Source organism: Geodermatophilus poikilotrophus (assembly GCF_900111455.1).
Classification (GTDB): Bacteria; Actinomycetota; Actinomycetes; order Mycobacteriales; family Geodermatophilaceae; genus Geodermatophilus; species Geodermatophilus poikilotrophus.
On sequence record NZ_FOIE01000008.1, the window covers coordinates 115,344 to 214,212 of the forward strand.

Annotated in this window: 107 protein-coding genes and 4 tRNA genes (1 of these 111 running past the window's edge); 25 read left to right on the top strand and 86 right to left on the bottom strand. The window is 72.8% G+C overall.

Annotation, left to right across the window (positions count from 1 at the left end; genetic code table 11):
• A protein-coding gene (locus BMW27_RS18050) for a hypothetical protein (RefSeq protein WP_245743696.1) crosses the window boundary here: on the bottom strand, positions 1 to 736 show its 5' portion. 137 nt of this gene lie to the left of the window's left edge; only the first 736 of its 873 coding nucleotides appear in the window; it begins with the start codon at positions 734 to 736; the stop codon falls past the left edge of the window.
• Positions 737 to 1,063: 327 nt separating this feature from the next.
• On the opposite strand from BMW27_RS18050, the gene BMW27_RS18055 reads away from it, so the two are divergent.
• Positions 1,064 to 1,960: an esterase/lipase family protein gene (locus tag BMW27_RS18055; protein ID WP_091446571.1), complete on the top strand. Its 897-nt coding sequence runs from the start codon at positions 1,064 to 1,066 to the stop codon at positions 1,958 to 1,960.
• Between the two features lie 340 nt (positions 1,961 to 2,300).
• Positions 2,301 to 3,119, top strand: a complete 819-nt coding sequence (locus BMW27_RS18060) for a M23 family metallopeptidase (RefSeq protein WP_091446573.1) — start codon at positions 2,301 to 2,303, stop codon at positions 3,117 to 3,119.
• Between the two features lie 164 nt (positions 3,120 to 3,283).
• On the opposite strand, the gene pcrA is transcribed toward BMW27_RS18060, so the two are convergent.
• Complete coding sequence (pcrA, locus tag BMW27_RS18065) at positions 3,284 to 5,593, bottom strand: DNA helicase PcrA (RefSeq protein ID WP_091446575.1); 2,310 nt, start codon at positions 5,591 to 5,593, stop codon at positions 3,284 to 3,286.
• A gap of 265 nt (positions 5,594 to 5,858) precedes the next feature.
• Here pcrA and BMW27_RS18070 point away from each other — a divergent pair, with 265 nt between their 5' ends.
• A complete protein-coding gene (locus BMW27_RS18070; protein ID WP_091446577.1) occupies positions 5,859 to 6,146 on the top strand; it encodes a chorismate mutase in 288 nt (95 codons plus the stop codon).
• 97 nt (positions 6,147 to 6,243) lie between these two features.
• Here BMW27_RS18070 and BMW27_RS18075 read toward each other — a convergent pair whose 3' ends face one another.
• Complete coding sequence (locus BMW27_RS18075; RefSeq protein WP_139206936.1) at positions 6,244 to 6,651, bottom strand: YybH family protein; 408 nt, start codon at positions 6,649 to 6,651, stop codon at positions 6,244 to 6,246.
• 152 nt (positions 6,652 to 6,803) lie between these two features.
• Here BMW27_RS18075 and BMW27_RS18080 point away from each other — a divergent pair, with 152 nt between their 5' ends.
• The 3 genes from BMW27_RS18080 (at position 6,804) to BMW27_RS18090 (ending at position 9,088) form a co-directional block, all read left to right on the top strand.
• Complete coding sequence (locus tag BMW27_RS18080; RefSeq protein ID WP_091446579.1) at positions 6,804 to 7,358, top strand: carboxymuconolactone decarboxylase family protein; 555 nt, start codon at positions 6,804 to 6,806, stop codon at positions 7,356 to 7,358.
• Positions 7,355 to 8,269, top strand: a complete 915-nt coding sequence (gene sigJ / locus BMW27_RS18085) for an RNA polymerase sigma factor SigJ (RefSeq protein ID WP_175486561.1) — start codon at positions 7,355 to 7,357, stop codon at positions 8,267 to 8,269. Before BMW27_RS18080 ends, sigJ begins: the two co-directional genes overlap by 4 nt.
• 84 nt (positions 8,270 to 8,353) lie before the next feature.
• Positions 8,354 to 9,088 (top strand): PIG-L deacetylase family protein, encoded by a 735-nt coding sequence (locus tag BMW27_RS18090; protein WP_091446581.1) that lies wholly within the window; start codon positions 8,354 to 8,356, stop codon positions 9,086 to 9,088.
• A 6-nt stretch (positions 9,089 to 9,094) separates the two neighbouring features.
• On the opposite strand, the gene BMW27_RS18095 is transcribed toward BMW27_RS18090, so the two are convergent.
• The 3 genes from BMW27_RS18095 to BMW27_RS18105 all read right to left on the bottom strand — a co-directional run bounded on the left by BMW27_RS18095 (position 9,095) and on the right by BMW27_RS18105 (position 12,449).
• A complete protein-coding gene (locus BMW27_RS18095; protein WP_425431695.1) occupies positions 9,095 to 10,231 on the bottom strand; it encodes a P-loop ATPase, Sll1717 family in 1,137 nt (378 codons plus the stop codon).
• Between the two features lie 380 nt (positions 10,232 to 10,611).
• Entirely contained in the window at positions 10,612 to 11,268 is a 657-nt protein-coding gene (locus tag BMW27_RS18100) for a response regulator (RefSeq protein ID WP_091446585.1), read from the bottom strand.
• The gene (locus BMW27_RS18105; protein WP_091446588.1) at positions 11,265 to 12,449 is read right to left on the bottom strand and encodes an ATP-binding protein; all 1,185 of its coding nucleotides are present in this window, start codon (positions 12,447 to 12,449) and stop codon (positions 11,265 to 11,267) included. The genes BMW27_RS18100 and BMW27_RS18105 overlap by 4 nt, the downstream gene beginning before the upstream one ends.
• Positions 12,450 to 12,573: 124 nt before the next feature.
• On the opposite strand from BMW27_RS18105, the gene BMW27_RS18110 reads away from it, so the two are divergent.
• Positions 12,574 to 13,494 (top strand): PspC domain-containing protein, encoded by a 921-nt coding sequence (locus BMW27_RS18110; RefSeq protein ID WP_091446591.1) that lies wholly within the window; start codon positions 12,574 to 12,576, stop codon positions 13,492 to 13,494.
• The gene (locus tag BMW27_RS18115; protein WP_091446593.1) at positions 13,487 to 13,786 is read left to right on the top strand and encodes a hypothetical protein; all 300 of its coding nucleotides are present in this window, start codon (positions 13,487 to 13,489) and stop codon (positions 13,784 to 13,786) included. Before BMW27_RS18110 ends, BMW27_RS18115 begins: the two co-directional genes overlap by 8 nt.
• A gap of 57 nt (positions 13,787 to 13,843) precedes the next feature.
• Here BMW27_RS18115 and gdhA read toward each other — a convergent pair whose 3' ends face one another.
• The 4 genes from gdhA to guaB form a co-directional block, all read right to left on the bottom strand.
• A complete protein-coding gene (gene gdhA, locus BMW27_RS18120) occupies positions 13,844 to 15,193 on the bottom strand; it encodes an NADP-specific glutamate dehydrogenase (protein ID WP_091446594.1) in 1,350 nt (449 codons plus the stop codon).
• A 177-nt stretch (positions 15,194 to 15,370) separates the two neighbouring features.
• Positions 15,371 to 16,933, bottom strand: a complete 1,563-nt coding sequence (gene guaA / locus BMW27_RS18125) for a glutamine-hydrolyzing GMP synthase (protein WP_091446596.1) — start codon at positions 16,931 to 16,933, stop codon at positions 15,371 to 15,373.
• A complete protein-coding gene (locus tag BMW27_RS18130; RefSeq protein ID WP_091446598.1) occupies positions 16,933 to 18,069 on the bottom strand; it encodes a GuaB3 family IMP dehydrogenase-related protein in 1,137 nt (378 codons plus the stop codon). The genes guaA and BMW27_RS18130 overlap by 1 nt, the downstream gene beginning before the upstream one ends.
• Before the next feature lie 2 nt (positions 18,070 to 18,071).
• Positions 18,072 to 19,577 (bottom strand): IMP dehydrogenase, encoded by a 1,506-nt coding sequence (gene guaB / locus BMW27_RS18135; protein WP_091446599.1) that lies wholly within the window; start codon positions 19,575 to 19,577, stop codon positions 18,072 to 18,074.
• Between the two features lie 124 nt (positions 19,578 to 19,701).
• Here guaB and BMW27_RS18140 point away from each other — a divergent pair, with 124 nt between their 5' ends.
• The gene (locus tag BMW27_RS18140; RefSeq protein ID WP_091446602.1) at positions 19,702 to 20,103 is read left to right on the top strand and encodes a DUF5319 family protein; all 402 of its coding nucleotides are present in this window, start codon (positions 19,702 to 19,704) and stop codon (positions 20,101 to 20,103) included.
• A 228-nt stretch (positions 20,104 to 20,331) separates the two neighbouring features.
• Here BMW27_RS18140 and BMW27_RS18145 read toward each other — a convergent pair whose 3' ends face one another.
• On the bottom strand, positions 20,332 to 21,093 hold the full coding sequence (locus BMW27_RS18145) for a response regulator transcription factor (RefSeq protein ID WP_091446605.1): 762 nt from the start codon (positions 21,091 to 21,093) through the stop codon (positions 20,332 to 20,334).
• A 335-nt stretch (positions 21,094 to 21,428) separates the two neighbouring features.
• On the opposite strand from BMW27_RS18145, the gene BMW27_RS18150 reads away from it, so the two are divergent.
• A complete protein-coding gene (locus BMW27_RS18150) occupies positions 21,429 to 21,728 on the top strand; it encodes a WhiB family transcriptional regulator (RefSeq protein ID WP_012950425.1) in 300 nt (99 codons plus the stop codon).
• A gap of 69 nt (positions 21,729 to 21,797) precedes the next feature.
• Here the strand turns inward: BMW27_RS18150 and BMW27_RS18155 are convergent, their stop codons facing one another.
• From BMW27_RS18155 to groES, 3 genes are all read right to left on the bottom strand, one after another.
• Positions 21,798 to 22,301, bottom strand: coding sequence for a hypothetical protein (locus BMW27_RS18155; RefSeq protein ID WP_091447089.1), 504 nt, complete (start codon positions 22,299 to 22,301; stop codon positions 21,798 to 21,800).
• A gap of 125 nt (positions 22,302 to 22,426) precedes the next feature.
• Positions 22,427 to 24,067: a chaperonin GroEL gene (groL, locus tag BMW27_RS18160; RefSeq protein ID WP_091446608.1), complete on the bottom strand. Its 1,641-nt coding sequence runs from the start codon at positions 24,065 to 24,067 to the stop codon at positions 22,427 to 22,429.
• Positions 24,068 to 24,246: 179 nt separating this feature from the next.
• Positions 24,247 to 24,555 (bottom strand): co-chaperone GroES, encoded by a 309-nt coding sequence (gene groES, locus BMW27_RS18165; RefSeq protein WP_089303764.1) that lies wholly within the window; start codon positions 24,553 to 24,555, stop codon positions 24,247 to 24,249.
• A 188-nt stretch (positions 24,556 to 24,743) separates the two neighbouring features.
• Here groES and BMW27_RS18170 point away from each other — a divergent pair, with 188 nt between their 5' ends.
• The gene (locus BMW27_RS18170) at positions 24,744 to 26,009 is read left to right on the top strand and encodes a class I SAM-dependent methyltransferase (RefSeq protein ID WP_091446610.1); all 1,266 of its coding nucleotides are present in this window, start codon (positions 24,744 to 24,746) and stop codon (positions 26,007 to 26,009) included.
• A 13-nt stretch (positions 26,010 to 26,022) separates the two neighbouring features.
• On the opposite strand, the gene tsaD is transcribed toward BMW27_RS18170, so the two are convergent.
• The 15 genes from tsaD to BMW27_RS18245 form a co-directional block, all read right to left on the bottom strand.
• Complete coding sequence (gene tsaD, locus BMW27_RS18175; protein WP_091446612.1) at positions 26,023 to 27,060, bottom strand: tRNA (adenosine(37)-N6)-threonylcarbamoyltransferase complex transferase subunit TsaD; 1,038 nt, start codon at positions 27,058 to 27,060, stop codon at positions 26,023 to 26,025.
• Positions 27,061 to 27,114: 54 nt separating this feature from the next.
• Positions 27,115 to 27,561, bottom strand: coding sequence for a ribosomal protein S18-alanine N-acetyltransferase (gene rimI, locus BMW27_RS18180; protein ID WP_091446615.1), 447 nt, complete (start codon positions 27,559 to 27,561; stop codon positions 27,115 to 27,117).
• Entirely contained in the window at positions 27,558 to 28,196 is a 639-nt protein-coding gene (gene tsaB, locus BMW27_RS18185; RefSeq protein ID WP_091446616.1) for a tRNA (adenosine(37)-N6)-threonylcarbamoyltransferase complex dimerization subunit type 1 TsaB, read from the bottom strand. The genes rimI and tsaB overlap by 4 nt, the downstream gene beginning before the upstream one ends.
• 24 nt (positions 28,197 to 28,220) lie before the next feature.
• The gene (locus tag BMW27_RS18190) at positions 28,221 to 28,643 is read right to left on the bottom strand and encodes an NUDIX domain-containing protein (protein ID WP_281244778.1); all 423 of its coding nucleotides are present in this window, start codon (positions 28,641 to 28,643) and stop codon (positions 28,221 to 28,223) included.
• Complete coding sequence (gene tsaE, locus BMW27_RS18195; RefSeq protein ID WP_091446618.1) at positions 28,613 to 29,068, bottom strand: tRNA (adenosine(37)-N6)-threonylcarbamoyltransferase complex ATPase subunit type 1 TsaE; 456 nt, start codon at positions 29,066 to 29,068, stop codon at positions 28,613 to 28,615. Before tsaE ends, BMW27_RS18190 begins: the two co-directional genes overlap by 31 nt.
• Positions 29,065 to 29,688, bottom strand: coding sequence for a uracil-DNA glycosylase (locus tag BMW27_RS18200; RefSeq protein ID WP_091446620.1), 624 nt, complete (start codon positions 29,686 to 29,688; stop codon positions 29,065 to 29,067). The genes tsaE and BMW27_RS18200 overlap by 4 nt, the downstream gene beginning before the upstream one ends.
• Positions 29,685 to 30,878: an alpha/beta fold hydrolase gene (locus BMW27_RS18205; RefSeq protein ID WP_091446621.1), complete on the bottom strand. Its 1,194-nt coding sequence runs from the start codon at positions 30,876 to 30,878 to the stop codon at positions 29,685 to 29,687. Before BMW27_RS18205 ends, BMW27_RS18200 begins: the two co-directional genes overlap by 4 nt.
• Positions 30,878 to 32,014, bottom strand: coding sequence for an alanine racemase (gene alr / locus BMW27_RS18210; RefSeq protein WP_091446623.1), 1,137 nt, complete (start codon positions 32,012 to 32,014; stop codon positions 30,878 to 30,880). Before alr ends, BMW27_RS18205 begins: the two co-directional genes overlap by 1 nt.
• The gene (locus BMW27_RS18215; protein WP_091446625.1) at positions 32,011 to 33,468 is read right to left on the bottom strand and encodes an NAD(P)H-hydrate dehydratase; all 1,458 of its coding nucleotides are present in this window, start codon (positions 33,466 to 33,468) and stop codon (positions 32,011 to 32,013) included. The genes alr and BMW27_RS18215 overlap by 4 nt, the downstream gene beginning before the upstream one ends.
• A 76-nt stretch (positions 33,469 to 33,544) precedes the next feature.
• Entirely contained in the window at positions 33,545 to 33,934 is a 390-nt protein-coding gene (locus BMW27_RS18220) for a holo-ACP synthase (protein ID WP_091446627.1), read from the bottom strand.
• A gap of 143 nt (positions 33,935 to 34,077) precedes the next feature.
• The gene (gene glmS, locus BMW27_RS18225; protein WP_091446628.1) at positions 34,078 to 35,940 is read right to left on the bottom strand and encodes a glutamine--fructose-6-phosphate transaminase (isomerizing); all 1,863 of its coding nucleotides are present in this window, start codon (positions 35,938 to 35,940) and stop codon (positions 34,078 to 34,080) included.
• A 75-nt stretch (positions 35,941 to 36,015) separates the two neighbouring features.
• A complete protein-coding gene (glmM, locus tag BMW27_RS18230) occupies positions 36,016 to 37,359 on the bottom strand; it encodes a phosphoglucosamine mutase (protein ID WP_091446630.1) in 1,344 nt (447 codons plus the stop codon).
• An 11-nt stretch (positions 37,360 to 37,370) separates the two neighbouring features.
• A complete protein-coding gene (gene rpsI / locus BMW27_RS18235) occupies positions 37,371 to 37,790 on the bottom strand; it encodes a 30S ribosomal protein S9 (protein WP_091446632.1) in 420 nt (139 codons plus the stop codon).
• Positions 37,787 to 38,230, bottom strand: coding sequence for a 50S ribosomal protein L13 (gene rplM / locus BMW27_RS18240; protein ID WP_091446634.1), 444 nt, complete (start codon positions 38,228 to 38,230; stop codon positions 37,787 to 37,789). Before rplM ends, rpsI begins: the two co-directional genes overlap by 4 nt.
• Positions 38,231 to 38,376: 146 nt before the next feature.
• Positions 38,377 to 38,871 (bottom strand): beta-class carbonic anhydrase, encoded by a 495-nt coding sequence (locus BMW27_RS18245; RefSeq protein WP_091447096.1) that lies wholly within the window; start codon positions 38,869 to 38,871, stop codon positions 38,377 to 38,379.
• A 177-nt stretch (positions 38,872 to 39,048) separates the two neighbouring features.
• On the opposite strand from BMW27_RS18245, the gene moeA reads away from it, so the two are divergent.
• From moeA to BMW27_RS18260, 3 genes are read left to right on the top strand one after another with little or no spacing between them, the layout of a single operon-like run.
• A complete protein-coding gene (gene moeA / locus BMW27_RS18250; protein WP_245743697.1) occupies positions 39,049 to 40,251 on the top strand; it encodes a molybdopterin molybdotransferase MoeA in 1,203 nt (400 codons plus the stop codon).
• Positions 40,248 to 40,715: a cyclic pyranopterin monophosphate synthase MoaC gene (moaC, locus tag BMW27_RS18255; protein WP_012950446.1), complete on the top strand. Its 468-nt coding sequence runs from the start codon at positions 40,248 to 40,250 to the stop codon at positions 40,713 to 40,715. The genes moeA and moaC overlap by 4 nt, the downstream gene beginning before the upstream one ends.
• Entirely contained in the window at positions 40,712 to 41,215 is a 504-nt protein-coding gene (locus BMW27_RS18260) for a MogA/MoaB family molybdenum cofactor biosynthesis protein (RefSeq protein WP_091447099.1), read from the top strand. The genes moaC and BMW27_RS18260 overlap by 4 nt, the downstream gene beginning before the upstream one ends.
• Positions 41,216 to 41,293: 78 nt before the next feature.
• Here BMW27_RS18260 and fdhD read toward each other — a convergent pair whose 3' ends face one another.
• Positions 41,294 to 42,118 carry a formate dehydrogenase accessory sulfurtransferase FdhD gene (gene fdhD, locus BMW27_RS18265; protein WP_091446638.1) on the bottom strand — a complete coding sequence of 275 codons (825 nt, stop codon included), beginning with the start codon at positions 42,116 to 42,118 and terminating at the stop codon, positions 41,294 to 41,296.
• Positions 42,119 to 42,159: 41 nt separating this feature from the next.
• On the opposite strand from fdhD, the gene mobA reads away from it, so the two are divergent.
• On the top strand, positions 42,160 to 42,777 hold the full coding sequence (mobA, locus tag BMW27_RS18270; protein WP_091446640.1) for a molybdenum cofactor guanylyltransferase: 618 nt from the start codon (positions 42,160 to 42,162) through the stop codon (positions 42,775 to 42,777).
• 9 nt (positions 42,778 to 42,786) lie between these two features.
• A complete protein-coding gene (locus BMW27_RS18275; protein ID WP_091446641.1) occupies positions 42,787 to 43,449 on the top strand; it encodes an NAD(P)H-binding protein in 663 nt (220 codons plus the stop codon).
• A gap of 19 nt (positions 43,450 to 43,468) precedes the next feature.
• Here BMW27_RS18275 and truA read toward each other — a convergent pair whose 3' ends face one another.
• The 37 genes from truA to rpsL form a co-directional block, all read right to left on the bottom strand.
• Positions 43,469 to 44,263, bottom strand: coding sequence for a tRNA pseudouridine(38-40) synthase TruA (gene truA, locus BMW27_RS18280; protein WP_217638202.1), 795 nt, complete (start codon positions 44,261 to 44,263; stop codon positions 43,469 to 43,471).
• 58 nt (positions 44,264 to 44,321) lie between these two features.
• The gene (locus BMW27_RS18285; RefSeq protein WP_091446643.1) at positions 44,322 to 44,705 is read right to left on the bottom strand and encodes a hypothetical protein; all 384 of its coding nucleotides are present in this window, start codon (positions 44,703 to 44,705) and stop codon (positions 44,322 to 44,324) included.
• A complete protein-coding gene (gene rplQ, locus BMW27_RS24640) occupies positions 44,702 to 45,382 on the bottom strand; it encodes a 50S ribosomal protein L17 (RefSeq protein WP_091446645.1) in 681 nt (226 codons plus the stop codon). Before rplQ ends, BMW27_RS18285 begins: the two co-directional genes overlap by 4 nt.
• A 211-nt stretch (positions 45,383 to 45,593) precedes the next feature.
• Positions 45,594 to 46,670: a DNA-directed RNA polymerase subunit alpha gene (locus tag BMW27_RS18295; RefSeq protein WP_091446647.1), complete on the bottom strand. Its 1,077-nt coding sequence runs from the start codon at positions 46,668 to 46,670 to the stop codon at positions 45,594 to 45,596.
• Between the two features lie 139 nt (positions 46,671 to 46,809).
• A complete protein-coding gene (rpsD, locus tag BMW27_RS18300; RefSeq protein WP_091446648.1) occupies positions 46,810 to 47,436 on the bottom strand; it encodes a 30S ribosomal protein S4 in 627 nt (208 codons plus the stop codon).
• Positions 47,437 to 47,471: 35 nt separating this feature from the next.
• Complete coding sequence (gene rpsK / locus BMW27_RS18305) at positions 47,472 to 47,879, bottom strand: 30S ribosomal protein S11 (protein WP_012950456.1); 408 nt, start codon at positions 47,877 to 47,879, stop codon at positions 47,472 to 47,474.
• A gap of 96 nt (positions 47,880 to 47,975) precedes the next feature.
• The gene (rpsM, locus tag BMW27_RS18310; RefSeq protein ID WP_012950457.1) at positions 47,976 to 48,356 is read right to left on the bottom strand and encodes a 30S ribosomal protein S13; all 381 of its coding nucleotides are present in this window, start codon (positions 48,354 to 48,356) and stop codon (positions 47,976 to 47,978) included.
• Between the two features lie 14 nt (positions 48,357 to 48,370).
• The gene (gene rpmJ, locus BMW27_RS18315) at positions 48,371 to 48,484 is read right to left on the bottom strand and encodes a 50S ribosomal protein L36 (RefSeq protein ID WP_012950458.1); all 114 of its coding nucleotides are present in this window, start codon (positions 48,482 to 48,484) and stop codon (positions 48,371 to 48,373) included.
• A gap of 70 nt (positions 48,485 to 48,554) precedes the next feature.
• Positions 48,555 to 48,776 carry a translation initiation factor IF-1 gene (gene infA / locus BMW27_RS18320; protein ID WP_012950459.1) on the bottom strand — a complete coding sequence of 74 codons (222 nt, stop codon included), beginning with the start codon at positions 48,774 to 48,776 and terminating at the stop codon, positions 48,555 to 48,557.
• Between the two features lie 306 nt (positions 48,777 to 49,082).
• Positions 49,083 to 49,943, bottom strand: a complete 861-nt coding sequence (map, locus tag BMW27_RS18325; RefSeq protein WP_245743698.1) for a type I methionyl aminopeptidase — start codon at positions 49,941 to 49,943, stop codon at positions 49,083 to 49,085.
• 15 nt (positions 49,944 to 49,958) lie between these two features.
• Positions 49,959 to 50,564, bottom strand: a complete 606-nt coding sequence (locus tag BMW27_RS18330) for an adenylate kinase (RefSeq protein WP_245743700.1) — start codon at positions 50,562 to 50,564, stop codon at positions 49,959 to 49,961.
• A gap of 8 nt (positions 50,565 to 50,572) precedes the next feature.
• Complete coding sequence (secY, locus tag BMW27_RS18335; protein ID WP_091446650.1) at positions 50,573 to 51,883, bottom strand: preprotein translocase subunit SecY; 1,311 nt, start codon at positions 51,881 to 51,883, stop codon at positions 50,573 to 50,575.
• A 179-nt stretch (positions 51,884 to 52,062) separates the two neighbouring features.
• Positions 52,063 to 52,506, bottom strand: coding sequence for a 50S ribosomal protein L15 (gene rplO / locus BMW27_RS18340; RefSeq protein WP_091446652.1), 444 nt, complete (start codon positions 52,504 to 52,506; stop codon positions 52,063 to 52,065).
• Between the two features lie 15 nt (positions 52,507 to 52,521).
• Positions 52,522 to 52,704 (bottom strand): 50S ribosomal protein L30, encoded by a 183-nt coding sequence (gene rpmD, locus BMW27_RS18345; protein ID WP_091446661.1) that lies wholly within the window; start codon positions 52,702 to 52,704, stop codon positions 52,522 to 52,524.
• 1 nt (position 52,705) lies between these two features.
• Positions 52,706 to 53,320, bottom strand: coding sequence for a 30S ribosomal protein S5 (gene rpsE / locus BMW27_RS18350; RefSeq protein ID WP_012950465.1), 615 nt, complete (start codon positions 53,318 to 53,320; stop codon positions 52,706 to 52,708).
• Positions 53,321 to 53,360: 40 nt separating this feature from the next.
• On the bottom strand, positions 53,361 to 53,771 hold the full coding sequence (gene rplR, locus BMW27_RS18355; RefSeq protein ID WP_012950466.1) for a 50S ribosomal protein L18: 411 nt from the start codon (positions 53,769 to 53,771) through the stop codon (positions 53,361 to 53,363).
• A complete protein-coding gene (gene rplF / locus BMW27_RS18360) occupies positions 53,771 to 54,310 on the bottom strand; it encodes a 50S ribosomal protein L6 (RefSeq protein ID WP_012950467.1) in 540 nt (179 codons plus the stop codon). The genes rplR and rplF overlap by 1 nt, the downstream gene beginning before the upstream one ends.
• Before the next feature lie 12 nt (positions 54,311 to 54,322).
• Complete coding sequence (gene rpsH, locus BMW27_RS18365; RefSeq protein WP_012950468.1) at positions 54,323 to 54,733, bottom strand: 30S ribosomal protein S8; 411 nt, start codon at positions 54,731 to 54,733, stop codon at positions 54,323 to 54,325.
• A 159-nt stretch (positions 54,734 to 54,892) separates the two neighbouring features.
• Positions 54,893 to 55,078, bottom strand: a complete 186-nt coding sequence (locus BMW27_RS18370) for a type Z 30S ribosomal protein S14 (RefSeq protein ID WP_012950469.1) — start codon at positions 55,076 to 55,078, stop codon at positions 54,893 to 54,895.
• Positions 55,079 to 55,098: 20 nt separating this feature from the next.
• Entirely contained in the window at positions 55,099 to 55,683 is a 585-nt protein-coding gene (gene rplE, locus BMW27_RS18375; protein WP_091446663.1) for a 50S ribosomal protein L5, read from the bottom strand.
• A 4-nt stretch (positions 55,684 to 55,687) separates the two neighbouring features.
• A complete protein-coding gene (gene rplX / locus BMW27_RS18380) occupies positions 55,688 to 56,041 on the bottom strand; it encodes a 50S ribosomal protein L24 (RefSeq protein WP_425284244.1) in 354 nt (117 codons plus the stop codon).
• 2 nt (positions 56,042 to 56,043) lie between these two features.
• On the bottom strand, positions 56,044 to 56,412 hold the full coding sequence (gene rplN, locus BMW27_RS18385) for a 50S ribosomal protein L14 (protein ID WP_072919076.1): 369 nt from the start codon (positions 56,410 to 56,412) through the stop codon (positions 56,044 to 56,046).
• A gap of 224 nt (positions 56,413 to 56,636) precedes the next feature.
• A complete protein-coding gene (gene rpsQ / locus BMW27_RS18390; protein ID WP_012950473.1) occupies positions 56,637 to 56,936 on the bottom strand; it encodes a 30S ribosomal protein S17 in 300 nt (99 codons plus the stop codon).
• Positions 56,933 to 57,166 (bottom strand): 50S ribosomal protein L29, encoded by a 234-nt coding sequence (gene rpmC, locus BMW27_RS18395; RefSeq protein ID WP_012950474.1) that lies wholly within the window; start codon positions 57,164 to 57,166, stop codon positions 56,933 to 56,935. The genes rpsQ and rpmC overlap by 4 nt, the downstream gene beginning before the upstream one ends.
• Positions 57,166 to 57,582: a 50S ribosomal protein L16 gene (rplP, locus tag BMW27_RS18400; protein ID WP_012950475.1), complete on the bottom strand. Its 417-nt coding sequence runs from the start codon at positions 57,580 to 57,582 to the stop codon at positions 57,166 to 57,168. Before rplP ends, rpmC begins: the two co-directional genes overlap by 1 nt.
• A gap of 3 nt (positions 57,583 to 57,585) precedes the next feature.
• A complete protein-coding gene (gene rpsC, locus BMW27_RS18405) occupies positions 57,586 to 58,500 on the bottom strand; it encodes a 30S ribosomal protein S3 (RefSeq protein ID WP_091446665.1) in 915 nt (304 codons plus the stop codon).
• Entirely contained in the window at positions 58,500 to 58,976 is a 477-nt protein-coding gene (rplV, locus tag BMW27_RS18410) for a 50S ribosomal protein L22 (protein ID WP_091446667.1), read from the bottom strand. The genes rpsC and rplV overlap by 1 nt, the downstream gene beginning before the upstream one ends.
• A 20-nt stretch (positions 58,977 to 58,996) precedes the next feature.
• On the bottom strand, positions 58,997 to 59,278 hold the full coding sequence (gene rpsS, locus BMW27_RS18415; protein ID WP_012950478.1) for a 30S ribosomal protein S19: 282 nt from the start codon (positions 59,276 to 59,278) through the stop codon (positions 58,997 to 58,999).
• Positions 59,279 to 59,301: 23 nt separating this feature from the next.
• On the bottom strand, positions 59,302 to 60,135 hold the full coding sequence (rplB, locus tag BMW27_RS18420) for a 50S ribosomal protein L2 (RefSeq protein ID WP_091446671.1): 834 nt from the start codon (positions 60,133 to 60,135) through the stop codon (positions 59,302 to 59,304).
• Positions 60,136 to 60,179: 44 nt separating this feature from the next.
• A complete protein-coding gene (gene rplW / locus BMW27_RS18425; RefSeq protein ID WP_012950480.1) occupies positions 60,180 to 60,482 on the bottom strand; it encodes a 50S ribosomal protein L23 in 303 nt (100 codons plus the stop codon).
• Positions 60,479 to 61,453, bottom strand: a complete 975-nt coding sequence (rplD, locus tag BMW27_RS18430; RefSeq protein WP_091446675.1) for a 50S ribosomal protein L4 — start codon at positions 61,451 to 61,453, stop codon at positions 60,479 to 60,481. Before rplD ends, rplW begins: the two co-directional genes overlap by 4 nt.
• Positions 61,450 to 62,115, bottom strand: a complete 666-nt coding sequence (rplC, locus tag BMW27_RS18435) for a 50S ribosomal protein L3 (RefSeq protein WP_091446677.1) — start codon at positions 62,113 to 62,115, stop codon at positions 61,450 to 61,452. The genes rplD and rplC overlap by 4 nt, the downstream gene beginning before the upstream one ends.
• A gap of 15 nt (positions 62,116 to 62,130) precedes the next feature.
• Positions 62,131 to 62,436, bottom strand: a complete 306-nt coding sequence (gene rpsJ / locus BMW27_RS18440; protein WP_012950483.1) for a 30S ribosomal protein S10 — start codon at positions 62,434 to 62,436, stop codon at positions 62,131 to 62,133.
• A gap of 167 nt (positions 62,437 to 62,603) precedes the next feature.
• Positions 62,604 to 63,797 carry an elongation factor Tu gene (gene tuf / locus BMW27_RS18445; protein WP_012950484.1) on the bottom strand — a complete coding sequence of 398 codons (1,194 nt, stop codon included), beginning with the start codon at positions 63,795 to 63,797 and terminating at the stop codon, positions 62,604 to 62,606.
• A gap of 90 nt (positions 63,798 to 63,887) precedes the next feature.
• Complete coding sequence (fusA, locus tag BMW27_RS18450) at positions 63,888 to 65,987, bottom strand: elongation factor G (protein WP_091446679.1); 2,100 nt, start codon at positions 65,985 to 65,987, stop codon at positions 63,888 to 63,890.
• A gap of 99 nt (positions 65,988 to 66,086) precedes the next feature.
• Complete coding sequence (gene rpsG, locus BMW27_RS18455; protein WP_012950486.1) at positions 66,087 to 66,557, bottom strand: 30S ribosomal protein S7; 471 nt, start codon at positions 66,555 to 66,557, stop codon at positions 66,087 to 66,089.
• Between the two features lies 1 nt (position 66,558).
• The gene (gene rpsL / locus BMW27_RS18460; protein ID WP_012950487.1) at positions 66,559 to 66,933 is read right to left on the bottom strand and encodes a 30S ribosomal protein S12; all 375 of its coding nucleotides are present in this window, start codon (positions 66,931 to 66,933) and stop codon (positions 66,559 to 66,561) included.
• A 550-nt stretch (positions 66,934 to 67,483) separates the two neighbouring features.
• On the opposite strand from rpsL, the gene BMW27_RS18465 reads away from it, so the two are divergent.
• The 3 genes from BMW27_RS18465 to BMW27_RS18475 all read left to right on the top strand — a co-directional run bounded on the left by BMW27_RS18465 (position 67,484) and on the right by BMW27_RS18475 (position 70,046).
• Entirely contained in the window at positions 67,484 to 68,458 is a 975-nt protein-coding gene (locus BMW27_RS18465; RefSeq protein ID WP_091446683.1) for a chymotrypsin family serine protease, read from the top strand.
• Positions 68,459 to 68,612: 154 nt separating this feature from the next.
• Complete coding sequence (locus tag BMW27_RS18470; protein WP_072919054.1) at positions 68,613 to 68,828, top strand: hypothetical protein; 216 nt, start codon at positions 68,613 to 68,615, stop codon at positions 68,826 to 68,828.
• Between the two features lie 174 nt (positions 68,829 to 69,002).
• Positions 69,003 to 70,046 (top strand): LLM class F420-dependent oxidoreductase, encoded by a 1,044-nt coding sequence (locus BMW27_RS18475; protein WP_091446685.1) that lies wholly within the window; start codon positions 69,003 to 69,005, stop codon positions 70,044 to 70,046.
• A gap of 193 nt (positions 70,047 to 70,239) precedes the next feature.
• Here the strand turns inward: BMW27_RS18475 and BMW27_RS18480 are convergent, their stop codons facing one another.
• From BMW27_RS18480 to BMW27_RS18520, 10 genes are all read right to left on the bottom strand, one after another.
• Positions 70,240 to 74,145 (bottom strand): DNA-directed RNA polymerase subunit beta', encoded by a 3,906-nt coding sequence (locus tag BMW27_RS18480; protein WP_091446687.1) that lies wholly within the window; start codon positions 74,143 to 74,145, stop codon positions 70,240 to 70,242.
• 100 nt (positions 74,146 to 74,245) lie between these two features.
• Positions 74,246 to 77,755 (bottom strand): DNA-directed RNA polymerase subunit beta, encoded by a 3,510-nt coding sequence (gene rpoB, locus BMW27_RS18485; RefSeq protein WP_091446688.1) that lies wholly within the window; start codon positions 77,753 to 77,755, stop codon positions 74,246 to 74,248.
• Positions 77,756 to 78,377: 622 nt separating this feature from the next.
• Positions 78,378 to 78,773, bottom strand: coding sequence for a 50S ribosomal protein L7/L12 (gene rplL, locus BMW27_RS18490; RefSeq protein ID WP_072919047.1), 396 nt, complete (start codon positions 78,771 to 78,773; stop codon positions 78,378 to 78,380).
• A 17-nt stretch (positions 78,774 to 78,790) separates the two neighbouring features.
• A complete protein-coding gene (rplJ, locus tag BMW27_RS18495; protein WP_091446690.1) occupies positions 78,791 to 79,393 on the bottom strand; it encodes a 50S ribosomal protein L10 in 603 nt (200 codons plus the stop codon).
• A 54-nt stretch (positions 79,394 to 79,447) separates the two neighbouring features.
• On the bottom strand, positions 79,448 to 79,576 hold the full coding sequence (locus BMW27_RS24415) for a hypothetical protein (RefSeq protein ID WP_281244776.1): 129 nt from the start codon (positions 79,574 to 79,576) through the stop codon (positions 79,448 to 79,450).
• Positions 79,577 to 79,880: 304 nt separating this feature from the next.
• Positions 79,881 to 80,600: a 50S ribosomal protein L1 gene (rplA, locus tag BMW27_RS18500; RefSeq protein ID WP_091446691.1), complete on the bottom strand. Its 720-nt coding sequence runs from the start codon at positions 80,598 to 80,600 to the stop codon at positions 79,881 to 79,883.
• A gap of 138 nt (positions 80,601 to 80,738) precedes the next feature.
• Positions 80,739 to 81,170, bottom strand: a complete 432-nt coding sequence (gene rplK, locus BMW27_RS18505; RefSeq protein WP_091446692.1) for a 50S ribosomal protein L11 — start codon at positions 81,168 to 81,170, stop codon at positions 80,739 to 80,741.
• An 85-nt stretch (positions 81,171 to 81,255) separates the two neighbouring features.
• Entirely contained in the window at positions 81,256 to 82,149 is an 894-nt protein-coding gene (gene nusG / locus BMW27_RS18510) for a transcription termination/antitermination protein NusG (RefSeq protein WP_217638203.1), read from the bottom strand.
• A gap of 39 nt (positions 82,150 to 82,188) precedes the next feature.
• Positions 82,189 to 82,740, bottom strand: coding sequence for a preprotein translocase subunit SecE (secE, locus tag BMW27_RS18515; RefSeq protein WP_091446695.1), 552 nt, complete (start codon positions 82,738 to 82,740; stop codon positions 82,189 to 82,191).
• A gap of 109 nt (positions 82,741 to 82,849) precedes the next feature.
• Positions 82,850 to 82,922 (bottom strand) — tRNA-Trp (locus BMW27_RS18520).
• Positions 82,923 to 83,193: 271 nt separating this feature from the next.
• On the opposite strand from BMW27_RS18520, the gene BMW27_RS18525 reads away from it, so the two are divergent.
• Positions 83,194 to 84,441 (top strand): pyridoxal phosphate-dependent aminotransferase, encoded by a 1,248-nt coding sequence (locus BMW27_RS18525; protein ID WP_091446700.1) that lies wholly within the window; start codon positions 83,194 to 83,196, stop codon positions 84,439 to 84,441.
• A 232-nt stretch (positions 84,442 to 84,673) separates the two neighbouring features.
• On the opposite strand, the gene BMW27_RS18530 is transcribed toward BMW27_RS18525, so the two are convergent.
• From BMW27_RS18530 to BMW27_RS18555, 6 genes are all read right to left on the bottom strand, one after another.
• Positions 84,674 to 85,102 carry a MaoC family dehydratase gene (locus BMW27_RS18530; RefSeq protein WP_091446702.1) on the bottom strand — a complete coding sequence of 143 codons (429 nt, stop codon included), beginning with the start codon at positions 85,100 to 85,102 and terminating at the stop codon, positions 84,674 to 84,676.
• Between the two features lie 70 nt (positions 85,103 to 85,172).
• Positions 85,173 to 85,619 (bottom strand): MaoC family dehydratase N-terminal domain-containing protein, encoded by a 447-nt coding sequence (locus BMW27_RS18535; RefSeq protein ID WP_091446704.1) that lies wholly within the window; start codon positions 85,617 to 85,619, stop codon positions 85,173 to 85,175.
• 65 nt (positions 85,620 to 85,684) lie between these two features.
• Positions 85,685 to 85,849: a 50S ribosomal protein L33 gene (gene rpmG, locus BMW27_RS18540; protein ID WP_012950506.1), complete on the bottom strand. Its 165-nt coding sequence runs from the start codon at positions 85,847 to 85,849 to the stop codon at positions 85,685 to 85,687.
• A 110-nt stretch (positions 85,850 to 85,959) separates the two neighbouring features.
• Positions 85,960 to 86,033, bottom strand: a tRNA-Met gene (locus BMW27_RS18545).
• Between the two features lie 57 nt (positions 86,034 to 86,090).
• Positions 86,091 to 86,163, bottom strand: a tRNA-Thr gene (locus BMW27_RS18550).
• 68 nt (positions 86,164 to 86,231) lie between these two features.
• Positions 86,232 to 88,772, bottom strand: a complete 2,541-nt coding sequence (locus BMW27_RS18555) for a putative bifunctional diguanylate cyclase/phosphodiesterase (protein WP_091446706.1) — start codon at positions 88,770 to 88,772, stop codon at positions 86,232 to 86,234.
• A gap of 891 nt (positions 88,773 to 89,663) precedes the next feature.
• On the opposite strand from BMW27_RS18555, the gene BMW27_RS18560 reads away from it, so the two are divergent.
• A complete protein-coding gene (locus BMW27_RS18560) occupies positions 89,664 to 90,095 on the top strand; it encodes a pilus assembly protein TadG-related protein (protein WP_091446707.1) in 432 nt (143 codons plus the stop codon).
• Positions 90,096 to 90,149: 54 nt separating this feature from the next.
• Here BMW27_RS18560 and BMW27_RS18565 read toward each other — a convergent pair.
• Positions 90,150 to 90,231 (bottom strand) — tRNA-Tyr (locus BMW27_RS18565).
• Positions 90,232 to 90,335: 104 nt separating this feature from the next.
• Here BMW27_RS18565 and BMW27_RS18570 point away from each other — a divergent pair.
• Positions 90,336 to 90,827, top strand: a complete 492-nt coding sequence (locus BMW27_RS18570) for a YajQ family cyclic di-GMP-binding protein (protein WP_091446708.1) — start codon at positions 90,336 to 90,338, stop codon at positions 90,825 to 90,827.
• Between the two features lie 375 nt (positions 90,828 to 91,202).
• Here the strand turns inward: BMW27_RS18570 and BMW27_RS18575 are convergent, their stop codons facing one another.
• Complete coding sequence (locus BMW27_RS18575) at positions 91,203 to 92,564, bottom strand: aminotransferase class V-fold PLP-dependent enzyme (protein WP_091446709.1); 1,362 nt, start codon at positions 92,562 to 92,564, stop codon at positions 91,203 to 91,205.
• A gap of 128 nt (positions 92,565 to 92,692) precedes the next feature.
• Here BMW27_RS18575 and BMW27_RS18580 point away from each other — a divergent pair, with 128 nt between their 5' ends.
• Entirely contained in the window at positions 92,693 to 94,474 is a 1,782-nt protein-coding gene (locus BMW27_RS18580) for a putative bifunctional diguanylate cyclase/phosphodiesterase (protein WP_091446710.1), read from the top strand.
• Positions 94,475 to 94,573: 99 nt separating this feature from the next.
• Here the strand turns inward: BMW27_RS18580 and htpX are convergent, their stop codons facing one another.
• Positions 94,574 to 95,452, bottom strand: coding sequence for a zinc metalloprotease HtpX (gene htpX / locus BMW27_RS18585; protein ID WP_091446711.1), 879 nt, complete (start codon positions 95,450 to 95,452; stop codon positions 94,574 to 94,576).
• A 202-nt stretch (positions 95,453 to 95,654) separates the two neighbouring features.
• On the opposite strand from htpX, the gene BMW27_RS18590 reads away from it, so the two are divergent.
• Positions 95,655 to 97,613, top strand: coding sequence for a 2-oxoacid:acceptor oxidoreductase subunit alpha (locus BMW27_RS18590; RefSeq protein ID WP_091446712.1), 1,959 nt, complete (start codon positions 95,655 to 95,657; stop codon positions 97,611 to 97,613).
• Entirely contained in the window at positions 97,610 to 98,701 is a 1,092-nt protein-coding gene (locus tag BMW27_RS18595) for a 2-oxoacid:ferredoxin oxidoreductase subunit beta (RefSeq protein ID WP_091446714.1), read from the top strand. Before BMW27_RS18590 ends, BMW27_RS18595 begins: the two co-directional genes overlap by 4 nt.
• The last annotated feature ends 168 nt before the right edge of the window (positions 98,702 to 98,869 follow it).

A 98,869-nucleotide genomic window follows, 5' to 3' on the forward strand; every position in this document is an offset into this window, starting at 1 on the left:
GCCCGGCGGCGAGGACGACGACGGCGATGGCCAGCAGCGCGCCGACCGCGGCCAGCCGTGGGCGCAGCGACGGCGCCAGCACCGAGCAGAGGACGACGGCACCGGCCAGCAGCAGTCCGCCGAGCAGGGCCAGCCCGGGCCGCTCGAGCAGCCCCTGCGGACCCTCCTGCTCGACGACGACCTGCAGCCCGGTCATCGGGTCGGTGACGATCCGGTCGGGGACGTCGGCGGCCGGCAGCACCAGGCACAGCACGGCGCCCACCCCCAACAGCACCGCGGCACCGGCCAGCGCCGGGCGGGCGGGGTCGAGCGAGCCCGCGTCCTCCATGACGGTGCGCCCCCAGGCCGCGACGGCGAACGCACCGGCCAGGACGGTGAGCCCGAGGGCGACGGCGCCCAGCACCCACCCGAGCCCGACGTCGACCGCGCTGGTGAGGACCCGCTGCCCGGCGATCACCTCGATCCCCGGCCGGACGGTGGAGGTGCTGGCCCGGTAGAGCTCGATCAGCAGCAGTCCGACGGACAGCGCGCCGCCGATCGAGGCGAAGGCGAGTCCGAAGCGGGGCACCCGGCCGGCGGCGAGGCCGCCACCGACCGCCACGGCGGTCAGCGGCACCACCAGGCCGGCGAGCAGGCTGGCTGCACCGGCGGACTGGGAGACCTCCGTGCCCCCGATGACGAGGTAGGTGGGGAACAGCCCGGCTGCGCCGACCACCCCCGCGAGGACGAGGAGCACACCTGTCAGGCGTGCGGTCGGCGGCGGGTCGCCCACGACCAGCCCGTCGGCCGGCGCCGCGGGGGTCGGCTCGGACGGCCGGCGGGGACCGGAGGGGCGGGCGGACGGACGCGCCGTCCCCCCTGCAGACCTGGTCGAGCGGTCGCGGGTGGAGCCATCGCGGGCGACCACGGTTCCCCCTTCGTCTCGGTCACGAACCGGCCACGCTCGTGGCGTCGATGTGACGAACACCACACAGCAGATTTACCGTCGGGTGAACTGGGCATCCCACGGAGGCCTCCAACCCCGGGGGACCAGCCCGGTCAACGGTCCTGACGGGGAGGAACGATGCACGCACTCAGCGACCCGGAGCCCGATCCAGCGTCGCACACGGGTGCCGTGGCGCCCGGAGCGCCACGGCACCCGCTGCGCTCGCTGATGACCCGGGCCGCGCTGACCGGCGGGATCACCGAACTGGCCCTCGTCGGGGCGCACGTGCTGATGTACCCCCTCGGCACCCGAGCCGACCGGCTGCGGCCGGACCCGCGGTGTCGCCCGGGCGAGCAGCCGCCCGCGGTCCGCGCCCTCTTCGCCGCCGACCCGCTGGCCGCCCGCGTCCCCGTCGTCCTGGTGCACGGCCTGATCGACAATCACTCGGTCTTCGCGGTGATGCGGCGCAGCCTGCGCCGTCGCGGCTTCACCTCCGTCTGCTCGTGGAACTACAGCCCGCTGCTGGCCGACGTCGGGCGCGGCGCCGCCGACCTCGGCCGGCACCTGCAGCGCATCTGCGAGCAGACCGGGTACGAGCGGGTGCACGTCGTGGGGCACAGCCTCGGCGGCCTGCTGGCCCGCTACCACGTGCAGCGCCAGGGCGGTGACCAGCACGTCGAGTCGCTGGTGACGCTCGGGACGCCGCACCAGGGGTCGGTGCTGGCGCACCTGCTGCCCACCCCGCTGGTCCGCCAGCTGCGCCCGGGCTCCGTGGTGCTGCGGGAGCTCGCCGAGCCCGCGCCGGGGGTGCGCACCTCCGTGATCGCCGTCTACAGCGACCTCGACCAGGTCGTCGTCCCGACCAGCGCCGGTCGCTGCGACCACCCGGACCTGCAGGCCCGCAACGTGCTGGTCCGCGGGGTCGGCCACATGTCGTTGCCCTTCCACCGCACCGTGCTCGACGAGGTCGCCACGACCCTCGCCGGCCGCCGGCAGCCGCACGCCGACGTCCCCGCCCCGGCCGCCGTCGCCTGAGAGGGCCCCGTCCTCCTCACCCCTCGCAGGCTCGGGGCGAGCCGCTGGACGGGGCCGGCCGGGGACGGGCCGCCTCATGCCCCCCGCCCGCCACACCCGTCACGCGTGGCGGGCGGTCGTGCGTTGCGACACCGCCACTCCCGTCACACCGGTCCCACCGGGCGCAGACACGTCGACACTCCGCGCCGGTGACCCGTCGCCGACCTGACTGATCGTTACGGTCCGATCACGGCGCCGGTACCCACCGGCAGGCGTCCCCGGACGTCTCCGCCGCCGTCGCTCCCCCGACGGAACGCCTCCGCGGCGCCCGCTCGGGGAGCGCTCACGAAGAAGGTGCCCCGTGACCCGCTCGACCGGCCCCGCGCTGCTGGAGCGACCGGGCACCGACCGTCAGCCCGCCGCCGACGTCGTCCGCGCCCTCCTCGCCGCCAGGACCGGCGCGGCACCGGCCGCCGAGACCCCCGAGCCGGACGCCGCCGAGCAGCCGCTCTCCGGCCGGGGCCGCCGCCTGCCCCGCCCGCCCGGCCGGCGCGGTCCGATCTGGCTCGCCGCGCTCGTCGCCGGCGCCGTCGTCGCCGCCCTACCCAGCACGCTGGGTTCGGACACGGCCGGGCTGTCGGTCAGCGCGGCCGACTACGGCCTGGGAGTCGCCTCCGAGGTCGGGTTCAGCGGCGACATGGAGGACGCCGGCGTGCGCCGCGGGATCACCGAGGCCGAGGCGCAGGCCCGGCTCGGCGAGCTGGCCGCCTCCCGCGCCGCCCGCGAACCCACGACCGTGCTGCCCGCCCAGGGCCGGCTCACCACCTGCTTCTGCATGCGCTGGGGCACGATGCACTACGGCATCGACCTCGCCGGGCCGCTGGGCACGCCGATCCACTCGGCCACCGACGGCGTCGTCATCCGCGCCGGCCGGGCCTCCGGGTACGGCAACGCCGTCTACATCCAGGACCCCGACGGCAACGTGCACGTCTACGGCCACATGCGCTACTACGACGTCGAGGCCGGCGACCTCGTGCACGCCGGCGACCAGATCGCGAAGATCGGCAACGAGGGCCAGTCCACCGGGCCGCACCTGCACTACCAGATCCACCGCGGGAGCATGAACGGCCGACCGATCGACCCGCAGGAGTTCCTCGCCGAGCGCGGCGTCACCGTGTGATCCGTCGGCCTCCGGCCGACACCGCGGCCAGGTTGCCGTACCCCGCTGCGCGGAGCGCGTCCTGCGCCTCGTCGTGGACCCTCCGGGCCCACTCCTCGACACACCTCGCGGGGCGCTCCCCTCAGGCGTCGCGGGACCCGGGTGCCGTCCGCCCGCGCCTCGGGTCAGAGCTTGACCAGCGGGGCGTAGCGCAGGACGAGGCGCTTGGTGCCGCCGGAGCCGAAGTCCACGGTCGCCTGCGCCTTGTCGCCGATGCCGTTAACCTCCACGACGGTGCCCAGCCCGAAGGCGTCGTGGCTCACCCGGTCCCCGACCTCGACGGAGATGACCGCCCGGTTTCCCGCGCCGCCGCGCAGCCCGCCGGTGGACAGCCCGGTGGCCGCCACCCGCTGCTGCGCCGACCGGTAGCCGGTGCTGGGCGCCGGCACGGGCTCCTTGCCCGCCCACTGCACGGTGTCCGACGGCAGCTCGTCGAGGAAGCGGGACGGCGGGTTGTACGCCGGCTGCCCCCAGCTGGTGCGCACCGTGGCCCGCGAGATGAACAGCCGCTGCCGCGCCCGGGTGATGCCGACGTAGGCCAGCCGGCGCTCCTCCTCCAGCTCGCGCGGGTCCCCGAGAGCGCGCAGGTGCGGGAAGACGCCGTCCTCCATGCCGGTCAGGAAGACGACCGGGAACTCCAGGCCCTTGGCGGTGTGCAGGGTCATCAGCGTGACGACGCCGGCGTCGTCCCCGGCGACGGGGATCTGGTCGGCGTCGGCGACCAGCGACACCTGCTCGAGGAAGTCGGTGACCGAGCCGCCGGGGTTGGCCGCCTCGAACTCCGCGGCCACCGAGATGAGCTCGTTGAGGTTGTCGACGCGGCCCTCGTCCTGCGGGTCGGTGCTGGCCTGCAGCTCGGCGAGGTAGCCGGTGCGGTCGAGGATGCTCTCCAGCAGCGCCGCCGGGCCGGAGCCGGTCTCGGCCAGCTGCTCGAACTCCTCCAGCAGCGCGACGAACTCCTGGACCGCCTTGAGCGACCGCGGCGCCAGGGTGGTGACCTCCGAGCACCGCCGCAGCGCCGAGCCGAATGCGATCCGCTCCCGGTCGGCGAAGGACTCGATGCAGCCCTCGGCCTTGTCGCCGATCCCCCGCTTGGGCACGTTGATGATCCGGCGCAGGCTGACGACGTCGGCCGGGTTGGCCACCAGCTTCAGGTAGGCCAGCGCGTCCCGGACCTCCTTGCGCTCGTAGAAGCGCACCCCGCCGACGACCTTGTAGGGCATGCCGACGCGGATGAACACCTCCTCGAAGACACGGGAGGCGTTGTTGGTCCGGTAGAAGACCGCGATGTCCTTGGGCCTGACCTCCCCCTCGTCGACGAGCGCGTCGATCTGCTCGGCGACCCAGGCGGCCTCGTCGTGCTCGTTCTCGGCGACGTAGCCCTCGATCAGCTCGCCGTCGCCGGCGTCGGTCCACAGGTTCTTGGGCCGGCGGCCGGTGTTCTTGGCGATGACCTGGTTGGCCGCCTTGAGGATGCGCTGCGTGGAGCGGTAGTTCTGCTCCAGCAGGATCGTCGTGGCCTGCGGGTAGTCCCGCTCGAACTCGTCGATGTTGCGGATCGTCGCCCCGCGGAAGGCGTAGATCGACTGGTCGGCGTCACCGACGACGCACAGCTCGGCCGGCGGCACCGGGCCCGCCGTAGCGCCACCCGACCCACCCACCAGCTCGCGGACCAGCACGTACTGCGCGTGGTTGGTGTCCTGGTACTCGTCGACCAGCACGTGCCGGAAGCGGCGGCGGTAGTGCTCGGCGACGTCCGGGAACGCCTGCAGCAGGTGCACCGTCGTCATGATCAGGTCGTCGAAGTCCATGGCGTGCGCCTCGCGCAGCCGCCGCTGGTAGAGCGTGTAGGCCTCCTTCAGCACCTTCTCCGGCGCTGTCTGGGGGCTGAAGGACTCCTCGTCGACGAGCTCGTTCTTCAGGTTCGACACCTGCGCGGCCAGGCTGCGGCCGGGGTAGCGCTTGGCGTCGAGGTCCAGGTCGCGGGCGACCATCGTCATGAGCCGGACCGAGTCGCCCTGGTCGTAGATCGTGAACGACGACTTCAGGCCCAGCTTGGCGGCCTCGGCGCGCAGGATGCGCACGCACATCGAGTGGAACGTCGACACCCACATCGCCCGGGCGCGCGGGCCGACGAGCGCGGCGACCCGCTCCTTCATCTCCCCGGCGGCCTTGTTAGTGAAGGTGATCGCCAGGACCTCGCCGGGCTGCACGCCGCGAGCGCCGAGCAGGTAGGCGATCCGGTGGGCCAGCACCCGGGTCTTGCCCGAGCCGGCCCCGGCGACGATGAGCAGCGGGCTGCCCTCGTGGACGACGGCCTGCCGCTGTGGCCCGTTGAGGCCGGCGAGCATGCGGTCCAGCTCCCGCCCCACCGAGCCGGAGGCGGAGCGCTGGAGGGACGCGGTGCCGGGGAGGGTCTGCTGGACGCTGCTCATGACCACACCACTGTAGTTCGGCCGGGAACGCGGCCCGCCGTCGCGGACCGTCGTCCCCAGGGGCCGCGCTGGCCACCCCGGTCGGCGGTGTGGCAGACTCCGCGACGTGCTGCTCGCCACTGTCAGCTTTTACTACGGCCACCGGGATCCGGTGTCCGTCGCCGCTGGCTGAGCACACGCCGCAACAGACGCCCCGGGCCCGAGGAGCCCGGGGCGTTTCTCGTTCTCGGGGTCCGACGGCCACCGCCCCGCCCCGGAGGACACGATGACCGCCACGCTCCCCACCACGCCCAACCCCGACGCGCCCACCGCCGACACCCGCATCGCCGAGCTGCGCGGTCGGATCGACGACTGCGACGCCGAGATCATCGCGCTGTTCCAGCGTCGGCTGGCCGTCTCGCAGGAGATCGGGGAGCTGCGCCGCGCCGCCGGGGGCACCCGGCTGTCGCTGGCCCGCGAGCAGCAGGTCCTGGCCCGCTTCCAGGCCGCGCTCGGCCAGGACGGCGCCGCGCTCGGCATGATGCTGCTGCGCCAGGGCCGCGGCCGCCTCTGAAGAAGGAGGAGGGCCCCGTCCCCCTGACCGCTCGCAGGCTCGCAGCGAGCCTCTGGACGGGGCCCGTGGAGGCCTGCCGGAGGGCCGGTGCCGTCGGTCACTGGCGGCGCTGGTCGGGCGGCGGGAAGTCGGCGTGGCGGTGGACCAGCCACCAGTCGTCCTCGATCCGCCGGTAGACGTGCGTCACCCGGATGGTCATGGGCCGTGCCTCGCCGCCGTCGATGCGCACCGTGCCCTGCTCGAGGCCGACCGTGTAGGCGAGGTCGCCGCTGACGTCGACCACCTCGTAGCGCGGCACGAGCTCACCGTCGCCGAACCGGCTGCCGACCCACTCGAAGGTCCGGGTGACGGCGTGGTGCCCCTTCTCGATCGGACCCCAGGCGCCGAACAACGTCACGTCGGCGGAGTCGGCCCAGCAGGCCGCGTACGGGCCGGGGTTCCCGGCGGCCATCGCCGCCAGGCCGTCGGCAACGCGCTCCAGCGCCCGAGCCAGTGCAGCGTCCACGACCGCCTCCTCCCCGGTGAACCGTCGCACGGTCCACCGGGCGGCAGCCAGGGTCCTCGCGTCCCGCGACCGGGGGGAACCCGCGTCGGCGCGTCACGTCCCGCGCCGCCGTCCCGTCTCCATGAGCACCACCCGCGGAGAGGACGACGACCATGGCCCGCATCCCGCTCGACCCGCCACGCACCCGCCTGTACCGCCTCGCCGAGTGGTACGCGCGCCGGACCTACGGCGTGGTGCCCGACCCGCTCGCGGCGATGGCCCACCACCGGCGGGTGCTGCTGACCGACGTCCGGTTCGAGACGTCGCTGGCCCGGTGGGACCGCCTCGACCGCACGCTGAAGTCCCTCGCCGTCATGGCCTCGGCCGTGACGATCGGCTGCTCCTGGTGCGTCGACTTCGGTCACTGGATCAGCACCCAGGAGGGCGTGGACCCCGCGAAGCTCCGCGCGGTGCCGCGCTGGCGGGAGAGCGACGTCTTCACCGACCTGGAGCGGCGGGTGATGGCCTACGCGGAGGCGGTGACGGCCACCCCGCCCGCCGTGACCGACGAGATGGTGTCCGACCTGCGACGCGACCTGGACGACGCCCAGCTGGTCGAGCTGACCATGATGGTGGCCGTGGAGAACGTCCGGTCGCGGTTCAACAGCGCGCTCGGGCTGGCCAGCCAGGGCTTCCGGGACCGCTGCGAGCTCCCGGCCACGGCGTGACCGCCCCGGACGCGGGCACCGGGCCCCTGGCGGCCTTCGACCGGCACCGACGGCTGCTGTTCACGGTCGCCTACCAGATGCTGGGCAGCGTCACCGACGCCGAGGACGTCGTGCAGGACGCGTGGCTCCGGTGGTCGGCGACCGACCGGGCCGACGTCGCCGACCCGCGGGCCTACCTCGTCCGGATCACGTCCCGGCTGGCCCTCGACCGGTTGGACTCGGCCCGCAGCCGCCGCGAGAGCTACGTCGGGCCGTGGCTGCCGGAGCCCCTGCTCACCGGCTCCGCCCCCGTCGCGGGCGGAGCTCCCCCGCCCGCCCCGGACGACGCAGCGGTGCTCGGGGACCAGGTCTCGCTCGCCCTGCTGGTGGTCCTCGAGACGCTGTCCCCCGCCGAGCGCGCCGTCTTCGTCCTCCGGGAGGTGTTCGGCCTGCCGGCGGCGGAGGTGGCCGCGATCCTGGGCCGCAGCGAGGCCGCGGTCCGGCAGACGGCGCACCGCGCCCGGGAGCACGTGCAGTCACGGCAGCCGCGCTTCGACGCCGACCGGTCGGCCCAGCGGGTCGTCACCGAGCGGTTCCTCGCCGCTTGCGCCGGCGGCGACGTCGAGGCGCTGCTGGCCGCGCTGGCTCCGGACGTCGTCCTCGTGACCGACGGCGGGGGCAGGGCGAAGGCGGCGCTGCGGCCCATCGTGGGCGTGGACAAGGTGGCGCGCTTCCTGCTGGCGACCGCTGCCGAGGGTCTGTCCATCCCGGACCTGCACGTCGAGATCGCCGACGTCAACGGCGCTCCCGGCGTCGTCGCGTGGGTCCGTGGCGCACCCTTCCTGACGATGTCGCTCGTCCTGGTCGACGGGCTCGTCGAGCAGGTGCTGGTCGTGCGCAACCCCGAGAAGCTGGCCGGTCTGCAGCGGTGAGGGCTGAGTGGCCCTCCTGCAGGGTCCCGCCGCGAGCCTGCGAGTGGCGGGGGGCAGGAGGGTCCTCTCACTAGGCTCGCGCGGGTGACCTCACCGCAGACCCGCAGGCCCGCCGAGTTCGTGGAGCGCGCGCTGTGCGTGCTCGCCCACCCCGACGACGTCGACTTCGGCAGCGCCGGCACGGTGGCGACGTGGACGACGGCCGGCACCGAGGTCACCTACCTGATCGTCACCGACGGCGACGCCGGCGGGTTCGACGAGACCCCCCGCGAGCAGATGGGGCCGCTGCGGCGGGCCGAGCAGGAGGCGGCGGCCAAGGCGGTCGGCGTCACCGACGTGCGCTTCCTCGGCCACCCCGACGGCCGCCTGGAGCTGACCCTGGACCTGCGCCGCGACATCAGCCGGGTGATCCGCCAGGTGCGCCCGCAGCGGGTGCTCACCAGCTCCCCGGAGCGGATGTGGGACCGGATCGGCGCCAGCCACCCCGACCACATGACCGTGGGCGAGTCCACGCTGCGCGCCGTCTACCCCGACGCCCGCAACCCCTTCGCCTTCCCCGAGCTGCTGGCCGACGAGGGCCTCGAGGCCTGGACGGTGTCCGAGGTGTGGCTGACCGCCAGCCCGCGCGCCGACCACGTCGTCGACGTCACCGACGTCGTCGAGCTCAAGTTCGCCGCGCTCGGGAGCCACCTCACCCAGGTGAGCCACCTCGACGACCTCGAGGGCTTCGTCACCGACTGGATGCGCCAGACCGGCCGCCGCCTGGGCCTGCCGCCGGGTCGGCTCGGCGAGGCCTTCCACGTCGTCCACACGGCGTAAATCATCTTACGCGATATTGAACGCCTTCCAGAGGCCAGGATGCACAACCAGATCTTCATCCCATCGGAGGCTGGCTCGAGGACTTCTGAACTTGAACCTGTAGTAGTCGGGGGCGAAACCCGTAGGGCCTCCGGGCGTCAAGTTTCCAAGAAAGCCGTTGTCGAAGAGGACTGAGACCAACTCCTCGATATCCAACCGCCGAAACCGGGGATCCCCATCTGCGGTAGATCGGAGCTCAGCTACGGGAAAGTGACGCTTTCGTATAGTGCCGAGCAACTCCATGGCCCTGATGCGGGAGCCTTCATCGAAGTAAAAGCGAAGCGCATCGTGCGCCTCATCCGTAAAATAGGTTTCCGAGTAGTCGGCGAAGCCACTGAGGACAGACCGCTCATCCAGTCGACCTGGCTGCGACGCATGCTGCGCGACGATCTTCAGGAGCTGCAAAAGATCCCGGGGCGTATGGCGCGTTTGCTCGACGACGGACTGGGCGGCCGGTCGGCCCAGAAGCTTGTTTGGAAAGTATGCTTCGACCAGGTTGTGAACCTGGGGCCGATTAAGCCTCGCCCGCTTGTTTGCCAACCGCATTAAGTGCGTATTCCGCACATCGCGTGGGTTTTGGTACCAGTCCAACTCCAGCGCGAAGTCCCTCCGAATCTTTCCAGCCCTGGGTGAATCCAATCGTCCGTACACGTCAGTTCTGCACGCCAAGACTACCTTGATCGGCGCATTCCCCTGCCTGGCAACCTCATTCACCGCGTCGACCGCTTGCAGTAGGCCCGCCAACAACAGTGACCGACCCTCTCCTAGCACCCGCATGTCATCCAAGCCGTCTAGGAACAAGTAGAAGCGCCGCCGACTCTCGAACGATTCCACTACAGACTGCAGGTACGCTAGCCAGATCCTAATCGCATTCTCGGCGTTCTCGACTTCCATGGTGTGCGTGCGTTCGTAGAACTTGGGCAGCGTAAGTTTCGACTCAACCTTCGCCGTCTTGAGCCTACGTAGACTTGAAGGACTGCCGGGTTCGACGCCTTCTTCTCGCAGGAGACGCTTCGCCTCACGCACGCGCTCTCCGGCACGTACTGCCGCGGCACCATCCTCGGCACAACAGTCGACGATGATAGAATAATCAACAAGGTCCATGCGTGCTGGTATCTTTGCAGAGCATCGAAGGAGTTAGGCACAATACCCCGTCGCGACATTTATTGGGCCGGTCACCGAATATAAGCCTGGCGTATCCCTGGCCAACAGATGTAGACGTGCACCGACGGCGGATTTGCCAGAACCCTTATATCCCAATATGAGATACTCGTGCGAATTGAGAACCCTCAGTTCAATACTGCCGAGGTCATAATATCCATCCCGAAGGAGGCGAGGCGCATTCTCCATTTCGAACTTTGCTTCAGCGAAGCCAAAATTGAAGTCGGCGAGCGACACCGAGCCGAGCAAATCCCCCATGTTGAGACACTAGCGCGAGGGCTACCTTGTCGCCATGGCAGAGGCTCGAAGCGCTTCGGTGCCCGTCAGAGCAACCGGTTGGTGGCGGCCCAGCGGGTGAGCTCGTTGCGGTTGGACAGCTGCAGCTTGCGGAGCACGTTCGACGCGTGGGACTCCACCGTCTTCACCGAGATGAACAGCCGCGAGCCGATCTCCCGGTAGGTGTAGCCGCGGGCCAGCAACTGCATGACCTCCCGCTCCCGGGCGCTGAGCAGGTCCAGGCCGGGGTCGGTGGCCGGGTCCTCGGGCTGCGGGGCGGACGGCGTCGTCGCGGCGAACGCGTCGAGCACGAACCCGGCCAGCCGCGGGCTGAAGACGACGTCCTCGTCGGCGACGCGGGCGACGGCGTCCCGCAGGTCCGGACCGGAGATGCTCTTGGTGACGTAGCCCCGTGCGCCGGCGCGGATGACGGCGATGACGTCCTCGGCGGCGTCGGACACCGACAGCGCCAGCCACCGCACCGACGGCAGCTCGGCGCGCAGCGTCTCCAGCACGGCCCGCCCGCCGCCGCCGGGCAGGTGGACGTCGAGCAGGACGACGTCGGGCACCGTGGCCCGGATCCCCTCGACGGCGCCGGCGACGTCGGCGGCCTCACCGACGACGTCGACCGCGCCGCCGAGCTCCGCCCGCACCCCCGACCGCACCATCGCGTGGTCGTCGACGAGGTACACGCGGGGGGTCACGCGGCCGCCTCCTGGCGCGGCAGGCACAGCTCCACCTCGGTGCCCTCCCCCGGCGCCGAGCGCACCGCCGCCGTCCCGCCCAGCCGGGTCAGCCGGCCGGTGACCGAGTCGCGCAGCCCGCGCCGGTCGCCCGGCACGGTGGCCGAGTCGAAGCCGGCACCGCGGTCGCGGACGAAGACGGCCACCCGCTGCGGCGTCACCTCGGTGTACAGGTCGGCGGCGGTCGCGCCCGAGTGCTTGGCCGCGTTGACCAGCGCCTCGCGGGTGGCCGCGCCGAGGGCGGTGAGCGCGTCGTCCAGCGGGGCGTCGCCGACGACCACCGACTCCACGGTCAGCGCGTGGTCGGCCTCCACCTCGGCGACCACGCCGGACACCAGGGCCGCCCAGGTGCCGCCGCCGACGGCCGCCGCCGGCTCGTAGAGCCAGGTGCGCAGCTCGCGCTCCTGGCTGCGGGCCAGCCGGGACACCGCCGTGGCGTCGTCGGCGTGCCGCTGGATGAGGGCGAGGGTCTGCAGGACGGAGTCGTGCAGGTGGGCGGCGACGGCGGCCCGCTCCTCGGAGCGCACGCGGGCGGTGCGCTCGGCCTCGCGCGAGGCCAGCAGCCGGCGCCACAGCGGCGCGGTGGCCAGCGCCACGCCGACCAGGATGAGCAGGGTCGAGGCGAAGCCGTTGCGCGCGTCGTCCAGCTGGCCGGTCGTGACCAGCAGCAGCACCACGCCGGCGGCGCCGAGGAGCACCCCGCCGGCGAGCAGCCAGCGCACGCCGGGGCGGGCGAGGGAGCGGTCGGTGTCCAGCTGGCGCCAGATGACGGTCAGCCCGACGACCACCAGCAGCAGCGGCAGGACCAGGTTGCCGCCGCCCCAGCTGCCCAGCTGGGTCACCAGGATCAGCGCGCCGAGGCCGAGCAGCCCCAGGCCGAGCGTCTGCCGGCGGCTGGGCTCCTCGGTCGCCTCGTCCACCACCGGGTCGGCGTCGGCGTCGGCGACCGGCATGAAGAACCACAGCAGCGCGTAGGCCACGACGCCGATGCCGGTCGCGGCCAGGACGACGAAGGCCACGCGGACGACCAGCGGGTCGGCCCGCAGGTGCACCGCCGTCCCCGCGGCGACGCCGGCCAGCAGCCGCCCCGAGCGCGGGCGCAGCAGCGGCGGCCGCACGGGCGCGGGCAGGGTCGTCGTCACGGTGCTGATCGTCGCACCGGGGCGGCCCGCCCCGACACCAGGAACCACCCGGGTCGGTGGACCCGGGTCGGATGGGGGCGTTCCCTGATGGACCGCACCCTCGGCCGCGAGCAGGGTCTGTGCCATGACATCCGCACCGCCTCCCGCTCCCCCGTCGGCGGACCCGCCGGCGGCCGCGTACCCCCCGCCGCCCGGGCTCCCGGTGCGGCCGCCGCTGCGGCGCAGCCGCAGCGACAAGGTCATCGGCGGCGTCGCCGGCGGTCTGGCCGACTACAGCGGCATCGACGCGCTGCTGTGGCGGGTCGGCCTGGTCGCGCTGGCCCTGGCCGGCCCCGGCGTCCCCGTCTACCTGCTGCTGTGGCTGCTCATGCCGGCCGGGCCGCCCGGCGACCCCACCGCCGTCGCCCATGCTCCACGCGCCGTCGGTCCGCGGTCCCCGGTGCCCGGGCTGACGCTGGCCGGGTTGCTCATCGTGGTCGGCTCGCTGGTCCTGCTCAGCCGGCTCACCGACTGGGACGTCGGCCCCCGGGTCGTGCTCGGCACCGGGCTGCTGGTCGTCGGGCTCGGTCTGGTCGCCGCCGCCTTCTCCGGCGGGCGGACGGCGAAGGGCGGGCTGCTGACGCTCGGTGTGCTGCTGTCGCTGGCGCTGGTGGTCGTCGCGGCGGAACCGTGGCGGGGCGTCGAGGACGGCATGGGCAACCGCACCTACCGCCCGGTGAGCGCGGACACCGTCCGGCCGGTCTACGACCAGGGGATCGGCGACGCGACGCTGGACCTCTCCCGCGTCGACCTGTCCGGCCTCGACGGCCCGATCGTCACGAGGCTGGACGGCGGCGTGGGCAACGTCGAGGTGATCGTGCCCCGCTCGGCCGACGTCCGGGTCGATCTGGACAGTGGCATCGGCAACGTCGACGTCCTCGGCCTCGGCTCGGACGGCGGCTACTCCCCGGGCACCGGCTCCGCCTCCTGGAGCGGTGACGACGACCCCGAGATCGAACTGACCATCGACGCCGGCGTCGGTGACGTGGAGGTGCGCCGTGCCTGACTACAGCGAGTTCCCGACGACCCCGACCGCCTGGCAGGAGCAGCAGCTGAGGGACTGGCAGATCGTGACCCCGCTGGAGACCGAGGACCCGCCCCGGCCCGAGCGCCGCGGCGTCGACCTCACCGCGCTGGTCCCGGGACTGTTCTTCGTCGTCCTGGCGGTCGTGCTGATGGCCGGCGCGGTCCTGCCGGTCGGCCTGGTCACCGAGGGTGGCCTGCTGTGGCTGGTGCTGATCGGCGGCGGCATCGCGCTGCTGGTGTCCGAGCTGCGCCGGGCCCGCCGCAGGCGCTGACCTCCCGCACGCGGGGGCCCGGGGAGCGATCGCTCCCCGGGCCCTCGTGCGTGCGCCTCAGATGAGGCCGTGGGCGTGCACCGCCCCGGCCACCTGGAGGAAGCCGGCCACGTTGGCGCCGAGCACCAGGTCACCGGGGCTGCCGTACTCCTCGGCGGTGGCGTGGCAGCGGTCGTGGATGCCCCGCATGATCTCCTCCAGCCGGGTCTCGCTGTGCTCGAAGGTCCAGCGGTCGCGGGAGGCGTTCTGCTGCATCTCCAGCGCGGAGGTCGCCACGCCGCCGGCGTTGGCGGCCTTGCCGGGGGCGAAGGCGGTGCCGGCCTCGCGGAGCACCCGCACGGCGTCCGGCGTGGTCGGCATGTTGGCGCCCTCGACGACGTAGCGGCAGCCGTTCTGCACCAGCGTCCGCGCCGCGTCCTCGCCCAGCTCGTTCTGGGTGGCGCTGGGGATGGCGACGTCGCACGGGGTGTCCCAGATGCTGCCGTCGGCCACGAACCGCGCCGTCCCCACCCGCTCGGCGTACTGGTCGATGCGGCTCCGCTCGACCTCCTTGACCTGCTTGAGGACATCGAGGTCGATGCCCTTCTCGTCGACGACGTAGCCGCTGGAGTCCGAGCAGGCCACCACCGTGCCGCCGAGCTGGTGCACCTTCTCGACGGCGTACACGGCCACGTTGCCCGAGCCGCTCACCACGACCCGCCGGCCGTCGAAGGACTCCCCCGCGGTCTCCATCATCGCCTGGGCGAAGAAGACGGCGCCGTAGCCGGTGGCCTCGGTGCGGACCAGCGCGCCGCCCCAGCCCAGCCCCTTGCCGGTGATCACGCCGGACTCGTAGCGGTTGGTGATCCGCTTGTACTGCCCGAAGAGGTAGCCGATCTCGCGGGAGCCGACGCCGATGTCGCCGGCCGGCACGTCGGTGTACTCGCCCAGGTGCCGGTAGAGCTCGGTCATGAAGGACTGGCAGAAGCGCATCACCTCGGCGTCCGACCGGCCCTTGGGGTCGAAGTCCGAGCCGCCCTTGCCGCCGCCGATCGGCATGCCGGTGAGCGCGTTCTTGAAGATCTGCTCGAAGCCGAGGAACTTCACGATCCCCAGGTCCACCGAGGGGTGGAAGCGCAGGCCGCCCTTGTAGGGCCCGAGGGCGGAGTTGAACTCGACGCGGAAGCCGCGGTTGATCTGCACCTCGCCGCGGTCGTCCTGCCAGGGGACGCGGAAGATGATCTGCCGCTCGGGCTCGCAGATCCGCTCGACGGTCTTCATCTCGCTGTACTCGCTGTGCCGGTCCAGCACCACGGCCAGCGACTCGAGCACCTCGCGCACCGCCTGGTGGAACTCCGTCTCACCGCGGTTGCGCCGCAGCACCTCGTCGTAGATCCCCTGGACCCTCGCCGGAACCGATCCGTTCACGCCTGCTCCCCACTCCGGTACGACGCTGTACCGCCATGCTGCAACACAGTGCGGACCCCGCAGTCGGAGGGGGCGGTAGTACCGCGCCAGGGGCAGTCCGGTGGAGCCGTGCCGCTGGCCCGTCCAGGGGGTCGTGCCGAGCCTGCGAGGGATGAGGACGACGGGGTCCTCCCACTCCTACTCCCACTCGATGGTGCCCGGCGGCTTGCTCGTCACGTCGAGCACCACGCGGTTGACCTCGGGCACCTCGTTGGTGATCCGGGTGGAGATGCGGGCCAGGACGTCGTAGGGCAGCCGGGTCCAGTCCGCGGTCATCGCGTCCTCGCTGGACACCGGGCGGAGCACGACCGGGTGGCCGTAGGTGCGCCCGTCGCCCTGGACGCCGACCGAGCGGACGTCGGCCAGCAGCACCACCGGGCACTGCCAGATCTCGCGGTCCAGGCCGGCGGCGGTGAGCTCGGCGCGGGCGATGGCGTCGGCCCTGCGCAGCACGTCGAGCCGCTCCTGGGTGACCTCGCCGATGATCCGGATGCCCAGCCCCGGGCCCGGGAACGGCTGCCGCCACACCAGCGACTCGGGCAGGCCCAGCTGCAGGCCGACCTCGCGCACCTCGTCCTTGAACAGCGTGCGCAGCGGCTCGACGAGGGTGAAGGTGAGGTCCTCGGGCAGCCCGCCGACGTTGTGGTGGCTCTTGATGTTCGCCGTCCCCGTGCCGCCGCCGGACTCGACGACGTCGGGGTAGAGCGTGCCCTGCACGAGGAAGTCGACCGTCTCGCCGTGGGCCTGGGCGTCGTGCACGACGTCGAGCGCGGCCTGCTCGAAGACCCGGATGAACTCCCGGCCGATGGTCTTGCGCTTCTGCTCCGGGTCGCTGATCCCGGCCAGCGCGCCGAGGAACTGCTCGCGGGCGTCGACGACCCGCAGGTCGGCGCCGGTGACGGCCACGAAGTCCCGCTCGATCTGCTCGGTCTCGCCCTCGCGCATCAGCCCGTGGTCGACGTAGACGCACGTCAGCCGGTCGCCGATGGCGCGCTGCACGAGCGCCGCGGCGACCGCGGAGTCGACCCCGCCGGACAGCGCGCACAGCGCCCGCCGGTCGCCCACCTGGGCGCGGATCCGCTCGACCTGCTCCTCGACGACGTTGGCCATCGTCCAGGTCGGCTCCAGGCCGGCGATGTCGAACAGGAAGTGCTCGAGCACCGTCTGCCCGTGCGCGGTGTGCCGCACCTCGGGGTGGAACTGCACGCCGGCGAGCTTGCGGTCGACGTCCTCGAAGGCGGCGACCGGCGCGCCGGTGGAGGTGGCGGTGACGGTGAACCCGGGCGGGGCGGCGCGGACGGCGTCCCCGTGGCTCATCCACACCGACTGCTCGACCGGCAGCGAGCCGAACAGCCGGCCCTGCGTGGTCACCGTCAGCGGGGTGCCGCCGTACTCGCGGTCGCCGGTGCGCGCGACGGTGCCGCCGAGCGAGGCCGCCATCGCCTGGAACCCGTAGCAGATGCCGAACGCCGGGACGCCGGCCTCGAACAGCGTCGGGTCGAGCTGCGGCGCGTCGTCGGCGTAGACGCTGGACGGGCCGCCGGACAGGACGATCGCCGCGGGCTTGCGGGCGACGATCTCCTCGGCCGGGACGTCGGAGGGGACGATCTCGGAGTAGACGCCGGCCTCGCGGATCCGCCGGGCGATGAGCTGGGCGTACTGCGCGCCGAAGTCGACGACGAGGACGGTGGGGAACTCCATCAGTCGCCCCGACCGCCGATGACGAGGTCGACGCGCTGGAACTCCTTGAGGTCCCGGTAGCCGGTCTTCGCCATCGTCCGGCGCAGCGCACCGAAGAGGTTGCTCCGCCCGTCAGCGGTCCTCGCCCCGCCCAGCAGGACGTCGTGCAGCGGACCCGCCGGGGCGATGGGCGCCGAGGTCCCGCCGCGGGGCAACCGCGGGTGCGCGGCCACCGAGTCCCACCAGATGCCGCCGCCGGGCGCCTCCTCGGCCGCACGCAGCGGCTCGCCGACCTGGACGGCGTCCGCGCCGCAGGCCAGGGCGCGGGCGATGGCGCCGCTGGTCTCGATCCGGCCGTTGGCGATGACGTGCACGTACCGGCCACCGGTCTCGTCGAGGTAGTCGCGGCGGGCCGCAGCCGCGTCGGCGATCGCGCTGGCCAGCGGCACCCGGATGCCCATGACGGTGTCGGTCGTCGAGTAGGTGTCGGCGCCGACGCCGACGATCACGCCCGCCGCGCCGGTGCGCATGAGGTGCAGCGCCGTCTGGTAGTTCGCCGCGCCGCCGACGATGACCGGGACGTCGAGGTCGGCGATGAAGTCCTTGAGGTTGAGCGCGTCGCCCTGGGTGGTGACGTGCTCGGCCGACACGATCGTGCCCTGGATGACCAGGAGGTCGACCCCCGCGGCGAGCACCGTCGGGGCGAGCTGGACGGTGTGCTGCGGGGAGACGCGCACCGCCGTCGTCACACCGGCGTCGTGGATCTCCTTGACCCGGGCGGTGATCAGGTCCGGATCGACCGGCCGGGCGTACACCTCCTGCAGCAGGGACACCGGCGGCGGCCCGTCCCCGGCCGCCTCACGCAGCCGCCGGTACACCGGGGCGGGGTCGTCGTAGCGGGTCCACAGCCCCTCGGCGTTGAGCACCCCGAGCCCGCCGGCCTGGCCGACGGCGATCGCCGTGGCCGGGCTGACCACCGCGTCCGACGGGCTGGTCACCAGCGGGATGTCGAAGCGGAAGGCGTCGATCTGCCAGGCGGTCGAGACGTCGTCCATGTCCCGGGTGCGCCGGCTGGGGACGATCGAGACCTCGTCGAGGTCGTACCCCCGGCGGGCGAAGCGGTTGAGACCGATCTCGACGGTGTCGCGCGTGGGCATGGTCAGCGCCCCCGGTAGTTCGGGGCCTCGACGGTCATCTGGATGTCGTGCGGGTGGCTCTCCACCAGGCCGGCCGAGGTGATCCGGGTCAGCTGACCGCGCTCCTGCAGGTCCGCGACGGTCTGCGCGCCCGCGTAGCCCATCGAGGCGCGCAGCCCGCCGACGAGCTGGTGGGCCACGCCGGCCAGCGGGCCGCGGTAGGGCACCTGGCCCTCGATGCCCTCCGGGACGAGCTTGTCGTCGGACAGCACGTCGTCGGCGAAGTAGCGGTCGCGGCTGTAGGACTGGTTGCCGCGCTTCTGCATGGCGCTCAGCGACCCCATGCCGCGGTAGGTCTTGTACTGCTTGCCGTTGACGAAGACCAGCTCGCCCGGCGCCTCCTCGACGCCGGCGAACAGGCCGCCGATCATCACCGTGTCGGCGCCGGCGACCAGGGCCTTGGCGATGTCGCCGGAGTACTGCAGGCCGCCGTCGGCGATCACCGGGACGCCGGCCGGCCGGGCCGCCAGCGCCGCCTCGTAGACGGCGGTGACCTGCGGGACGCCGACGCCGGCGACCACGCGGGTGGTGCAGATCGACCCCGGGCCCACGCCGACCTTGACCGCGTCGACCCCGGCATCGACCAGCGCCTGGGCACCGGCGCGGGTGGCGACGTTGCCGCCGACCACCTGGACGCCGAAGTCGGCCTTGACCCGCGCCACCATCTCCAGCACGGCCCGCTGGTGGCCGTGCGCGGTGTCGACGACGAGCACGTCCACGCCCGCGTCGACCAGCAGCCCGGCCCGCTTGTAGGCGTCGTCCCCGACACCGAGGGCGGCACCCACCACGAGGCGGCCGTCGTCGTCCTTGGTGGCGTTCGGGAACTGGTCGCGCTTGACGAAGTCCTTGACGGTGATAAGCCCGCGCAGCCGGCCGGCGCCGTCGACCAGCGGCAGCTTCTCGATCTTGTTCTTGCGCAGCAGGGCGAGCGCCGTGTCCGCGTCGACGCCCACCGGGGCGGTGACCAGCGGCATCGGCGTCATGACGTCGCGGACGAGCACCGACTGGTCGGTCTCGAAGCGCATGTCGCGGTTGGTGACGATGCCGAGCAGGACGCCCTCGGCGTCCACCACCGGCGCGCCGGAGATGCGGTAGCGCGCCGACAGCGCGTCGACCTCGGCGAGGGTGTTGTCCGGCGAGCAGGTCACCGGGTTGGTCACCATGCCGGCCTCCGAGCGCTTGACCAGGTCGACCTGGCCGGCCTGCTCCTCGGCGGCGAGGTTGCGGTGCAGCACGCCCGTGCCGCCGACCCGCGCCATGGCGATCGCCATGCGCGCCTCGGTGACGGTGTCCATCGCGCTGGAGAGCAGCGGGACCGCCAGGCGGATGCCACGGGTCAGCCGGCTGCTGGTGTCCACCTCGGCGGGGACGACGTCCGACGCGCCGGGGATGAGCAGGACGTCGTCGTAGGTCAGGCCGAGCGGCGCGAACTTCGCCGGCAGCTCGGGGACGAACTCATCGGGCTGCATCGGTTGCCGCCACCCCTCCGGATCGGCCGGCACCCTCCTGGGCGCGCGGGGAGCCGCACTCGATCGTAGGCGGCGACCCCCGAGGGCTCTGTGTGATCCCCGTCCGGCCGATACCGTGGCACCCGTGAGTTCTTGGGACGACGCTTCCGGGCCCGACTTCGGGTCCGCCGACCAGCCGGGTCCGCCGCCGCTGACCATGGAGGAACGGGCCGGCGTCCTGGACGACCTCGCCGAGCTGGAGGTGTTCCGGACGCTGCTGGAGCCGACGGGCATCAAGGGCATCGTCGTCGACTGCCCGGACTGCGACGAGGAGCACCACGTCGACTGGGCCCTGATGCAGGCCAACCTGCGCCAGCTGCTCGAGGAGGGGCAGACCGGCCGCCACGAGCCGCCGTTCGACCCCGACCCGGACGACTACGTCAGCTGGGACTACGCCAGCGGCTACGCCGACGGGATCGCCGCGGTGGCCGAGCGCGAGGAGCCCGGCGGCGAGGGCCGCGGCGGCAGGCACGCCCGCGAGGACTGACAGAGGACCCTGCTGCCCCCCGCCCCTCGCAGGCTCGGGCCGGGACCCTGCAGCAGGGCCGACCCGTCGCTCGTCGCGGAGGCCTCCGGCCCCCACTCCTCACGACGCCTCGCAGGGGCGGACACGCGCCGAGCGCCCCCTCCCGTGCGGGGAGAGGGCGCTCGGCGTGTGCTCAGCGGCAGCCGGGCACGGCACCTGGGCGCGGTGTCGGCCAGTGCGCCGACGGTGTCACTGCATCATGCCGCGGCGGAAGCCGGTGGCCACCGCCTCCGCGCGGTCCTTGGCGCCGAGCTTGCGGAACAGCCGGCGGGCGTGGGTCTTGATGGTGTCCTCGGAGAGGTAGAGCTCGCGGCCGATCTGGGCGTTGCTCTTGCCCTGGCTCATCCCGGTGAGCACCTGCATCTCGCGCATCGAGAGGCTGACCGGCGCGGGTTCGCGGACGGTGGAGCGCACCGTGGTGGGCGCGGAGCCGGCCAGCGGGGTCGCACCGTTCCAGGCCGGCGTCCCGTTGCCGTGGCCGGCGTGGGCGCCGACCGAGGCCAGCGGGACCGGCTGGTGCGGGAGGGCCGGCGCGGGGCCGCGGCCGTCGACCCGCAGGCCGACCCGCGACAGGCCCAGGCCCATCTCCAGCGCGGTGGCGTCCCAGCGCAGGTAGCCGCGGGCACCGGCCGCGACCGCCGCACGGACGGTCTCGCCGTCGTCGGGGGCGCCGAGGACCAGGACCGGCAGCCGCGGGTGGGCGCGCAGCGCCTGGGTGGCCACGGTCAACCCGGAGTCCGTGGCGCGCTGGGTACCGATGAGCAGGACGTCGGGCTGCCGGGTCGCCAGCCGGGCCATGAGGGCGGCGGCGTCGCCGACGACCTCCACCCGTCCCACGAACGGCAGTGCCACCAGGCGGCCCGCGATGTCGTCGCGGACCCGCCGGCGCTCGTCGTAGACCCACACGCACGTCGTGCCGTGGCCGGGTCCGCGCATCCTGTCGTCGATCACGCCTGCTCCTCGCTCGCCGGCCGCACGTCTCGGCCGGGTCCACCGCCCGGGTCCCCCGGCCGGGTCTCGCTCGGACGTGCGGTCCCGTCCGGGGACTCCGCCGTCGCTCCGGCCGGACCGGAGCCGCCGACGGGTGTCCCGTGGCGGTGTTCGGCACGGCCTGCAGCCACCTTGATCGACTCCCGGTGTCGGCAACACCCGCTCTCACCCAGCGGGGGGAGACCGGAGCCGACAAAATGCAGGGTCACCGTGTGTTTGACCCACGGAGGGCTCGGGCACCGGCCCCCATGCAGCCGGACCGCCTTCTCCGGCTCGCACCGAGCCGAGGAGGACGAATGGCCGACATCCGCCGCCTGCCCACACCTGTCGCCGAGGTCTGGGACTGGCAGCTGCACGGCGCCTGCCGCGGAGAGAGCACCGCCTTGTTCTTCCACCCGGACGGCGAGCGCGGCCCGGCCCGAGCCCGCCGTCAGTCGGCCGCCAAGGCCGTCTGCTCGCGCTGCCCGGTGATCGAGTCCTGCCTCAAGCACGCCCTGTCGGTCCGCGAGCCCTACGGGGTCTGGGGCGGCATGAGCGAGGAGGAGCGGGCCCGGCTGATCGCCGCGGAGCCCGCCGCCGTCGCCGCGGGGGTCTGAGCTCCACCCAGAGACGCCGAGAGGGCCGGTCCAGCAGCTGCTGGACCGGCCCTCTCGGCATTCGTGCGGCTACGCCAGGCGGCGGGCCAGCATCAGCTCGTCGTGCACCCAGCTGCGGCCGCCGTCCCGGGAGGTCTCCGCCGACCAGGTGAAGGAGTCCGGCCCGACGTCGGTGAAGCGCCACCGCAGCCACGGCTCCTCGTCGTCGCTGAGCAGCACCACGTCGGCACCGTGCGCCCGCCCGGTGAAGCGCCGGACCCGACCGTTCACCGGCTCCATCCAGGTCGACAGCCAGCGGTCCCCATCCGGGTGGAGGAAGCGCACCGTCGTCCCGTGGAAGGCCAGCGGCGGCACGCCGGCACCGGGCTCGCCGCGGCCGGGCACGATCCACACGTCCTGGACGGCGCGCCCGTCGAGGACCCAGCCCACGTGCAGCTCCCCGGCCGCGTGGTGCCAGGTGCCGTCGGGGGTCAGGCCACTCCAGTCCAGCCGCCAGGCCCCGACGAGCCGGCCGAAGTCGTCGAGGGCCCCGGGGTCCGCGGGGCCGGGTGCGTGCAAGGCGTCGACGAGCATCCCGCCATCGTGGTGGACGACCGCCCGACCGCCCACCGCTCCCCGCACACGGCGGAGGGCCCGGTCCGGATGATCCGGACCGGGCCCCCTCGGCGCGCGGCGCCCTCCGCGGGCGCCGGATCAGCTCAGTGGCTGTGCCCGTGGCCGTGCGAGTGGCCGTGGGTGTGGTGCCCGGCACCGGCCGGCTCGTCCTCCTCCGGCGCCTCGACGACGGCGGAGTCGGTGGTCAGCACCATCGCGGCGATCGAGACGGCGTTGCCCAGCGCGGCCTTGGTGACCTTGACTGGGTCGATGACGCCCTGGGCGGCCAGGTCGCCGTACTCGCCGGTCGCGGCGTTGAAGCCCTGACCGACCCCGGCCTCGCGGACCTTGGCCACCACGACCCGACCCTCGAAGCCGGCGTTCTCGGCGATGCGGACCAGCGGGGCGTCCAGCGCCCGGCGGACCACGCGGGCACCGGTGAGCTCGTCACCGGACAGGTCGAGGGCGTCCACGGCCGCGGCCGCGTGCACCAGCGCCGAGCCACCACCGGGGACGACGCCCTCCTCCACCGCGGCGCGGGTGGCGGCGATGGCGTCCTCGATCCGGTGCTTCTTCTCCTTCATCTCGACCTCGGTGGCCGCGCCGACGCGGATGACACCGATGCCGCCGGCGAGCTTGGCCAGCCGCTCCTGCAGCTTCTCCCGGTCCCAGTCGGAGTCGGTCGCCTCGATCTCGCGGCGGATCTGCGCCACCCGGTCGCCGATGGCCTCACCGGTGCCGCCGCCGTCGACGATCGTCGTCTCGTCCTTGGTGACGGTGACCCGGCGCGCGGTGCCGAGCACCTCCAGGCCGACCTGGTCGAGCTTGAGACCGACGTCCTCGCTGACCACCTGGGCGCCGGTGACGACGGCGAGGTCGGTCATGAACGCCTTGCGGCGGTCGCCGAAGTACGGCGACTTCACCGCGACGACCTTGATCGTCTTGCGGATGGAGTTGACGACGAGGGTGGACAGCGCCTCGCCCTCGACGTCCTCGGCGACGATCAGCAGGGGGCGACCGCCGGTCGAGAGCACCTTCTCCAGCAGCGGGAGCAGGTCGGCCAGCGCGCTGATCTTGCCGCTGACCAGCAGCACGAGGGTGTCCTCGAGGACGGCCTCCATCGCCTCCTGGTCGGTGACGAAGTAGGGCGAGAGGTAGCCCTTGTCGAACTGCACGCCCTCGGTCACGTCGAGCTCGGTGGAGAGGGTGGTGCTCTCCTCGACGGTGATGACGCCGTCCTTGCCGACCTTCTCCATGGCCTGGCCGATCAGCTGGCCGACCTCGGCGTCCTGCGCCGAGACGGTCGCGACACCGGCGATGGCCTGCTCGTCGGAGACCGGGATGGCGACCTCGTCGAGAGCCCGGGAGACGGCATCGGCGGCGGCGCGCATGCCGGTGCCGAGCGCCGTGGGGCTGGCACCGGCGGCGACGTTGCGCATGCCCTCGTGCACCAGGGCCTGGGCCAGCACGGTGGCGGTGGTGGTGCCGTCGCCGGCGACGTCGTTGGTCTTGGTGGCCACGTTCTTGGCCAGCTGGGCGCCGAGGTTCTCGTACGGGTCCTCGAGCTCGACCTCACGGGCGATGGTCACGCCGTCGTTGGTGATGGTCGGGGCGCCGAACTTCTTGTCGAGGACGACGTTGCGCCCGCGCGGACCGAGGGTCACCTTGACCGCGTCGGCGAGCTTGTCCACGCCGCGCTCCAGCGCGCGGCGGGCGTCCTCGTTGAACTTGATGATCTTGGCCATGGGGCCCTTCCGATCAGGTGGAGCACGGGGTGGGACGACGACCGCCCCGGGACCCGGTCAGTTCGGGTCGCCGGGGCGGTCTGGTGACGTACTGGAACGGCCCCGTCGCAGGCACTGGAACGGCCCCGGTCCAGGGGCCCGCCCCGAGCCTGCGAGGGGTGGGGAGGAGCGGGGTCCTCTTACTTCTCCACGACGGCGAGCAGGTCGCGGGCGGAGAGCACCAGGTACTCCTCGCCGGCGTACTTGACCTCGGTGCCGCCGTACTTGGAGTAGATGACCACGTCGCCGACGCTGACGTCGAGCGGGACGCGGTTGCCGTTGTCGTCGACGCGACCGGGGCCCACGGCCACGACCGTGCCCTCCTGCGGCTTCTCCTTGGCGGTGTCCGGGATGACCAGGCCGGAGGCGGTGGTCGTCTCGGCCTCGTTGGCCTGGACCACGACACGGTCCTCGAGCGGCTTGATGTTGACCTTGGTAGCGGTCGTCACGAGGTGACGCCCCCTTCGGGATCGGACGGCTGGTGGGTCGTGCTCTGATGCTGTGGCACGGTGCCGGTGCCTGCCGTCGCGGGGGTCAGGCGCCTGGTGCCCGTGTCGATTGGCACTCTACCTACGAGAGTGCCAGCCACTCAACCGGGGCCCCGGCGCCCGGCGACGGCGGGTGCCAGGCTGGTGGGGTGCCCGACGAGCCCTCCCCCGACGCGCTGACCCAGCTGCGCTGGCTGCGCACACCCGCGGGGACGGCGGCCACGTCGCTGGCGGCCGCGCTGCTCGCCGAGGGCGCGGACCTGCTGACCGGCCTGGCACGGCTGCGGGCCGAGGTCGGCGCCGACCACGCCGGCCCGGCCTGGGAGCTGGCGCGGCTGCGCGCGCGGGCGCGCCCGGCGTTCGGCGCCGACGCCGACGTCCTCTTCCTCACCGCGGACACCCTCGAGCAGGCCGGCCGACCCGCACTGGCCGCGCGGCGGGCGCAGCGCCTGCTGTCCGACGAGGTCGACTCGGCCGTCGACCTCGGCTGCGCGTCCGGCACCGACACGGTGGCGCTGGCGCGGGCCGGGGCCACCGTGCTCGCCGTCGACACCGACCCGCTGGCCCGCGAGCTGACCGCCGCGAACGCCGAGGCGCTCGGGGTGGCCGACCGGGTGTGGGTGGTCGCCGGCGACGCCGCCGAGCTGGTCGATGCGGCGCGCGGCGGCGAGGTGGCCGGGTGCGTCGCGGCCGTCCTGGACCCGGCGCGGCGGGCCGGCGGACGACGGCAGCTGGACCCCGACCGCTGGTCCCCGCCCTGGTCGACGGTGGCGACGCTGCTGGACCGGGCGCCGCACGCGGTGGTCAAGGTGGCGCCGGGCCTGGACCACGAGCGGGTACCGGCCGGCGTCGAGGCGGAGTGGGTGTCGGCTGGCGGCTCGATCGTCGAGGCGCTGCTGTGGGGGCGCGGGGTCTCCTCGACCTGGCGGCGGGCCTCCCTCGTGCGCGACGGCGAGGTGCTGGAGCTGACCGCGGCCACCGACCCGGGGCCCGCCCCGTCCGGACCGGTCCGGGGCCGGCTGCACGAGCCCGACCCCGCGGTCATCCGGTCGGGCCTGGTGTCACTGGTCGCCGCCGACCTCGGCGCCACGCTGGTCGACCCGACGATCGCCTACCTGACCTCCGATGCGGCGACCGACTCCCCCTGGGTGTCCTCGTACCGGGTCGACGAGGTGCTGCCGTTCAACCTCAGGAAGCTGAAGGCACTGCTGCGGACGCGCGGCGTCGGCCGGGTGGTGGTCAAGAAGCGCGGCTCGGCGATCGAGCCGGAGACGCTGGCCCGTCAGCTGCGCGGGGAGGGCGCGGGGACGGCGACCGTCGTCGTCACCCGGGTCGCCGGCGCCCCCACCGTCCTGGTGTGTGACGTCACCGGAGCGGCCCCGTCCGGAGGCCCGCCGGGAGCTCGCGAGCGGTGAGAGGGAGGGGGTCCTATCGGGTGACGACGTCGATCGGCAGGGAGCTGTCGGCGCCGACGTCCGGCGCCGACGGTGCGACCCCGGCCTCGACCAGCCGCGAGCCGAGTGCGGCGACCATCGCGCCGTTGTCGGTGCACAGCCGCGGGCTGGGCACCCGCAGCACGATGCCGGCCTCCCTGCACCGCTCCTCGGCCAGGGCGCGCAGCCGCGAGTTGGCCGCGACGCCGCCGCCGAGCACCAGGTGGTCGATGCCGTGGTCGCGGCAGGCGCGCACCGCCTTGGCCGTCAGCACGTCGGCGACCGCCTCCTGGAACGACGCCGCGACGTCGGCCACCGGCACCGGCTCCCCCGCCCGCTGCCGCGCCTCCACCCACCGGGCGACGGCGGTCTTCAGGCCGGAGAACGAGAAGTCGTAGGGGGCGTCGCGGGGACCGGTGAGCCCACGTGGGAAGCCGATCGCCGCCGGGTCGCCCTCGCGCGCGGCTCTGTCGATCGGCGGGCCGCCGGGGAACGGCAGGCCGAGCACCCGGGCCACCTTGTCGAAGGCCTCCCCCGCCGCGTCGTCGATGGTGCGGCCCAGCGACTGCACCTCGCGGGCGAGGTCGGGCACCAGCAGCAGCGAGCTGTGCCCGCCGGAGACCAGCAGGGCCAGCGACGGCTCGGCCAGCCTGCCGTGCTGCAGCTCGTCGACGGCCACGTGCGCGGCCAGGTGGTTGACGCCGTACAGCGGCTTGTCCAGCGCGAGGGCGTAGGCCTTGGCCGCGGCCAGGCCGACCAGCAGCGCGCCGGTCAGCCCGGGCCCGGCGGTGACCGCCACCGCGTCGACGTCGGAGGCGTCGACCCCGGCCTCGGCCAGCGCGCGGTGCACGGTCGGCACCATCGCCTCCAGGTGCGCCCGCGAGGCGATCTCGGGCACCACCCCGCCGAAGCGCTCGTGCTCGGCCATCGAGGTGGCCAGCGCGTCGGACAGCAGCGTGCGCCCGCGCACCAGGCCGACGCCGGTCTCGTCGCACGAGGTCTCGAACCCGAGCACCAACGGCTGGTCAGCCACGCGACACCCTCCGTCCGTTCCCGCGCGGCGGAGCCGCCAGGGCTGCAGAGCCGCTCACAGCTTCTCCCGCCGCATCACGACGGCGTCCGTGCCGCTGGGCTGGTAGTAGCGCGGCCGCCGGCCGACCTCGGTGAACCCGCGCCGCCGGTACAGCCCCTGCGCCACCTCGTTGTCGGCGCGCACCTCCAGCAGCACCACCGGGCTGCGCCGGTCGGCCTCGGCCAGCAGCGCGTCGAGCAACCGGGCGCCGATCCCCTCGCCCTGCCGGTCCTCGGCCACCCCGATCGTGGCCACGTGCGCCTCGTCGTCGTAGGCGATGAGTCCGGCGTAGCCGACGACCCGGTCGCCGTCCTCGGCCACCAGGTAGGAGCGGGTGTCGGTGCGGGAGAGCTCGTCGCAGTACATCGCCCGGGTCCAGGTGTCCGGGGCGAACAGCTCCTCCTCGAGCTCCAGGACGGCGTCCAGGTCGGCCAGCCGCATCGGTCGCAGCCGCGCGCTCATGCCGTCGTCACCGGCTTGAACGACGTCGGCGGGACGGCGTCCGGGCGGCGCAGGTACAGCGGCACCAGCGGGGCGGCGGACGACGGGTCGGCCAGCTGCGGCGCTGCCGCCCGGACCAGGCCTGCCGTCATCACCTCGGCCGGGGTGACCTCGACGCCCAGCCGCTCGGCGAACCGGGCGTCGCCGACGACCGGTCCGACCGGCCCGAGCTCCTCGGGGCGCACCACGCCCGGGCCGTCGGCGCGGGAGCCGTCGGCGGCGTAGGTGGCCCAGTAGACCTCCTTGCGGCGGGCGTCGGTGACGACCGTGCGCGCACCGGAGCCGACCGCGTCCAGCGAGCAGACGCCCACGACGGGCAGCCCCCGGGCGTCCCCCAGCGCGGCCGCGGTGACCACCCCGACGCGCAGCCCGGTGAAGGGCCCGGGGCCGAGCCCCGTCACGACGGCGTCGACGTCGGCGAGCGTGCGCCCGGCGTCGCGCAGCACCTCGGTGACCGCGACGGTGAGCAGCTCGGCGTGCCGATTGCCCGACGGCACCGCCCGCTCGGCGAGCATCTCCGTCGCGCCGTCCGGGGACCACCGGGCGAGGCCGGCGACCAGCGTCGGCGTGGCGGTGTCGAGGGCGAGGACGAGCACGAGCGCCCAGGTTAGTCCGGCGGCTCAGCCGGCCCCCGCGACCGCCTGCTGCAGGACGTCGACGTAGGCGGGGTGCGCCAGGCGCAGGCCGGGCAGGTCCGCGGCGGTCACCCAGCGCAGCTCGTCGTGCTCGTGCGACTGCAGGTTGCGCGGCTCGCCGTCCCACGCCCGGACCACCCAGAGGGACAGGCGCAGCTCGCCGTCCTCGATGCGGGCCAGCGGCACCGGGTCGCGGGGGACGACGCCGACCTCCTCGCGGAGCTCGCGGGCCAGCGCGCCCGGCTCGTCCTCCCCCGGCTCGACGTGGCCGCCGGGGAGGTCCCACACGTCGGGGTACCAGCGGCGCTCCGGCGACCGGTGGCCCACCAGCAGCGTGGTCCCGCGGACGAGGACCCCGGCGACGACGTGGTGCGCGGTCAGGCCGGGCCGTCCAGGCGCTGCTCCCAGCCGGGACCGTGCGGCACGAGCAGCGCCGTCCGGACGTCGTCGTCGCGACGGTCCAGCCGCACCTCGAGGTGCTCGTCGGCCAGCTGCTCGACCAGCCCCTGCCCCCACTCGACGACGGTGACCGACTCCTCGGTGGACGCGTCGAGGTCCAGGTCGTCGACGTCGGCGACCCCGCCGAGGCGGTAGGCGTCGACGTGCACCAGCGGCAGCCGGCCGCCGCGGTGCACGCGGGAGATGACGAACGTCGGGGAGGTGACCGGCTCGCGCACCCCCAGCGCCTCACCGAGACCCTGCGTCAGCGCGGTCTTCCCCGCGCCGAGCGGCCCGACGAGCACGACCAGGTCACCGGCGCGCACCACCCCGGCCAGCGCGGCGCCGAGCGCCCGGGTGTCGTCCGGGGTCGGCAGCAGGTGCTCGCGCCTCACGCCAGGGTCCCCGCGACCGCGGTGAGGTCGGCCAGCAGCCCGGCCCGCGGCGCCCCGTTCGGGCCGAACCGGATCGCCGCCGAGGGGTGGTAGGTGGCCCAGACGGCCCGGCCGTCGACGTCGTGCGCCCGGCCGCGGGCCTGCGCCAGCACGGTGCGCGGGCCGAGGAACCACTTGGCCGACGACAGCCCCAGCGCGACGACGACCGGCGGGTCCAGCAGCTCCAGCTGGCGCCGCAGCCAGCCGCTGCAGCGGGCCACCTCCGAGGCCTTCGGCGTCCGGTTGCCCGGCGGGCGGCACTTCACCACGTTGAGCACGGCGGCCTCGGCGCGGTCGAGCCCGGCCTCGGCCAGCAGCTGGTCGAGCAGCTGACCGGACTTCCCCACGAACGCCCGGCCGGTCTCGTCCTCGGTCGCCCCCGGCGCCTCGCCCACCAGGGCGAACCGCGGGCGCCCGCGAGCCGGGACGTCGCCCACCACCACGTGCTGCCGGGTGGCGGCCAGCTCGGGGCAGGCCACGCAGGGGCGGGTCACGGCGGCCAGGGCCTCCCAGTCGGGCGCCGCGGCCGCGGTGCGGGCGACCTCCTCGGCGGCGGCGTCGAAGCGGGGCGGCCGGGTCACCGGCCCGCTCCCGTCGGGAGGTCGGCGACCACCCGGCGCAGCAGCGCCGACAGCGCGGCCGTCACCTCGTCGGGCTTCTCCAGCGGCACCATGTGGCCCGCCTCGGAGACGACGACGTGCTCGACCCCCGGTGCACCGGCCCCGCCGAGCAGCTCCACGATCATGTCGCTGTGCTCCGGCGGGATCAGCGTGTCCTTGTCGCCGGTCAGCACCAGCACCGGGACGGCGCGCAGCGGCTGCAGGGCCGCCGTCTCGTCCAGGCCCGCCAGCGCCGGGTAGAACTCCGCGATCACCTCGACCGGGGTGCCCGCGATCATCGAGTCGACGTAGCGGCCGAGCGCCGGGTCGACGTCCCTCGACGCGAAGGACAGCGACCACGTGACCTGCGAGATGAGGTCGGCGGCCAGCCGGCGGGTGCGCTCGGCGAAGCCGGGACGCCGGCGCATCGTGAACGCCGCGATGGGCATGACCGCCGCCCGCAGCCGGGTCAGCAGCTCCGGCATGCCGAAGTCCAGGTCGGCGAGGTTGCCGCTGGAGGTGCTCATCAGCGCCGCCCCGACCACCCGCGTCCCGAACAGCTGCGGGCGCACCTCGGCCAGCGCCATCACCGTCATCCCGCCCATGGAGTGCCCGACCAGCACCACCGGCCCGGAGGGCACCCGCGCCCGCAGCACCGCGTCGAGGTCGCGGCCCAGCTGCTCCATGGTCGAGTGCTCGGCCGGACCGCGGCCGGAGGCACCGTGCCCGCGCTGGTCGTAGAACACCAGCCGCGCCGTCGGGCGCGAGCCGTTCGCGGTGGCCAGCGCGGCACCCAGCGCCCGGCGTTGGAAGGTCCACGACGCCATCGACAGCGAGTAGCCGTGGCAGAACACGACGGTCAGCGGGGCGTCGGTCGGCCCCACCTCCTCCACCGCCAGCAGCACGCCGTCGTCGGCGGCGACCAGCGCGGTGCGGTCGGCCCGGCGGGACGCCGCGCCGAGCGGGTCGTCCTCGCGCAGCTGGGCGTCGGAGGCACCCGGTGGCAGCCCCGCCTTGGAGCCCAGCCGCTCGGCGCCCACCCGCCGGGCGGCGGCCCGGCTGACGGCGACCCCGACGGCGGTGCCGGCCGCGGCCAGGCCGAGGACCGCGCCGAGGACGCCGACCCGGTGGTGCGGGTGGGGCCGCCGTCCCGGGCGCCTGGGCGCCGCCATCACACCGCCCCCGCCGAGCCGACGTACCGGCGGGTGAAGCGGCCGCCGATCCGGGTGACCAGCTCGTAGTGGATGGTGTCGACCGCGTCGGCCCAGTCCTGCGCCGTCGGCTCGCCGCGGTCCCCCGGCCCCCAGAGCACGACCTCGTCGCCGGCCCGCACCTCGGCGTCGCCGACGTCCAGGACGAACTGGTCCATGCACACGCGTCCGGCGATGGTCCGGTGCGCTCCGGCGGCGAGGACCGGCGCCCGGTTGCCCGCCGCGCGTGGCACGCCGTCGGCGTAGCCGACCGGCACCAGCAGCAGCGTCGTCTCGTTCTCCGGGGAGTAGGTGTGGCCGTAGGAGACGCCGACCCCGGCGGGGACCCGCTTGGTCAGCGCGGCGCGGGCGCGCACCGTCATCGCCGGCCGCAGCCCGTGGGCGGCCGGGTCCCCGCCGAGCGGGTCCAGGCCGTAGACGGCGATCCCCGGGCGGACCATGTCGTACCAGGTGTCGGGCAGCGCGACCGTCGCCGCGGAGTTGGCCAGGTGCAGCCGCGCCCCGGTCAGCCCCGCCGCTCGGGCGATCGCCACGGCCTCCTCGAACACCCGCACCTGCGCGCCGATCGTCGGGTGGGTCGGGGCGTCGGCGTAGGCCATGTGGCTCCACAGGCCCACCACGGCCACCTCGCCGTCCTCCTGCGCCCGCGCCGCCGCGGCGACGAGGCCGGGCCAGTCGGCCTCGGTCGCGCCCTCGCGGGACAGCCCGGTGTCGGCGAACAGGTGCAGCTGCGCGGTGCGGCCGGTGGCGCGGGCGGCCGCGACGACCTCGGCGAGGGCCCACTCGGCGTTGACCGACACCTCGACGTCGGCGGTCAGCGCGGCGGCGTGGTCGGTGCCCGGGGTGTGCAGCCAGGCCAGCAGCGGGGCGGTCACGCCCGCCGCGCGGAGCGCGAGCGCCTCCTCCAGGACCGCGACGCCCAGCGCGTCGGCTCCCCCGGCCAGGGCCGCCCGCGCCGAGGGGACCAGGCCGTGGCCGTACCCGTCGGCCTTCACCACCGCCATCAGCGGCCGGCCGACGCGCTCGCGCAGCGCCGCGGTGTTGGCGGCGATGGCGTCGAGGTCGACGACCACCTCGGCCCGGGCTCGATCGTTCACGCGCCCGAGTCTCCCAGCCGGCCCGCGGGCGCCCGGCGCAGGCGGGCCAGCGTGGCCGGCAGGGAGCGCACGAGGTCACCCGCGATGAGCGGTCCCTCCTCCGCGGCCAGCCGTCCGGCCCGGCCGTGCACGTGCGCGCCCACAGCCGCCGCCTCGTCGGCCGGCAGGCCGGTGGCCAGCAGCGCGCCGGTGATGCCGGAGAGGACGTCGCCGGTGCCGGCGGTGGCCAGCCACGGCGTGCCGGTGCCGTTGACGTACGCGGTGCCGCCCGGCGCGGCGACGACGGTGGCGTCGCCCTTGAGCAGCACGACGGCGCCCAGGTCGGCGGCCAGCCGGCGGGCCGCGCCGACCCGGTCGGAGCCCACCTCGGTGCCGAAGCGGGCGAACTCGCGGTCGTGCGGGGTCAGCACGGTGGGCGCCGACCGCGTCCGGACGAGGTCGGGGTCCTGGGCGGCCATCGTCAGCGCGTCGGCGTCCACCAGCACCGGCAGGTCGGTGGCGAGCACCTCGGCCAGCACGCTGCGGGCGTCGTCGTCGGTGCCCATCCCGGGCCCGACCACCCACGCCTGCACCCGCCCGGCGTCCCCCGGCCGGCCCTCGGTGACGATGACCTCCGGCCACGCGGCCCGCACCCCGGCGGCCGCCGTCCCGGCGTAGCGCACCAGTCCCGGCCGGGCGCGCAGCGCCGCCCCCGTGCACAGCACGGCCGCGCCCGGGTAGGCCGAGGACCCGGCGACGACCCCGACGACGCCCTGCGTGTACTTGTCGTCGTCGCCGCCCGGCGGGCGCATGCGCGCGGCGACGTCGGCGTCCGTGAGCCGGTGCGTGCCGGCCCGCGGGAGGTCGAGCCCGATGTCGACGAGGCGGACCGCTCCGGCGTACCCGCGGCCCTCCCCCACCACCAGCCCGCACTTCAGCGCGCCGAAGGTGACGGTGTGCTGCGCGGGGAAGGCCGGGCCGGGGACCGCCCCGGTGTCGGCGTCCACCCCGCTCGGGACGTCGACGGCGACCATGAGACCCGGCCCGGTGGCGGCCCGCTCGACCAGCGCGGCGGCCGGCGGGCGCAGCCCCCCGTGTCCGCCGGTGCCGACGATCCCGTCGAGGACCAGGTCGGCGCGCCCGAGCCCGGTGTCCCCGTCGGCGACGGTGACCCGTCCGCCCGCGGCGCGCAGCGCGGCCAGGCCGGCGGCGTGCGCCCGTCCCGGGTCGAGCAGGACGGCGGTCACCCGGGCGCCGCGGCGGGCCAGGTGCGCCCCGGCGAAGAGCGCGTCGCCGCCGTTGTTGCCGGCGCCGACGAGCGCCGTGACCCGGGTGCCGTGCGCCCGCCCGAGGAGCTCCAGGCAGACGGTGGCCAGGCCGGTCGCGGCCCGCTGCATGAGCGTGCCCTCCGGAGTGGTCGCCAGCAGCGGTTCCTCGGCGGCGCGCACCTCGGCGGCCGTGTACAGCCCGATCACGCGTCCTCCCCGCTGGCGCTCACCGGCCGCGCGATCGGCAGCGGTGCCGTGTCCCCGCGTGACCTCGCGAGCTCCGTCACGTGTCCTCCCCGCGCGGCACGCCCTCGGCGACCACCACCGCCGAGGCGATGCCGCCGTCGTGGCTCAGCGACAGGTGCCAGGAGGTGATGCCGAGCTGCGCCGCCCGGCCGGCCACCGAGCCCCGGATCTCCAGGTGCGGCCGGCCGTGGTCGCCGACGGTGACCTCGGCGTCGTGCCAGCGCAGGGCACCGGGCGCACCGAGCGCCTTGGCGACGGCCTCCTTGGCCGCGAAGCGGGCGGCCAGCGACTCACCCGTGCGCGCGGTGCCGCTGGGCGTGCGCTGCTCCTCGGCGGTGAACAGCCGGTCGCGCAGGCCCGGGGTACGGGTCAGGGACTCGGCGAACCGGTCGACCGGCACCACGTCGATCCCGACCCCGATGATCACCGGGTCAGTCTGCCGTGCCGCCGCCCGGCTCGCCGTCCGGCGGGAGGCCCTGAGCAGGCGGCCCGGGCGTGGTGACGTACTGGAACGGCCCCGCGTCAGGGCCCCGCCCGAGCGTGCGAGGGATGGGGGGACGCGGGGTCCTTCTACTCGACGGTGACGCTCTTGGCCAGGTTGCGCGGCTGGTCGACGTCGTAGCCGCGGGTGTCGGCGATCTCGCAGGCGAGCACCTGCAGCGGCACCGTCGTCACGATCGGCGCCAGCAGCGTGGGCGTGCGGGGCACCCGGATGACGTGGTCGGCGTAGGGCAGGACGTCGTCGTCCCCCTCCTCGGCGATCACGATGGTGCGCGCCCCGCGGGCCCGCACCTCCTGGATGTTCGACACGACCTTGCCGTGCACCGACTCGCGCGAGCGCGGCGACGGGACGACGACCACGACCGGCGTCCCCTGGTCGATCAGCGCGATCGGCCCGTGCTTGAGCTCGCCGGCAGCGAAGCCCTCGGCGTGGATGTACGCCAGCTCCTTGAGCTTCAGCGCGCCCTCCAGGGCCACGGGGAAGCCCACGTGCCGGCCGAGGAACAGGATCGTGTCGGCGTCGGCCAGCGACCGGCCCAACTCGCGCACCGGCTCCATCTGGGTGAGCACCTGCTCGACGGCCTGCGGCAGCCCGCGGATGTCCTCGACGATCGCGGCGACCTCGTCGGCGTACTTGATGCCGCGGATCTGGGCCAGGAAGAGACCGACCAGGTAGCAGGCGACGATCTGCGCCAGGAAGCTCTTGGTCGACGCGACGGCGATCTCCGGACCGGCGTGGGTGTAGAGGACGGCGTCGGACTCCCGCGGGATGGTCGAGCCGTTGACGTTGCAGATCGCCAGCACGCGGGCCTTCTGGTCCTTGGCGTGCCGCAGCGCCATCAGGGTGTCCATCGTCTCGCCGGACTGGCTGATGACGACGACCAGCGTGGACCGGTCGAGCACCGGGTCGCGGTAGCGGAACTCGCTGGCCACCTCGACCTCGACCGGGATGCGGGTCCAGTGCTCGATGGCGTACTTGGCGATCAGGCCGGCGTGGAAGGAGGTGCCGCAGGAGACGACGAAGACCTTGTCGATGTCGCGCAGGTCCTGGTCGGTGAGCCGGACCTCGTCGAGCACCAGCTGGCCGTCGTCGCCGAGCCGGCCCAGCAGGGTGTCGGCGACCGCCTGCGGCTGCTCGGCGATCTCCTTGAGCATGAACCAGTCGTGCCCGCCCTTCTCGGCGGCCGCGGCGTCCCAGTCCACGGTGTAGGCGGTGGGCTCGACCACGGTGCCGTCGAAGTCGGTGACCGTGAGCCCGCGGTCGCGGTCGAGCTCGACGACCTGGTCCTGGCCGAGCTCGCGGGCGTCGCGGGTGTGCGCGATGAAGGCGGCGACGTCGGAGCCGAGGAAGTACTCGCCGTCGCCGACACCGACGACCAGCGGGCTGTTGCGGCGCGAGGCGACGAGGGTGTCGGGCTCGTCGGCGTGCGAGGCGACGAGGGTGAAGGCCCCCTCGAGCCGGCGGCTGACCGCGCGCATCGCCTCGGCCAGGCGGCCCGGCCCCTCCGGCGTCGCGTCGTAGGTGGCCGCCAGGAGGTGGGCGGTGACCTCGGTGTCGGTCTCGGAGGCGAACTCGACGCCGGCCGTCTCGCACTCGGCGCGCAGCGCGGCGAAGTTCTCGATGATCCCGTTGTGGATCACCGCGACCTTGCCGTCCGCCGACAGGTGGGGGTGGGCGTTGCGGTCGGTCGGCCCGCCGTGGGTCGCCCAGCGGGTGTGCCCGATGCCGATCGTCGACTCGGGCAGCGGGGAGTCGGCGAGGGCCTTCTCCAGGTTGGCCAGCTTGCCCGCCCTCTTGGCCGTGGCCTGCCCGCCCTCGGCGAGGACGGCGACGCCCGCCGAGTCGTACCCCCGGTACTCCAGCCGGCGCAGACCCTCCAGGACGACGTCCAGGGCGTTCTGCGGGCCGACGTATCCCACGATGCCGCACATTCCACCGAGGCTACCGGCGGGACCGGCCGGACCCGTCCCTCGCACGGGTGGAACCCGGCGGATGTGACCGGAGCGTCAGTCGACGGCGGCGACGATGCCGGCGAGGCGCTGGGCGACCGCGTCGGCCTGCTCCTGGGTCGGCGCCTCGACCATCACCCGCACCAGCTGCTCGGTGCCCGAGGGGCGCAGCAGCACCCGGCCGTCGTCCCCCAGCTCGGCCTCGCACCGGTTGACCGCCGCGGCGACCTCGTCGCTCTCCACGACCGCCATCCGGTCGCGGACCGGCACGTTGACCAGCGTCTGCGGCAGCCGCCGCACCACCGAGGCCAGCTCCGCCAGCGACGAGCCGGTCTCCGCCATCCGGGACAGCAGCGACAGCCCGGTGAGCAGCCCGTCGCCGGTCGTGGCGTGGTCGAGGAAGACCAGGTGACCGCTCTGCTCGCCACCCAGGCTCAACCCGTGCGCCCGCAGCGCCTCGAGCACGTACCGGTCGCCGACCGCGGTGGTGTGCACCGCGATGCCGGCGTCGCGCATGGTGTGGTGGAAGCCCAGGTTGCTCATGACCGTCGCGACGACGGTGTCGCCGGTGAGCCGGCCGTGCTCGTGCAGCCCCAGCGCGCAGACCGCGAGGATGGCGTCGCCGTCGACGCCGTCGCCCTCGGCGGTGACCGCCAGGCAGCGGTCGGCGTCGCCGTCGTGCGCGATGCCGAGGTCGGCACCGTGCGCGTGCACGGCCTCGGTCAGCGGGCCGAGGTGGGTGGAGCCGATGCCGTCGTTGATGTTCCAGCCGTCGGGCTCGCCACCGATCACGTGCACGGTGGCGCCGGCCCGTCGGTAGACCTCGGGCGCGCACACCGCGGCCGAGCCGTGGGCGCAGTCGACGACGAGGGTGAGGCCGGACAGCGGCCGGGCGACGGTCGAGAGCAGGTGGTCCACGTAGACCGCACCGGCGTCGGGCAGGTCGGAGACCCGGCCGATCGCGGCGCCGGTGGGGCGGGGCCCGTCGGTCTGCCCGGCGGTCACGGCCTGCTCGATGGCGGCCTCGACGGCGTCGGGCAGCTTGTGGCCGCCGCGGCTGAACAGCTTGATGCCGTTGTCGGGCATCGGGTTGTGGCTGGCGGAGATCATCACGCCGAGGTCGGCGCCGGAGTGCGCGGTGAGGTGCGCGATCGCCGGGGTGGGCAGCACCCCGGCCCGCAGCACCTGCGCACCGGCACTGGCGAGGCCCGCCACGACGGCGGCCTCGAGCATCTCCCCACTGGCGCGGGGGTCACGGCCGACGACCGCGACGGGACGCTGGGTCCCGTCGCGGTCGGCGAGCACGCCGGCGGCAGCACGTGCCACCGAGAGGGCCAACTCCGGCGTGAGGTCGGCGTTGGCCCGACCCCGGACGCCGTCGGTCCCGAAGAGGCGACCCACGGGCGTACCGGTCAGCGCTTCGAGTACTGAGGCGCCTTGCGGGCCTTCTTGAGCCCGTACTTCTTGCGCTCGGTGACCCGGGCGTCGCGGGTGAGGAAGCCGGCCTTCTTCAGGGCCGGACGGTCCTCGGCCTCGACGGCGACGAGCGCACGCGCGATCGCCAGGCGCAGCGCGCCGGCCTGACCGCTGACGCCGCCGCCCTTGAGGATGCCGACGACGTCGTACTGCTCGGCCCGCTCGACGGTCACGAACGGCTCACGGATGAGCTGCTGGTGCACCTTGTTCGGGAAGTACTCCTCGATGGTGCGGCCGTTCAGCCGGAACTGGCCGGTGCCCGGCAGCAGACGCACGCGGACGATGGCCTCCTTGCGCCGGCCGACGGTCTGCACCGGACGCCCCTCGGCGTCGGTCACGGTGAGGGCGGTCGTCACTGGGCCACCTGCTTGATCTCGTAGGTCTGGGGCTGCTGGGCGGCGTGCGGGTGCTCGGGGCCCGCGTACACCTTCAGCTTCTTGAGCATCTGACGGCCCAGGCTGTTGTGCGGCAGCATGCCCTTGATCGCGCGCTCGATGACGCGGTCGGGGTGCGTGCGCAGCTGGTCGCCGACGGGGATCCGCTTGAGGCCACCCGGGTAGCCGGAGTGGCGGTAGGCGACCTTCTCGTCCCGCTTGGAGCCGGTGAGGGCGACCTTCCCGGCGTTGACGATGACGACGAAGTCGCCGACGTCCACGTGCGGGGCGTACTGGGGCTTGTGCTTGCCGCGGAGCAGGATCGCGGTCTGGCTGGCGAGTCGACCGAGCACCACGTCGGTGGCGTCGATGACGTGCCAGGCCCGGCTGACCTCGCCGGGCTTCGGGGTGTACGTGCGCACGGCGCTCGTGTCCTCCGTCGTCGTCGGATCGGCTGGTGGGATCGCCTCACCGAGCACGGGAGACGGGGCGGCACGCGGGCACCAGCCGGCCAGCGCGCCAGCCGATCACGATACCAGCCGGCTCGCCGGCCCCTCCGGGCCGCGGGTCAGCCCTCGACGACGACCTCGCGCAGCAGCCCAGTCGCGACGTCGTAGACCGAGCCGCGCACCTCGCGCGAGAGCAGGTAGGGGCTCTCGTGGACCAACCGCATCGACTCCCGCACGTCCTGGTCGGCGTCGCGGAAGGCACGCACCGCCCACGGTGGGCGGCGCCCGGTCGCCTGCTCGACGAGGTCGGCGAAGGAGTTGTCGTCGGTGGCCTGCAGACCGCACTGGGTGTGGTGCACGAGCAGGATCTCGCGGGTCCCCAGCACGTGCTGGGAGACGGTGAGGGAGCGGATGACGTCCTCGGTGATGACGCCACCGGCGTTGCGGATGACGTGCGCGTCGCCGACCTCGAGACCGAGCATGGGGAACAGGGGCATCCGGGAGTCCATGCAGGCCACCACGGCGACGCGGCGGGCCGGACGCACGTCCCTGGAGCCGGGGAACCGTTCCGCCCACTGGGCGTTGGCCGCCAGCATCCGGTCGATCTCGCTCATGTCCACCCCTCTGTCCACCCGTCGGTCCGCAGGGACCCTAACCGGGACCGCAGCGGCCCCGGACCCCTCGGACGACCGCACCCGGGTCGCGGGGGTCGAGCCGGCGGCGGCCGCCGACCACCGGCTCACCCGCTCCGGCGTCCCCGCCGTCCGTGCGCCCGGCGCCGATCGGTCAGGATGTGGCCCGTGCGCACGGTCGAGGAACACCAGGCGGTCGTCGCGGCGCTCCTCGCCCCGCTGGGCGAGGAGGAGGTGCCGCTGGCGGCCGCGCACAACCGGGTCCTCGCCCGGGACGTGACCGCGCAGGTGTCGCTGCCCGGCTTCGACAACTCCGCGATGGACGGCTACGCCGCGCGCTCGGCCGAGCTCGCCGCGCTCCCGGTGCGGCTGCCGGTCGCGGACGACGTCCCGGCCGGGCGCACCGACGTCCACCCGCTCGCGCCCGGCACCGTGCAGCGGATCATGACCGGCGCCCCGCTGCCGGCCGGTGCGGACGTCGTGGTGCCGGTCGAGCTGACCGACGGCGCGACCGACGTCGTGGAGATCCGCGACGCCCCGGCCCCCGGCACCCACCTGCGGCACGCCGGGGAGGACATCACGGCCGGGACCGTGGCGTTGACCGCCGGTACCCCGCTCGGTGCCGCGCAGCTGGGCCTCGCCGCCTCCGTCGGCGCGACGACCCTGCAGGTGCACCGCCGTCCCCGCGTGCTCGTGCTGTCCACCGGCAGCGAGCTCGTCGACCCCGGCGAGCCGCTGCTGCCCGGGCAGATCTACGAGTCCAACTCCGCGCTGCTGGTGGCCGCCGTCGAGGACGCCGGCGGGACCGCGCGGCGGCTGCACTTCGTCCCGGACGACGTCGACCAGTTCCTCGCCACCGTGCGCGCCGAGCTCGCGACCGCCGACCTGCTGATCACCAGCGGCGGGGTCAGCGCCGGCGCCTACGAGGTCGTGAAGGACGCCTTCCGGGAGCTGGGCACCGTCGAGTTCGTCAAGGTCGCGATGCAGCCCGGCGGCCCCCAGGGCGCCGGCACGGTGGACGGCGTCCCCGTGGTCACCCTGCCCGGCAACCCGGTGAGCTCGTTCGTCTCCTTCGAGGTCTTCGTCCGGCCGGCGCTGCGCCGCGCCCTCGGCCACGCCGCACCCGGCCGGCTGCGCGCCCCCGCGACGCTGACCGCGCCGCTGCGCTCCCCCGCCGGGCGCCGCCAGTTCCTGCGCGGCCGCTACGACGCCGGCACCGTCTCCCAGGTCGGCGGGCCCGGGTCCCACCTGGTCGCCCACCTGGCCCGCGCCAACTGCCTGGTCGTCGTCCCCGAGGACGTCACCGAGCTGCCCGCCGGCGCCCCGGTGGACGTCGTGCTGATCGAAGGAGCGCTGCAGTGAACGAGCTGACGCACGTCGACGAGACCGGCGCGGCCCGGATGGTCGACGTCTCCGCCAAGCCGGTCACCGCCCGGGAGGCGACGGCCGCCGGCCGGGTGCTGGTCAGCCCCGAGGTGGTGGCGCTGCTGCGCGGCGAGGGGGTGCCCAAGGGGGACGCCGTGGCCGTCGCCCGGATCGCGGGCATCGCCGGGGCCAAGCGGACGCCGGACCTCGTGCCGCTGTGCCACCCCATCGCCCTGCACGGCGTCACCGTGGACGTGACCGTGGCCGACGACGCCGTCGAGATCGTCGCCACCGCGCGCACCGCCGACCGCACCGGCGTGGAGATGGAGGCCCTCACCTCGGTCGCCGTCGCCGGGCTGACCGTGATCGACATGGTCAAGGCCGTCGACCCGCGCGCCGCGATCACCGACGTCCGGCTGCTGGCCAAGTCCGGCGGCAAGAGCGGGGAGTGGCGGCGGTGAACGCCGCGCTGCCGGACGACGCCCGCGCCGTCGTCGTCACCGCGTCCAACCGGGCGTCGGCCGGCGTCTACGCGGACCGCAGCGGGCAGGCCCTCGCCGAGGGGCTGCGCGCGCTCGGGTTCACCGTCGAGGGGCCGCACGTGCGCCCCGACGACGCCGCCGAGCTGGAGGTCGTGCTGCTGGCGGCGATCAGCTCCGGCGCGGACGTCGTCGTCACCACCGGCGGCACCGGGCTGTCCCCCACCGACGTCACCCCCGAGGCCACCCGCCGCGTGCTCGATCGCGAGGCGCCGGGCATCGCCGAGGCGGTCCGCCGGTACGGGGAGGGGGAGGTGCCGACCTCGGTGCTGTCCCGCGGGATCGCCGGCACCGCCGGGCGCACGCTGGTGGTCAACCTGCCCGGCTCGACCGGCGGGGTGCGGGACGGCCTCGCCGTCCTCGGCCCGCTGCTCCCCCACGTCGTCAGCCAGCTCCGGGGAGGAGATCACGACAGGAGCTGAACAGGAGCCGCCCGCGGGACCGAGGCGGCAATGCTCAGCTCAGCTCGGGACGGCAGGTGGCCGCGGTGCGGCGCGGTGTCACAGGACGACCCGCTCGGTGCGGGTGTAGACGTTGCAGCCGTCGCCGCGGAGGAAGCCGACCAGGGTGATGCCGACGTCGGCCGCCAGCTCGACCGCCAGGGACGACGGCGCCGACACCGCCGCGAGCACCGGGATGCCGGCCATCGCCGCCTTCTGCGTCAGCTCGAAGCTGGCCCGCCCGCTGACCATCAGGACGTGCCCGGCCAGCGGCAGCCGCCCGTCGCGCACCGCGTCGCCGACGACCTTGTCCACGGCGTTGTGCCGGCCGACGTCCTCGCGCAGGGCCACCAGCTCGCCGTCGGCGGTGAACAGGCCCGCGGCGTGCAGCCCACCGGTCTTGTCGAACACCTGCTGGGCGGCGCGCAGCCGGTCGGGCAGCGCGAGCAGCGTCGGCAGCGGCACCCGGACGGCGTCCCCGGCGACGTCGTGGCGCGTCTTCGTGCGGATCGCGTCGATGCTGGCCTTGCCGCACACGCCGCAGGAGCTGGACGTGTAGAAGTTGCGATCCAGGGCGGTGTCCGGCGGCTCCACGCCGGGGGCGAGGTCGACGTCGACGACGTTGTAGGTGTTCCGGCCGTCCTCGTCGACGGAGTTGCAGTAGCGCAGCCCGGCGACGTCGTCGGCCGAGCCGATCACCGCCTCGGTGGCCAGGAAGCCGTGCACCAGGTCGAAGTCGTCGCCCGGCGTGCGCATGGTGACCGCCAGCGCCTTGCCGGCCAGCCGGATCTCCAGCGGCTCCTCGGCCGCCACGGTGTCCGGGCGGGTGCTGTGCGCCGCGCCGCGGATCCGCAGCACCGGCGTCCGGCTCGTCACTCGTCCCACGGAGGGCGACGGTACCCACGTCCGGGCCCTACGGTCGCAGCGTGGCCGCGCTCCCGCCCTTCGCCGCCGTCGTCCTGGCCGGCGGCCGCGCGGCGCGGATGGGCGGTCAGGCCAAGCCGCAGCTGGACGTCGGCGGGCGGACCATCCTCGAGGCGGTGCTGGCCGCGGTCCCCGACGCCGCGCCGCGCGTCGTCGTCGGCCCGCCCCAGCCGGTGCCGGCCGACGTCGTCGTCGTGCGGGAGGACCCGCCGCGCGGGGGGCCGGTGGCCGCGATGCGGGCGGGCTTGGCGCACGTGCCCACCGAGGTGGTGGCGCTGCTCGCCGGCGACCTGCCGTTCCTCACCGCCGGGCTGGTCCGGGCCCTGCGCGAGCGGCTCACCGGCGACGGCGTGCTCGTCGTGGACGACACCGACCGGGACCAGCTGCTGCTGGGGGTGTGGCGGACGGCGGCCCTGCGCGCGGCGGTCGCCGACGTCGACGGGCCCACCTCGGTGCGCCGGGTGCTCGCCCCGCTGGCCGTGCGGCGGCTGCACCCCGAGGTCGAGTCCGGTCAGCCGCCGCCGTGGACCGACTGCGACACCCCGGCCGACCTGGCCCGCGCCCGGGCCGCCGCCGCCCGGCTCGGTCCCCGCCGGGTACCCCGCCGGACCCAGGGGTAGGGCCTCCCCATGCGCATCGTCATCGCCGGCGCCCACGGGCAGGTCGCCCGCCGCCTCGGCCGCCTGCTGTCCGGCCGCGGCGACACGGCGGTCGGCATCATCCGCAACCCCGCGCACTCCGACGACCTCCGCGCAGACGGCGTGGAGCCGGTCGTCCTCGACCTCGAGCAGGCCCCCGTCGACCGGGTCGCCGACGTGGTGTCGGGTGCCGACGCCGTCGTCTTCGCCGCCGGTGCCGGTCCGGGCAGCGGGGAGGCCCGCAAGCACACCGTGGACAAGGGCGCGGCCCTGCTGCTCGCCGATGCCGCCGAGCGGGCCGGCGTCCGCCCGTACCTGCTGGTGTCGTCGATGGGCGTCGAGCAGGCGCGCCAGGGGACGCCGCGGGGCATGGACCCGGTGTTCGCCGTCTACCTGCAGGCCAAGCTGGCCGCCGAGGACGCCATCCTGCCCCGGCCCGCGCTCGACACGGTGATCCTGCGGCCCGGCCGGCTGACCGACGAGCCGGGCACCGGCCGGGTCACCCTGGCCCACGGGGTCGACTACGGCGAGGTCCCCCGGGACGACGTCGCCGCGGTGCTCGTCGCGCTGCTGGACGCCGGGAAGACCGACGAGGTCGTCGAGCTGGTCAGCGGTGACACCCCGATCGAGGAGGCCGTCGCCGCGCTGCCGTGAAGGAGGACCCCGTCCTCGTTCAGGAGCGGAGACCCCGGGTGACCACCGCGCGGGCCGCCAGGTCGTCGTCCGGGGGGTAGTCGACCCCGACCAGGGTCAGCCCGCCGGGCGGGGCGACGGGCACCTCGCTGGAGCGCTCCGTGCTCGTCAGCAGCGCCGCCGGCCACCCCGGTGGGCGCCGCCCCTCCCCCACCGCCGTGAGCGCGCCGACGAGGCTGCGCACCATCGAGTGGCAGAAGGCGTCCGCGGAGGCCCGGACGGTCACCAGGTCGCCCTCGCGGGTCACCGCCAGGGTCAGCAGCGTGCGGATCGTCGTCGCGCCCTCCCGCCGGCGGCAGAAGGCGGCGAAGTCGTGCAGGCCCAGCAGCAGTCCTGCGGCGGCCGCCATCGCGTCGGCGTCCAACCGCCGGGACCAGCCGACCGTGTCGGCGCGGCGCAGGGGCGGCGGACCGCTGTCGGCGTCGGTGAGGCGGTAGACGTAGTGCCGGCGCAGCGCCCCGAAGCGGGCGTCGAAGTCCGGCGGCGCCTCCTCGACCGAGTGGACGCCGATGTCGGGCGGGAGCACACCGCGCAGCCGGCGCAGCAGCCGGGGCCGCTGCTCCTCCCACACGGCACGGGGGACGTCGGCGTGCGCGACCTGGCCGGTGGCGTGCACCCCGGCGTCCGTGCGCCCGGCCACGGTCAGCGCGACCGGCTGCCGCAGCACCCGGGCCAGGGCCTCCTCGAGGTCGCCCTGCACCGTGCGCTGCGCCGGTTGACGGGCCCAGCCGTGCAGCGCGGTGCCGTCGTAGGCGATCCCCAACCGGAGACGCACGAGCCCGCCACCGGGTGCGGTGGCGGGCTCGTCAGCAGTGCTGGTGGTCAGCGACCGCTCACCGGGGATCGGGAGCGGCCTCGCCCCCAGGAGCCTGCAGGCCGGCGGTCGCGGCGTCACCGAGCTCGGCGGCCTCGATCTCGGCGGCGGCAGCGCGGGCCACGTCCGGGGAGAGCGTCGGGTCGTCGACGACGGCGACGTTCTCGCGCTGCGGCTCCGGGGTGACGTCGGAGTCGTCCTGACGCTCGCCGTCCGGGTTGAAGACGTCCGCGACGACCGCCTGGGCCTCGGGGTCGACGTCGCCCGAGGTCACGGCCGGCGAGGTGTCGCCGCCGGGACCGGTGGTCTCGCCCGCGAAGGTCGCCCCCTGGTCACCGCCGCCGGCGGAGACCCCGGCGGCACCGGCAGGGGCGCCCTCGCCCGGGTTCTCCCGCTCGCTCACCGCGCGCCGTCCGTGCCCTGGCCGTCGTTCGGGGACTCGGCGTCGACGGCCACGGTCCCGTCGGTCGCGTCCGCGTCGCCCGCGGCGGTCGCACCCGCGGCGTCGTCCGCGTCGACGGCCTCGGCATCGGTGGCCACGGCGTCGGTGGCCACGGCGTCGGTGGTCACGGCCTCGGTCGTGGCCTCGTCGGCGGCGGCCGCCTCGAGCGCGTCGGCGGTGACCTCACCGGCAGCGGACGCGGCGCCCGCGCCCGAGGCGGCACCGGCGAAGCGGGTGCCACGGGCGCGCTCGGCCTCGCCGACGGCCTGCTGGGCCACGGTCTGGCCCTCGACCAGCTCGATGACCGCCATGGGCGCGTTGTCGCCCTTGCGCGGGCCCACCTTGGTGATGCGGGTGTAGCCGCCCGGGCGGGCCGCGAAGCGCGGGCCGATCTCGGCGAACAGGGTGTGGACGACGTCCTTGTCCCGGATGGTCGTCATGACCTGACGGCGGGCGTGCAGGTCACCGCGCTTGGCGAAGGTCACCAGCTTCTCGGCCAGGGGACGCAGCCGCTTGGCCTTCGCCTCGGTGGTGGTGATCCGCCCGTGCTCGAACAGCGACGTGGCCAGGTTGGCCAGCATCAGCCGCTCGTGCGAGGGGGAACCGCCGAGACGGGGGCCCTTGGTGGGGGTGGGCATGTCGGTCCTTCCTCAGGCTGCCGGGCCGCGGTGCCGGCTGCGTTCCGTGATGTGCTGGTGTCTCGTGCGCGGAGCGCGGGTGGTGCGTCCGAGCCAGTGTGGCGGGCTCGGTGGCGGTGCCGGACGGCGGGTTCCCCCGCCGTCCGGCAGTCCCCGCTGCAGGGTCCCGCCACGAGCTCGCGAGCCGTGTGGGGGGCAGCGGGGTCCTTCCTCAGAGCTGCTCGGTCTCCTGGTAGGAGCCGTCGTCGTACTGCACCTGGTCGTAGCCGGCGGCGAACTCGCCGTGGCCCTGGTAGGCGTCGGTCTCGTAGCCCTCGTCGTAGCTCTCGACCGAGGTGGGGATGAACCCGGGCGGGCTGTCCTTGAGCGCCAGGCCCATGGCCGCCAGCTTCATCTTGACCTCGTCGATGGACTTGGCCCCGAAGTTCCGGATGTCCAGCAGGTCGGCCTCGGAGCGGGTGACGAGCTCCCCGACGGTGTGCACGCCCTCGCGCTTGAGGCAGTTGTAGGACCGGACGGTGAGATCCATGTCCTCGATCGGCATCGAGAAGTTCGCGATGTCGGCGGCCTCGGCCGGGCTCGGGCCGACCTCGATGCCCTCGGCGTCGATGTTCAGCTCGCGCAGCAGGCCGAAGAGCTCGACCAGGGTGGAGCCGGCGCTGGCGATCGCGTCACGCGGGGCGATCGACGGCTTGGTCTCGACGTCGACGACGAGGCGGTCGAAGTCGGTCCGCTGCTCGACACGGGTGGCCTCGACGGCGTAGGTCACCTTGAGGACCGGCGAGTAGATCGAGTCGACGGGGATCCGGCCGATCTCCTGGCCGGGCTGCTTGTTCTGCGGCGCCGGCACGTAGCCGCGGCCCCGCTCGACGACCAGCTCGATCTCCAGCCGGCCCTTGCCGTTCAGCGTGGCGATGTGCAGCTCGGGGTTGTGCACCTCGACACCGGCCGGGGGCGCGATGTCGGCGGCGGTGACCTCACCGGGGCCCTGCTTGCGCAGGTACATGGTCACCGGCTCGTCGGAGTCGGAGCTGACGACCAGACCCTTGAGGTTCAGGATGATCTCGGTGACGTCCTCCTTGACGCCCGGCACGGTGGTGAACTCGTGCAGGGTGCCCTCGATCCGGATGCTGGTGACAGCAGCGCCGGGGATCGACGACAGGAGGGTGCGGCGCAGCGAGTTGCCGAGGGTGTAGCCGAAGCCGGGCTCCAGCGGCTCGATGACGAACCGCGAGCGCTGCTCGGAGATGGTCTCCTCGGTCAGCGTGGGGCGCTGTGCGATGAGCATGGTGGTGTTCTCCTCCAGGTCCTCCGGCGACCGCCATATGACGCCGTGAGGGGGTGGTGCAGGCCCCGGCGGACATCTGTCCGCCCGCCGGGGCCGACCTGGTGCAGGGACCGGGGCCCCTGCACCAGGCGGCGAGCTGCTACTTGGAGTAGAGCTCGACGATCAGCTGCTCCTGGACCGGGGTGTCGATCACCTGGCGGGCCGGGACGCTGTGGACCAGCACGCGCAGCTGGCTGGTGATGACCTCCAGCCACGGCGGCACGGGGCGCTCGCCGGCGCGGGCCTGGGCGATCTCGAAGGGCAGCAGCCGCCGCGACTTCTCGGCGACCTCGATGATGTCGTTGGAGCTGACCCGGTACGACGGGATGTCGACCTTGCGGCCGTTGACCCGGATGTGACCGTGGCGCACCAGCTGGCGGGCCATGTCGCGGGACTCGGCGAAGCCGGCCCGGTACACGACGTTGTCCAGGCGCGACTCGAGGATCTGCAGCAGGACCTCACCGGTCTTGCCCGACTTCTTGTTGGCCTCTTCGTAGTAGCCGCGGAACTGCTTCTCGAGGACGCCGTAGATGCGGCGTGCCTTCTGCTTCTCACGCAGCTGCAGCAGGTACTCGCTGTCCTTGCTGCGGCCCCGGCCGTGCTCGCCCGGCGGGTAGGGCCGGATCTCGATCGGGCACTTCGGGGACTCGCACTTGCTGCCCTTGAGGAACAGCTTCATCTTCTCGCGCCGGCACATGCGGCAGTCGGCTCCGGTGTAACGGGCCACGTCAGGTACTCCTCGTCAGTCTCGTCAGTGGCCGGTCAGACCCGGCGGCGCTTCTTGGGGCGGCAGCCGTTGTGCGGCTGCGGGGTCACGTCCTGGATCTGGCCGACCTCGAGGCCGGTGGCCTGGAGGGACCGGATGGCGGTCTCGCGGCCGGAGCCGGGGCCCTTGACGAAGACGTCGACCTTGCGCATGCCGTGCTCCTGCGCCTTGCGCGCGGCGTTCTCGGCAGCCATCTGCGCGGCGAACGGCGTGGACTTGCGCGAGCCCTTGAAGCCGACGTGGCCGGCGGAGGCCCAGCTGATCACGTTCCCGGTGGGGTCGGTGATCGACACGATCGTGTTGTTGAAGGTGCTCTTGATGTGCGCGGCGCCGTGGGCGACGTTCTTCTTCTCCTTGCGGCGGACCTTCTTGGCACCAGCCGCGGCGCGAGCCCTGGGAGGCATGTCTCTCCGGTTTCCTTCAGATCAGTGGCCAGATGAGCACGAGGGGCGCGCCGTCGCTCCCGCCCTCACGGGTCGTGCGACGACGCGCCTCACGGCTTACTTCTTGCCGGCCTTCTTCTTGCCGGCGATGGTCTTGCGCGGGCCCTTGCTCGAGCGCGCGTTCGTGCGGGTGCGCTGCCCGTGCACGGGCAGCCCGCGGCGGTGACGCAGGCCCTGGTAGCAGCCGATCTCCACCTTGCGGCGGATGTCGGCGGCCACCTCGCGGCGCAGGTCACCCTCGACGCGGAAGTGCTCGTCGATGTAGTCGCGGAGCCTCAGCAGGTCCTCGTCACCGAGGTCCCGGACGCGCAGGTCGGGGCTCACGCCCGTCGCGGCCAGGGTCTCCTTGGCGTGGGTCTTGCCGATGCCGTAGATGTAGGTGAGCGCAATCTCCATCCGCTTGTCGCGGGGGAGGTCGACGCCGGCCAGTCGTGCCATGTCCAGGTACTCCCTCAGCCCTGCCGCTGCTTGTGGCGGGCGTTGTCACAGATGACCATGACCCGGCCGTGCCGGCGGATCACCTTGCACTTGTCGCAGATCTTCTTCACCGACGGCTGGACCTTCACCGGTGCCGCCCCTCATTCCTGTCGATCGTGCGCCGAGCGCGCCCACCCTCGGGGCTGCGCGCAGCGGCGGTTACTTGTACCGGTAGACGATGCGACCGCGGGTCAGGTCGTAGGGCGAGAGCTCCACGACCACGCGGTCCTCGGGCAGGATGCGGATGTAGTGCTGGCGCATCTTGCCGCTGATGTGGGCGAGCACCCGGTGCCCGTTCTGCAGCTCGACCCGGAACATCGCGTTGGGCAGCGGCTCGACGACGCGACCCTCGACCTCGATGGCCCCGTCCTTCTTCGCCATGCCCGACACGGCCTCCCTGACTCGGTGGTGCTGGTGTCCTCGCGCACCCATGCCGGAAACCCGGCGGACGCGCTCGGTGGTGTACAGAACGGGTGGTGCAGACGCTCCCGCGAGGGCGCCCCGGGTCGTACGGCCACAGCACGACAGCAGGGCGACGCGAGCGCCATCGGCCACTGTACCCCGCCCCGGCGCGCCGCTCCAACCCGGCCTCCATCACAGCGGCAGCAGCACATCCGGTGCCGCTGTGGCCTCCTCGCAGGGTCCCGCCGCGAGCTTGCGAGCGGTGGGGGGCGAGGGGGTCCTTCCTCAGGTGCGGGGGGTGATCCCGAAGGGGGCCAGCCCGGCGACGCCGCCGTCCTCGGCCGTGAGGACCCAGGGACCCTGGGGCGTGATGGCGACGGAGTGCTCGAAGTGGGCCGCACGCGAGCCGTCCTTGGTGACCACGGTCCAGCCGTCCTCGAGCTCGACCGTGGCCGGGTCGCCCACGGTGACCATCGGCTCGATGGCCAGCGCGAGCCCCGGCACCAGCCGGGGCCCGCGTCCGGCCCGGCCGTAGTTCAGGACGTGCGGGTCCTGGTGCATCTCGGTGCCGATGCCGTGCCCGCCGTAGTGGTCAACGATCCCGTACGGGTGCTCCTCGGCGGTGATCGTCTGCTCGACCGCGTGGCTGATGTCGGTCAGCCGCCCGCCGGCCAGCGCCTTGGCGAGCCCGGCCCACATCGACCGCTCGGTGACCTCGATCAGCGCCGCGTCCTCCGCCGACGGCGGGCCGACGGTGACGGTGACGGCCGAGTCGCCGTGCCACCCCTGCAGGATCGCCCCGCAGTCGATGGAGATGTTGTCGCCCGCGGCGAGGGTGCGACTGGGGTCCGGGATGCCGTGCACGATCTCGTCGTTGATCGACGTGCAGATGCTGCCGGTGAAGCCGTGGTAACCGAGGAAGGACGGCACCGCGCCGGCGGTGCGGATGTGGTCCTCGGCGATGGCGTCCAGTTCACCGGTGGTGACACCGGGCCGGACGGCGCCGCGGACCGCCGCGATCGCCCCGGCCACGACGAGCCCCGCAGCACGCATGAGCTCCAGCTCGTGCGGCGTCTTGATCTGGATCATCCGTCCACTCCACTTCGCCAGCAGCGGGATCCGGCCGAGGATGCCACCGGCCGTCATCTGCGCCGCCCGTCCTCAGCCCGCGCTCGGCCCGTCGGGACGCGCGCCTCCGCAGGTCTCCAGCGCGCTCATCGCCCGCTCGGTGACCTCCTCGACCGCGCCGATGGCACCGATCTGCGTCAGCAGTCCCTCGGAGTCGTACCAACCCGACAGCGGGGCGGTCTGTTCCCGGTAGACCTGCAGCCGGTGCCGCACGGTCTCGGGCTTGTCGTCGTCCCGCTGGACCCACTGGCCGTCGACGAGCACGCGGCGCCCGGAGAGCCGGCGCACCAGCTCGTCCTCGTCGACGACGAGCTCGAGCACGCAGTCCAGGGCCTGCCCGAGCTCGTGCAACGAGTCCCGCAGCTGCTCGGCCTGGGCGATGGTGCGCGGGAAGCCGTCGAGCAGGAAGCCGCCCTTGGCGTCGTCCTCGGCGAGCCGGTCCTTGACCATGGCCACGGTGATCTCGTCGGGGACCAGGTCACCGGCGTCCATGTAGCTCTTGGCCTGCAGCCCGAGCTCGGTGCGGCCGCTCACGTTCGCGCGGAAGATGTCACCGGTCGAGATGGCCGGGACCCCGAGCCGATCGGCGATGACCTGCGCCTGGGTCCCCTTGCCCGCTCCGGGGGGGCCCAGCAGCACGACGCGCACTACTTCAGGAACCCTTCGTAGTTGCGCTGGTTGAGTTGCGTCTCGATCTGCTTCACCGTCTCCAACCCCACTCCGACCATGATGAGCACCGCGGTGCCACCGAACGGGAAGTTCTGGTTCTGCCCCTCCTGCGTCACGGACAGGAAGAAGTTGGGCAGCACTGCCACGATCCCCAGGTAGAGCGACCCGGGCAGGGTGATCCGGGACAGCACGTACTGCAGGTACTCCGCAGTGGGCCGGCCCGGGCGGATGCCCGGGATGAAGCCGCCGTAGCGCTTCATGTCGTCGGCCCGCTCCTCCGGGTTGAACGTGATCGACACGTAGAAGTACGTGAAGAAGACGATGAGGCCGAAGTAGAGCGCGACGTGCACCGGGCTGCTCTGGTCGATGACGTAGTTCTCGAAGAACTGGCGCACCGGACCGGTCTCGGCGCCCTGCAGCTGGGTGATCAACTGCGGCAGGTAGAGCAGCGACGACGCGAAGATGACCGGGATGACGCCGGCCTGGTTGACCTTCAGCGGCAGGTAGGTCGACGTCCCGCCGTACATCCGGCGGCCCACCATCCGCTTGGCGTACTGCACCGGGATGCGCCGCTGCGCCTGCTCGACGTAGACCACTGCGCCGATGATCAGCAGGGCGAACAGGCACACGACGGTGAAGACGACGCCGCCACGGGTCTGCAGGATGGCGCCGCCCTCGGCGGGGATGCGCGCGGCGATCGAGGTGAAGATCAGCACGGACATGCCGTTGCCGATCCCCTTCTCGGTGAGCAGCTCGCCCAGCCACATGATGACGGCGGTGCCGGCGGTCAGGGCGACCACCAGGACGATCGTCGTCCAGATGGAGTTCGACGGGATGATGTCCTGCGAGCAGCCCGGGAACAGCTGGCCGCTGCGGGCCAGCGCGATGATGCCGGTGCTCTGCAGGACGGCGAGGGCGATCGTCAGGTAACGGGTGTACTGGGTCAGCTTCGCCTGACCCGACTGCCCTTCCTTCTTCAGCTGCTCGAACCGTGGGATCACCACGACCAGCAGCTGCACGATGATGCTCGCCGTGATGTACGGCATGATCCCGAGCGCGAAGACCGACAGCCGCAGCAGCGCACCGCCGGAGAACAGGTTCACCAGCGAGTAGAGGTCGCGCTGGTCGGAGGCCTGGGCCTGCTCGAGACAGCTGTTGATGGCCTCGACGGAGACGCCGGGGCCCGGTATCGCGGCTCCCAAGCGGTACACGGCGATGATCGCCAGGGAGAACAGCAGCTTGCGCCGGAGGTCTGGCGTCCGGAACGCCGCAGCGAACGCCTGCAGCACGTGCCCTCCCCTGCTCGGTCGGATGAGGTTAGCAACGGCAGGGGGCCGACGTCCGGACACCCGTCGACACGGGCGCCGCGCGGCGTCGTCGTCCCCCGGGCCCGCCGGCGCTCGTGCACCGGGCCGGGCAGCAGACGACCCCCGGGGCGGTGGTGCTGCGCCCCGGGGGTCGTCGGCGGTCAGATGCGGGTGGTGCTGCCCCCGGCCGCGCTGATCTTCTCAGCGGCCGACGCGGAGAACGCGTGCGCGTGCACGTGCACCTGGGCACCGCCCAGGTCGCCGGTGCCGAGCACCTTCACCGGCTGGCCGCGCCGCACGGCGCCGGCCTCGGCGAGGGTGTCCGGGTTGACCGAGCCGCCCTGAGGGAACAGGGCCGCGATCCGGTCGAGGTTGACGACCTGGAAGACGACCTTGTTCGGGCTCTTGAAGCCCGACAGCTTCGGCAGCCGCATGTGCAGCGGCGTCTGCCCGCCCTCGAAGCGCGCGGAGGTGTTGCCGCGCGCACCGGTGCCCTTGGTGCCGCGACCGGCCGTCTTGCCCTTGGAGCCCTCACCGCGACCCACACGGGTCTTCGGGGTGTGGGCGCCGGGGGCCGGACGCAGGTGGTGGACCTTGAGAGTCATTGTGTGTGTCCCTGCTCAGCTGATCTCTTCGACGGTGACCAGGTGCGGCACCGTCGCGACCATCCCGCGGATCTCGGGACGGTCCTCCTGGACGACCGAGTCGTTGATCCGCTTGAGGCCCAGCGAGCGCAGCGTCTGGCGCTGGTTGGGCTTGGTGCCGATCGCCGACCGGACCTGGGTGACCTTCAGCTGCGGCATCTCAGACCCCCTGGCCCGCGCGCGCCCGCAGCATGGCCGCGGGAGCGACGTCCTCGAGCGGCAGACCGCGGCGGGCCGCGATCTCCTCGGGACGGACGAGCTCCTTCAGCGCCTGCATGGTCGCGTGCACGATGTTGATCGGGTTCGACGACCCCAGGCTCTTGGAGAGCACGTCGTGGATGCCGGCGCACTCGAGCACGGCGCGCACCGGGCCACCGGCGATGACACCGGTACCGGGGCTGGCCGGCTTGAGCAGCACGACGCCCGCCGCCGCCTCACCCTGCACCGGGTGCGGGATGGTGCTGGCGATGCGCGGCACCTTGTAGAAGTGCTTCTTGGCCTCCTCGACGCCCTTGGCGATCGCCGCGGGCACCTCCTTGGCCTTGCCGTAGCCGACGCCCACGGTGCCGTCGCCGTCGCCCACGATCACCAGGGCGGTGAAGCTGAAACGCCGACCGCCCTTGACGACCTTGGACACGCGGTTGATGGCCACCACGCGCTCGATGAAGTTGCTCTTCTCGGCAGGTGCGCCGCCGGGCCCCCGCCCGCCGTCACGACGGTCGCGGCGGTCGTTGCCGCCGCCGGCGCCGCCGCCGCGTCGCTGTGGTCCTGGCATCAGACGTCCCTCTCGATCTGCTGGTTCGCGGTGTTGCTCATCAGAAGTCCAGCCCGCCCTCGCGGGCGCCGTCGGCCAGCGCCGCGATGCGGCCCTGGTACCGGTTGCCGCCCCGGTCGAACACGACCGCGGTGATGCCAGCGGCCTTGGCGCGCTCGGCCACCAGGGCGCCGACCCGGCGGGCCAGCGTGGACTTGTCGCCCTCGGCGGTGCGCAGGCTGGCGTCCAGCGTCGAGGCACTGACCAGGGTACGGCCGACGGTGTCGTCGACGACCTGGACGTGGATGTGCCGCGAGCTGCGCTTGACCACCAGGCGCGGGCGCTCCGGGGTGCCGCCCACGCGCTTGCGCAGCCGGGTGTGCCGGCGCAGGCGGGAGACCCGCCGCGCGGTGCTGACGTCGGTGCCGACGGGCTTGTGCACCCGAGCACCGCTCTTCTCGGTCTGTGCCATCACTTACCCGTCTTCCCGACCTTGCGCTTGACGACCTCACCCTGGTAGCGCACGCCCTTGCCCTTGTAGGGGTCCGGACGGCGCAGCCCACGGATGTTGGCCGCGACCTGGCCCACCAGCTGCTTGTCGATCCCGGTCACCCGCAGGCGGGTCGGGGACTCGACCGTGAAGGTGATCCCCTCCGGGGCCCTCACCGGCACCGGGTGGCTGTAGCCCAGGGCGAACTCGAGGTCCGACCCGCGGGCCTGCACGCGGTACCCGACGCCGACGATCTCGAGGGTCTTGGTGTAGCCCTCGGTGACGCCGGTGATCATGTTGGCGATGAGCGTGCGCGACAGCCCGTGCAGGGCCCGGCTCTCACGCTCGTCGTCGGGCCGCTGCACCTGCAGCGTGCCGTCCTCGCCGCGCTCGACGGTGATCGGCGAGGCGACGGTGTGGTTCAGAGTGCCCTTGGGACCCTTGACGTTCAGCGTCTGGCCCTCGATGGTGACGTCCACGCCACCGGGCACGGGAATCGGCAGTCGTCCGATCCGCGACATGTCACTCGCTCCTCACCAGACGTAGGCGAGGACTTCCCCACCCACGCCCTTCTTGTTCGCCTGGCGGTCGGTCAGCAGCCCCGTCGAGGTGGAGATGATGGCCACCCCGAGGCCGCCCAGCACCTTCGGCAGCGCGGTGGACTTGGCGTACACCCGCAGACCGGGCTTGGAGACGCGCCGGACGCCGGCGATGCTCCGCTCACGGTTGGGGCCGTACTTGAGGTCCACCACCAGCTCCTTGCGGGTGGTGCCGTCCTTCTCGACCTCGTTGACGGTCCAGCCGGCGATGTAGCCCTCCTGCTGGAGGATCTCGGCGATGTGCGTCTTCAGCTTGGACGACGGCATGGTCGTGGAGTCGTGGTACGCCTGGTTGGCGTTCCGGATCCGCGTCAGCATGTCCGCGATCGGGTCGGTCATCGTCATGTCGGGTGTTGCCTCTCTCGCCGCGGTTCCTCGTTCGCCGGGTCTCGGGGACTCGGCACCGGGCCTCTCGGCGATCGGTGGTGCGTTAGTGAGTGGATGGAACGGCCCCGCTGCAGGGTCCCGCGCCGAGGTACGAGGCGTGGGGGGCAGCGGGGTCCTTCACCAGCTGGACTTGCTGACGCCCGGCAGCTCGCCGGCGTGCGCCATCTCCCGCAGGCAGATCCGGCACAGGCCGAACTTGCGGAAGACCGAGTGCGGACGACCGCACCGCTGGCACCGCGTGTAGCCGCGGACCGCGAACTTCGGCTTGCGGGCCGCCTTGTTGATCAGCGCCTTCTTGGCCATGTGGGTGTCTCCTCCCCCGCTCAGCGGGTGGTGGTCACGACGGGCTGGCCGGCGAACGGGAAGCCCAGCAGGCGGAGGAGCTCGCGACCCTCCTCGTCGTTCGTGGCGGTGGTGACCAGCGTGATGTCCATGCCACGCGGACGGTCGATCTTGTCGACGTCGATCTCGCGGAACATCGACTGCTCGGTCAGGCCGAACGTGTAGTTGCCGTGACCGTCGAACTGCTTGGCGTTGAGCCCGCGGAAGTCACGGATGCGGGGCAGGGCCAGCGACAGCAGCCGGTCCAGGAACTCCCACATGCGGTCGCCGCGGAGGGTGACCTTCGCGCCGATCGGCATGCCCTCGCGCAGCTTGAACTGCGCGATGGACTTGCGGGCCCGCACGACGGCGGGCCGCTGGCCGGTGATGGCGGTCAGGTCGCGGACCGCGCCGTCCATCAGCTTGGCGTCGCGAGTGGCCTCGCCGACGCCCATGTTGACGACGATCTTCGTCAGCCGCGGGATCTGCATGACGTTCTCGTAGCCGAACTCGGACTGCAGCGCCGGGGCGATGGACTCGCGGTAGTGGGCGAGCATGCGGGGCAGCTCACGGGTGGGTGCACTCATGGGGTCAGAGGTCCTTACCGGTGCGCCGCGAGACCCGGATGCTGCGGCCTTCCTCGTCCTTGCGGTAGCCGACCCGGGTCGGCTTGTCCTCGGAGTCGATCACCATCACGTTGCTCACGTGGATGGGAGCCTCCTGCGTGACGATCCCGCCCGACTGGGCACCACGCTGGTTCGAGCTGATCCGGGTGTGCTTCTTGACCCGGCCCACGCCCTCGACGAGGACCTTCTGCAGCTTCGGGTAGGCGGCGATCACCCGGCCCTTGGCGCCCTTGTCCTTGCCGGACAGCACCACGACGGTGTCGCCCTTCTTCACCTTCATCGACGGCGCCTTGGCCGTCGTGTCCTTCTTCGCAGCCATGGTCACAGCACCTCCGGAGCGAGCGAGATGATCCGCATGAAGCGCTTGTCGCGGAGCTCACGGCCGACCGGGCCGAAGATGCGCGTACCGCGCGGGTCGCCGCTGTCGCGGATGATGACCGCGGCGTTCTCGTCGAAGCGGATGTAGGAGCCGTCCGGACGACGACGCTCCTTCGCCGTGCGGACGACGACGGCCTTGACGACGTCGCCCCGCTTGACCCCCGCTCCCGGCAGCGCGTCCTTCACGGTGGCGACGATGACGTCGCCGATGCCCGCGTAGCGTCGCCCCGAACCGCCGAGCACCCGGATGCAGAGGATCTCCTTCGCACCGGTGTTGTCGGCGACCCGCAGTCGCGACTCCTGCTGGATCACGTCCTACTCCCTGATCTCAGATGTGACAGCCGGGCCGGAACGGTGAACCGGCTGTCCGGTACCCACGTGCGGACGCACCGGCGACGTCTGCCGCCGGTGCGTCCGAGCACGGGTACCGGGATGAGCGCGCACCTGCAAGAGCGCGCCAGTGGTCCAGGGTACTCGCTCCTGGACCCGCCCCGGAGGGCGCCTCCCACGGGGGCCACGAGGGCACCCGATCGGTCCTACTTGGCCCTCTCGAGGACCTCGACCAGCCGCCACCGCTTGGTGGCCGACGTCGGCCGGGTCTCCATGATCTGCACCCGGTCACCGATGCCGGCGACCTGCTGCTCGTCGTGGGCCTTCAGCTTGCTGGTGCGACGGATGACCTTGCCGTAGAGGCCGTGCTTCACGCGGTCCTCGACCTCGACGACGATCGTCTTGTCCATCTTGTCGCTGACCACGAGGCCCTCGCGGACCTTGCGGTAGCCACGGCCGGCCAGGCCGGGGCCCGACGCGGTCTGCGTCTCCTGGGGCTCGCTCATGCCACACCCTCGCTCGGGGCGACCGAGAGGCCCAGCTCGCGCTCGCGCATGATCGTGTAGATCCGGGCGATGTCGCGGCGGACGGTCTGCAGCCGCCGGTTGTTGTCCAGCTGGCCGGTGGCCACCTGGAACCGCAGGTTGAACAGTTCTTCCTTGGACTCGCGCAGCCGCGTGGCGAGCTCCTCGACGGAGAGCTCACGCAACTCGGGAGCGGTCAGACCGGCGGCCATCACACCTCTCCTTCACGAGTGATGAAGCGGCACTTCATCGGCAGCTTGTGGATCGCGCGGCGCATGGCCTCGCGGGCCACCGGCTCGGCCACGCCCGACAGCTCGAACATGATCCGGCCGGGCTTGACGTTGGCGACCCACCACTCCGGCGAACCCTTACCGGAACCCATGCGGGTCTCGGCCGGCTTCTTGGTCAGCGGACGGTCGGGGTAGATGGAGATCCAGACCTTCCCGCCACGGCGGATGTGGCGGGTCATGGCGATACGAGCGGACTCGATCTGCCGGTTGGTCACGTACGCCGGCTCGAGCGCCTGGATGGCGTACTCACCGAAGTTGATCTCGGTCCCGCCCTTGGCACGACCCGAACGGCTCGGGTGGTGCTGCTTGCGGTGCTTGACGCGCCGTGGGATCAGCACGTGTCAGCCCTCCGTGGGGTTCTGCGCGGCCGTGTTCTCGGCCGCAGCGGTGGCCTCGGCGCCAGCGGCCTCGGCGACGGTCTGCTCGGGAGCGACCTCGCCGGAGGTCACGGCCACCGCGCTGTCGGCGGTGTCCGTGGCTGGACCGGTCGAGGACGCGGCGGCGCGGCCTGCCTCGGTCCCGCCGGCGGTGGTGCCCGACGAGCCGGAGCGGCGCTGCGGGCGCTGGGCCCGCTCACGGCGCTGCTGGCGCGCGGCCAGGGCCTCGAGGGCCTCGCGCTCGGCACGCGAGCCACTGACGTCGCCCTTGTAGATCCAGACCTTCACGCCGATGCGGCCGAAGGTGGTCCGGGCCTCGTAGATGCCGTAGTCGATGTTCGCCCGGAGGGTGTGCAGCGGCACCCGGCCCTCGCGGTAGAACTCCGACCGGCTCATCTCGGTGCCGCCCAGGCGACCGGAGCACTGCACCCGGATGCCCTTGACCTGCGGGCTGCGCTGGGCCGACTGCATGGCCTTGCGCATGGCACGGCGGAAGCTGACCCGGCTGGAGAGCTGCTCGGCGACGCCCTGGGCGACCAGCTGCGCGTCGGCCTCGGGGTTCTTGACCTCGAGGATGTTCAGCTGCACCTGCTTGCCGGTGAGCTTCTCGAGCTCCCCGCGGATGCGGTCGGCCTCCGCGCCGCGGCGGCCGATGACGATGCCCGGCCGGGCGGTGTGGATGTCGACGCGGACCCGGTCACGGGTGCGCTCGATCTCCACCTTGGAGATGCCGGCCCGCTCCATGCCCTTGGACATGAGCTTGCGGATGGCCACGTCTTCCTTGACGTAGTCCTTGTACAGCTTGTCGGCGTACCACCGGGACTTGTAGTCGGTGGTGATGCCCAGTCGGAACCCGTGCGGGTTGACCTTCTGACCCACTAGCGGGTCCCTCCCCTCGTGTTGCTCTGCTGCAGCCCTGTCTGCTGGGCGGCCGGCCCGGACTGGCCGGTGCGGCGGCGGGCCGTGCGCGACTTGCCGGCGAGGTCGGTGCTGGAGGAGACCTCCGCGACCTCGACGGTGATGTGGCAGGTCCGCTTGTTGATGCGGTAGGCGCGGCCCTGCGCCCGCGGACGGATCCGCTTGAGCGTGGGGCCCTCGTCGACGTAGGCGGCGCTGACGACCAGCGCGGCCGGGTCGAGCCGCAGGTTGTGCTCGGCGTTGGCCACCGCGCTGGCGACCACCTTGAGGACCGGCTCGCTGGCCGACTGCGGCGCGTAGCGCAGCAGGGCCAGGGCCTCGTCGGTCGGCAGGTAGCGGATGAGGTCCACCACCCGGCGTGCCTTCATGGGGGTGACGCGGACGAACCGGGCGGTGGCCCGGGCGGTCTGCGTCTCCTCTCCCAGCTGGGATGTCATGGGAATCTCTCTCTACCTGGTCAGCCGCGCCGGGACCGGCGGTCGTCCTTCACGTGCCCACGGAAGGTGCGGGTGGGCGCGAACTCGCCGAGCTTGTGCCCGACCATCGCCTCGGTCACGAAGACCGGGACGTGCTTGCGGCCGTCGTGGACGGCGATCGTGTGGCCGAGCATGTCCGGGATGATCGTCGAACGACGCGACCAGGTCCGGATGACGTTCTTGGTGCCCTTGTCGTTCTGGGCGTCCACCTTCTTGAGCAGGTGGTCGTCGACGAACGGGCCCTTCTTCAGGCTGCGTGGCATGTCTGTCGGACTCCTCTACCCGCTCAGCGCTTCTTGTTGGTGCGCCGGCGGCGCACGATCAGGGCGTCACTGGCCTTGCGCTTGCGCGTGCGGCCCTCCGGCTTGCCCTTCGGGTTCACCGGGTGGCGACCACCGGAGGTCTTGCCCTCACCACCACCGTGCGGGTGGTCCACCGGGTTCATGGCGACACCGCGGACGGTCGGGCGCTTGCCCTTCCACCGCATGCGGCCGGCCTTGCCCCAGTTGATGTTCGACTGCTCGGCGTTGCCCACCTCGCCGACGGTCGCGCGGCAGCGGACGTCGACGTTGCGGATCTCCCCGGACGGCATGCGCAGCTGCGCGAGCCGGCCCTCACGGGCGACCAGCTGGACGCTCGTTCCCGCGGAGCGGGCGATCTTGGCGCCGCCACCCGGCCGGAGCTCGATGGCGTGGACCACCGTGCCGACGGGGATGTTGCGCAGCGGCAGGTTGTTGCCCGGCTTGATGTCGGCCGCCGGGCCGCACTCCACCGTGTCGCCCTGCCTCAGCCGCGCCGGCGCGATGATGTAGCGCTTCTCGCCGTCGGCGAAGTGCAGCAGCGCGATGCGCGAGGTGCGGTTCGGGTCGTACTCGATGTGCGCGACCTTGGCCGGCACACCGTCCTTGTCGGCCCGGCGGAAGTCGATCACCCGGTAGGCGCGCTTGTGCCCGCCGCCCTGGTGTCGAGCGGTGACCTTCCCGTGGACGTTGCGCCCGCCGCGACCGTGCAGCGGCCGGACCAGCGACTTCTCGGGATGGTCGCGGGTGACCTCGGCGAAGTCGGCGACGCTGGAGCCGCGGCGGCCCGGCGTCGTCGGCTTGTACTTGCGGATAGCCATTGCTGACTCAGTTCCTCTGTCTCTGGTCCGATCGGTCCGGGCGCTCAGGCGCCGGGACCACCGAAGATCTCGATGCGGTCGCCGGGCGCCAGCGAGACGATGGCGCGCTTGGTGTCCTTGCGCTTGCCGAGCTTGTTGCCCTTGCTGCGCTTGCGCTTGCCCTGGCGGTTGATCGTGTTCACGCCGAGGACCTTCACGTTGAAGACCTGCTCGACCGCGATCTTGATCTGCGTCTTGTTGGCCTCGGGCAGGACGACGAACGTGTACTGATTCTCGTCGAGCAGCCCGTAGCTCTTCTCCGAGATGACCGGGGACAGCAGGACGTCCCGGGGGTCGCGGACGCTCATGCCTTCTCCTCGGGGGTCGCGTCGGTGGTGCCGTCCTCGGTGGGCGGCGTGGCGTCGGCGCCGGCGTTGGCGACCTCGGCCTGCGCGACCGGAGCCGCGGCGGCCTCGGCGGCGGTGGCCGGAGCGGCCTCCTGCGCCGTGGTGGCCGCAGGTGCGGCAGTCCTCGCGGCGGACGTCGTCTCTGGGGCCGGCTCGGCCGGGCTCTCGCCCAGGTCGAGGTCGGTCGTCCCCTCGCCCTGGATCGACGGGATGGCGCCCGGGATGTCCGGCGTCGTCAGGTCGGGCTTGGTGACCCCGCGGCCCTTGGCCGGACTGGCGACGAACTCGGCCAGCGCGGCCTCGGTGAAGACGACCTCGTCGGCCACCAGCACGTCGTAGGTGTTGAGCTGGCCCGCCTCGAGCAGGTGCACCTGCGGCACGTTGCGCAGGCTCACCCAGTTGAGGACGTCGTCGCGGTCGAGGACCACGAGGACCCGCTTGGCCCGGGTGATGGACTCGAGGGTCGCCAGCGCGGCCTTGGTCCTCGGGGCGTCGCCGTCGACGAAGGTGCTGACCACGTGCACGCGGTTCTCGCGGGCCCGGTCGGAGAGCGCGCCGCGGAGCGCGGCGGCCTTCATCTTCTTCGGCGTCTTCTGCGAGTAGTCCCGCGGCTGCGGGCCGTGGACGGTGCCACCGCCGGTGAACTGCGGGGCCCGGATGGAGCCCTGCCGCGCGCGGCCGGTGCCCTTCTGCCGGTACGGCTTGATGCCACCGCCGCTGACCTGGCCGCGGGTCTTCGTCGCGTGCGTGCCCTGGCGCGCGGCGGCCAGCTGGGCCACCACGACCTGGTGCATCAGCGAGACGTTGGCCGACGCGTCGAAGAGCTCACCGGGCAGCGTCACGCTGCCGGAGGTCTCCCCCGCCGGGGTGCGGACGTCGACCTGCCGGTCGGTCCGGGTGTCGGTCGCCCCGCCGTTGGTGGACGTGGTCACTGGTTCTCACTCCCCACGGGGCCACCCTTGACGGCCGAGCGAACGAGCACGAGGCCGCCCTTCGGACCGGGGATCGCGCCCTTGATCAGCAGCAGCCCGCGCTCGGCGTCCACCTTGTGGACGGTCAGCGACAGGGTCGTCGTCTTGACGGCGCCCATGCGGCCGGCCATGCGCAGGCCCTTGAAGACGCGGCCGGGGGTCGAGGCCCCGCCGATGGAACCGGGCGACCGGTGCTTGCGCTGGGTGCCGTGCGCGGCGCCGAGACCCTTGAAGCCGTGGCGCTTCATGACGCCGGCCGTGCCCTTGCCCTTGCTGGTGCCGATGACGTCGACCTTGGCCACGCCGTCGAAGACCTCAGCGGTCAGCTCCTGGCCGACCGTGTACTCCGACGCGTCCTTCGTGCGCAGCTCCACCAGGTGGCGTCGCGGCGTGACGCCCGCCTTGGTGAAGTGCCCGCCCTCGGGCCTGTTCACCTTGCGCGGGTCGATCTCGCCGAAGCCGAGCTGGACGGCGGAGTAGCCGTCGACCTCGGGGGTGCGCACCTGGGTCACCACACACGGGCCCGCCTTGACGACGGTCACCGGCACGATGCGGTTGTTCTCGTCGAAGACCTGGGTCATGCCCAGCTTCTCGCCGAGGAGTCCGCGGAATGTGCTCGCCATGTCTGCTGACTGCCCTTACTGGATGTTGACGTCGACCGAGGCCGGCAGGTCGATGCGCATGAGCGCGTCGACCGTCTTCGGCGTCGGGTCGAGGATGTCGATGAGGCGCTTGTGCGTACGCATCTCGAAGTGCTCGCGCGAGTCCTTGTACTTGTGCGGCGAGCGGATGACGCAGTACACGTTCTTCTCCGTCGGCAGCGGCACCGGGCCGACGACGCGCGCACCGGTCTTGGTCACCGTCTCGACGATGCGCCGCGCCGAGGCGTCGATCGCCTCGTGGTCGTAGGCCTTCAGCCGGATGCGGATCTTCTGTCCCGCCATCGCTGTCTTCTGCTCCTGCCGATCGGTGTTCGTTCGTAGCTGGGGAACGCCGGGAGGTCCTGACCGTCATCCGGTCGGGCCCCAGCGGGATGGGTGGCCGTGCACACACACGCGACCACCCGGGACGGGCGGCGGCGCAGGGGTGCGCCGCCGCCCGTCGGAGGGTGTTACTTGATGATCTTGGTGACGCGACCGGCGCCGACGGTGCGGCCACCCTCACGGATGGCGAACCGCAGGCCCTCCTCCATGGCGATCGGCTGGATGAGCTCGACCGTCATCTCGGTGTTGTCGCCCGGCATGACCATCTCGGTGCCGGCCGGCAGGGTCACGACGCCGGTGACGTCGGTCGTCCGGAAGTAGAACTGCGGACGGTAGTTGTTGAAGAAGGGCGTGTGACGACCACCCTCGTCCTTCGAGAGGATGTAGACCGAACCCTCGAAGTTCGTGTGCGGGGTGATCGAGCCCGGCTTCACGACGACCTGACCGCGCTCGACGTCCTCGCGCTTGATGCCGCGGAGCAGCAGACCCACGTTGTCGCCGGCCTGGCCCTGGTCGAGCAGCTTGCGGAACATCTCGACACCGGTGACGGTCGTCTTGGTCGAGTTCGGGCGGATGCCGACGATCTCGATCTCCTCGGAGACCTTGACGATGCCGCGCTCGACGCGACCGGTGACGACGGTGCCGCGACCGGTGATGGTGAAGACGTCCTCGACCGGCATGAGGAACGGCTTGTCGATCTCACGCTGCGGCTCGGGGATCGCCGTGTCGACGGCGTTCATGAGCTCCATGAGCTTGTCGCCCCACTCGGCGTCGCCCTCGAGGGCCTTGAGCGCCGAGACGCGGACCACGGGGACGTCGTCGCCCGGGAACTCGTACTCGGAGAGCAGCTCGCGGACCTCGAGCTCGACGAGCTCGAGGATCTCCTCGTCGTCGACCATGTCGGCCTTGTTGAGCGCCACGACGATGTAGGGGACGCCGACCTGGCGGGCCAGGAGGACGTGCTCCTTGGTCTGCGGCATCGGGCCGTCGGTCGCGGCGACCACCAGGATGGCGCCGTCCATCTGCGCCGCACCGGTGATCATGTTCTTGATGTAGTCGGCGTGCCCGGGGCAGTCGACGTGCGCGTAGTGACGGTTCTCCGTCTGGTACTCGACGTGGGCGATCGAGATCGTGATGCCGCGGGCCTTCTCCTCGGGCGCCTTGTCGATCTGGTCGAAGGCCGACGCCTCGTTGAGGTCCGGGTACTTGTCGTGCAGCACCTTGGTGATCGCCGCGGTCAGCGTGGTCTTGCCGTGGTCGATGTGCCCGATGGTGCCGATGTTGACGTGCGGCTTGGTCCGCTCGAACTTGGCCTTGGCCACTGGGTTCCTCTCCTCGTGGTGTCGCAGTCGTGCGCGATCTCTGGGGTGGGCTTGCTGGGGGCCGGGCGGGGAGTACCCCCGCCCGGCGGGTCACTCGCCGGTCGCCTTGGCGATGATCTCCTTGGCGACGTTCTGCGGGACCTCGGCGTACGAGTCGAACACCATGGTGTAGCTCGCCCGCCCCTGGGTGCGGCTGCGCAGGTCGCCCACGTAGCCGAACATCTCCGAGAGCGGGACCAGGGCCCGGACGACGCGGGCGCCGGAGCGCTCCTCCATCGCCTGGATCATCCCGCGCCGGGAGTTCAGGTCGCCGATGACGTCGCCCATGTAGTCCTCGGGCGTGACGACCTCGACGGCCATCATCGGCTCGAGCAGGGCCGGGCTGGCCTTGCGGGCGGCCTCCTTGAAGACCATCGAGCCGGCGATCTTGAAGGCCATCTCCGAGGAGTCGACCTCGTGGTACTGGCCGTCGATCAGCGTGGCCTTGACACCCACGACCGGGTAGCCGGCCAGGATGCCGTACTGCATGGCGTCCTGGATGCCCTGGTCGACCGAGGGGATGTACTCCCTCGGGATGCGACCACCGGTGACGGCGTTCTCGAACTCGTAGGTCGCCGAGTCCCCGCTGATCTCCAGCGGCGCCAGGGTGACCTGGACCTTCGCGAACTGACCCGACCCACCGGTCTGCTTCTTGTGGGTGTAGTCGTACTTCTCGACGGCCTTGCGGATCGTCTCGCGGTACGCGACCTGCGGCTTGCCGACGTTGGCCTCGACCTTGAACTCGCGCCGCATGCGGTCGACGAGGATCTCCAGGTGGAGCTCGCCCATGCCGGAGATGACCGTCTGGCCGGTCTCCTCGTCGAGCCGCACCTGGAAGGTCGGGTCCTCCTCGGCCAGCTTCTGGATGGCCGTGCCGAGCTTCTCCTGGTCGCTCTTGGTCTTCGGCTCGATGGCGACCGAGATGACCGGCGCGGGGAAGGTCATCGACTCCAGGATGACCGGGTTCTGCGGGTCGCAGAGCGTGTCACCCGTGGTCGTCTGCTTCAGGCCGACGACCGCCACGATCTGACCGGCGCCCACGCCCTCGCGCTCCTCGCGCTTGTTCGCGTGCATCTGGTAGATCTTGCCGATCCGCTCCTTGCGGTCCTTGGTGCTGTTGAGCACCGGGGACCCGGAGGAGAGCTTGCCCGAGTACACGCGGACGTAGGTCAGCTTGCCGAGGTGCTGGTCGGTCTGGATCTTGAAGGCCAGCGCCGAGAACGGCTCGCTCTCGTCGGCGTGCCGGAGGACCTCGGTCTCGCCGTCCAGCGCGGTGCCGACGATCGCCTCGACGTCCAGCGGGCTGGGGAGGTAGTCGGTGACGGCGTCGAGCAGGGGCTGGATGCCCTTGTTCTTGAACGCCGTCCCGGTGAGGACCGGGTTGACCTGCGCGGCGATGGTCGCCTTGCGGATCGCGGCCTTCAGCCGGTCGACGGAGATCTCCTCGCCACCGAGGTAGGCCTCCATGAGCTCGTCGTCGAAGTCGGCGATGCCCTCGAGCAGCTTCTCGCGGTACTCGGCGGCCTGGTCGGCGAGGTCGGCCGGGATCTCCTCGACCGAGTAGTCCTCACCCATGGCGGTCTCGCCGCGCCAGGTGAGCGCGCGCATCTGCACCAGGTCCACGACACCGATGAAGTCGGCCTCGGCACCGATCGGCAGCTGCAGCACCAGCGGGTTGGCGCCCAGCCGCTCGACCATCATGTCGACGCAGCGGAAGAAGTTCGCGCCGGTCCGGTCGAGCTTGTTGACGAAACACATGCGCGGGACGCCGTACTTCTCCGCCTGCCGCCAGACCTGCTCGGTCTGCGGCTCCACGCCGGCGACACCGTCGTAGACCGCCACCGCACCGTCGAGCACCCGCAGCGACCGCTCCACCTCGACGGTGAAGTCGACGTGCCCGGGGGTGTCGATGATGTTGATGTCGTGGCCGTTCCAGGTGCACTTCGTCGCGGCGGACGTGATGGTGATGCCGCGCTCCTGCTCCTGCTCCATCCAGTCCATCGTGGCCGCGCCGTCGTGGACCTCACCGATCTTGTAGTTGATACCGGTGTAGAAGAGGATGCGCTCGGTCGTCGTGGTCTTGCCGGCGTCGATGTGCGCCATGATCCCGATGTTGCGGGTCTTGGCGAGGGTGGCCTGGGTGTCGGCCATGGATCTCTCCTCTGTGGATCGGGTCCGCGTACGGGGTCCGGGTGGTGGCCCGGAGCGCCCGCCGGCCGCGGGGGCCGGCAGAGCCGGCCGGGGTGGCACTTACCAGCGGTAGTGCGCGAAGGCCTTGTTGGACTCGGCCATCTTGTGGGTGTCCTCGCGACGCTTCACCGCGGCACCGAGACCGTTGCTCGCGTCGAGCAGCTCGTTCATCAGCCGCTCGGTCATGGTCTTCTCGCGGCGGGCCCGGCTGTACTGGATCAGCCAGCGCAGGCCGAGGGTGGTGCTGCGCGAGGCGCGGACCTCGACCGGGACCTGGTAGGTCGCACCACCGACGCGGCGGCTGCGGACCTCGAGGGCCGGCTTGACGTTGTCCAGCGCACGCTTGAGGGTGACGACCGGGTCGGTGTCGGTCTTGGTGCGGCAGCCCTCGAGGGCGCCGTAGACGATCGCCTCGGCGACCGAGCGCTTGCCGTCGACGAGCACCTTGTTGACCAGCTGGGTCACCAGCGGTGACTGGTACACCGGGTCGGCGACCAGCGGGCGGCGCGGTGCGGGGCCCTTGCGCGGCATGTCAGCTCTTCTCCTTCTTCGCGCCGTACCGGCTGCGAGCCTGCTTGCGGTTGCGGACACCCTGGGTGTCGAGCGAACCGCGGATGATCTTGTAGCGCACGCCGGGGAGGTCCTTCACGCGACCGCCGCGCACGAGCACCATCGAGTGCTCCTGCAGGTTGTGGCCGACGCCCGGGATGTAGGCGGTCACCTCGATGCCACTGGTGAGGCGGACGCGAGCGACCTTGCGCAGCGCCGAGTTCGGCTTCTTCGGCGTCGTCGTGTACACGCGGGTGCACACGCCGCGACGCTGAGGGGAGCCCTTCAGCGCCGGGGTCTTGGTCTTCTCGACCTTGTCCTCGCGGCCCTTGCGGACCAGCTGGTTGATCGTGGGCATGGGTGGCCTGGATCTCCTACCTGCGCTGGGTCGTGCTGTGGACGGTGCTCTGCTGTGCCGGGTGCCGGTCCTGCCGGGCCGTACCCACCTCCGGTCGTGACCCACCACCGGTCCCCGCGGTCGGGCGTGTCGCCCTCCCCAGGACCGGCCGGCGGTTGGAACCGGATCGGTCGCCCCCCGCGACTCGGCGCCACCACCTGTCAGCAGGCGCACCGCGAACGGGAGCAGGCCCAGGGCACCCTGGGCACGGCTGACCACGATACCCGCGTGCCGGAGACCGGTCAAAGCCGGGTCCACCACAGCTCGGCGGGCGGGGTCGAGCCCTGTCCACCGGGGGGTACGCCGGGGTCAACGTCGTCCGGGGCGCCTCGTGTTCCCGGCGGACGGACCCGGCGCGGGCCGGGGGTGGCGCGACTGTAACGGCTCCCGGCGGGGGACGGGTCGCACGCCTGCCCGACACCCCGGGACGAGGAGAACGGCCTCGCGCGACTGTCGGACCCCGGCCCTACGGTCGGTGCCAGGACGCCCACCCACCGCCACCGGAGGACCCGTGCACGTCGACCTCGCCCGCGAGCTCAAGGCCCACCTGTCGGCCCGGCTGGCCCGCTCCGCCGAGCCGGTGACGGCCAGCGACGCCGGCGGCCCGCGGTGGGCGCGCCCCGCCCTGGGGCTGGCACCCGTCGCCCCGGGTCAGGCGCACCTGGCCATCCGGCTGGCGGCCAAGGAGGACGCCGACGTGCTCCTCGCGGGCCTGGACGACGCGGTGCTCGGGGAGGTCGACGTCCGCGTCATCGGCGCCGTCCGGGCACTCTCCTCCCCCACGCCCGAGGAGCTCCAGCAGCGCGTGCGGCCGCTGTTCCCGGGGCTGTCCATCGCGCACCCCGCGGTCTCGGCGGGGACGCTGGGGGGCTTCGTCCGGGTCGGCGGCCGGCTCGCCGTCCTGTCGAACAACCACGTGCTGGCCGCCGCCGACGCCGCCTCGGTCGGCGACCCGGTGCTGCAGCCCGGCCCGGCCGACGGCGGGGACCCGGCGACCGACCGGGTGGCCACGCTGACGGCCTTCGAGCGGTTCACCGCGGAAGGCCGGGCGAACCTGGTCGACGCCGCGGTGGCGGTCGTCGACGCCGAGGTGCCCCTGGAGCCGGGCCGGCTGCCCGGGGGGCCGCTCGGTGCCGAGCCCCTGCAGGTCGACGACGTCGAGCCCGACGACCAGGTGGAGAAGGTCGGGCGCACCACGGGTCACACCGTCGGGCGGGTCAGCGCCGTCGAGGTCGACGGCGTGGCCGTCCAGTACGACCGGGCGATCTACACCTTCGACGACCAGCTCGAGATCGACGGCGTCACGGGCGGCTTCAGCGCCGGTGGCGACAGCGGCTCGGTCATCTGGCGCAGCGCCGACCGCGCTCCGCTGGGCCTGCTCTTCGCGGGCAGCGAGACGGGCGGACGCGCGGGCGGCGGGGTCACCTTCGCCAACCCGCTCGCGACCGTGCTGTCGGTCCTCGACCTCCGGTGGGTCGCCTCCTAGCGAGGGGACTCCCCTGCCCCACAGCCACGCGCGAGTCCGCGGCGGGCCCTGCAGGGGAGCGGCCCGTCCCTCCTCCCGTCTGCAGGCCCGGGGCGGGGCCCCGGCCGGGGCCGACGGCCTGTCATCCGGCCGCTCGACAGGGCACCATGGGCGCATGACCGACCGCGCGTCCGCCCGAGCCGCGAAGAGCGCCCTCAGCCACCGGCTGGCGGCCGATCCGGGGGTCGTGGGTGTCGGGCTGGCCCGTCGGGACAGCGGTTACGTCGTCAAGGTCGACCTGGCCGACGCGCACGCGGCCGAACGCGTGCCCGGGGACGTCGACGGCGTCCGGGTGGTCACCGAGGTCGTCGGGGTCGTCCGCCCGCTCTGACGGAGGACCTCCCCGCCCCCCTCGCAGGCCCGTGGCGGGCCCCTGCAGGGAGGCCGCCCCCCTCCCGGCCCTCGCAGGCTCGCGGTGCGCCCCTGCGGGAGGGCCGACCTCAACCACCACTCGATACGGTCGGCGGCGGCGCCAACGGTGGCGCCGTCGACCCGAGGAGTGGACGTGCGCATCGGCATCCAGGCCAGCTACAGCGGGGGGTTCCACCAGACCGCCGCGGAGATCCGTGAGCTCGAGTCGGCGGGCCTCGACCTCGCGACGGTCGCGGAGGTCTACACCTTCGACGCCGTCAGCCAGCTGGGCTACCTGGCCGCGGTGACCGACCGGGTCGAGCTGATGAGCGGGATCTTCCCGATCTACAGCCGCACCCCTGCCCTGACGGCCATGACCGCCGCCGGCCTGGACTTCGTCTCCGACGGCCGCTTCACCCTCGGGCTCGGCGCCTCCGGCCCCCAGGTCATCGAGGGCTGGCACGGCGTCCCCTACGACGCGCCGCTGCAGCGCACCCGCGAGGTCGTGGAGATCTGCCGGCAGGTGTGGCGCCGGGAGCGGCTGGTCCACGAGGGCCCCAAGTACACGGTCCCGCTGCCGGCGGAGCAGGGCACCGGCCTGGGCAAGCCGCTCAAGCTCATCAACACCCCGGTGCGCGACCGGATCCCGGTCATGCTCGCCGCCCTCGGCCCCAAGAACGTCGAGCTGGCCGCCGAGATCGCCGAGGCGTGGGAGCCGATCTTCTTCATGCCGGAGCGGGCGGGCTCCGTGTGGGGGGACTCGCTGGCCGCAGGGAAGGCCGCGCGGGACCCGGCCCTGGGTGACCTGCAGATCGTGGTCGGCGTCCCGGTCGCCATCGGGGACGACGTGGAGCCCATGCTGGACCTGGTCCGGCCACAGCTGGCGCTCTACATCGGCGGCATGGGTGCGCGCGGCAGGAACTTCTACAACGACCTGGCCTGGCGGTACGGCTACGAGGACGAGGCCCGCACCATCCAGGACCTGTACCTCGACGGCAGGAAGGACGAGGCGGCCGCCGTCGTCCCCGAGGAGCTCGTGCGGGCGGTGTCCCTGGTCGGCCCCGAGTCGCACGTCGCCGAACGCGTCGCCGCCTTCCGGGAGGCCGGCGTCACCACGCTGCTGCTGCAGCCCCTCGACGACAGCCCCGAGAGCCGGCTGCGGACGGTCGAGACCATGCGGAAGGTCGTTGACCGGTGAGCGCAGCCGCTTCCGTCACGTGACAGAGGGGCGACGACCGCCGGGGCGCCGCCCTGGCTGGTCACCGTGGGCGCCGGACAGCGCAGAGGGCCCCGCAGGCGTTCGCCTGCGGGGCCCTCCTCACGTTGCTGGAACGGCCTCCCTCAGGGCCCCACCGCGAGCGTGCGAGCGGTGGGGGGAGGGAGGTCCTCCCTCAGCCCCGCCAGTCGTACTCCTCCAGGCGCACGGCCTCGCCGCTGCCCTGACCGAAGACGTCCGGGCTGTAGTACTGCCCGTCGTCGTACCCGGCCATCGTGTACACGGCGGCGCGGGCCTCCTCGGTCGGCTCGACCGTGATGTTCCGGTAGCGGCTGATGCCGGTACCGGCCGGGATCAGCTTCCCGATGATCACGTTCTCCTTGAGGCCGAGCAGGCTGTCGCTCTTGCCCTGGATCGCGGCGTCGGTGAGCACCTTGGTCGTCTCCTGGAAGGAGGCGGCCGACAGCCACGACTCGGTCGCGAGCGAGGCCTTGGTGATGCCCATGAGCACCGGGCGGGCCGAGGCCGGCTCGTTGCCCTCGGCGACGACCCGACGGTTCTCGGTCTCGAACAGCGTCCGCTCGACCAGCGCACCGGGGAGGAACTCCGTGGCGCCCGAGTCGATGATGGTCACGCGCTTAAGCATCTGGCGGATGATCACCTCGATGTGCTTGTCGTGGATCGACACGCCCTGGCTGCGGTAGACCTCCTGCACCTCGCGCACCAGGTGCAGCTGCACCTCGCGCGGGCCCATGATCCGCAGCACCTCGTGCGGGTCCACCGCACCCTCGGTGAGCTGCTCGCCGACCTCGACGTGGGCGCCGTCCTCGACGCGCAGCCGCGACCGACGCGACAGCTTGTCGTAGACGACCTCGTCGGAGCCGTCGTCCGGGGTGATCGTGAGCTTGCGGAACTGCTCGCCGTCCTCGATGCGGACGGTGCCGGCCAGCTCGGCGATCGGGGCCTTGCCCTTGGGGACGCGGGCCTCGAAGAGCTCCACCACGCGCGGCAGACCGTGGGTGATGTCCTCACCCGCGACACCCCCGGTGTGGAAGGTGCGCATCGTCAGCTGGGTGCCGGGCTCACCGATCGACTGGGCGGCGATGATGCCGACCGCCTCGCCGACGTCCACCAGCTTGCCGGTCGCGAGGGACCGGCCGTAGCAGGTGGCGCAGGTGCCGAGCAGCGACTCGCAGGTCAGGACGCAGCGGACCTTGACCTCCGAGACACCGGCGTCGACCAGCTGGCTGATCAGTACGTCACCCAGGTCGGAACCCGCCTGGGCGATCAGCGTGCCGTCCTCGGCCGTCACGTCGGCGGCCAGTGCACGGGCGTAGACGCTGGTCTCCGCGTGCGGGTCACGGGTGAGCACGCCGTCCACCGAGGTCGCGATCGGCATGAACACGCCGCGGTCGGTGCCGCAGTCCTCCTCGCGGATGATGACGTCCTGGGAGACGTCGACTAGCCGGCGGGTGAGGTACCCGGAGTCCGCGGTGCGCAGCGCCGTGTCCGCCAGACCCTTGCGGGCGCCGTGCGTGGAGATGAAGTACTCCAGCACGGACAGACCCTCCCGGAAGTTGGCCTTGATCGGCCGCGGGATGATCTCGCCCTTCGGGTTGGCCACCAGGCCGCGCATACCGGCGATCTGGCTGATCTGCATCATGTTGCCTCGGGCGCCCGAGTTGACCATGACCCAGACCGGGTTGGTGGTCGGGAAGTTGTCCACCATCGCCTGGCTGACCTCGGCCCGCGCGCGGGTCCAGATCTCGATCAGCTCGCCACGACGCTCGGCGTCGGTGATGACGCCGCGCTCGTACTGGCGCTCGATCTGCCGGGCCTCGTTCTCGTGCCGGTCGAGGATCTCCTGCTTGGCCGGCGGGGTCACGACGTCGTCGATGGCGATCGTGACGCCCGAGCGGGTGGCCCAGCGGAAGCCGGCCGACTTCAGGGCGTCCAGCGTCGCCGCGACCTGCACCTTGGGGTAGCGCTCGGCGAGGTCGTTGACGATCGCCCCGAGCTCCTTCTTCGGCACCTGGTAGTTGACGAAGCGGTAGTCCTCGGGCAGGGCCTCGTTGAACAGCACCCGGCCGAGGCTGGTCCGGACCAGCGCCGGCTGACCGGGGGTCCAGTCCTCCGGCTGCTCCCACGGCTCGTTGACCTTGCCGTTGTCGACGCCGAACACCTCGTCGAGGCGGATGAGCGCCCGCTCCTGCAGACCCAGCGCGCCCTTGTCGAACGCCATGATCGCCTCGGCGGTCGAGCCGTAGGCCGCCGGCGGACCGCCGTCGGCCTCGTGCCGGCTGGGCACCAGGGTGGTCAGGTGGTACAGGCCCAGCACCATGTCCTGGGTCGGCGCGGTGATCGGACGACCGTCGGCCGGGCTCAGGATGTTGTTGCTGGACAGCATCAGGATCCGGGCCTCGGCCTGCGCCTCGGCCGACAGCGGCAGGTGCACCGCCATCTGGTCACCGTCGAAGTCCGCGTTGAACGCGGTGCAGACGAGCGGGTGGATCTGGATGGCCTTGCCCTCGACCAGCTGCGGCTCGAAGGCCTGGATGCCCAGGCGGTGCAGCGTCGGCGCCCGGTTCAGCAGCACCGGGTGCTCGGTGATGACCTCCTCGAGCACGTCCCACACGACCGGCCGCGCGCGCTCCACCATCCGCTTGGCGGACTTGATGTTCTGCGCGTGGTTGAGGTCGACCAGCCGCTTCATCACGAAGGGCTTGAACAGCTCCAGGGCCATCTGCTTGGGCAGGCCGCACTGGTGCAGCTTCAGCTGCGGGCCGACGACGATGACCGAACGGCCGGAGTAGTCGACGCGCTTGCCGAGCAGGTTCTGGCGGAACCGGCCCTGCTTGCCCTTGAGCAGGTCGCTCAGGGACTTGAGCGGACGGTTGCCCGGGCCGGTGACCGGCCGGCCGCGACGGCCGTTGTCGAACAGCGCGTCGACGGACTCCTGGAGCATCCGCTTCTCGTTGTTCACGATGATCTCGGGGGCCCCGAGGTCGAGCAGCCGCTTCAGGCGGTTGTTCCGGTTGATCACGCGGCGGTACAGGTCGTTCATGTCGCTGGTGGCGAAGCGGCCACCGTCGAGCTGCACCATCGGGCGCAGGTCCGGCGGGATGACCGGGACGCAGTCGAGCACCATGCCCATGGGCGAGTTGCGCGTCTGCTGGAACGCCGCGACAACCTTCAGCCGCTTGAGGGCCCGCAGCTTGCGCTGGCCCTTGCCGCTGCGGATGGTCTCGCGCAGCGAGGTGGCCTCGGCGTCGAGGTCGAAGTCGGCGAGCAGCTTCTGCAGCGCCGCGGCACCCATGCCGCCCTCGAAGTACTCACCGAAGCGGTCCCGCAGCTCGCGGTAGAGGCCCTCGTCGGCGATGAGCTGCTTGACCTCGAGCTTGCGGAAGGTGTCGAGCACCTCCTCGAGGCGGTCGATCTCCCGCTGGGCGCGGTCGCGCAGCTGGCGCATCTCGCGCTCGCCGCCCTCGCGCACCTTGCGGCGGACGTCGGACTTGGCGCCCTCGGCCTCGAGCTCGGCGAGGTCGGCCTCCAGCTTCTGCTGGCGGGCCTCCACGTCGGCGTCGCGGCGGCTCTCGAGGTTGTGCTTCTCCGCGCTGATCTCGGCCTCGATGGTCGGGAGGTCGCGGTGGCGCGTCTCGTCGTCGACCGAGGTGATCAGGTAGGCCGCGAAGTAGATGATCTTCTCGAGGTCCTTGGGCGCCAGGTCGAGCAGGTAGCCCAGGCGCGAGGGGACGCCCTTGAAGAACCAGATGTGGGTGACCGGCGCGGCCAGCTCGATGTGGCCCATCCGCTCACGACGCACCTTGGCGCGGGTCACCTCGACGCCGCAGCGCTCGCAGATGATGCCCTTGAAGCGGACGCGCTTGTACTTGCCGCAGTAGCACTCCCAGTCCCGCGTGGGACCGAAGATCTTCTCGCAGAAGAGACCGTCCTTCTCCGGACGCAGCGTCCGGTAGTTGATGGTCTCGGGCTTCTTCACCTCACCGTGCGACCACTGACGGATGTCGTCGCCGCTGGCAAGACCGATGCGGAGCTCGTCGAAGAAGTTGACGTCGAGCACTGAGTGGACCCCTTTCCCGGGGCTCGGTTACTGCACTTCCTGCTGATGGTCGTTGGGGGGCACCGGCCGGCCCCGCTGCTGGGGGCCGGCCGGCGGCCGATCACACGTCCTCGACGGACGACGGCTCGCGGCGGGACAGGTCGATGCCCAGCTCCTCCGCGGCCCGGAAGACCTCGTCGTCGGTGTCGCGCAGCTCGATCGCCTGGCCGTCGCCGGAGAGGACCTCCACGTTCAGGCAGAGCGACTGGAGCTCCTTGAGCAACACCTTGAACGACTCCGGGATGCCCGGCTCGGGGATGTTCTCGCCCTTGACGATCGCCTCGTACACCTTGACGCGGCCGAGGATGTCGTCGGACTTGATGGTGAGCAGCTCCTGCAGGGCGTAGGCCGCGCCGTAGGCCTGCATCGCCCAGCACTCCATCTCACCGAAGCGCTGGCCACCGAACTGCGCCTTACCACCCAGCGGCTGCTGCGTGATCATCGAGTACGGGCCGGTCGACCGGGCGTGGATCTTGTCGTCGACCAGGTGCAGCAGCTTCAGGATGTAGACGTAGCCGACCGAGATCGCCTCGGGGAAGGGCTCCCCGGAGCGGCCGTCGAACAGCCGCGCCTTGCCGGTGGGCTGCACCATCCGGTTGCCGTCGCGGTTCGGGATCGTCGAGCCGAGCAGGCCGACGATCTCCTCCTCGCGGGCGCCGTCGAACACCGGCGTCGCCGTCCGGGTGCCCGGGTCGGCGGCACGGGCGGCGTCGGGCAGGTTGGCCGCCCACTCCGGGGTGCCCTCGACCTGCCAGCCGGACTTGGCGACCCACCCGAGGTGGGTCTCCAGGACCTGGCCGACGTTCATCCGGCCGGGGACGCCCAGCGGGTTCAGGACGATGTCCACCGGGGTGCCGTCCTCGAGGAACGGCATGTCCTCCTGCGGCAGGATCTTCGCGATGACGCCCTTGTTGCCGTGGCGCCCGGCGAGCTTGTCGCCGTCGGAGATCTTGCGCATCTGGGCGACGTAGACCCGGATCAGCTCGTTGACGCCGGCGGGCAGCTCGTCGCCGTCCTCGCGGGAGAACACGCGGACGCCGATGACCTTGCCGGACTCACCGTGCTTGACCTTGAGGCTGGTGTCGCGGACCTCGCGGGCCTTCTCACCGAAGATCGCCCGCAGCAGCCGCTCCTCGGGGGTCAGCTCGGTCTCGCCCTTGGGCGTGACCTTGCCGACGAGGATGTCGCCGGGGACGACCTCGGCACCGATGCGGATGATCCCGCGCTCGTCGAGGTCGGCGAGGACCTCCTCGGAGACGTTCGGGATGTCCCGGGTGATCTCCTCGGCACCGAGCTTGGTGTCACGCGCGTCGACCTCGAACTCCTCGATGTGGATCGAGGACAGGACGTCGTCCTGCACGAGGCGCTGCGACAGGATGATCGCGTCCTCGTAGTTGTGGCCCTCCCACGGCATGAAGGCGACGAGCAGGTTCTTGCCCAGCGCCATCTCGCCCTGGTCGGTGCACGGTCCGTCGGCGATGACCTGGCCGACCTCGACCCGCTGCCCCTCGTCCACGACGGGGGTCTGGTTGATCGAGGTGCCCTGGTTCGAGCGACGGAACTTCAGCAGCCGGTAGGTCTGCCGGGTGCCGTCGTCGGCCATGACGGTGACGTAGTCGGCGGTGGAGTCCTCGACCACGCCGGCCTTCTCCGCCACGACGACGTCGCCGGCGTCGACGGCGGCACGCAGCTCCATGCCGGTGCCGACCAGCGGCGCCTCGCTGCGCAGCAGGGGGACGGCCTGACGCTGCATGTTCGCGCCCATGAGCGCGCGGTTGGCGTCGTCGTGCTCGAGGAACGGGATCATCGCCGTCGCGACCGAGGTCATCTGCCGCGGCGAGACGTCCATGTAGTCGACGTTCTCCGGGACGAGGTAGTCGACCTCACCGCCCTTGGTGCGGACCAGGACGCGGTCCTCGGCGAACCGGCCCTGGGCATCCAGCGGCGAGTTGGCCTGGGCGACGACGAAGCGGTCCTCCTCGTCGGCGGTCAGGTAGTCGATCGTGTCGGTGACGACGCCGTTCTGGACCCGGCGGTACGGGGTCTCGATGAAGCCGAAGGCGTTGACCCGGCCGTAGGCCGACAGCGAGCCGATCAGGCCGATGTTCGGGCCTTCCGGCGTCTCGATCGGGCACATCCGGCCGTAGTGGCTCGGGTGCACGTCCCGGACCTCCATGCCGGCCCGCTCCCGGGACAGACCACCCGGGCCCAGCGCCGAGAGGCGGCGCTTGTGGGTCAGGCCCGCGAGCGGGTTGGTCTGGTCCATGAACTGGGACAGCTGGCTGGTGCCGAAGAACTCCTTGATGGAGGCGACGACCGGCCGGATGTTGATCAGGGTCTGCGGCGTGATGGCCTCGACGTCCTGGGTCGTCATCCGCTCGCGGACGACGCGCTCCATGCGGGAGAGGCCGACCCGGATCTGGTTCTGGATCAGCTCGCCGACGGTGCGCAGCCGACGGTTGCCGAAGTGGTCGATGTCGTCGACGCCGTGCTCGGGCTCGCCGGCGTGCAGGCGCACCACGTACTCGATGGTGGCGACGATGTCGTCCTCGGTCAGCGTCAGGGTGCCTTGCGGCACGTCGACGCCGAGCTTCTTGTTGACCTTGTAGCGGCCCACCTTGGCCAGGTCGTAGCGCTTGCCGTTGAAGAACAGGTTCTCCAGCAGCGCCTGCGCGCTCTCCCGCGTCGGCGGCTCGCCCGGCCGCAGCTTGCGGTAGATGTCCAGCAGCGCCTCGTCCTGACCGGCGATGTGGTCCTTCTCCAGGGTGGCCAGCACCGTGGGAGACCACTGGAAGTGCTCGCGGATGCGGTCCTCGGTCCAGCCCAGCGCCTTGAGCAGCACGGTGACCGGCTGCCGGCGCTTGCGGTCGATGCGGACGCCGACGGTGTCGCGCTTGTCGACGTCGAACTCCAGCCACGCACCGCGGCTGGGGATGACCTTGGCGCTGAACACGTCCTTGTCGGAGGTCTTGTCCAGGGTCTTGTCGAAATAGACGCCCGGGCTGCGGACCAGCTGCGAGACGACGACGCGCTCGGTCCCGTTGATGACGAACGTGCCCTTGTTCGTCATGATCGGGAAGTCGCCCATGAACACCGTCTGGCTCTTGATCTCGCCGGTGGTGTTGTTCATGAACTCGGCGGTGACGAACAGCGGCGCCGCGTAGGTCATGTCCTTGTCCTTGCACTCCTCGAGGGACGCCTTGACGTCCTCGAAGCGCGGGTTGGAGAAGGACAGCGACATCGAGCCGCTGAAGTCCTCGATCGGGGAGATCTCCTCGAGGATCTCGGCCAGCCCGCCCACGGCGTCGGCCTGCTCCTCCGGCGAGAGGGTGGCCCGCCACGCGGGGCTGCCGATGAGCCAGTCGAACGAGGCGGTCTGCAGCGCCAGGAGGTCCGGCACCTCGAGCGGCTCGGAGATCTTGGCGAACGAGACGCGCAGCGGCGCGCCGGGGATCTTCTGCTGGTCGGCCTCACCGGTGCGGGGGCCGGCCTGGGGTGCCTGTGACTGCTGGCCGTAGGGCCCGGAGTCGGTCGTGCGGGGGTTGATGCTGGTGGGGCGAGAGCCTGCCAAGATGCGTCCTTCCAAGGACCTCACGACGTGCGGGCGGTGGGTGCTTGTTCGTCGTCGGCGGTGATGGCGGGGCTGTCCGCGTTCGTCCTGCCCGGACGGTCGGCGGGCGTCCGGAGAACGGTCCCCCGGGCACCCCAGGCGACCCGTCTCGGCGGGCAAGCAGTCAGGGGGCAGCGCAACAGAGAACCTTACCCCTGCTGCAGCCGGCTGTCCACGTCGGGGGTCCGCATGCGAGGGGGACCACACCCGGGAAGGGCAGCCGGCCAGCGGGGCCGGGTCGGGCCGTCGAGGACGGCCCGCTCATGATGCCAGTCCGGAGGCGGTCGTGGGACCACCACGCCGTGCGCGTCGGGTCTCCGCGACGTCCGCGGTGGGCCGAACAGCTGGTGGCGAGCAGCCGCGGCTCGCCGGACCCCAGGGTCCAGGAGCACCACCGCACCGCGCGTCCCGGACCACGCGGACCGGTGTGCTCGTGGACGGGGACGCACGGACGACGCAGGGGCCGCCCTCCGGGTGGAGGACGGCCCCTGCGGGTCGTGCGAGGTGGTGCACCCCGGCGGGCCCCGGGAAGTGGGTCACCTGACGGTGACGCACCCGGCGATCGGGACCGCCGGGTAGTGGGTCACTTGACGGTGACGGTGGCGCCGGCGCCCTCGAGAGCGGCCTTGGCCTTCTCGGCGGCGTCCTTGTCGACCTTCTCCAGGACCGGCTTCGGCGCGCCGTCGACCAGGTCCTTGGCCTCCTTGAGGCCGAGCGAGGTCAGGCCGCGCACCTCCTTGATGACCTGGATCTTCTTGTCGCCGGCGCCCTCGAGGATGACGTCGAACTCGTCCTGCTCCTCCGCGGCGGGGGCGCCACCGTCGCCGGCACCACCGGCGGCCGGGGCGGCCGCGACGGCGACCGGGGCAGCAGCGGTGACCTCGAAGGTCTCCTCGAACTGCTTCACGAAGTCGGACAGCTCGAGCAGCGTCATCTCCTTGAACGCGTCGAGCAGCTCCGTGGTGGACAGCTTGGCCATGATCTCTCCTTCTGGGGTCAGTCGGTGCTGGCCGCGGCGTCCGCGGCGGCAGCGGTGTCGGTGGTGGTGTCAGCAGCAGCGGTGTCGGCGGCGGAGTCGGCACCCTCGGCGGGCTTCTTCTCCTGCAGCGCGGCGGCCAGACGGGCGACCTGCGACAGCGGGGCCTGGAACAGACCCGCGGCCTTGCTGAGGTTGCCCATCATCGCGCCGGCCAGCTTGGCCAGCAGGACCTCGCGCGGCTCGACGTCGGCGAGGGCGGTGACCTCGGCGGCGCCGACCGTGCGGCCCTCGACCACGCCGCCCTTGACGACGAGCAGCGGGTTGGCGCGCGCGAAGTCACGGATGGCCTTGGCCGCGTTGACCGGGTCGCCCTCGATGAAGGCGATCGCGGTCGGGCCGTTGAGCAGCGGCGCCAGGTCGGCGTGGCCGACCTGCTCCGCGGCCCGCTTCGTCAGGGTGTTCTTGACGACGGCGTAGCTGCTGCCCTCACCGAGGGAACGGCGCAGCTGGGTCAGCTGGGCCACGGTCAGCCCGCGGTACTCGGTGAGCACCGCCGCGCTGGACGACTGGAACCGCTCGGTGATCTCGTCGATCACCGCGGCCTTCGCCTGCGTGGGCATGGGCCTCCTCTCGTCGATCGGGCGGACCGCCGGCCGGTGCACGACGGCGGGCGATCAGCAGACCCCGGAGACGAGGAACGCCCCGGCGCAGGCGCACGGGGCGAGGACGCGGGCGCGCGGCGCCACGTCGATCGAACCGTCCTCCTGCGCGGGCCGCCCGGAGTCCGGGACCTTCGATCGCACGCGGACGTGCGACGACCAGCGGTCGTGGGGGGAACGCCGACGAGCATACGCCATGCGCCGCGGCCACCGGCTGTCGCCGTCCGGACGCGGGGCCGGGACGCCCCCATCCCCGGTGGGATCGGCGGACTCGCCCGGTTGCCCACCCCGGTCCGTGCGGGATCGCCGATCCCGCCGCCCGGGGTGGGGAACGACGGGGGCCCCGCCGCGCACTGCGCGACGGGGCCCTCGGGACCGTCCGTGGGTGGCCCCCTCGCAGGGCCCCACCGCGAGCGTCAGCGAGCGGAGGGGGCGAGGGGGTCCTTCTTCAGGCGGTGGGCTCGTCCACCGTCAGGTTGCGGGTGCGGTTCGGGTCGACCGGGATGCCCGGGCCCATGGTGGTGGAGATGGTGACCTTCTTCAGGTACCGGCCCTTGGCCGCGGCCGGCTTGGCCCGCAGCACCTCGTCCAGCGCCGCAGCGTAGTTCTCGACGAGCTTGGTCTCGTCGAAGGAAGCCTTGCCGATCACCAGGTGCAGGTTGGCCTGCTTGTCGACGCGGAAGTTGATCTTCCCGCCCTTGATGTCGTTGACCGCCTTGGTGACGTCAGGGGTCACCGTGCCGGTCTTCGGGTTCGGCATCAGGCCGCGCGGACCGAGGATGCGGGCGATCCGGCCGACCTTGGCCATCTGGTCGGGCGTGGCGATCGCGGCGTCGAAGTCCAGGAAGCCGCCCTGGATGCGCTCGATCAGGTCCTCCGAACCCACGACGTCGGCGCCGGCGGCCTCGGCCTCGGCGGCCTTGTCACCGGTCGCGAAGACGATGACGCGAGCGGTCTTACCGGTGCCGTGCGGCAGGTTGACCGTGCCGCGGACCATCTGGTCGGCCTTGCGCGGGTCGACGCCCAGGCGCATGGCCACCTCGACGGTGGCGTCGTACGCCGTCGGCGAGGTCTCCTTCGCCAGGCCGGCCGCCTGCAGCGGGGAGTAGAGGTTGTCGCGGTCGACCTTCGCGGCCACCTCGCGGTACTTCTTGCCGTGCTTCGCCATGGTGGTGTCCTCTCCCCCGGCGCCTCGGCCGGGGATCGTGTGGTGCGCGGGCCTGGCGGGGCCCTCCCACAGGTGCTGTGCGGGCCGGCAGGCGCCGGACCCAGGTGGTGCAACGCCGCCGGAGGGCGGCGGCTTCCGTCAGCCCTGGACGGTGATGCCCATCGACCGGGCGGTGCCGGCGATGATCTTCTCCGCCTCGTCGAGGGAGTTCGCGTTGAGGTCGGCCATCTTGGTCTGGGCGATCTCGCGGACCTGGTCGCGGGTCACGGTGGCGACCTTGGTCTTGTGCGGCTCGCCGGAGCCCTTCTCCACACCGGCCGCCTTGAGCAGCATGCGCGCCGCCGGCGGGGTCTTGGTGACGAAGGTAAACGAGCGGTCCTCGTAGACCGAGATCTCGACCGGGATCACGTTGCCGCGCTGCGACTCCGTGGCGGCGTTGTACGCCTTGCAGAACTCCATGATGTTGACGCCGTGCTGGCCCAGCGCCGGACCGACGGGCGGGGCGGGCGTGGCCGCACCGGCGTTGATCTGGAGCTTGATGACCGCGGTCAACCGCTTCCTGGGGGGCATGACTTCCTTCTCGGTGACGGGGTGGAACGGCCTCGGTGCAGGGTCCCGTGCCCAGCGGAGCGAGGGCCGGGGAGCACCGAGGTCTCTAGATCTTCTGGACCTGGTTGAACGACAGCTCGACCGGCGTCTCCCGGCCGAAGATGGACACGAGCACCTGCAGCTTCTGCTGCTCGGCGTTGATCTCGTTGATCGTGGCCGGGAGCGTCGCGAAGGGGCCGTCCATGACGGTGACCGACTCGCCGACCTCGAAGTCGACGACGGTGGTCGGTGCCGCAGCGGTGGTGGTGCTCGTGGTCTCCGCCGTCCGGGCGGCCTGCGGGGTGGCCGCGGGGGCGAGCAGGCTGACGACCTCGTCGATGCTCAGCGGCGAGGGCCGGGACGTCGCACCGACGAACCCCGTGACGCCGGGGGTGTTCCGCACCGCGCCCCAGGACTCGTCGTTGAGGTCCATGCGGACGAGCAGGTAGCCGGGCAGCTTCTTCCGGTTGACCTGGGTGCGCTTGCCGTTCTTGATCTCGGTGACCTCCTCGGTGGGCACCTCGATCTGGAAGATGTAGTCCTCCATGTCCAACGACTGGATGCGCGACTCCAGGTTGGTCTTCACCTTGTTCTCGTAGCCGGCGTACGAGTGGATGACGTACCAGTCGCCGAACTGACCGCGCAGGACCTTGCGCATCGCCTCGGCCGGGTCGGCCTCCTCGTCGTCCTCGGCCTGGTCACCCAGGTCGGAGGACTCCGCCGGAGCGGCCAGCGGGTCGCTCACCAGGCTGGCGGGGTCGCCGCCCTCCACGCCGGGCGCGACGTCGGCCACGCCGGTGAGGACGTCCTGGTCGGCGGTGTCGACGGAGCCCTCGGCAGCACCGGTCTCGCCGGCGCCGGTCTCGACGTCCGCCGTGCCTCGCACGTCGAAGCGCGCGTCGTCGAGGTCGATGGCCTCGACGGCGCTGTCGGTGTCGAAGGGCTCGCGGGGGTCGGTCACGGTGTCTCTTCCTTGTCGGTGGTGCAGGCGCGGGTGGGCTCAGCCGAAGACGGCGAGCACGCCCTGGGCGAAGAGGAGGTCCAGGCCGGCCACCAGGGCGACGATGAAGGCCACGAAGACGATCACGACGGTCGTGTAGGTGATCAGCTCGCGGCGCCCGGGCCAGATGACCTTGCGCAGCTCGGCGACGACCTCGCGCAGGAAGCGCCGGATGTCGCGCCGCTGCCGTGCCTCGGCGGCGCGGTCGCGCTCCGCGGCGGCGCGGGACCTGGTGGCGCCACCCTCGGCGGCCCGCCCGGCGGGCCGGGACGGCGCGCGCCCGCGGGCGGCCCGACGGGTGCGGGGGGCCGACTCGTCGTCGTCCTCGTCGTCCCCCGCGGTGATCCGGCTCCCCCGGCGGGCGCCGGTGGGCCGCGAGGCCACGACCTTGTCCTCGTCGGTCTCGGCCTCGGCGGCGACCTCGGCCTCGGCGGCCTGCAGCTCGGCGGCGTCGGCCACGCCCGGGGCCTCGCGGTCGAGCTGCTCGTCGGTCGGCTCGGCGTCGGAGGCGGCGCGGGGGTCGCCCTCGCGTGCCGGCTTCTCGTCGCTCACTGCGCCTCGCTCGCCTCGCTGGTGGTGGCCGTTGTCCTGGGCCGACGGTCGGTGGTGGTGCTGTCGTACGGGTCGTGCACGTCGCCGGCGCAGGTGCCGGCGGCACGGGCAGGGGTGACAGGACTTGAACCTGCAGCCTGCGGTTTTGGAGACCGCTGCTCTGCCAATTGAGCTACACCCCTTGGAGGACCTCGTCCTCCCCACCCCTCGCGAGCTCAGGGTGGGACCCGGGACGAAGCCGCCCGGGACCGCGTGCCCGCTCCGGACGGCACCGTTCCCGCGAGGGTTCCGGGGCACGCCGGTGGCGGGGTCAGTGGCCCCAGGACAGCCAGTGTACGGGACCGCCGAGGACGCCAGCCAACCTGCCGGGTCCGGCGGCCCCGTGCCGGGGCGCGGGGGCGCCCGACCGGTGCGGAGGCGACCGCGGACGCCGCCCTCCGACATGATGGGGGCATGACCGCCGCCTCCTCCACGGAGTCCGCTGCACCGTCCTCCGGGCCGTCGCCCGCCGACCGGCGCATCTCCCGCCGCGTGGCCGCCATCGCCGAGTCGGCGACCCTGGCGGTCGACGCCAAGGCCAAGGCGCTCAAGGCCGCGGGCAAGCCGGTCATCGGCTTCGGCGCGGGCGAGCCGGACTTCCCGACGCCGGACTACATCGTCGCGGCCGCCGTCGCCGCCTGCTCCCAGCCGGCGATGCACCGCTACACCCCTGCGGGCGGGCTGCCGGCCCTCAAGGAGGCGATCGTCGCCAAGACCGCCCGCGACTCGGGGCTGCAGGTCACCCCGGCCAACGTGCTGGTGACCAACGGAGGCAAGCAGGCCGTGTACGAGGCCTTCGCCACGATGCTCGACCCGGGCGACGAGGTGCTGCTGCCCGCGCCGTACTGGACGACCTACCCCGAGGCGATCGCCCTCGCCGGCGGCGTGCCGGTACCGGTCGTGGCCGACGAGGAGAGCGGCTACCTGGTGTCGGTCGCCCAGCTCGAGGCCGCCCGGACGCCGCGCACCAAGGTGCTGCTGTTCTGCTCGCCGTCCAACCCGACGGGCGCGGTCTACCCACCCGAGCTGGTCGAGGAGATCGGCCGCTGGGCGCTGGACAACGAGCTGTGGGTGCTCACCGACGAGATCTACGAGCACCTCACCTACGACGGGGCGACCGCGCCCTCGATGCCGGTCGTCGTCCCCGAGCTCGCCGACCGCTGCGTCGTCGTCAACGGGGTGGCCAAGACCTACGCGATGACCGGCTGGCGGGTCGGCTGGGTCGTCGGGCCGACCGACGTCGTCAAGGGCGCGACGAACCTGCAGTCGCACGCCACGTCCAACGTGGCCAACGTGTCGCAGGCCGCCGCGGTCGCCGCGCTCACCGGTGACCTGTCGGCCGCGGCCACGATGCGCGAGGCCTTCGACCGGCGGCGCCGCACAATCGTGTCGATGCTGCGCGAGATCCCCGGCGTGGCCTGCCCCGAGCCGCGCGGCGCGTTCTACGTCTACCCGTCGGTCAAGGCGCTGCTGGGCCGGCCGGTCGCCGGTCGGACGGCGCAGGACAGCGTGCAGCTGGCCGAGATCATCCTGGAGGAGGCGGAGGTCGCCGTCGTCCCGGGTGAGGCCTTCGGCACGCCGGGCTACCTGCGGATGTCCTACGCGCTCGGCGACGACGACCTCGTCGAGGGCGTGACCCGGATGCAGCGCCTGCTCGCCTAGGGACCCCGTCCTCCCTCCCCTGCAGGCTCGCGACGGGCCCCTGGACGGGGCCGCCCCGTGACCAGGACGACTCGGCGGGGTCCTCCTCCTCGTCGAGGGCGCTGCCTCGGTGAGGACGTCGAGCGCGGCGGCGCCGGCGATCGCTCGGCGGGGAGGGTGTCGACGGAGAGGCGCCGCAGCCGGTGGGCCGCAGGCAGGACGGCACCGAGCGTGAGCGGGTGCCGCCGCGCGCTCACGCCAGCTGGACGGTGGCGCGGGCCAGCGAGAGCACCTTCTCGCCGCCGCTGGTGACGGTGAGGTCGACGCGGGCGCGGCCGTCGTCGCCGAGCGCGCCCACCTTCCCGCGAACCGTCACTCGGGCACCGGCGTCGTCATCGGGGACGACGACCGGCCGGCCGAACCGCACGTGGTACTCGACCAGTGCGCCCGGGTCGCCGGCCCAGGCGGTGACCGCGCGCGCGGCCAGCGCCATGGTGAGCATCCCGTGCGCGATGACGCCGGGGAGGCCCACCTCGGTGGCCACCCGCTCGTTCCAGTGGATGGGGTTGAAGTCCCCGGAGGCGCCGGCGTAGCGGACGAGGTCGGCGCGGGTGACCGGGTAGGTCTGCTCGGGCAGTTCGGTGCCGACGGCGACGTCGGCAGCCCGGACCGCGGCGGTCACGCGACCTCCTCGCCGGCGCTCGTCGTCCACGTGTCCGGCGCCCTGCCCGTGCGTGACCTCGCGAGCTCGGTCACGCGGTCCCCCGGGCGACGAGCATCGAGGTGGCCGAGCAGACCGGTTCGCCGTCCTCGGTGGCGACGTCCACCCGGGTGGTGAGCAGGTCGTTGCCGCCGATGCTGCGCACGGCCTCGATGGTGGGCGTGGCGACGAGCCGGTCGCCGGCCCGGATGGGCCGGTGGTGGGTGAAGCGCTGCTCGCCGTGGACGACGCGGCTGTAGTCCAGTGCGACGTCGGGGTCCTCGACGACGACGCCCGCGGCCGACAGCGTCAGGGCGATGGCGAAGGTGGGCGGGGCGATGACGTCGGGGTGCCCGGCCGCGCGGGCGGCGTCGGTGTCCCGGTGCACCGGGTCGGCCTCACCGATGGCGTCGGCGAACTCGGCGATCTTCTGCCGGCCGACCTCGTAGACGGCGGAGGGCGGGTAGCCGCGCCCGACCAGTGCTGGATCGAGTGCCATGCTCCCGCCCTCCCTCTCGCAGGGACCGCTCGGTCAGCGGGTTCCCGCGGTGGCTCGAGACCGCGTCAGCGGGTCTCGCGGTGGATCGTGTGCTTGCGGTCCTTCGGGCAGAACTTCTTCAGCTCGAGCCGGTCGGGGTCGTTGCGCCGGTTCTTCCGGGTGATGTAGTTCCGGCTCTTGCACTCCTGGCAGGCCAGGGTGATCTTCGGACGGATGTCGGTGGCTGCCACGGGGCGCTCCTCGCCTTGTCGGTACCCGGGCCGGGCCCGGACGTGCGGGCGGGTGCCCGCACGGTGCTGCAACACGCCGACGGACCCCGGGTCGCGGGGTCCGTCGTGAGTAGCGGTGACCGGATTTGAACCGGTGACACAGCGATTATGAGCCGCTTGCTCTGCCTGGCTGAGCTACACCGCCGGACGTGGCCGTGCGGCCCGGTCTCGGCGACCGGGCCGAGCGGCCACTGTGTTCCAGAGCCCCTTTACGGAATCGAACCGTAGACCTTCTCCTTACCATGGAGACGCTCTGCCGACTGAGCTAAAGGGGCGGGCTTCGAGCCGTCGAGAATTCTACCCGACGGCTCCCGGGGCCTGTCGCAGGGGGTCCCCGGCGCGGTCAGGAGCGCACGAACAGCCGCCGGTGCGGCGTGCCGGCGACGGCCGAGCGGACGCCGGTGCGGGCCAGGATCCAGCTCTCCAGCCGCTCGTCGGGCAGCGGGCGGCTGACCAGGAAGCCCTGCAGCTTGTCGCAGCCCATCTCGGCGAGCAGGTTGCGCGTCAGCTCGTCCTCGACGCCCTCGGCCACGACCCGCAGGCCCAGGTTGTGGGCCAGCTCGATGATCGAGCGGGCGATGAACGACTCCCCCTGGCTGGTCGACATGCCGAGCACGAAGGACTTGTCGATCTTCACCTCGTCGATGGGCAGCTGGCGCAGCTGGGACAGCGAGGAGTAGCCGGTGCCGAAGTCGTCCATCGACAGCCGCAGGCCCAGCGCGTGCAGGTCGGCCAGGACGGTGCTGCTGCGCACCGAGTCGTCGACGACGCTGCCCTCGGTCAGCTCCAGGGTCAGCAGCTCACCGGGGACGCCGTGGCGGCGCAGCGCGCGCTGCACCCGGTCCACCAGGTCCGGCTCGGTCAGGCAGCGGGCGGAGAGGTTGACCGCCACCGACAGCGCGATGTCCTGGTCCAGCCACCGGCGGCAGCGGGCCAGCGCGAGGTCGAGCACGTGGTCGGTCAGCGGGCCGATGCGGCCGATCTGCTCGGCGAGGTGGATGAACTCGTCCGGCGCGATCGCCCCGTAGCGCGGGTGCGCCCAGCGCACCAGCGTCTCGACCGAGACGATGTCGGAGGTGCGTGCGTCGATGATCGGCTGGAAGACGACGCTGATCTCGCCGTCGGCCATGGCCTGCTCGAGCTCGGTGCCCAGCTGCAGGCGGCGCAGGCTCTGCTGGTCGAGCACCGGGTGGTAGCTGGCCACACCGCTCTTGCCGGCTCCGGCCAGCAGGGCGACGTCGGCCCGCTGCATGAGCGTGCCGGAGTCCGCGCCGTGCACCGGGGCAGCGGCCACGCCGATGGTCAGCGTCACCTCGAGGTCCAGGCCGGCGACCCGGACGCGCGTCGAGGTGGCCTCGCGCAGCCGGCGGGCGGCCCGCTCCGTGGCGGGCAGCGACAGCCCGGGCAGCAGGACGGCGAACTGCTCGCCCTCCATGCGGGCCACGAGCGCCTGCGGTGGGGCGTGCTCGCGCAGCAGGCCGGCGGTGACCAGCAGCAGCTCGTCGCTGGCCGCGTGGCCGAGGGTGTCGGTGACCTCGGCGTAGTTGTCCAGCGAGGCGAGGATGAGGCCCGCCCGCCCGGCGACCGGGTCGGCCACGAGCAGCTCGTCGATCTCCACCGCGAGGCGCTGCCGGTTGGGCAGGCCGGTGAGCCGGTCGTGGTCGGCGTCGTACCGGATCTGGGTCAGCAGCTGCTGCTGCCGGATCGCGGCGTTGACGTGGGTGAGCATGGAGTCGAGCGCGTCCCGGTCACCGTCGGCGAACGAGACGAAGTCGCTCCGGCGGTCGCAGATCTCCAGGTACCCCGGCTCGCCCGCTGCGGTGGCCACGGGCGCGGCGAGCAGGTCACCGGCCCCACGACGCACTAGGGCGGCCGCCTCGGCCTCGGTGGCCCGGGCGAGCGTGACGAGGAGCGGACCCTCGTGCGCACCCTCGGTCACCCGCCGGCGGAAGAGGTCGTCGGGGTCGCTGGGGCCGTCGTACCAGCTGCGGCCGTCGTCCGAGGCGACGACCAGACGCGGCTCCTCGTCGAGGTAGGGCGGCAGCCAGAGGGCGACCCGCTCGGCGTTGAGGAGCTCGCGGAGGCCCTCGACCAGTCGGCGCGGGCCGTCCTCGTCGGGACCGATCTGCTCCACCTGGCGGGCGAACGCGTACACCTTCTCGAGGTCCTGCCCCTCCCTCGACACCGCGGCGAACCGGCGGTACAGCGCCACCAGCGCGACGATCAGCGGCGCGAGGAGGAGCAGCGACCACGTCGTCGTGTGGACGAGGAGCAGGACGGCCAGACCGACGAGGACCGAGATCGGCACCACGGACACCAGCGGCAGGAGCAGGATCGTCCAGACGACGCGACCCGGGTAGCCCTGCGTGGCGACGATCGCCACGACCGTCATGAGTCCACCGATGAAGGTGGCCGTGACGACGGCGACGAGGTAGCACAGCCAGGTCACGGGCGAGCTGATCTCGTCAGCCGGCAGGAGCCGCAGCACCAGCGTGGCGACGCAGACCTCGAGCACGGCGACCGCGACGTTGAAGACGGTCTTCGCCGGGGGGAACCGCTGCAGCGCGCAGGTACCCCCCATCGCCAGCGCGCGGGCGACGGCGGTCCACCACGGACCCAGCACCACGAGGGCGACGACGACAGCCGCCTCGCTGGTGGTGCTGCTGACGCCGTGGCGGCGGAACTCGAAGTTGACGTTGACCGACTCGGCCACCGCGAGAGCGACGACCATGGCGAGGAACGCGACCACGGAGACCGGCGCCAGGGGCCACCCGAGGGTCCACGCCGCGATCGGCAGGACGACGCCGACACCCAGGAGAGCGATCCCCCACGGCGTCAGGCGGATGGGCCTGCGCCGTGCATCGGGAGCGTCCTGCGCGGCCACGGGCACCTGTATCTCGCTCGGGGAGTGAGGGCGGCGCCGAGGCTAACAGCGGATGGAGCCACCGCGGACTCCCTCACCACCCAGAGGGGTGAGGGGCAACTCGCGTGCGCAGTCGCGCGCCATCCCCGGTGCCGACGACGCCCGCCCGGGGGTCAGTTGGCGGTCTGACGGGTCCACTTGAAGCCCCGGGTCCACTTGAAGCCACGGTTCCGGTCGGTGGCACGCGTGCTGTTGCTCATGACGCCTCCTCAGGCATGAAGGACCGCTGTGTCGGGAACAGGGCAGTCGTCCAGGCGCGGGGGCAGAGCGTTGGGTACGGACCGCGCCGGAGAGATTGCTGCCCGTCACTCTTTCGGGGCAAGCGCCCGAACCGCCATGAGGGTCACAGCACGGTGTCGACCCGTCATGCCGTCACGTATGGTGACGATGAGTAGGCAGAGTGTCACGCAATGGGGTGACACGTGGGTCCGGTGGTGTTTCCGGGCGGACAAGCCGCCACGGACCGGTCCTCGGCGCGCCACCGAGGCCTGTCCCCGCGCCGCTGCAGGCCGGCCACCGTCCGGAGGCGGGAGACCCCCAGGTCACCCAGGCGAGGGCCCGGATCGGCGGACGGCATCCCGGCGAGTCGGACCGGATGGGGGGAGCCTCGGTCGGTCGGGCCGGCACGCGGCGGGGCCTCGGGTGTGGCCCGACGTCGGGGACCTGACGCCATCGGGAGCCTGTCCGTGAGGGGGCGGTGCCGCGGTACCCCCGGCGTCGCGCGGACCCGGCGTGCGGCCCTCCACAGGCGCGGGTCCGGCCGACCAGGGGTTCCCCCGATCGGGTCCACAGTCCTCCACAGCGCCGTCCACAGCTCGTGGACGGGCCGGACGGCGACCTACGCTGCGCCGCGTGCGACGGGACGGGGACGACGGCGAGCGCGGCTCGACGCTGCCCCTGGTCCTGGTGTGCTGGCTGGTGGCCGCGCTCATGGCCTTCGGCGCGATCGCGGCGTCCGACGCCTTCCTCGAGCAGCAGCAGGTGCAGTCGGTCTGCGACGGCGCCGCGCTGGCCGCGGCCAACGCCACGGACGAGGCGGCCCTCTACGCCACCGGCGTGGGAGCGGCGCTGCCGCTGACCCGCGCCAGCACGCAGGCGGCCGTGGCCGACCAGCTCGCCGACGGCGGGACGGCGCTGCACTCCTGGTCCACCGAGACCGACGGCGTGGAGGTGGCGGTGCGGTGCACGCGCCACGTCGAGATCGCGTTCGGCTGGCTCTTCCTCGGTGGGCAGCCCCTGGAGCGCACCGCCGTCGCGGGCGCTCGCGCCCCCACCACCCCCTGAGACGGACCGCGACCCCCGACCTGGAGTCAGGTCGGGGGCCGCGTGCACCGGGTGTGGCGGGTGAAGGATTCGAACCTTCGTAGGCTAAGCCGACGGATTTACAGTCCGCTCCCATTGGCCACTCGGGCAACCCGCCGTGGTGGTACCGGGAGAGCGTACAAGACACCGGAGACCTGCTCCGGACGTGGCCCCGGGCCCGACCGTGGCGGGTGGACGGCAGAGGGAAGGAGCAACCGACACATGGCCGACTCGTCGTTCGACGTGGTGAGCAAGGTCGACCGCCAGGAGGTCGACAACGCCCTCAACCAGGCCGCCAAGGAGCTCTCGCAGCGCTTCGACTTCCGGGGCACCAACGCCTCGATCGCCTGGGCGGGCGAGGAGGGCGTGACGCTGAGCGCCGACACCGAGGAGCGCGTGACCGCGGCCCTCGACGTCTTCCGGGAGAAGCTCGTCAAGCGGGGCATCTCGCTCAAGGCCCTCGACGCCGACGACCCGCAGTCCTCGGGTCGCAGCTACAGGATCTCGGCCCGCATCAAGCAGGGCATCGAGTCGGACAAGGCCAAGCAGATCGCCAAGATCATCCGGGACGAGGGCCCCAAGGGGGTCCAGGCCCAGATCCAGGGCGACCAGCTCCGGGTGAGCGGCAAGAAGCGCGACGACCTGCAGGCGGTGCAGCAGCTGCTGCGCGGCAAGGACCTCGACGTCGCGCTGCAGTTCGACAACTACCGCTGAGCTGCTGCGCCCTCGCTGGGGCGGTCCTGCGGCGCCCCGGTCGGTGAGGGGTCCGCAGGAGCGCCGCAGCCGGCCACGAGGTCGCCGGCTGCGGCGCGCGGACGGTCCTCGACCGCTGGCGGTGGGGACGACCGGTGGGAGGCGACGGACCCCGCCGCCGCGGACCTGCTGCGCCGGTGGCCCGGTGGGTCCGGTCCGGGGGGCAGCCCGCCGACCGCGACCAGCCGGTAGCGGCCGGAGACCAGCTGCCCGCACCTCGGGTCGACACCCCCGCGTCCGGTCGACGCCCGGCGTCGGGCCGCCGCATCGAGGGCCACGACGCACTGCTGCGCCGGCAGGATCCGCCACGGCGTGGCCCGCCGTGGGCCGGGACCGTCAGACGGACGCCGGCACGCGGGGCCGGACCCGCGGGACGTAGTCGCCGCGCTCGTCGAGCACGTACCGCTCCGCGCCCGCCGGATCGGCGGCGATCTCCCGCAGTGCCTGACCCAGGAGCGGGATGTCGGTGAGGTAGGTCTGCCGGTTCGCGCTGACCCGCACCGCCCCGGGGAGCCGGTGGCGGGCCCCGGCGCGGACGTCTGCGTGGAACCGCTCGACCTCGGCGTCGGACAGGCCGAGCAGCCGACCCATGTACGGGTGCGCGCAGAAGCAGCCGCTGCGCGTGCCGATCGCGTACTCGTTGGCCAGCCGGGCGGCCAGCAGCCCGTGCGGCACACCCGCCAGGTTGAAGGCGGCGACCGGCAGCCGGTCCCCGGTCACCGGGCCCAGCCGGTGCAACCCGGGCACGGAGCGCAGCTCGGAGTCGAGCGCCCGCACCAGGTGGTCCTCGTGCGCGCGCACCGACGACCAGCCGTCGCTGCGGAGCTCGTCGGCGGCCGCGGCGAGGGCGACGACCCCGACGACGTTGGGCGAGCCGGCGTCGTCGCGGTCGGGGCCGTCCGCCCAGACGACGTCGTCGAACGAGACCGCACCCACCGCACCCCCTCCCACGAGGAAGGGCTCCCCGTCGGCGAGGAGGGCACGCGGTGCGACCAGCGCGCCGGCGCCGAAGGGCGCGTACATCTTGTGGCCCGAGAAGGCGATGACGTCGATGCCCAGCGCGGCGATGTCCACCGGGCGGTGCGGGACCAGCTGTGCGCCGTCGACCACGACCAGGACGCCGCGCTGGCGGGCCGCGGCGGCGACACCGCGCAGGTCGGGCAGCCAGCCGGTGACGTTGGAGCCGCCGGTGACGGCCAGCACGCGGGGCCTCGGGTGCTGGTCGAGCGCGGCCTCGACGGCGGCCACGTCGAAGGTCCCGCTCGTGTCGACGTCGACGACCCGCAGCCGGGCGTGCCGCCGCCACGGCAGCAGGTTGGCGTGGTGCTCCACCGCCGTGGTGACGACGACGTCGTCCGTGGTGAGGCCGAGGCGGAAGGCCAGCAGGTTGAGCGCCTCGGTGGTGTTGCGCGGGAACAGCGCGAGGTGCGTGCGCGGGTCGCCGCCCACGAAGCGCACCATGATCTCGCGCGCCTCCTCGTACCGCTTGCTCGTGAGCTGGGACCGGATGCCGGCCCCGCGGTGCACGCTGGCGTACCAGGGGAGGAACTCCTGCACCGCCCGGGCGACGACCACCGACGCCGAGCTGGTGGCGGCGGTGTCGAGGTCGACGTACTGGCGGGGTCCGCCGTCCAGCACGGACACCCACAGGTCGTCGCCCACGTGCTGGCCGGCGGTGAAGGACAGGGGGATCTCCATGGCAACCTGATCGACACCCCGCCGCAGAACTTGAACGACCGGGCGGAGATCCCTCCGATGGGTCGTTCCTGCGACCGTCGTCACACGCACCGCTCAAGTCGGGGTGCCTTCCCTCCGATCTGGCCGGCATGAGCGTGCATCACGACAGCGGCCGGACCCGGCCGCGACTCCGCGGGGGCTTCCGGCTGACCTCGCGGGTGTTCTGGGACATGGCCATCTACATGGTGGGGCTGGGCCTGGTCGTCGGGCTCATCTTCCCGCCGTTCGCCGTGCTCCTCGGTGTGCCCGAGGTGATCACCGACCGGCCGGTCTTCCAGAGCGCGTGCCTGCTGGCCGGCTTCCTCGTCGGCGCGATGAACTACGCGCTCTGCCGCGGGGTCGTCGGCGGCCGCATGGAGGTGCTCGGCGGACACCTGCGGTCGGCCACGAGCGTCATCACCTCCGCGACCCGCTCGGGGGACTGGTCCGAGGCGGTGTTCGAGCGGATCACCGTCGACTCGGACGACCAGATCGGCGAGGCCGGACGGGCGTTCAACAGCCTCCTGGGTGCCGTCGAGGGCCGCAAGGACCTGGAGAACCGGCTGCGCTACCAGGCCTTCCACGACACGCTCACCGGCCTGCCCAACCGCGCCCTGTTCATCGAGCGGCTCGCCGCGGCCGATGCGCTCCGCCAGCAGGACGGCACGCCGTCCGCCGTGCTCTTCCTCGACGTGGACAACCTGAAGGCGGTCAACGACAACCTCGGTCACGAGGGCGGCGACGCGCTCATCAAGCTCCTCGGCGAGCGCATGGTGCGCAGCGTCCGGGACACCGACACGGTGGCCCGCCTCTCCGGTGACGAGTTCGCCATCCTGATCACCGGCCCGGGCAGCGCCCACCAGGCCGAGCGCGTCGCCCACCGCATCCTCGAGTGCCTGCGTGCCCCCATGCAGATCGGTGGGCAACGGATCCGCACCGGGCTGAGCATCGGCCTGGCGACGTCGGACAGCTGCACCTCGAGCGGCATCGGGATGCTGCGCGCTGCCGACCTGGCGATGTACGCCGCCAAGACGGGCGGGAAGGGCCGGCTGGAGGTCTTCCAGCCCAGCCACCACACCGCCCAGGTGCAGCGCGACGCTGTCCGGGCTCAGCTGTCCGGCGCCCTCGACGCCGGGCAGCTGGAGCTGCACTACCAGCCGATCGTGGACGTCTCGTCGCGGCAGATCGTCGGCTTCGAGGCGCTGCTGCGGTGGCGCCACCCCGAGCGGGGGCTGGTGTCCCCGCTGGAGTTCATCCCCCTGGCCGAGGAGAGCGGCCTGATCGTGCCGATCGGCCGGTGGGTGCTGCAGGAGGCGACCCGGCAGGCGGCCGCCTGGCAGGACCGCTCGCCGTTGGGCCGGCTCCGCATGAGCGTCAACGTCTCCGTGCGGCAGTTCCAGCACCCGGACCTCGTCGGCGACGTGGCCGACGCGCTGCGCCGGTCGGGTCTGGCCGCGTCCCTGCTCACCCTCGAGATCACCGAGTCCCTGTTCGCCCAGGACATCGAGGAGACGACGCGCAAGATCGCCCTGCTCAAGGACCTGGGCGTCCGGCTGGCGCTCGACGACTTCGGCACGGGGTACTCGTCGCTCAGCTACCTGCGACGCTTCCCGATCGACAGCCTGAAGATCGACAAGTCGTTCATCGACGGTGTGACGACCAGCACCGAGGGCCACGCGGTGGTCGCGGCGATCACCCAGCTGGGTCACGACCTCCGCCTGGAGGTGGTCGCCGAGGGACTGGAGACCGGCGACCAGCTCGAGGCACTCCGGTCGCTCGCCTGCCCGCTGGGCCAGGGCTACCACTTCTCCCGTCCGCTGACCCCGGGCGATGCGGTCAAGTTGATGCTCACCGGGCGCCGGCCGGCTCCCGCGATGCTCGTCCCCGCGTGAGCGGACCGCGGGAGCGGCGCTCGCGGCCCCGCCCGGGCTGCGGCTCTCTGCAGGGGCCGCCGCGAGCGGGCGAGCGGTGGGAGGCGACGGGGTCCTCCGTCAGCGCTGGCCGAGCTCCCGGGCGATCTGCTCGAGCCGGGCGATCCGCTCGGGCATCGGCGGGTGGGTGGCGAACATCGACGCCAGGCCCTGGCCACGGAACGGGTTGGCGATCATCAGGTGGCTCTGCGTCACCAGCCGGTCCTCCTGGGGCAGCGGCCGGGCGGCGGCACCCGAGGCGATCTTGCGCAGCGCCGATGCCAGCGCCAGCGGGTCCTGTGACAACGCGGCACCGGAGGCGTCGGCCTGGTACTCGCGACTGCGGCTGACCGCCATCTGCACCAGGCCGGCGGCGAGCGGACCGAGGAACACCAGCAGCAGGCTGCCGAGGGCGTTGCCCCCGCCGCGGTCGTCCTCCGACCGGCCACCGAACAGCGAGGCGAACATCGCCATGTGCGCCAGGTAGGTGATGACCGTGGCCATGGCGCCGGCGACGGAGCTGATCAGGATGTCGCGGTTGTAGACGTGCGACAGCTCGTGCGCGAGCACGCCGCGCAGCTCGCGGCGGTCCAGCAGCTCGAGGATGCCCTGGGTGACGCAGACGGCCGCATTGCGCGGGTTCCGGCCGGTGGCGAAGGCGTTGGGCTGGTCGGTGGGACTGACGTAGAGCCGCGGCATCGGCTGCCGGGCCTCCGTGGCCAGGTCGCGCACCATCGCGTACAGCGCCGGTGCCTGGGTCTCGGTCACCGGGAAGGCCCGCATGGCCCGCAGGGCGAGCTTGTCCGAGTTGAAGTAGGCGTAGCCGTTGACCGCCAGGGCGATGAGCAGGGCGATGAACAACCCGCCCCGGCCGCCGACGAGGCCACCGGCGGCGAGGATGAGGCCGCCCATGAGACCCAGGAGCACCGCGGTCTTGAGTCCGTTGCTCCAGCGCTGCACGTCCCGACCAACGCGGTGCCCGGGGAGGCCGTTCCCCGGCTCCTCCCCCGCAAGGTGCGACCGGGGCCACGGAATGGGGTCGCACCCGACCGGGTTGCTGTTGCCAGGTGCCGGGGGTTCCCGGCCGTTCCACTGTCACCCGCGTCACAGGTCCGCGGGGTGTGACAGCCACGTAACCTCGGCCGGTGGAGGTGCACCACTGATGACCACGACTGACCAGTCCGTCGTCGCCAGCACGACGGGGAGCCCGGTGCCGTTCGTCAAGAGCGTCGTCGAGCTCGACCGCGTCGTCATCCGGCTCGCCGGCGACTCCGGCGACGGCATGCAGCTCACCGGCAACCGCTTCACCAGCGAGACGGCGTCCTTCGGCAACGACCTCTCGACCCTGCCGAACTTCCCGGCCGAGATCCGCGCGCCGACGGGGACCCTGCCGGGTGTCAGCTCCTTCCAGCTGCACTTCGCCGACCACGACATCATGACGCCGGGCGACGCGCCGGACGTGCTGGTCGCCATGAACCCGGCCGCGCTCAAGGCCAACCTGTCCGACCTCCCCGGCGGTGGGCTGCTGATCGTCGACGCCGACGAGTTCACGCCGCGCAACCTCGCCAAGGTCGGCTACGCCACCAACCCGCTCGAGGACGACTCCCTGCAGGGCTGGCAACTGGTCAACGTGCCGCTGACCACCCTGACCCTGGAGGCGCTCGCCGACTCCGGCCTCGGCAAGAAGGAGGCCGAGCGCTCGAAGAACATGTTCACCCTCGGCCTGCTGAGCTGGATGTACCACCGGCCCACCGAGGGGACCGTCCGCTTCCTCGAGCGGCAGTTCCGCCGCAAGCCCCAGATCGCCGCGGCCAACATCGCCGCCTTCCGGGCCGGCTACAACTACGGCGAGACGACGGAGGCCTTCGCGGTCTCCTACGAGATCAAGCCCGCTCCGATGGCGCCGGGCCGCTACCGCAACATCTCCGGCAACCAGGCGCTGGCCCTGGGCATCGTCGCCGCCGGGCAGCGCTCCGGCCTGCCGGTGTTCCTCGGCGCCTACCCGATCACCCCGGCGTCGGACATCCTCCACGAGCTGTCCCGGCACAAGTCCTTCGGCGTCCGCACCTTCCAGGCCGAGGACGAGATCGCCGGCATCGCCTCGGCGATCGGCGCCTCCTTCGGCGGCGCCCTCGGCGTCACGACGACGTCCGGGCCGGGTGTGTCGCTGAAGTCCGAGGCGCTGGGCCTGGCGGTGATGACCGAGCTGCCGCTGGTCGTCGTCGACGTGCAGCGCGGCGGCCCCTCGACGGGCCTGCCGACCAAGACCGAGCAGTCGGACCTGCTGCAGGCGATGTTCGGCCGCAACGGCGAGGCGCCCCTGCCGGTCGTGGCGCCGCGCTCCCCCGCCGACTGCTTCGACGCCGCGCTGGAGGCCGCGCGGATCGCGCTGACCTACCGCACGCCGGTCATGCTGCTGTCCGACGGCTACCTGGCCAACGGTGCCGAGCCGTGGCAGATCCCGGACACCGAGGAGCTGCCGGACCTGCGGGTGGAGTTCGCCAGCGAGCCCAACGCCACCACTGCCGACGGGACGCCGGAGTTCCAGCCCTACCTGCGGGACCCGGAGACCCTGGCCCGCCCGTGGGCCATCCCGGGCACGTCGGGGATGCAGCACCGCATCGGCGGTCTGGAGAAGGCCGACAAGACCGGCAACATCTCCTACGACCCGGCGAACCACGACCTGATGACCCGGCTGCGCCAGGCCAAGGTCGACGGCATCGCGGCGAGCATCGGGCCCACCGACGTCGACGACCCGGACGGGGACGCCAGCGTGGCCGTCATCGGGTGGGGCTCGACCTACGGGCCCATCGGCGCCGCCTGCCGGCGCATCCGCCGCTCGGGGCGGTCGGTCGCGCAGATCCACCTGCGTCACCTCAACCCGTTCCCGGCCGACCTCGGCGAGGTGCTGCGCCGCTACGACCGGGTGATCTGCCCGGAGATGAACCTCGGGCAGCTGTCCATGCTGCTGCGCGCCAAGTACCTCGTCGACGTCCAGAGCCACACCCAGGTGCGCGGGCTGCCCTTCCGGGCCGCCGAGCTCGCCGCGGTCGTGCAGGACGTCATCGACTCCACCAGCGGCGCCCCGCTCGCCGCCGACCCCAACGGAGGCGCGGAATGACCACCGTCGAACTCGGCATGCCCGCCGAGGGCCCCATCGCCGATGCCATCGCCCGCTCCCTGGAGACCCAGGGCGAGAAGCGCGCCGAGCTCAAGGCCAAGGACCTCAAGACCGACCAGGAGGTGCGCTGGTGCCCGGGGTGCGGTGACTACGTCATCCTCAACGCGGTCCAGAGCTTCCTGCCCAGCCTCGGCATCGCGCGCGAGGACATGGTGATCGTGTCCGGCATCGGCTGCTCGTCGCGCTTCCCGTACTACATGAACACCTACGGGATGCACTCGATCCACGGCCGTGCGCCGGCGATCGCGACCGGCCTGGCCGCGTCCCGCCCGGACCTGTCGGTGTGGGTCGTCACCGGGGACGGCGACGCGCTGTCCATCGGCGGCAACCACCTGATCCACACGCTGCGCCGCAACGTGAACCTGAAGATCCTGCTGTTCAACAACCGGATCTACGGGCTCACCAAGGGCCAGTACTCGCCCACCAGCGAGGTCGGCAAGGTCACCAAGTCCACCCCGATGGGCTCGCTGGACCACCCGTTCAACCCGGTGTCGCTGGCGCTGGGCGCGGACGCCACCTTCGTCGGCCGGGCCATGGACTCCGACCGCAAGGGCCTCACCGAGGTGCTGCGGCAGGCCGCGGAGCACCAGGGCACCGCGCTGGTGGAGATCTACCAGAACTGCAACATCTTCAACGACGGCGCGTTCGACCTGCTCAAGGACCCGACCACCGGCGTGCAGTGGTCGATCCCGCTGGTCCACGGCAAGCCGCTGGTGTTCGGTCCGGACGGCGCCTCGTGCGTGGTCCGCGACGAGTTCGGCGGCCTGCGGATCGCCGAGACCGACCAGGTGGACGCCGACGACATCGTCGTGCACGACGCCACCCGGGAGGACCCGTCGTACGCCTTCGCGCTGTCGCGGCTGTCCAGCCAGGACCTCCGCTACACCCCGATGGGCGTCTTCCGGTCGGTGCCGAAGCCGACCTACGACAAGATGATGGCCGACCAGGTCGAGGAGGCCCGCACCTCCTCGCCGGCCGACCTGGGCGCGCTGCTCGCCGGCGGAGACACCTGGACCGTCCCGGCCTGAGCAACACTCGAGGGGCGCCCGGGGACCGTCGTCCCCGGGCGCCCCTCGGGTTCTCAGTGGTGAGGACGGCACGCCGTCCCGCGGCTCAGTGGCCGTCGTGGTGGTGCTTGTCGGCGTTGTCCTTGTCGCCGTTGTCCTTGTCGCCGTTGTCCTTGTCGCCGTTGTCCT

Bases quoted from the DNA above. Each gene is read 5' to 3' on its own strand.
- BMW27_RS18130 (WP_091446598.1), bottom strand. From the start codon at position 18,069: ATGCCCACGCGCGACACCGTCGAGATCGGTCTCAACCGCTTCGCCCGC.
- BMW27_RS18150 (WP_012950425.1), top strand. From the start codon at position 21,429: ATGGCCGACATCCGCCGCCTGCCCACACCTGTCGCCGAGGTCTGGGAC.
- groL (WP_091446608.1), bottom strand. From the start codon at position 24,067: ATGGCCAAGATCATCAAGTTCAACGAGGACGCCCGCCGCGCGCTGGAG.
- glmS (WP_091446628.1), bottom strand. From the start codon at position 35,940: ATGTGCGGCATCGTGGGATACGTCGGCCCGCAGAACGCCCTGGACGTC.
- pcrA (WP_091446575.1), bottom strand. From the start codon at position 5,593: ATGAGCAGCGTCCAGCAGACCCTCCCCGGCACCGCGTCCCTCCAGCGC.
- BMW27_RS18295 (WP_091446647.1), bottom strand. From the start codon at position 46,670: ATGCTCATCGCACAGCGCCCCACGCTGACCGAGGAGACCATCTCCGAG.
- rplK (WP_091446692.1), bottom strand. From the start codon at position 81,170: ATGCCCCCCAGGAAGCGGTTGACCGCGGTCATCAAGCTCCAGATCAAC.
- guaA (WP_091446596.1), bottom strand. From the start codon at position 16,933: ATGGAGTTCCCCACCGTCCTCGTCGTCGACTTCGGCGCGCAGTACGCC.
- map (WP_245743698.1), bottom strand. From the start codon at position 49,943: ATGACGGCCGGTGGCATCCTCGGCCGGATCCCGCTGCTGGCGAAGTGG.
- BMW27_RS18110 (WP_091446591.1), top strand. From the start codon at position 12,574: ATGACATCCGCACCGCCTCCCGCTCCCCCGTCGGCGGACCCGCCGGCG.
- rplQ (WP_091446645.1), bottom strand. From the start codon at position 45,382: ATGCCCACCCCCACCAAGGGCCCCCGTCTCGGCGGTTCCCCCTCGCAC.
- rpsQ (WP_012950473.1), bottom strand. From the start codon at position 56,936: ATGAGCGAGCCCCAGGAGACGCAGACCGCGTCGGGCCCCGGCCTGGCC.
- BMW27_RS18245 (WP_091447096.1), bottom strand. From the start codon at position 38,871: ATGAGCGAGATCGACCGGATGCTGGCGGCCAACGCCCAGTGGGCGGAA.
- rpsE (WP_012950465.1), bottom strand. From the start codon at position 53,320: ATGCCAGGACCACAGCGACGCGGCGGCGGCGCCGGCGGCGGCAACGAC.
- rplR (WP_012950466.1), bottom strand. From the start codon at position 53,771: ATGGCACAGACCGAGAAGAGCGGTGCTCGGGTGCACAAGCCCGTCGGC.
- rplC (WP_091446677.1), bottom strand. From the start codon at position 62,115: ATGGCGAGCACATTCCGCGGACTCCTCGGCGAGAAGCTGGGCATGACC.
- rpsK (WP_012950456.1), bottom strand. From the start codon at position 47,879: ATGCCTCCCAGGGCTCGCGCCGCGGCTGGTGCCAAGAAGGTCCGCCGC.
- rplF (WP_012950467.1), bottom strand. From the start codon at position 54,310: ATGTCGCGGATCGGACGACTGCCGATTCCCGTGCCCGGTGGCGTGGAC.
- rpmC (WP_012950474.1), bottom strand. From the start codon at position 57,166: ATGGCCGCCGGTCTGACCGCTCCCGAGTTGCGTGAGCTCTCCGTCGAG.
- BMW27_RS18590 (WP_091446712.1), top strand. From the start codon at position 95,655: ATGACCACGACTGACCAGTCCGTCGTCGCCAGCACGACGGGGAGCCCG.
- rplL (WP_072919047.1), bottom strand. From the start codon at position 78,773: ATGGCCAAGCTGTCCACCACGGAGCTGCTCGACGCGTTCAAGGAGATG.
- moeA (WP_245743697.1), top strand. From the start codon at position 39,049: ATGTGGCCCGTGCGCACGGTCGAGGAACACCAGGCGGTCGTCGCGGCG.
- rpsS (WP_012950478.1), bottom strand. From the start codon at position 59,278: ATGCCACGCAGCCTGAAGAAGGGCCCGTTCGTCGACGACCACCTGCTC.
- BMW27_RS18205 (WP_091446621.1), bottom strand. From the start codon at position 30,878: ATGGCGGCGCCCAGGCGCCCGGGACGGCGGCCCCACCCGCACCACCGG.
- BMW27_RS18095 (WP_425431695.1), bottom strand. From the start codon at position 10,231: ATGGACCTTGTTGATTATTCTATCATCGTCGACTGTTGTGCCGAGGAT.
- BMW27_RS18595 (WP_091446714.1), top strand. From the start codon at position 97,610: ATGACCACCGTCGAACTCGGCATGCCCGCCGAGGGCCCCATCGCCGAT.
- BMW27_RS18575 (WP_091446709.1), bottom strand. From the start codon at position 92,564: ATGGAGATCCCCCTGTCCTTCACCGCCGGCCAGCACGTGGGCGACGAC.
- BMW27_RS18070 (WP_091446577.1), top strand. From the start codon at position 5,859: ATGACCGCCACGCTCCCCACCACGCCCAACCCCGACGCGCCCACCGCC.
- BMW27_RS18055 (WP_091446571.1), top strand. From the start codon at position 1,064: ATGCACGCACTCAGCGACCCGGAGCCCGATCCAGCGTCGCACACGGGT.
- BMW27_RS18080 (WP_091446579.1), top strand. From the start codon at position 6,804: ATGGCCCGCATCCCGCTCGACCCGCCACGCACCCGCCTGTACCGCCTC.
- rplJ (WP_091446690.1), bottom strand. From the start codon at position 79,393: ATGCCCACGCAGGCGAAGGCCGCGGTGATCGACGAGATCACCGAGCGG.
- BMW27_RS18275 (WP_091446641.1), top strand. From the start codon at position 42,787: ATGCGCATCGTCATCGCCGGCGCCCACGGGCAGGTCGCCCGCCGCCTC.
- BMW27_RS18370 (WP_012950469.1), bottom strand. From the start codon at position 55,078: ATGGCCAAGAAGGCGCTGATCAACAAGGCGGCCCGCAAGCCGAAGTTC.
- infA (WP_012950459.1), bottom strand. From the start codon at position 48,776: ATGGCGAAGAAGGACGGGGCCATCGAGGTCGAGGGTCGCGTCGTCGAG.
- rplX (WP_425284244.1), bottom strand. From the start codon at position 56,041: ATGGCTGCGAAGAAGGACACGACGGCCAAGGCGCCGTCGATGAAGGTG.
- rplW (WP_012950480.1), bottom strand. From the start codon at position 60,482: ATGAGCGTCCGCGACCCCCGGGACGTCCTGCTGTCCCCGGTCATCTCG.
- guaB (WP_091446599.1), bottom strand. From the start codon at position 19,577: ATGCAGCCCGATGAGTTCGTCCCCGAGCTGCCGGCGAAGTTCGCGCCG.
- fusA (WP_091446679.1), bottom strand. From the start codon at position 65,987: ATGGCCGACACCCAGGCCACCCTCGCCAAGACCCGCAACATCGGGATC.
- BMW27_RS18525 (WP_091446700.1), top strand. From the start codon at position 83,194: ATGACCGCCGCCTCCTCCACGGAGTCCGCTGCACCGTCCTCCGGGCCG.
- rplE (WP_091446663.1), bottom strand. From the start codon at position 55,683: ATGAGTGCACCCACCCGTGAGCTGCCCCGCATGCTCGCCCACTACCGC.
- rpsL (WP_012950487.1), bottom strand. From the start codon at position 66,933: ATGCCCACGATCAACCAGCTGGTCCGCAAGGGCCGCGAGGACAAGGTC.
- rimI (WP_091446615.1), bottom strand. From the start codon at position 27,561: ATGAGCGCGCGGCTGCGACCGATGCGGCTGGCCGACCTGGACGCCGTC.
- rpsH (WP_012950468.1), bottom strand. From the start codon at position 54,733: ATGACGATGACCGACCCGATCGCGGACATGCTGACGCGGATCCGGAAC.
- BMW27_RS18570 (WP_091446708.1), top strand. From the start codon at position 90,336: ATGGCCGACTCGTCGTTCGACGTGGTGAGCAAGGTCGACCGCCAGGAG.
- rplV (WP_091446667.1), bottom strand. From the start codon at position 58,976: ATGACATCCCAGCTGGGAGAGGAGACGCAGACCGCCCGGGCCACCGCC.
- rplO (WP_091446652.1), bottom strand. From the start codon at position 52,506: ATGACTCTCAAGGTCCACCACCTGCGTCCGGCCCCCGGCGCCCACACC.
- rplB (WP_091446671.1), bottom strand. From the start codon at position 60,135: ATGGCTATCCGCAAGTACAAGCCGACGACGCCGGGCCGCCGCGGCTCC.
- BMW27_RS18470 (WP_072919054.1), top strand. From the start codon at position 68,613: ATGACCGACCGCGCGTCCGCCCGAGCCGCGAAGAGCGCCCTCAGCCAC.
- BMW27_RS18155 (WP_091447089.1), bottom strand. From the start codon at position 22,301: ATGCTCGTCGACGCCTTGCACGCACCCGGCCCCGCGGACCCCGGGGCC.
- rplA (WP_091446691.1), bottom strand. From the start codon at position 80,600: ATGGCGAAGCACGGCAAGAAGTACCGCGAGGTGGCCGCGAAGGTCGAC.
- BMW27_RS18535 (WP_091446704.1), bottom strand. From the start codon at position 85,619: ATGGCACTCGATCCAGCACTGGTCGGGCGCGGCTACCCGCCCTCCGCC.
- rpsJ (WP_012950483.1), bottom strand. From the start codon at position 62,436: ATGGCGGGACAGAAGATCCGCATCCGGCTGAAGGCCTACGACCACGAG.
- rpsG (WP_012950486.1), bottom strand. From the start codon at position 66,557: ATGCCGCGCAAGGGCCCCGCACCGCGCCGCCCGCTGGTCGCCGACCCG.
- rpsM (WP_012950457.1), bottom strand. From the start codon at position 48,356: ATGGCACGACTGGCCGGCGTCGACCTCCCCCGCGACAAGCGGATGGAG.
- BMW27_RS18580 (WP_091446710.1), top strand. From the start codon at position 92,693: ATGAGCGTGCATCACGACAGCGGCCGGACCCGGCCGCGACTCCGCGGG.
- rpmD (WP_091446661.1), bottom strand. From the start codon at position 52,704: ATGCCGCAGCTGAAGGTCACCCAGGTCCGGTCGGCGATCGGCACCAAG.